This is a genomic window from Paenibacillus sp. TSM33 (genome assembly GCF_056099025.1).
In genome coordinates, this window is the sequence record NZ_JBLZXB010000013.1 from 57,672 (window position 1) to 152,804 (window position 95,133).

87 protein-coding genes and 4 pseudogenes (1 of these 91 cut by a window edge) are annotated in these 95,133 nt (G+C 43.2%); 60 read left to right on the forward strand and 31 right to left on the reverse strand.

Annotated features, from left to right (window positions below; all coding sequences use genetic code 11):
- Window positions 1-907 carry the 3' portion of a sensor histidine kinase gene (locus ACN6NF_RS11275; RefSeq protein ID WP_474317716.1) on the forward strand. 470 nt of this gene lie to the left of the window's left edge, so the window shows 907 of its 1,377 coding nt (coding positions 471-1,377); its start codon lies beyond the left edge, outside the window; its stop codon occupies window positions 905-907.
- 81 nt (window positions 908-988) lie between these two features.
- Here the strand turns inward: ACN6NF_RS11275 and ACN6NF_RS11280 are convergent, their stop codons facing one another.
- Entirely contained in the window at window positions 989-1,462 is a 474-nt protein-coding gene (locus ACN6NF_RS11280; protein ID WP_058711074.1) for a C40 family peptidase, read from the reverse strand.
- 353 nt (window positions 1,463-1,815) lie between these two features.
- Here ACN6NF_RS11280 and ACN6NF_RS11285 point away from each other — a divergent pair, with 353 nt between their 5' ends.
- Together ACN6NF_RS11285 and ACN6NF_RS11290 are read left to right on the forward strand one after the other, a co-directional pair.
- A complete protein-coding gene (locus ACN6NF_RS11285; protein WP_474317718.1) occupies window positions 1,816-2,850 on the forward strand; it encodes a glycosyltransferase in 1,035 nt (344 codons plus the stop codon).
- A gap of 5 nt (window positions 2,851-2,855) precedes the next feature.
- Window positions 2,856-3,581 carry a succinylglutamate desuccinylase/aspartoacylase family protein gene (locus tag ACN6NF_RS11290; protein ID WP_474317719.1) on the forward strand — a complete coding sequence of 242 codons (726 nt, stop codon included), beginning with the start codon at window positions 2,856-2,858 and terminating at the stop codon, window positions 3,579-3,581.
- A 131-nt stretch (window positions 3,582-3,712) separates the two neighbouring features.
- Here ACN6NF_RS11290 and ACN6NF_RS11295 read toward each other — a convergent pair whose 3' ends face one another.
- Window positions 3,713-5,056: a sugar phosphate nucleotidyltransferase gene (locus ACN6NF_RS11295; protein ID WP_474317721.1), complete on the reverse strand. Its 1,344-nt coding sequence runs from the start codon at window positions 5,054-5,056 to the stop codon at window positions 3,713-3,715.
- 70 nt (window positions 5,057-5,126) lie between these two features.
- The gene (locus ACN6NF_RS11300) at window positions 5,127-5,963 is read right to left on the reverse strand and encodes a DUF6492 family protein (RefSeq protein ID WP_474317723.1); all 837 of its coding nucleotides are present in this window, start codon (window positions 5,961-5,963) and stop codon (window positions 5,127-5,129) included.
- 209 nt (window positions 5,964-6,172) lie between these two features.
- Between ACN6NF_RS11300 and ACN6NF_RS11305 the strand changes: the two genes are divergently transcribed.
- From ACN6NF_RS11305 to ACN6NF_RS11315, 3 genes are all read left to right on the forward strand, one after another.
- Entirely contained in the window at window positions 6,173-7,036 is an 864-nt protein-coding gene (locus ACN6NF_RS11305; protein ID WP_474317725.1) for a YheC/YheD family protein, read from the forward strand.
- Between the two features lie 192 nt (window positions 7,037-7,228).
- Window positions 7,229-8,254, forward strand: a complete 1,026-nt coding sequence (locus ACN6NF_RS11310; protein WP_474317727.1) for a cupin domain-containing protein — start codon at window positions 7,229-7,231, stop codon at window positions 8,252-8,254.
- 280 nt (window positions 8,255-8,534) lie between these two features.
- On the forward strand, window positions 8,535-9,314 hold the full coding sequence (locus ACN6NF_RS11315; RefSeq protein ID WP_474317728.1) for an ABC transporter ATP-binding protein: 780 nt from the start codon (window positions 8,535-8,537) through the stop codon (window positions 9,312-9,314).
- A 24-nt stretch (window positions 9,315-9,338) separates the two neighbouring features.
- Here the strand turns inward: ACN6NF_RS11315 and ACN6NF_RS11320 are convergent, their stop codons facing one another.
- Both ACN6NF_RS11320 and trhO read right to left on the reverse strand, forming a co-directional pair.
- A complete protein-coding gene (locus tag ACN6NF_RS11320) occupies window positions 9,339-10,256 on the reverse strand; it encodes an AEC family transporter (RefSeq protein ID WP_474317730.1) in 918 nt (305 codons plus the stop codon).
- 206 nt (window positions 10,257-10,462) lie between these two features.
- Window positions 10,463-11,356, reverse strand: a complete 894-nt coding sequence (trhO, locus tag ACN6NF_RS11325) for an oxygen-dependent tRNA uridine(34) hydroxylase TrhO (RefSeq protein ID WP_474317732.1) — start codon at window positions 11,354-11,356, stop codon at window positions 10,463-10,465.
- Window positions 11,357-11,566: 210 nt separating this feature from the next.
- On the opposite strand from trhO, the gene ACN6NF_RS11330 reads away from it, so the two are divergent.
- From ACN6NF_RS11330 to ACN6NF_RS11345, 4 genes are all read left to right on the forward strand, one after another.
- Entirely contained in the window at window positions 11,567-12,856 is a 1,290-nt protein-coding gene (locus ACN6NF_RS11330; RefSeq protein ID WP_474317734.1) for a glycoside hydrolase family 27 protein, read from the forward strand.
- Between the two features lie 233 nt (window positions 12,857-13,089).
- Complete coding sequence (locus ACN6NF_RS11335) at window positions 13,090-14,133, forward strand: carbohydrate kinase family protein (RefSeq protein WP_474317736.1); 1,044 nt, start codon at window positions 13,090-13,092, stop codon at window positions 14,131-14,133.
- A gap of 97 nt (window positions 14,134-14,230) precedes the next feature.
- A complete protein-coding gene (locus tag ACN6NF_RS11340) occupies window positions 14,231-14,926 on the forward strand; it encodes a P-loop NTPase family protein (RefSeq protein ID WP_474317839.1) in 696 nt (231 codons plus the stop codon).
- 322 nt (window positions 14,927-15,248) lie between these two features.
- Window positions 15,249-16,994 carry a proline--tRNA ligase gene (locus ACN6NF_RS11345; protein WP_474317738.1) on the forward strand — a complete coding sequence of 582 codons (1,746 nt, stop codon included), beginning with the start codon at window positions 15,249-15,251 and terminating at the stop codon, window positions 16,992-16,994.
- Here the strand turns inward: ACN6NF_RS11345 and ACN6NF_RS11350 are convergent.
- Window positions 16,991-17,755, reverse strand: a complete 765-nt coding sequence (locus tag ACN6NF_RS11350) for a spermidine synthase (protein WP_474317740.1) — start codon at window positions 17,753-17,755, stop codon at window positions 16,991-16,993. The genes ACN6NF_RS11345 and ACN6NF_RS11350 overlap by 4 nt on opposite strands.
- A gap of 190 nt (window positions 17,756-17,945) precedes the next feature.
- On the opposite strand from ACN6NF_RS11350, the gene ACN6NF_RS11355 reads away from it, so the two are divergent.
- From ACN6NF_RS11355 to ACN6NF_RS11370, 4 genes are all read left to right on the forward strand, one after another.
- Window positions 17,946-18,665 (forward strand): YebC/PmpR family DNA-binding transcriptional regulator, encoded by a 720-nt coding sequence (locus ACN6NF_RS11355; protein ID WP_025364795.1) that lies wholly within the window; start codon window positions 17,946-17,948, stop codon window positions 18,663-18,665.
- Between the two features lie 160 nt (window positions 18,666-18,825).
- Entirely contained in the window at window positions 18,826-19,410 is a 585-nt protein-coding gene (locus ACN6NF_RS11360) for a TetR/AcrR family transcriptional regulator (RefSeq protein ID WP_474317742.1), read from the forward strand.
- A gap of 164 nt (window positions 19,411-19,574) precedes the next feature.
- A complete protein-coding gene (locus ACN6NF_RS11365) occupies window positions 19,575-20,003 on the forward strand; it encodes a nuclear transport factor 2 family protein (RefSeq protein WP_474317744.1) in 429 nt (142 codons plus the stop codon).
- 74 nt (window positions 20,004-20,077) lie between these two features.
- The gene (locus ACN6NF_RS11370; RefSeq protein WP_474317746.1) at window positions 20,078-20,938 is read left to right on the forward strand and encodes an NmrA family NAD(P)-binding protein; all 861 of its coding nucleotides are present in this window, start codon (window positions 20,078-20,080) and stop codon (window positions 20,936-20,938) included.
- 14 nt (window positions 20,939-20,952) lie between these two features.
- Here ACN6NF_RS11370 and ACN6NF_RS11375 read toward each other — a convergent pair whose 3' ends face one another.
- From ACN6NF_RS11375 to ACN6NF_RS11385, 3 genes are all read right to left on the reverse strand, one after another.
- A complete protein-coding gene (locus ACN6NF_RS11375) occupies window positions 20,953-22,143 on the reverse strand; it encodes an oxalate decarboxylase family bicupin (protein ID WP_474317841.1) in 1,191 nt (396 codons plus the stop codon).
- 89 nt (window positions 22,144-22,232) lie between these two features.
- A complete protein-coding gene (gene ybaK / locus ACN6NF_RS11380) occupies window positions 22,233-22,712 on the reverse strand; it encodes a Cys-tRNA(Pro) deacylase (RefSeq protein WP_019687163.1) in 480 nt (159 codons plus the stop codon).
- Between the two features lie 16 nt (window positions 22,713-22,728).
- Entirely contained in the window at window positions 22,729-23,121 is a 393-nt protein-coding gene (locus ACN6NF_RS11385) for a ribosomal protein L7/L12 (RefSeq protein ID WP_474317749.1), read from the reverse strand.
- Between the two features lie 264 nt (window positions 23,122-23,385).
- Between ACN6NF_RS11385 and ACN6NF_RS11390 the strand changes: the two genes are divergently transcribed.
- The 8 genes from ACN6NF_RS11390 (at window position 23,386) to ACN6NF_RS11425 (ending at window position 32,790) form a co-directional block, all read left to right on the forward strand.
- Window positions 23,386-24,294, forward strand: a complete 909-nt coding sequence (locus ACN6NF_RS11390) for an ROK family protein (RefSeq protein ID WP_474317751.1) — start codon at window positions 23,386-23,388, stop codon at window positions 24,292-24,294.
- A 259-nt stretch (window positions 24,295-24,553) separates the two neighbouring features.
- Window positions 24,554-25,969, forward strand: a complete 1,416-nt coding sequence (locus ACN6NF_RS11395) for a glycoside hydrolase family 1 protein (protein ID WP_090739263.1) — start codon at window positions 24,554-24,556, stop codon at window positions 25,967-25,969.
- A gap of 406 nt (window positions 25,970-26,375) precedes the next feature.
- A complete protein-coding gene (gene yfcE, locus ACN6NF_RS11400; RefSeq protein WP_474317754.1) occupies window positions 26,376-26,927 on the forward strand; it encodes a phosphodiesterase in 552 nt (183 codons plus the stop codon).
- Window positions 26,928-27,044: 117 nt separating this feature from the next.
- Window positions 27,045-28,076 (forward strand): agmatine deiminase family protein, encoded by a 1,032-nt coding sequence (locus tag ACN6NF_RS11405; RefSeq protein WP_474317755.1) that lies wholly within the window; start codon window positions 27,045-27,047, stop codon window positions 28,074-28,076.
- A gap of 29 nt (window positions 28,077-28,105) precedes the next feature.
- Window positions 28,106-28,981 (forward strand): N-carbamoylputrescine amidase, encoded by an 876-nt coding sequence (gene aguB, locus ACN6NF_RS11410; protein WP_016818981.1) that lies wholly within the window; start codon window positions 28,106-28,108, stop codon window positions 28,979-28,981.
- Window positions 28,982-29,120: 139 nt separating this feature from the next.
- Window positions 29,121-29,375, forward strand: a complete 255-nt coding sequence (locus tag ACN6NF_RS11415; RefSeq protein ID WP_474317758.1) for a hypothetical protein — start codon at window positions 29,121-29,123, stop codon at window positions 29,373-29,375.
- 282 nt (window positions 29,376-29,657) lie between these two features.
- Window positions 29,658-31,679 carry an oxidoreductase gene (locus ACN6NF_RS11420; protein ID WP_474317760.1) on the forward strand — a complete coding sequence of 674 codons (2,022 nt, stop codon included), beginning with the start codon at window positions 29,658-29,660 and terminating at the stop codon, window positions 31,677-31,679.
- A gap of 190 nt (window positions 31,680-31,869) precedes the next feature.
- The gene (locus ACN6NF_RS11425) at window positions 31,870-32,790 is read left to right on the forward strand and encodes an aminoglycoside phosphotransferase family protein (RefSeq protein ID WP_474317762.1); all 921 of its coding nucleotides are present in this window, start codon (window positions 31,870-31,872) and stop codon (window positions 32,788-32,790) included.
- Between the two features lie 47 nt (window positions 32,791-32,837).
- Here the strand turns inward: ACN6NF_RS11425 and ACN6NF_RS11430 are convergent, their stop codons facing one another.
- Window positions 32,838-33,272, reverse strand: coding sequence for a hypothetical protein (locus ACN6NF_RS11430; RefSeq protein WP_474317763.1), 435 nt, complete (start codon window positions 33,270-33,272; stop codon window positions 32,838-32,840).
- A gap of 206 nt (window positions 33,273-33,478) precedes the next feature.
- On the opposite strand from ACN6NF_RS11430, the gene ACN6NF_RS11435 reads away from it, so the two are divergent.
- The 4 genes from ACN6NF_RS11435 to ACN6NF_RS11450 all read left to right on the forward strand — a co-directional run bounded on the left by ACN6NF_RS11435 (window position 33,479) and on the right by ACN6NF_RS11450 (window position 37,105).
- A complete protein-coding gene (locus ACN6NF_RS11435; protein ID WP_307354136.1) occupies window positions 33,479-33,928 on the forward strand; it encodes an Imm63 family immunity protein in 450 nt (149 codons plus the stop codon).
- 130 nt (window positions 33,929-34,058) lie between these two features.
- The gene (locus tag ACN6NF_RS11440) at window positions 34,059-35,042 is read left to right on the forward strand and encodes an ABC transporter substrate-binding protein (protein ID WP_474317765.1); all 984 of its coding nucleotides are present in this window, start codon (window positions 34,059-34,061) and stop codon (window positions 35,040-35,042) included.
- Between the two features lie 33 nt (window positions 35,043-35,075).
- Window positions 35,076-36,101 carry a FecCD family ABC transporter permease gene (locus ACN6NF_RS11445; RefSeq protein ID WP_474317767.1) on the forward strand — a complete coding sequence of 342 codons (1,026 nt, stop codon included), beginning with the start codon at window positions 35,076-35,078 and terminating at the stop codon, window positions 36,099-36,101.
- A complete protein-coding gene (locus ACN6NF_RS11450) occupies window positions 36,098-37,105 on the forward strand; it encodes a FecCD family ABC transporter permease (RefSeq protein ID WP_474317769.1) in 1,008 nt (335 codons plus the stop codon). The genes ACN6NF_RS11445 and ACN6NF_RS11450 overlap by 4 nt, the downstream gene beginning before the upstream one ends.
- A gap of 74 nt (window positions 37,106-37,179) precedes the next feature.
- Here ACN6NF_RS11450 and ACN6NF_RS11455 read toward each other — a convergent pair whose 3' ends face one another.
- The gene (locus ACN6NF_RS11455) at window positions 37,180-37,755 is read right to left on the reverse strand and encodes an NAD(P)H oxidoreductase (RefSeq protein ID WP_474317771.1); all 576 of its coding nucleotides are present in this window, start codon (window positions 37,753-37,755) and stop codon (window positions 37,180-37,182) included.
- A 234-nt stretch (window positions 37,756-37,989) separates the two neighbouring features.
- Between ACN6NF_RS11455 and ACN6NF_RS11460 the strand changes: the two genes are divergently transcribed.
- Window positions 37,990-38,373 carry a winged helix-turn-helix transcriptional regulator gene (locus ACN6NF_RS11460; RefSeq protein WP_474317772.1) on the forward strand — a complete coding sequence of 128 codons (384 nt, stop codon included), beginning with the start codon at window positions 37,990-37,992 and terminating at the stop codon, window positions 38,371-38,373.
- Window positions 38,374-38,422: 49 nt separating this feature from the next.
- Here the strand turns inward: ACN6NF_RS11460 and ACN6NF_RS11465 are convergent, their stop codons facing one another.
- The 3 genes from ACN6NF_RS11465 to ACN6NF_RS11475 all read right to left on the reverse strand — a co-directional run bounded on the left by ACN6NF_RS11465 (window position 38,423) and on the right by ACN6NF_RS11475 (window position 40,989).
- Complete coding sequence (locus ACN6NF_RS11465; RefSeq protein WP_474317773.1) at window positions 38,423-38,851, reverse strand: VOC family protein; 429 nt, start codon at window positions 38,849-38,851, stop codon at window positions 38,423-38,425.
- Between the two features lie 185 nt (window positions 38,852-39,036).
- A complete protein-coding gene (locus ACN6NF_RS11470) occupies window positions 39,037-40,449 on the reverse strand; it encodes a hypothetical protein (protein ID WP_474317774.1) in 1,413 nt (470 codons plus the stop codon).
- A 27-nt stretch (window positions 40,450-40,476) separates the two neighbouring features.
- A complete protein-coding gene (locus ACN6NF_RS11475; RefSeq protein WP_474317776.1) occupies window positions 40,477-40,989 on the reverse strand; it encodes a histidine phosphatase family protein in 513 nt (170 codons plus the stop codon).
- Window positions 40,990-41,321: 332 nt separating this feature from the next.
- Between ACN6NF_RS11475 and ACN6NF_RS11480 the strand changes: the two genes are divergently transcribed.
- A complete protein-coding gene (locus ACN6NF_RS11480; protein ID WP_474317778.1) occupies window positions 41,322-41,513 on the forward strand; it encodes a DUF3934 family protein in 192 nt (63 codons plus the stop codon).
- 139 nt (window positions 41,514-41,652) lie between these two features.
- On the forward strand, window positions 41,653-42,348 hold the full coding sequence (locus ACN6NF_RS11485) for a pseudouridine synthase (protein WP_474317779.1): 696 nt from the start codon (window positions 41,653-41,655) through the stop codon (window positions 42,346-42,348).
- A gap of 49 nt (window positions 42,349-42,397) precedes the next feature.
- Here ACN6NF_RS11485 and ACN6NF_RS11490 read toward each other — a convergent pair whose 3' ends face one another.
- From ACN6NF_RS11490 to ACN6NF_RS11500, 3 genes are all read right to left on the reverse strand, one after another.
- Entirely contained in the window at window positions 42,398-43,501 is a 1,104-nt protein-coding gene (locus ACN6NF_RS11490) for a GerAB/ArcD/ProY family transporter (RefSeq protein WP_474317781.1), read from the reverse strand.
- A 246-nt stretch (window positions 43,502-43,747) separates the two neighbouring features.
- Entirely contained in the window at window positions 43,748-44,956 is a 1,209-nt protein-coding gene (locus ACN6NF_RS11495) for a Ger(x)C family spore germination protein (protein ID WP_474317782.1), read from the reverse strand.
- 14 nt (window positions 44,957-44,970) lie between these two features.
- On the reverse strand, window positions 44,971-46,398 hold the full coding sequence (locus ACN6NF_RS11500; RefSeq protein ID WP_474317783.1) for a spore germination protein: 1,428 nt from the start codon (window positions 46,396-46,398) through the stop codon (window positions 44,971-44,973).
- 204 nt (window positions 46,399-46,602) lie between these two features.
- Between ACN6NF_RS11500 and ACN6NF_RS11505 the strand changes: the two are divergent.
- The 4 genes and pseudogenes from ACN6NF_RS11505 (at window position 46,603) to ACN6NF_RS11520 (ending at window position 48,859) form a co-directional block, all read left to right on the forward strand.
- Window positions 46,603-47,176 (forward strand): annotated as a pseudogene (locus ACN6NF_RS11505) (LysE family translocator).
- Between the two features lie 32 nt (window positions 47,177-47,208).
- Window positions 47,209-47,804: pseudogene (locus ACN6NF_RS11510) on the forward strand (helix-turn-helix domain-containing protein).
- A 135-nt stretch (window positions 47,805-47,939) separates the two neighbouring features.
- The gene (locus ACN6NF_RS11515; RefSeq protein WP_474317785.1) at window positions 47,940-48,308 is read left to right on the forward strand and encodes a hypothetical protein; all 369 of its coding nucleotides are present in this window, start codon (window positions 47,940-47,942) and stop codon (window positions 48,306-48,308) included.
- Window positions 48,309-48,643: 335 nt separating this feature from the next.
- The gene (locus ACN6NF_RS11520; protein WP_474317786.1) at window positions 48,644-48,859 is read left to right on the forward strand and encodes a hypothetical protein; all 216 of its coding nucleotides are present in this window, start codon (window positions 48,644-48,646) and stop codon (window positions 48,857-48,859) included.
- Between the two features lie 824 nt (window positions 48,860-49,683).
- Here the strand turns inward: ACN6NF_RS11520 and ACN6NF_RS11525 are convergent.
- The 3 genes from ACN6NF_RS11525 to clpP all read right to left on the reverse strand — a co-directional run bounded on the left by ACN6NF_RS11525 (window position 49,684) and on the right by clpP (window position 51,325).
- Window positions 49,684-50,349 (reverse strand): MBL fold metallo-hydrolase, encoded by a 666-nt coding sequence (locus tag ACN6NF_RS11525; protein ID WP_474317787.1) that lies wholly within the window; start codon window positions 50,347-50,349, stop codon window positions 49,684-49,686.
- Window positions 50,350-50,462: 113 nt separating this feature from the next.
- Complete coding sequence (locus ACN6NF_RS11530) at window positions 50,463-50,669, reverse strand: hypothetical protein (RefSeq protein ID WP_474317789.1); 207 nt, start codon at window positions 50,667-50,669, stop codon at window positions 50,463-50,465.
- 71 nt (window positions 50,670-50,740) lie between these two features.
- Window positions 50,741-51,325 (reverse strand): ATP-dependent Clp endopeptidase proteolytic subunit ClpP, encoded by a 585-nt coding sequence (gene clpP / locus ACN6NF_RS11535; protein WP_474317790.1) that lies wholly within the window; start codon window positions 51,323-51,325, stop codon window positions 50,741-50,743.
- A 199-nt stretch (window positions 51,326-51,524) separates the two neighbouring features.
- On the opposite strand from clpP, the gene ACN6NF_RS11540 reads away from it, so the two are divergent.
- Window positions 51,525-52,250: an RNA polymerase sigma factor gene (locus tag ACN6NF_RS11540; RefSeq protein ID WP_474317792.1), complete on the forward strand. Its 726-nt coding sequence runs from the start codon at window positions 51,525-51,527 to the stop codon at window positions 52,248-52,250.
- Window positions 52,251-52,308: 58 nt separating this feature from the next.
- Window positions 52,309-53,019: pseudogene (locus ACN6NF_RS11545) on the forward strand (alpha/beta hydrolase).
- Window positions 53,020-53,120: 101 nt separating this feature from the next.
- On the opposite strand, the gene ACN6NF_RS11550 reads toward ACN6NF_RS11545, so the two are convergent.
- Complete coding sequence (locus ACN6NF_RS11550) at window positions 53,121-53,651, reverse strand: DUF4303 domain-containing protein (protein ID WP_474317793.1); 531 nt, start codon at window positions 53,649-53,651, stop codon at window positions 53,121-53,123.
- Between the two features lie 131 nt (window positions 53,652-53,782).
- On the opposite strand from ACN6NF_RS11550, the gene ACN6NF_RS11555 reads away from it, so the two are divergent.
- Window positions 53,783-54,124, forward strand: a complete 342-nt coding sequence (locus tag ACN6NF_RS11555; RefSeq protein ID WP_474317794.1) for a DUF2798 domain-containing protein — start codon at window positions 53,783-53,785, stop codon at window positions 54,122-54,124.
- A gap of 219 nt (window positions 54,125-54,343) precedes the next feature.
- Here ACN6NF_RS11555 and map read toward each other — a convergent pair whose 3' ends face one another.
- Both map and ACN6NF_RS11565 read right to left on the reverse strand, forming a co-directional pair.
- A complete protein-coding gene (map, locus tag ACN6NF_RS11560) occupies window positions 54,344-55,090 on the reverse strand; it encodes a type I methionyl aminopeptidase (RefSeq protein ID WP_474317796.1) in 747 nt (248 codons plus the stop codon).
- 25 nt (window positions 55,091-55,115) lie between these two features.
- A complete protein-coding gene (locus tag ACN6NF_RS11565; protein ID WP_474317798.1) occupies window positions 55,116-55,874 on the reverse strand; it encodes a TetR/AcrR family transcriptional regulator in 759 nt (252 codons plus the stop codon).
- A 327-nt stretch (window positions 55,875-56,201) separates the two neighbouring features.
- Between ACN6NF_RS11565 and ACN6NF_RS11570 the strand changes: the two genes are divergently transcribed.
- The 5 genes from ACN6NF_RS11570 (at window position 56,202) to ACN6NF_RS11590 (ending at window position 65,253) form a co-directional block, all read left to right on the forward strand.
- Window positions 56,202-56,471 carry a CD3324 family protein gene (locus ACN6NF_RS11570; protein ID WP_474317842.1) on the forward strand — a complete coding sequence of 90 codons (270 nt, stop codon included), beginning with the start codon at window positions 56,202-56,204 and terminating at the stop codon, window positions 56,469-56,471.
- A 399-nt stretch (window positions 56,472-56,870) separates the two neighbouring features.
- Window positions 56,871-57,860: an alpha/beta hydrolase fold domain-containing protein gene (locus ACN6NF_RS11575; protein WP_474317799.1), complete on the forward strand. Its 990-nt coding sequence runs from the start codon at window positions 56,871-56,873 to the stop codon at window positions 57,858-57,860.
- 217 nt (window positions 57,861-58,077) lie between these two features.
- A complete protein-coding gene (locus ACN6NF_RS11580) occupies window positions 58,078-60,153 on the forward strand; it encodes a thioredoxin domain-containing protein (RefSeq protein WP_474317801.1) in 2,076 nt (691 codons plus the stop codon).
- Window positions 60,154-60,540: 387 nt separating this feature from the next.
- Window positions 60,541-62,541, forward strand: a complete 2,001-nt coding sequence (locus tag ACN6NF_RS11585) for a methyl-accepting chemotaxis protein (RefSeq protein ID WP_474317803.1) — start codon at window positions 60,541-60,543, stop codon at window positions 62,539-62,541.
- 147 nt (window positions 62,542-62,688) lie between these two features.
- Window positions 62,689-65,253, forward strand: a complete 2,565-nt coding sequence (locus tag ACN6NF_RS11590; protein ID WP_474317805.1) for a response regulator — start codon at window positions 62,689-62,691, stop codon at window positions 65,251-65,253.
- Window positions 65,254-65,258: 5 nt separating this feature from the next.
- On the opposite strand, the gene ACN6NF_RS11595 is transcribed toward ACN6NF_RS11590, so the two are convergent.
- Window positions 65,259-65,951: a response regulator transcription factor gene (locus ACN6NF_RS11595; protein ID WP_474317807.1), complete on the reverse strand. Its 693-nt coding sequence runs from the start codon at window positions 65,949-65,951 to the stop codon at window positions 65,259-65,261.
- A 545-nt stretch (window positions 65,952-66,496) separates the two neighbouring features.
- Here ACN6NF_RS11595 and ectB point away from each other — a divergent pair.
- Window positions 66,497-67,759, forward strand: a complete 1,263-nt coding sequence (gene ectB, locus ACN6NF_RS11600; protein ID WP_017428553.1) for a diaminobutyrate--2-oxoglutarate transaminase — start codon at window positions 66,497-66,499, stop codon at window positions 67,757-67,759.
- 93 nt (window positions 67,760-67,852) lie between these two features.
- Here the strand turns inward: ectB and ACN6NF_RS11605 are convergent, their stop codons facing one another.
- The 3 genes and pseudogenes from ACN6NF_RS11605 to ACN6NF_RS11615 all read right to left on the reverse strand — a co-directional run.
- Window positions 67,853-68,371, reverse strand: a complete 519-nt coding sequence (locus ACN6NF_RS11605; RefSeq protein WP_474317808.1) for an NAD(P)H-dependent oxidoreductase — start codon at window positions 68,369-68,371, stop codon at window positions 67,853-67,855.
- A 168-nt stretch (window positions 68,372-68,539) separates the two neighbouring features.
- Complete coding sequence (locus ACN6NF_RS11610; RefSeq protein ID WP_474317810.1) at window positions 68,540-69,664, reverse strand: GGDEF domain-containing protein; 1,125 nt, start codon at window positions 69,662-69,664, stop codon at window positions 68,540-68,542.
- A gap of 103 nt (window positions 69,665-69,767) precedes the next feature.
- Window positions 69,768-69,980: pseudogene (locus tag ACN6NF_RS11615) on the reverse strand (cellobiose phosphorylase); the annotation flags it as partial.
- A 227-nt stretch (window positions 69,981-70,207) separates the two neighbouring features.
- On the opposite strand from ACN6NF_RS11615, the gene ACN6NF_RS11620 reads away from it, so the two are divergent.
- Both ACN6NF_RS11620 and ACN6NF_RS11625 read left to right on the forward strand, forming a co-directional pair.
- Window positions 70,208-70,942 carry a thioesterase II family protein gene (locus tag ACN6NF_RS11620; RefSeq protein ID WP_474317811.1) on the forward strand — a complete coding sequence of 245 codons (735 nt, stop codon included), beginning with the start codon at window positions 70,208-70,210 and terminating at the stop codon, window positions 70,940-70,942.
- 19 nt (window positions 70,943-70,961) lie between these two features.
- A complete protein-coding gene (locus tag ACN6NF_RS11625; protein WP_474317812.1) occupies window positions 70,962-71,819 on the forward strand; it encodes a sugar phosphate isomerase/epimerase family protein in 858 nt (285 codons plus the stop codon).
- An 81-nt stretch (window positions 71,820-71,900) separates the two neighbouring features.
- Here the strand turns inward: ACN6NF_RS11625 and ACN6NF_RS11630 are convergent, their stop codons facing one another.
- Window positions 71,901-72,269 (reverse strand): DUF423 domain-containing protein, encoded by a 369-nt coding sequence (locus tag ACN6NF_RS11630; RefSeq protein WP_474317813.1) that lies wholly within the window; start codon window positions 72,267-72,269, stop codon window positions 71,901-71,903.
- 317 nt (window positions 72,270-72,586) lie between these two features.
- Here ACN6NF_RS11630 and ACN6NF_RS11635 point away from each other — a divergent pair, with 317 nt between their 5' ends.
- The 15 genes from ACN6NF_RS11635 to ACN6NF_RS11705 all read left to right on the forward strand — a co-directional run bounded on the left by ACN6NF_RS11635 (window position 72,587) and on the right by ACN6NF_RS11705 (window position 89,306).
- Window positions 72,587-75,535 (forward strand): glycoside hydrolase family 48 protein, encoded by a 2,949-nt coding sequence (locus ACN6NF_RS11635; protein WP_474317844.1) that lies wholly within the window; start codon window positions 72,587-72,589, stop codon window positions 75,533-75,535.
- A 135-nt stretch (window positions 75,536-75,670) separates the two neighbouring features.
- Entirely contained in the window at window positions 75,671-76,174 is a 504-nt protein-coding gene (locus ACN6NF_RS11640) for a ferritin (RefSeq protein WP_474317814.1), read from the forward strand.
- 288 nt (window positions 76,175-76,462) lie between these two features.
- Window positions 76,463-76,999: a GNAT family N-acetyltransferase gene (locus tag ACN6NF_RS11645; RefSeq protein ID WP_474317816.1), complete on the forward strand. Its 537-nt coding sequence runs from the start codon at window positions 76,463-76,465 to the stop codon at window positions 76,997-76,999.
- Between the two features lie 331 nt (window positions 77,000-77,330).
- Window positions 77,331-79,358, forward strand: a complete 2,028-nt coding sequence (locus tag ACN6NF_RS11650; RefSeq protein WP_474317817.1) for a S9 family peptidase — start codon at window positions 77,331-77,333, stop codon at window positions 79,356-79,358.
- Window positions 79,359-79,556: 198 nt separating this feature from the next.
- Window positions 79,557-80,660, forward strand: coding sequence for a DNA alkylation repair protein (locus tag ACN6NF_RS11655; RefSeq protein ID WP_474317819.1), 1,104 nt, complete (start codon window positions 79,557-79,559; stop codon window positions 80,658-80,660).
- A gap of 177 nt (window positions 80,661-80,837) precedes the next feature.
- The gene (locus tag ACN6NF_RS11660) at window positions 80,838-82,427 is read left to right on the forward strand and encodes an acetate--CoA ligase (protein WP_474317820.1); all 1,590 of its coding nucleotides are present in this window, start codon (window positions 80,838-80,840) and stop codon (window positions 82,425-82,427) included.
- A gap of 47 nt (window positions 82,428-82,474) precedes the next feature.
- Window positions 82,475-83,707 carry an aminopeptidase gene (locus ACN6NF_RS11665; RefSeq protein ID WP_029514312.1) on the forward strand — a complete coding sequence of 411 codons (1,233 nt, stop codon included), beginning with the start codon at window positions 82,475-82,477 and terminating at the stop codon, window positions 83,705-83,707.
- 246 nt (window positions 83,708-83,953) lie between these two features.
- Window positions 83,954-84,544 carry a TetR/AcrR family transcriptional regulator gene (locus tag ACN6NF_RS11670; protein ID WP_474317821.1) on the forward strand — a complete coding sequence of 197 codons (591 nt, stop codon included), beginning with the start codon at window positions 83,954-83,956 and terminating at the stop codon, window positions 84,542-84,544.
- An 18-nt stretch (window positions 84,545-84,562) separates the two neighbouring features.
- Entirely contained in the window at window positions 84,563-85,189 is a 627-nt protein-coding gene (locus ACN6NF_RS11675) for an HXXEE domain-containing protein (protein ID WP_474317822.1), read from the forward strand.
- A 120-nt stretch (window positions 85,190-85,309) separates the two neighbouring features.
- On the forward strand, window positions 85,310-86,086 hold the full coding sequence (locus tag ACN6NF_RS11680) for a DUF4309 domain-containing protein (RefSeq protein WP_474317824.1): 777 nt from the start codon (window positions 85,310-85,312) through the stop codon (window positions 86,084-86,086).
- Between the two features lie 143 nt (window positions 86,087-86,229).
- Window positions 86,230-86,757 (forward strand): TetR/AcrR family transcriptional regulator, encoded by a 528-nt coding sequence (locus ACN6NF_RS11685; protein WP_474317825.1) that lies wholly within the window; start codon window positions 86,230-86,232, stop codon window positions 86,755-86,757.
- Between the two features lie 210 nt (window positions 86,758-86,967).
- Window positions 86,968-87,558, forward strand: coding sequence for a sulfurtransferase TusA family protein (locus tag ACN6NF_RS11690; RefSeq protein ID WP_474317827.1), 591 nt, complete (start codon window positions 86,968-86,970; stop codon window positions 87,556-87,558).
- A complete protein-coding gene (locus ACN6NF_RS11695; RefSeq protein WP_474317829.1) occupies window positions 87,555-88,070 on the forward strand; it encodes a DsrE/DsrF/DrsH-like family protein in 516 nt (171 codons plus the stop codon). Before ACN6NF_RS11690 ends, ACN6NF_RS11695 begins: the two co-directional genes overlap by 4 nt.
- A gap of 76 nt (window positions 88,071-88,146) precedes the next feature.
- Window positions 88,147-88,413 carry a metal-sensitive transcriptional regulator gene (locus ACN6NF_RS11700; protein WP_016819043.1) on the forward strand — a complete coding sequence of 89 codons (267 nt, stop codon included), beginning with the start codon at window positions 88,147-88,149 and terminating at the stop codon, window positions 88,411-88,413.
- Between the two features lie 179 nt (window positions 88,414-88,592).
- Window positions 88,593-89,306: a DUF421 domain-containing protein gene (locus ACN6NF_RS11705; protein WP_474317831.1), complete on the forward strand. Its 714-nt coding sequence runs from the start codon at window positions 88,593-88,595 to the stop codon at window positions 89,304-89,306.
- A gap of 28 nt (window positions 89,307-89,334) precedes the next feature.
- Here ACN6NF_RS11705 and ACN6NF_RS11710 read toward each other — a convergent pair whose 3' ends face one another.
- Genes ACN6NF_RS11710 through ACN6NF_RS11720 form a run of 3 tightly spaced genes read right to left on the reverse strand, consistent with a single transcriptional unit; the run spans window position 89,335 to window position 93,287 of the window.
- Window positions 89,335-90,426 carry a GerAB/ArcD/ProY family transporter gene (locus ACN6NF_RS11710; protein ID WP_474317833.1) on the reverse strand — a complete coding sequence of 364 codons (1,092 nt, stop codon included), beginning with the start codon at window positions 90,424-90,426 and terminating at the stop codon, window positions 89,335-89,337.
- Window positions 90,427-90,449: 23 nt separating this feature from the next.
- Complete coding sequence (locus ACN6NF_RS11715; protein ID WP_474317834.1) at window positions 90,450-91,658, reverse strand: Ger(x)C family spore germination protein; 1,209 nt, start codon at window positions 91,656-91,658, stop codon at window positions 90,450-90,452.
- A gap of 9 nt (window positions 91,659-91,667) precedes the next feature.
- Entirely contained in the window at window positions 91,668-93,287 is a 1,620-nt protein-coding gene (locus tag ACN6NF_RS11720) for a spore germination protein (RefSeq protein WP_474317836.1), read from the reverse strand.
- Window positions 93,288-93,519: 232 nt separating this feature from the next.
- Here ACN6NF_RS11720 and ACN6NF_RS11725 point away from each other — a divergent pair, with 232 nt between their 5' ends.
- Window positions 93,520-94,680 (forward strand): trans-sulfuration enzyme family protein, encoded by a 1,161-nt coding sequence (locus ACN6NF_RS11725; protein ID WP_474317838.1) that lies wholly within the window; start codon window positions 93,520-93,522, stop codon window positions 94,678-94,680.
- Window positions 94,681-95,133 lie beyond the last annotated feature (453 nt).

Sequence of the window (95,133 nt, forward strand, 5' to 3'; positions counted from 1 at the left end):
CATCACATCGACTGTTGGAGCTATGTTGCTCAGTCTGGTAGGTAGCACGATTTTGGCGAATGCGATATTGCTGCCAATTGCCAGCAGTATTCAGACGATGCAGGAAATTGAAAGAAGCTTGAAATTCAAAAAAATTCCTGTCGGCAGTCACAATCAAGATGAATTGTCCCAAATGACCGCAACTTTTAACCGAATGGTGGAGAGATTGGAAGAAAGCTTTCAGAGCCAGCAGCAGTTTGTTTCCGATGCCTCACATGAACTGAATACGACATTGATGATTATTGAGGGCTATGCTAACATGCTGCGGCGGTGGGGTACACGTGACGAGGACATACGTAAGGAATCGATTGAATCGATCTATGACGAAACTCAGCGAATGCGTACGATGACGCAGCAATTACTGACATTGGCCTCCTCACAGCAGCAAGCCCCCGAACCGTATGAGCCGGTAGAGCTGGTAGGTTGTTGTCAACAGGTAATAGTACATCTCAAGCCTGTACATGATCGTCAAATTTCTATTTTTACAGAAGAAAAGGAAATTTGGCTGGATGCTAATCTTGCAAAAATCAAGCAGTTACTAGTCATCCTGCTGGATAATGCCTTAAAGTATAGCTCGGATGAAATCGAAATATGGATATCTACAGATGAAAAAGATGTCCACCTTCGGGTTAAGGATTACGGAATTGGCATTCCTGAGGGCGAGATCAAGCGTGTCTTTGAACGATTTTATCGGGTAGACAGCTCCAGACATCGTAAAACCGGAGGAACCGGACTGGGGTTGCCGATTGCCAAGACAATAACAGATGCTCACCAGGGTACGATACGTATGGAAAGCGTAGAAGGAGAAGGGACGGAGGTCATCGTTACGCTGCCTCAAAAACAACAGAAAAGGCTGTCCCTCCAGTAGACATCTCTACTCAGAGGAACAGCCTTTTTAATGTTAATTGTAAGTTAAGCATTCGGTGGATGGGAATCATCCAAAATGATCCTAAAGGACACGACGTGCTGTTGTGTAATGGGAGTTCCACCATCCCGAATTCAGTTTTGTAACCGTTACGCCACCTTTACCATACGTGTGCAGTATTTTCCCGTCTCCCATGTAAATGGCTACATGATGAATTGGGGCATAGAAAAAGACCAAATCGCCTTTTTTAAGCTGACTACGCGGTACATAAGTGCCTACAGTTGACTGCTGTTTGGACGAACGTGGAAGCTTGATTCCATTTTGTGCAAAAACATACTGAGTGAACGAAGAGCAATCAAAAGAGCTTGTACTGCCTGCTGGAGCTCCATGTTCATAACGGACGCCCATATACTGGGATCCTTTTGAAATAATCCGATCAGCTTTACTTGTCGAAGCGGCATGAGTGGTGTCAGGTCCGACGACGAAACTCCCTGCACTCAGTGCCAAAGTCATCGTAAAGCAAATACCCATCCACAATTTTTTAGAAGTACGTTTCATATATAATTTCCTCCGTTATTCGTATTGTGTTGATGTCCTGAAATGACAATAACACAAATAAAATATCCGGAATTTACCACTCATGGTTACAATCCTGTTACCCCAACGTTTTGCCCTGCTTTATTAGAAAACGATGAGAATTTTCTCCTTAACTTTGGCTTGACAAATTAAATAAACTCCCCATATGGCTAGGCGCGTATGACAAAAAGCGACTTGCAGACGATTGGCACAAGCAATCATGCAAAACATACATACCTATATACTACAATTTATAACCTGCACGGGAGTATGCTCAGATTCCCGTTGACATCGTAAAGATTACACCGTATCTCCGGTCAGGAAGGGGAATTCATATGGCTTCAAGGCAGAGTAAAGCACTCAAAAACCGACCTTTAACCATTGTGCAGGTCATATCCAACTATCCCGATGCACAGCCTGTACCCTCTATCAAAGGCGGAACGGAAAAGGTCGTGCATGAATTAACAGAGGAATTAGTGAGACGAGGGCATCATGTATCTCTTTTTGCCGCCCGTGGGAGCAGGAGCAGCGCACGATTGATTACTTATCCCAAGGGTTTGAAACATAGTCAGATTCCTCAATATGTACTTCGGCATATGCCTTCCGGCACACATATCATTCATGACCATACTTTTCGTTCTGCTGTGGCGCGTAGGAAGCTGCCTTGCTCATCATTGTGTACCGTTCATCTTCCAGTGAAGAGACACGGTAAAAACCCCGTATATGTTAGTAAAAGAGCACGCCAACTGATGGGCGGGGGCAAAGGATTTTATATCTATAACGGCATCAACACCCATGAATACGAGTTCAGCAGTGAGAAGCGAGGCTACTTGCTGTTTATGGGCAGAATCATACCGGATAAAGGTGTACTGCAGGCCATTCAGGTTGCAGAGCGAACAGGAAAAAGACTGCTCATTGCGGGTCCTATCAAAGCCCCTGTATTTTTTCGCCGAGAGATTCAGACACGAATTCAGCGCAATCCGAATATACGCTACGTGGGGGCAGTTGGGGGTGCTCGGAAACAGAAGCTGCTGAAACATGCAGAGTGTCTGTTGTTTCCATCACTGTGGGAAGAGCCGTTCGGACTCGTAATGGTAGAGGCTATGGCTTGTGGAACACCGGTGCTTGCCCTAAAAAATGGCTCCGTTCCCGAGGTGCTATCAGGCTTTCCACAGTTGATTTGCAAATCAGTTGGCCAAATGGCACGAAAGGCACAGCAAAAAAATTACCCGTCACCCGCGCAGCTGCGATTGTATGTTAACCAAAGATTTACCAACAAACAGATGACCAGCAACTACTTGAGACTATACCGTGAAATCATCCGTCGGCGAGAACAGAAGAGAGGACAACGAAAGCCTATACGGAGGTGAAAGGGATGCAGGTCAAACGATATATGCTTGGAAAGGGCTCTTCTTGGGCGACTCCTTATTATGTAGCCACAGGGGGACAGAAAGGTCCGTGTACGATGGTGGTTGCAGGCATACATGGTAATGAAATAGCAAGTATACGTGCGGCTGAGAAACTGGTAAAGCTTTTGAAGGAGCAAAAACTGAGATTCAGCCATGGCAAACTTATTATTGTGCCAATTGTGAATCAAGAGGCTTACCGCAAGCGGATCAGAGGAAAACCTGATCTGAATCGAACTTTCCCGCGCCAGAAAAAGCAGGCGGCATCACAACCACTTTCCGCTGCTCTATTTAAACTAACACAAAAGCATCACCCTGAATGGTATCTCGACTTACATGAGGCGAATGGATTATCACAAAAGGATGCCAAGGTGCTTGGTCAAACACTGATCTCCAATAAGGGCAACCCGGTAATTCCCACGACGCGCCGGATTATTAAGCGAATGAATCGCTCGATCAAGGTGAAAGACCGCTATTTCAACATGCGATTGCATGAGCTCCCAGGCTCCTCTCGTACCGCTGCAGCCCGTATCTTAGGAGCACGTGCAGTTACTGTGGAAACAGGATGGAGCCTGCCCCAGAAAGTACGCATACATTATCAGATGAAGATCGTGCAGCACTTTTTAAGAGAGGCTGGGATAGTTAAGGCCAACAAGGTTTATTTATCTGGCAAGGTTAGAACGGTTTCCTTATGAGATGTAATGTTACAAAAAAAATCGCTTCATGAGCAAAGGACTTTACTCACCTTGCTCATGAGCGATTTTTTTTGATGTGAAATCTTCGCGTAGAAATTCTATCTGTTTAGATGTTATAACTCTTTGTGTTGTCAAGAATCGGATTTATAGAAGGCGCTCACCAAACAGTGGCCCAGGCGCACCTCGATCAGTTCCAGTGCGGTATCCAGATCTGCGCGGATCGTGTGATACGTTTCGACCGGAATGCTAAATACAGAGCCGCTTGCCGCAGCAAAGCGTTCTCCGTTCAGCATAACCTCTCCCCGACCGGATACGATCGTCCATACTTTAAGTCCGCTGCCGTGAATACGTCCATTCAAGCGATGATCCGGTAACACCGTCAGTCGTATAGCTAATATGTCATGCGGACTCCGGTGCTCAAATTCGTCCAGCACCCGGTAACTGCCCCAAGAGGTTTCACCATGCATGGGGCGAAGTTGGAGGTTGCCTAGCTGCTCCTTGATCGCGTGGGCATGGCTTTTGGACGCAATGAGAATACCGTCTGGGCTTGCAGCAGCAATAATATCCTCCACGCCAATGACATGAAGTGGATAGGGCAGCTCATTGACGATGTGTGTGCCGTGAGTCCGACCACTGATTTGTCCACGCCCGATCACTCGGCTTCCTAGCTGCTCTGTTAAGGTCTGCCAGTTGCCGATGTCGTGCCATTCGCCCTCGTAAGGCAGGACAACGGCCCGTTCAGTACGCTCCGCAATCTCCTCATCGAAACTGCGAACCGGGAGGCTATCATACATTGCGTACAGTTCTTTATCGTTCAGCGGCAGTTGACTTTGCTCCATACAGGACAGCATATACCGTAACGTAAAAGCGTAAATACCGCAGTTCCACAGCGCGCCTTGGTTAATAAGCTGCTGCGCTCCAGAGAGATCCGGCTTTTCAGTGAAGCGAGCAACTTGGGCATAAGCCGTTTTCCCTTCCTGCCTCATTTGCAGACCCGGAACGACATAGCCATATTGGTCGGAGGCATGGGTAGGCCTTGTCCCAAGCATAGCCAGATCGGCTCCGCTCTCGAGCAATAGGCCGGAGAGCGCTGCTATGCTGTGGAAGAAGTCGTCGCCTGCAAACATATCTGCTGGAGCAATGCAGAGAACTTCATCTAGCCCCATGCCTCTTGTATGAAAATAAGCAGCAGCGAGTGCAGCAGCTGTAAAGGTTCCCCGTTTAGCAGGCTCGCCAAGAACAGGCAGACGCCCTTCTGTATGGCGAAAGGCTAGATTGACCTGACTCTGATGAGCCAGAAGCAGAGCAGAGGAATCCAGTCCGGCTAAGGTAAGCTGACGATACACCCGGCCGAGCATAGATTCCTGCTGCCCATCAGGAGCGGGCAACAACCGGAGAAACAGCTTCGACCGAATATCATTAGATAATGGCCACAGCCGTTTTCCGGCACCACCGCATAACAATACGATGCGCACGGACGTTTCCTCCTTCAATGCAAATCCATTTGGATTGCATCAACAATTGCGGGATTTTCTATTCTAGGAACTATTTCAATGAAGATTGACTCTTTGTTTTTGGAGCTAGCTGGTACACTTTGCGTTGATGAAAAGATAAGGAGCGGTGGCTTTGGGCGTAGATATCCAATTGTTTTTGTGACAGCGAAGAAGCACGACTATGAAGCGCTTTATTCAATGACTTGCGCAAAATCATCCGAGAGGGCTGATTGCTGTATAGATAGTTGGCATACGTTTCATATTCGGAAAATCCAAACTGTTTTGTCCGGTCTATACTTTGAATAATGGCGTTGTACCAAGGTTTCCCATGCCTTGTCTCAATAACTTGCTTGAGCTGGGCGAGCCGTGTTTTTTCAAAAAGCATATAGTGAGTGACAAAGGACTTTGGTGAGGGAGCTTTAGCGCCCATCAGCTTACGGTAAGTGCGAAAATACTCAGGTTGACTCCAGCTGCGATAGTAAAAAATTGTTTTTCCGTCTTTACGGAACGTATGTGGACGAATCAAAATGGTGTCCGCGTCTATGACGAGAAAAAAAGGTGATTTACTGATTTTGTCGCCATTCATTTTGAGCAATTGCTGATACAGCCAGCCTGAGCGATCCCAGCGCGTTGTTCCGTAACGAATATGCTTTTTAGTGATGGGCAACACCGTTTTTTCGTCTATAAATGTACACTTCTTGTTTGCACATAGACGGCGAAGTTTGGTGCTTTGCGGTGAAACGATATAGATGGTTGCAATTCGGTGCTGCACGTGACGGCGCAGACTGTCAATTACTAGTGGTAGTGTCGCCAAATCTTTTTCAATTGTGGGGATCAGAACATCAATTGAGAGGGAACCCTTCTGTGGCCCATCCGATTGCGCAGACATGTTATTCACTCCCTATACGTATAAATATACGCTACCGGTATCTCATATTATTGTATGCCTGGACAGGCGCTTTCGACCGGGCAAGGCCAACTGTCTAATTCTATGTAGAAGAGGGCGAATGGAGCTTCGAATGGGGATTTGGTGCATACGATAGATTGATCTTTTTTAACAGGAGCGTTCTACCCTGAGAGTAGAGAGGAGAGGGGCAATTGAATTCTTCACGAGTGCAGGCGTTGCGCAGCAAATGGCATAAAACCAAATTGTTGCTCCAGCATGGCAGTATCAAGCCTTTTGTACCTGAAACCCGTAAATACAGTAAAATAAATATGAAATCAATGTTGGAAAGTTATGGTATGGTCTATGTAAAGCCTGATCAAGGTACCTTTGGCAAAGGTGTGATGAAAGTCGAACAGGAGGCAGGGCAGCGTTTCGCCTACCAATATGAGGAAAAACGTCTGGAGTTCAAACATCTGGATGCACTGATTACCAGCTTATCGAAACACACAGGGAAAAAAAGTTATCTCATTCAAAAGGGAATCCATTTACTGCGCCATCAAAATCGTTATTTTGATATCCGGGTCATGGTGCAACGCAATGCAAAAGGGGCATGGGAATCTACCGGAATTATTGGACGGTTAGGCCATCCCCGTAAAATTGTGACCAATTACCATAGTGGTGGTAAGCCGATGGCCTTGGAGCAGGTATTGAAATCCCATTTATCGCAAAGTAAGCAGGCTGAGCTGGTCAAGAAGCTCAATGAACTGGGGATTACCATTGCCACACAACTACAAAAAACATATCCGAATTTCCGGCAAATTGGTGTGGACATTGGATTGGATCATCGCTTTATCCCTTGGATCATCGAGGTGAACACGAAGCCAGATCCATATATTTTTAACCAATTGACAGATAAGTCTATGTACCGAAAAGTAATAAGTTATTGGCGACTGGCTAATGAAAAAAAGAAAGTTACAGTCCCAAACAAGGAGAAGAAGAATAACGACAAGAATAAAGATAAAAATGCAAATAAAGCTGATCATACAAATAAAGAAACTAAATCAAAAAAAGGATGAATTGTTTATGATTCATCCTTTTTCTCATGCCTGTTTATCCTAATCCTAACCGCAAGGGGGCGATTCGGACATTCTATTGATAAAAAATGGACAAATTTGATCTCTTTAACATTAAAAGTATATAATAAACCTGCACAGCATCAAAAAGTGAATAAAGACATATGGGATGAATGATTTTAAGGAGGAATCGCGATGAAATCATTTAAGTATGCTTTAGAGAAAAAGGAACCCAGAACCGGGCCAGGGGGTATCACACGTGGGGCTTCAGTCCACGATTTTCCTGTATCAGAAGGAATAGCAGGGGTTTCGATGCGTCTGGAGCCGGGTGGAATGCGGGAGCTTCACTGGCATGCTAATGCAGCTGAATGGGCCTATGTAATTAGCGGCTCCTGTCGGACAACTGTTATCCATCCAGACGGTACTTCCTATGTTGATATTTTTAACCCAGGTGATGTATGGTATTTCCCGCGTGGTTATGGTCACTCCATTCAAGGTCTTGGTCCTGGAGAGTGTCATTTTATCCTGATTTTCGATAATGGTGATTTTTCGGAGGACCATACGTTCAGCATTACTGATTTTATCGCTCAGACTCCCGCAGATGTAGTCATGCAGAATCTCGGACTTGCAGCCGACGAGCTGGCTCTTTTGCCAAAGAAGGAAGCTTATTTTGCAAAAGGACCTGTCCCATCTATCGCATCTCATGATGCATATCCGCGGATTTCTTCCGATCTAATTACTAAACACCGCTATCCTTTAATGGCCAAACAGCCCAGATTGGCACCGGGTGGAGGGACTCAGCGGACCGTTACAGTAGAAGATTTTCCTATTTCTTCGACGATGGCCGGATCTGTGATTGAACTGGAGCCGGGCGGATTGCGAGAAATGCACTGGCATCCCAATGCGGATGAATGGCAATACTATTTGGATGGCAGTGCAGAAATGACTGTATTTCTGGCAGAAGGGAATGCGGTGACAGAGCAGTTTGAAGCCGGAGATGTAGGGTATGTCCCCATGGGGGCCGGGCATTATATTAAAAATACCGGGCCAGACGTATGCCGTATTTTGATTGGTTTTAACAGTGGTCATTACGAAGCCATTGATTTGAGTGAGTGGATGGCTGGCAACCCTGTAGATGTATTGGCAACGAATCTGAGCCTTCCTCGAGAAATAGCGCATAAACTGCCTCATAAATCGGTCTTCATCGCTCCAAAATCTTAAATCTTAAATCTTAAATCTTAAATCTTAAATCTTAAATCTTAAATCTTAAAACCACTAAAATGCCCGCTTATGCTACCTTATTCCAAGTTAGCGTAAGCGGGCTATTGAACTTGATTCTATTTCTATTACATTTGTAGAAAGCAATATAGTGAATTTAAAATTGAACAACCTGTAACCCTGTGCTATCCTTATACGAAAGTGAAGATTAACGAAGTAAAAGTGATATTTTATTATGCTTACAAACATCTGATGATACGATGAATAGAAGGGATGTACAGCCATGAATACTGTCATTGAGCTTAACAATGTAAGCTGGAAGAGAGATAACCGTACCATACTGGATCAAATCAATTGGCAGGTAGCTGAGGGAGAGCATTGGGCTGTACTCGGCTTGAATGGATCAGGCAAAACAACGATGCTCAATATGATTAATGGCTACATATGGCCAACCACAGGTAGTGTCGGTGTATTGGGTCATACTTTTGGGGATGTAGATCTGAGGGAATTGCGCAAATCTATTGGTTGGGTCAGTTCCTCTTTACAGGAAAGAATTAATGGAAGCCAGCGTACACAGGATGTCGTCATCAGCGGTAAATTTGCCTCTATTGGACTGTTTGATCAGACGACGGCTACAGATTATGAACAGGCCGTTCAGCTTATGAGCCAACTGGGCTGTGCTCATCTGGTAGATCGGTTGTATCAGGGATGCTCACAGGGAGAAAAGCAAAAAGTGCTTATTGCTCGTGCGTTAATGGCCTCGCCCAAACTGCTGATTTTGGACGAGGCGTGTAACGGGTTGGATTTTTTCTCTAGAGAAGCATTACTGAATAGCGTTCGTCAGCTGTCCGAGACGCCGGGTTCTCCCAATTTATTGTATGTTACACACCATATCGAAGAAATTCTACCGATGTACACACATACGATTCTGATTCGCAGGGGTACGGTGTTTGCTAAAGGTAAAACGACTGATATCCTGAGCAGTGAAACGCTTAGTGCTTTTTTTGAAACGCCTGTGCAAGTAGACTGGAGACAGGATCGTGCATGGCTCTCTATGGTGTAGAGAGCCTTTTGTCCGTCTAACCTGCTACCAGCTAATCAGAATGGGCAAAATCAGGAATGAGGCAAGCGTGCTCCACAGGATGCAGGTGGAGACCAGTTTTGGCGATGCGTTAAATTTTTCCGCTAAAATGACTGCATTCACAGCCACTGGCATCGAGGCCAGAATGAAGAGAACGGAGAACAAAAGGCCTGAAATCCCCAGTATCAGCATGGCAAGACAAGCCGCAAGCGGGGAGAGCAGAAGTCGGATTGTAAGTCCTGCGCAGCTGGCTTTTTTAATAGACGGCTCCAGCTTGAATATTTTCACATAAGCTATCTGGGTCCCAAGGATCGCCAGCACGACCGGTGAATAGGCAGCTGCAATCATCGAGACGCCTGATTGAACGCCGGAGGGCAGATGCCAGTCCAGTGCTCGAAGCCCCAGTGCAAGAAGAGCCGCATAAATCGCAGGGAGAGAAAATACCGACTTCACGGCACTATGAACGGAAAATTCAGAGCGGGCTGCAAAATAAACGCCAATGGTATTGACCATAATCATTTGGATAACGACATATACAGAGGCTTTATCCAGACCAAGCTGCCCAAAGGCAAGTAAAATGAGCGGCAGCCCATAATTTGCACTATTGGTCAGAGTGGAGATTAAAGTAAGTCCAGCCGTTTCCGGGGCGCTCAGTCTAAAGATTTTCCCCGCTAATTGTGCAATTCCCCACAATAGCAGCAGGTTGAGTAATGAAAAAGCGGCTGTCTGTGCCACATCATGCCAGGAAAGCTGCGCTTTGAGCAGTGTGTCCAGAATCATGGCGGGACTTAAAAAATACAAGTACAAAGTCGAGAGCGGTTTGGTTTCCAGCTTCATGAATTTGCCGAGTAAAAATCCGGCGATCACTGGCATGGACAGCGGAACGATAACGGATAATAGAGTTGAAAGTACGATTTGAACCATGATTTCCACCATCCTTTTTGTAATAACATGGTTCATTATAAGATGCTACTTTCAAGCCCGTCCAAGACGGATAAACAATCAAGGTTATAGGTATAAGCTATAGATATTTGATCGCTTATTCTGAGGATAATAAAAAGGGATGTCCACAGCCATGTTAAACGGCTAGTAGGAACATCCCTTTAATATGAAACCGAGTATTCTGATGGTTAAGCAGAAACCATGGTTTTCGCTATGGTTCGGCAATCGTCAGAGCAATAGTGTTGATGCTGTTCTTCGCAGTCTGGACACACGATATGCTGGAGATTGCACACCGGGCAGTTAATATAATGATCGTTTGGCGTTTCACAGTGGTAGCATTTACCGACAATAACGTCCTCATCCGTATGGTTGATCCGAACCGAAATCCGTTCGTCAAACACATAGCATTTACCATCAAACAAACGTCCTTGTACTTCTGGGTCCTTGCTGTAAGTCACAATGCCGCCGTCCAACTGGCCTACATCGTTAAAGCCTTCTTTAATCAGCAGACCGGACAGCTTTTCGCAACGAATACCTCCGGTACAGTATGTCAGGATTTTCTTGTCCTTGAACTGAGTCATATTGTCGCGAATCCATTGTGGAAATTCACGGAACGATTCAACTTCGGGACGAATAGCTCCGCGGAAATGACCGATGTCATATTCGTAGTCGTTACGTCCGTCCAGAACCACGACATCTTCATCTTGAAGCTGTTCATAAAACTCTTTTGGCGATAGACGCTTGCCGCTAATTACATTAGGGTCGAGCTCGTCCTCATGACGTAGCGTAACCAGTTCCTCACGATGACGTACAAATATTTTTTTGAACGCATGACCGTCAGCTTCATCTATTTTAATAACGATATCGTGGAATTTGGGATTGGCGCGCAAATCACGGATATACTGCTCCGTTTGCTCTACTGTACCGGACAATGTTCCGTTGATTCCTTCTTCGGCAATCAAGATTCTTCCCTTGACGCCCAGCTCCTTGCAGTAAGCCAGATGCTCTGCCGTAAAGGTGGCAGGATCTTCAATATTGACATATTTGTAAAACAACAAAATTCGATAAGCATGTGCACACATGTAAAATCACCCTCTGATTCAAGTCAAAGTTTTTTAACAAGCAAGTTTAAATGTACCACATTCTTTAAGTTAGTCAACATAAATGTATAAAAAGTGGAAATGAACCAGATGACGAGCGACAAAAGTAAGGGGTTACATTATAATGGTATGGTGGGGTTGATGAGATTTGCAATAACAGGTTGAGGTCTAACAGATGAAAGGATGAATTTAATGAAACATCATTTGAGAGCGCATACACCACCTATGGGATGGAATAGCTGGGATTGCTATGGCGCAGCGGTAAGGGAAGAGGAAATACGGGGAAATGCTCAATATATGGCGGAGCACCTGAAGGAGTATGGATGGGAGTATGTCGTGGTAGATATTCAGTGGTATGAGTCGGGAGCAGTATCTTCACAGTATCGACCATTTGTTCCATTGGAAATGGATTCATTTTCACGTCTGATTCCAGCGGTGAATCGGTTCCCTTCGGCAGCAGATGGGCGTGGGTTCCATGCTCTTGCGGAATATGTGCATAGTTTGGGGTTGAAATTCGGGATACATATTATGAGAGGCATTTCTAGACAGGCGGTTCATCGGGATACTCCGATTTTAGGAACTACAGCTACGGCCAGACAAATTGCACATCCTAACTCTATTTGTCCTTGGAACACAGATATGTATGGGGTAGATGCATCCAAGGAAGGTGCACAGGAGTATTATAATTCATTGTTTGACCTGTATGCGGAATGGGGTATCGATTTTGTCAAAGTAGATGACATTGCTGCATCACGTCTCTATGGTATTCATTTGGCGGAAATTGAATTGATTAGACGAGCTATTGCCCAATGTGGGCGCCCGATGGTCTTGAGCTTGTCGCCTGGTCCTGCACCGTTGGAACATGCGGCTGACTTAATCGCAAACGCTAATATGTGGCGCATGACTGATGATTTCTGGGATGTATGGCCTTTACTGCATGGTATGTTCGAGCGTTGCGAGAAATGGGCGGAACATGTGGGCCCAGGTCACTGGCCGGATTGCGACATGTTGCCACTGGGTCATCTGGGGATTCGTTCGGTAGATTCAGTAGATTCCGGCAGCCATGATCGTTGGACACGCTTTACGAAGGATGAGCAGCTGACGATGATGACCTTATGGAGCATTTTCCGGTCTCCACTGATGTTCGGGGGAGAACTGCGGGACAACGACGCATGGACACTATCATTGCTGACGAACAAAGAAGTGCTCGATGTTCATCGTAACGTTGTGAATGCGCGCCAAGTCTACAGAAAGGATGAACATATCGTTTGGACTTCTCATAACGAGGAAGGTCATGTATATGCGGCTTTATTTAATACTGGAGATGAAGCTTCCACAGTCCGTGTATCTCTACAGGAGCTTGGAATTGAAGGACAGGCAAGTGCCAGAGACTTGTGGAACCATGTGGATGTAGGTGTTTTAGTGCAGGAAATGTCCGCAGATTTACCCCCTCATGGAGCTGCTCTATTCATTATAAAATAACAAGATGTTAGGAAGGATCTAAGCTGCACGCTCAGCTCTAGTCACCTTATCGTAAAGTGGAGGATGTTTTTACGATAAGGTGATTTTTTTGTATGTGTAACTTTATGATATATTAACGGACTCGACATAATTCTTGGGAATTTGACATTTGGAACATGTTAGGTTTATAGAGTGCCTATTTCTGCACAAATTTCAATCATTCTAGCGAATAGAGTCGAGAAAGGAGTCAAATGATGAAATTAAAAAAAATTCACAAAAATGAGCAGGACGAGCCTTGGCCCTCTAGTGAACAAATTCTGTGTATCGGAGGGGCCAATCTGGATCGTAAAATCATGATTAAAGGTACATTTCAGCTTCACACCTCCAACCCGAGCAGCACCAGTTTGCAATCTTGCGGTGGGGTAGCACGGAATGTAGCCGAAAATTTAGGGAGGTTGAGCCGACGGGTCAGCCTGCTTACCGCAGTTGGGGATGATGCGGAAGGCGAATTTATCATCGAACAGTCTAGCCGCTACATGCACGTGATTCCTCTTCAAGTCAAAGGTGAATCGTCAACCGGCGTTTATACTGCCTTGCTGAACGAGCATGGTGAAATGATTGTAGCGACAGCAGAAATGGAGATTTATGATCAGATTCGTCCTTCAGTAATTTTTGAAAATATTCCTTTAATCGCCTCTTCCCGACTTGTTCTGCTGGACACTAATTTTTCTATGAACGTAATAGCGGCTACCATACATGTGTGTTTGGAACATCAGGTACCGCTTGTCGTTTCTTCGGTGTCAGCTTCCAAGATGAGAAAGCTTCCCCGGAATTTGCATGGGGTGGAATGGCTGGTATGCCAACCGGAGGAAGCTGAAGCTTATTTGGGACTTGAACTTAAAGATGATCAGCAGATATGGGACGCAGCCCGAGTTTTTCACAAACTTGGGGTTCAAAATGTCATTATTATCTGTGGTGCTGAACGTGTGTTGTTTGCTTCTCAGGATGGAACTCATGGACAAATCCCTATCCCTCCAGTTCAACAGGTCATTGATGTCACAGGTGCAGATGACGCTTTTATTGCGGGGATGATTTATGGAATTACCCAAGGTTATCCTATGGAGCAAGTGTGCCAGTTTGGAATCAGTTGTGTCGACTTAACCATACAAACGGATCGGACAGTCTCAGACACCATTTCTATGAATAATCTCCATTCTAGGTTCCAGGAGCTGTATGGCACACATTCGCAAAATTTTGTGTTTTTTAAGGGTGTGTATTTTAAAAAGAAAAATACATAAGTAAAGAAAAGAACACTAACCTACAACAACGTGTATTGGGAGCTTCACGGACGTAATGATCTCAATTATTGAATTTATAAAAGGGGCAGGTTGCCTGATGGACAGTGTGAAATACGCTATTGTTTTTCTGCCGCTGTTCCTTCTTTATTTACTTTTAAAGGGAGGGGCTTTGACAGTAGGTTTACTATATCGACTGATCTATTCAATGCTAACCTTACGTAGGGGAGAGAGTGACGAGCTTCTAGCTGTGCAGCATGCTAAACGTATTATCGTAATTGGCTCCCCGGGGAGCGGCAAGACTTTTTTGGCCAAACGACTGTCGATGTGGACCAATTTGCCGTATATTTCGTTGGATGATTTGTATTGGGGACCAGAGTGGAAGCGGAGCACAGACAAACAATTTCATAAACAGCTGGGTGAAGTCCTGCAAAGGGAAGAATGGATTATCGAAGGGAATTATCATGAGCATTATTTTACCGAACGACTCCAGCGTTCCGACACAATTATCGTGATGGATGTCAGCACGATAGAGGCGATATCAGGTGTAATGACACGTTCGCTTAACCGTTTTTTATTTTCCAAGGAGCTACCCAAGGGAGTAGAGCAGGAAGCTGTTCGTATTTGTGATATTTCACCTCGGTTTGTTCGCTTTGTTCTGGGTTTTCGCAGGCGTATCCGTCCTAAAATCTGGCCGCTCATTTTGCAATATGATAATGAACGGAATTTAATTATCTTAAAATCTAAATATCGTCCATGTCCCTGGATGAGCCCAGATAGACAATTATCTTCTTGACTCGAACTTGCGTTTCGTGTAAAGTGGTGAAAATTGTAATATATAGGAATAGTGTAGACCAAGGATCAAACGTTCAATGACCCGCTGTACAGAGAAGAAACCCATAGGCTGAAAGGTTTCTCGCCGCGAATGAACGTTTCCCTGCCTTGCGAGCTGTAGCGGTGCGTAAGATAAACCGTTACCGGCTAAATGCCGTTATCTGAAGAAGGACCGTCCCGTATAGGGTTACGGTCAAATGAAGGGTGGTACCACGACACATTCGTCCCTGACGGATGTGTTTTTTTGTGTACATTTTATTATTCTTACAAGGAGGAAGCCACACATGCGCCAAAGCCAATTATTACTGACAACCTTGCGTGAAGCACCTGCAGAGGCCGAAGTGATTAGCCATCAGCTTATGCTGCGGGCAGGATTTATCCGCCAATTGGCGGCTGGAATGTACACCTATATGCCACTGGGCAGACGGGTGCTTAGAAAAGTGGAGCAAATTGTACGAGATGAGATGGATCGTGCAGGAGCTGGAGAGCTGCTGATGCCTGTATTACAGCCAACGGAGCTGTGGCAAGAATCGGAGAGATACGATGTGTACGGTCCCGAGCTGATGCGTTTGCAAGATCGGCATGGTCGGGAGTTCGCATTGGGTCCTACACATGAAGAGGTCATTACGTCTTTAATACGAAATGAAGTGAATTCCTATCGCAAATTGCCTGTAATACTGTATCAAATTCAAACCAAGTTTCGGGATGAACGACGTCCTCGGTTTGGGCTGCTTCGCAGCAGAGAATTTTTGATGAAGGATGCCTATTCGTTTGATGCCAATTGGGAAGGACTAGATCACACTTATTGGACCATGTTCCAGGCATATCAACGTATTTTCACCCGCTGCAGTCTAAATTTTCGCGCCGTCGAAGCAGATGCTGGTGCTATTGGTGGTGAAGGTGAAACCCACGGATTTATGGCGCTGGCTGATATAGGAGAGGATACCATAGTGGCGTGCACCTGCTGTGATTATGCTGCCAATCTTGAGAAGGCGGAGCCGCGTTCGACGGGAAGCATAGGAATATCTTCTGTCTTCGATGAAAATGAACATGATAGCCATCCTTCTATCGATACAGATGAAATGGAAAAACTGTATACTCCAGGTCTGCGCACCATAGAACAACTGGTTGATACCCTTCACATAGAGCCTAAAGAAATCATCAAAACATTGATTTATATGGCTGACGATCAGCCGATTGCGGTAGTTGTCAGAGGAGATCATGAGGTCAACGAAGTAAAAGTTAAACAAATTTTAGGTAGTGAAAAATTCGAAATAGCAAGTGCAAATGCCGTCACAAAGGCAACTGGAACCCCACCCGGGTCCATAGGTCCATGCGGCTTGACAATCCCTGTGTGGGTGGATTACGCCGTTGTCCAAATGTCCAGCGGTTTCGCAGGGGCGAACGAGCAGGACTACCATTATCGGCATGTTAATCCAAGGCGCGATCTAGATCTTCGGCATGTGGCAGACTTGCGTAATGTTATAGAAGGGGATAGATGTCCTCGATGTGACGAAGGGAAATTGGAACTCCACCGTGGAATTGAGATTGGACATGTATTTAAACTGGGCACCAAGTACAGTGAGAAGTTGGGGGCGACCTTTCTAGATGCGTCTGGAACCAATCAAGCGATGATTATGGGCTGCTATGGTATTGGTGTTTCCCGAATCCTGTCCGCCATTGTGGAGCAAAATCATGACCAGAACGGAATGATATGGCCGCATGCGCTGGCCCCGTTTCAGGTTCATATCATTCCGATTTCTGTGAAAGACAGGCTTCAGATGAACATAGCTGAGGAGCTTTACAGCCAACTGCAGCAGTGCGGTGTGGAGGTACTGCTAGATGATCGTGAGGAACGCCCAGGAGTTAAATTCAAAGATTCGGATTTAGTAGGTATTCCCGTGCGTATCGTCGTTGGTAAAGATGCTGAACACGGAAAAGTAGAATTCGTAGAGCGAAGAAGTAGCCACAAAGAGTCGATTCATATCCAAGATGTAGAGAGACGGATATTGGACCTCATTCAACACTAAGCATCTGTATCCCGCAAAATATGGCCTTCTCCAAGTGCAATCTCATGAAAGTCGGCCATCTGACGTGCTTGAAACCGAATGGGCTTGTCTCGACCTATCATAATGATATTTTGGATGTCGGCAATGCCTTCCGCGGGTAGGGAGAACGCTGTGACATAGGCGAATTCTTCACGCAACGTTGTGTGAATGGCATGGATTAGATGATCGTGTTCACTTTTGCCTATTACATTCATAATTAGCGAGCCTTCGGTATCCAGCTTTTTTTTAGCCATTTTGATAAATTCCCAAGATATTAAATGCAATGGCGTACCCTGCTCCGTGAAGGCGTCCAAAATAATATAGTCATAAGCATCCGGGCTCTCCTTCTCCAGAATGTGGCGTCCATCACCAATAACTACATTGTCCTGATCGTATCCAAAGAATGTTCGGCTAAATTCTACCACTTGTGCGTCCAGCTCGGCAATCTTAAAACGTTTGTCTGCAAAATGACCCGCAATCGTGCCTACACCATGTCCGATAACAAACACGTCTTCAAATGACGGATCATTTAGCTCCATGAGGTGGATGATTGCTCTGGGATATTCGAACAGAATGCGTTGCGGATCATTCAAATCCATCGCACCTTGGATGGCTGCATTGGAAAATTGCATCACCCGAAACAATCCCTTTTCACCATACAGCTCCGTGGTTTCATATACCGTGATTTCATGGTTATTGCTCAACTTTTTATGTAAGACATCCAAGTGAATAATCTCCTTCAAGTCAGACTTCCTCCTCATCTTAGACATTCATAGGATTGTTGTCCATAGATGAGGAGGATTGTAGGCTGAATTGTTTATTTTTCCATAACGGAGTTGTTTAAACTTGTTCGTATGTCCTTTAGGAGATATAATATACAAGGATATAATGAAGTTCGTTGTGTATATTCATACAGGAAGAGAGCGGGATATTATGGGACGTAAGTGGAATAACATTAAAGAAAAGAAGGCATCCAAGGATGCTAATACGAGTCGTATATATGCTAAATTTGGCGTGGAAATTTATGTGGCAGCCAAACAGGGCGAGCCTGATCCTGAATCCAATCGGGTACTAAGAGTCGTGTTAGAACGTGCAAAAACGTACAATGTACCGAAAGCGATCATTGACCGTGCTATTGAAAAAGCAAAAGGTGCTGGCGATGAAAACTACGTAGAGCTGCGCTATGAAGGTTTCGGACCGAACGGTTCCATGGTCATTGTAGATGCACTGACCAATAACGTAAACCGTACAGCATCGGATGTGCGTTCTGCTTTTACTAAAAATGGCGGTAGCCTGGGCGTTAGCGGATCTGTAGCCTATATGTTTGATTCAACAGCAGTTATTGGTCTGGTAGGTAAAACTCCAGATGAAGTGCTGGAGCTGCTGATGGAGGCAGATGTCGAAGTTCGTGACATCATTGAAGAAGATGAAGCCGTCATCGTATATGCAGAGCCTGATCAATTCCATGCTGTTCAGGAAGCTTTCAAGCAGGCAGGGGTAACTGAGTTTACCGTTGCTGAACTCACCATGCTTGCCCAAAATGATATTACTCTTCCAGAAGATGCACAGGCCCAATTTGATAAATTGATTGATGCATTAGAGGATTTGGAGGATGTTCAGCAGGTTTACCATAACGTAGACTCTGAGGAATAGTCGGACTGCATCATTTACACCTGTGCATTTGAATAAAATAAACATTCATAAACCATCGTATTTCGGTACGATGGTTTTTTTGTGAATAAAATTAATTTTATTTTCTTGACTGATCAGTCTGTAATAATTATAATCATAGGCAAGGAGGTGAACATGAGGTTTGGGAAGAGCTAAAGAATTTGATACTGAAAGTGTTCTGCGAAAAGCTATGGCTGTATTTGGAGAGCATGGCTATGAGGGAACTTCTCTGACAATTTTACTGGATCAGCTAGGTATAGCGCGGCAGAGTCTTTATGATACCTACGGAACGAAATATGATTTGTTTTTTTCGGCTATTCAGCTTTATATACGTGACAAAACCGAAGCCGTAGTTCATCTGCTCAGTCAACCTGGGAGCATTAAGGATGCAATAGCGACGATTTTTAATGAGTCTGTTAGAGTGTTGACGGATAAGAAGCTGTCCAAGGAATGCTTTATTATGAATAGTGCTATTGAACAGGCTCCACATCATCATGAAATCAAAACATTTATTTCTGAAAACACCGAAAAGCTTGAACTTGCTTTTTACAGCGCCCTAGTCCGCGCCCAAAAAGAGGGGGAGATTCAGGCTACGGATTCTGAGCTATTGTCAATCGCCAGATTTCTAAATCATGCCCGACTATCGTTGACATTTACCGCCAAGACAGGCGCCAGCACTGAGGTGCTTAGAGATATTGTGCGTACGACGCTGTCGGTTTTGGATTGACCTTTATGAACGCTTAATAGCGTTTATTTTTTGAAAATTCCAGACTGATTAGTCAAATTTTTTTAAATATTATAGACTGATCAATCTAGAATACTATGTTCATTTTCGCGTCTTGAATTCGTTTTTTAAGCAGGAACTAAAAATAAATAGACGAGGTGTCTACCATGACAATTAATCCGAATACTGACGAAGCAAAACAGCAAGCGCAAGCAGTCATGCATAAATTTATGAGCAACATGTTAGAAGAAAATATGGAGCAATGGATTTCATTATTTGATGATCACGCTGTTTTCGAGTTCCCTTATGCGCCTAAGCATTTTGCACAAATGCTTCAGGGCAAAGCAGCGATTTACGAGTATATTAAGGAGTTTCCTAATATGCTTCGGATTCAGGGCTTCTCTTCACCAATTATCCATACGACAACGGACCCGGATTTATTCGTGGCCGAATTTGCCTGTGAGGCGCAGGCTGTGAGCACAGGTAAACCGTATAATCAAACCTACATTTCTGTTATTAAGTTGAAGAACGGAAAAATTACTCACTACAAAGATTATTGGAATCCTTTGGTCGCTCTTGAAGCCCTGGAATCATGAATGAAAAAGTTCAAGCTTCAAGGAGATATGGAGATCTAGGCGAAAATAAAAAATATAAATAGGAGATGAATTTCATGAAAGACAGAAATATAACGTTGATTACAGGAGCAAACGGCAAAACAGGCAGCCGTGTAGCCGCCAGACTTACGCAACTTCAGTATCCGGTACGTTTGGCAGGGCGTACTAAGCCCGGCAATTGGGAAGGGACAGATTATGTATATTTTGATTGGTATGATGAATCAACACATGCACAGGCACTGATGAATGTAGATAAAATTTATTTGGTAGTACCTGTGCTGGACATCAATCCCGCCAAAGTGATGATTCCTTTTATTGAGAGGGCCTTGAGGGAAGGAGTGCAAAGATTCGTGCTTTTAGGCAGCGCATCTGTGCCTGAGGACGGACCAGTATTTGGACCTGTGCATCAAGCACTTCGTAGATTAGCTCCAGAGTGGGCTGTATTGCAACCATCCTACTTTATGGAGAATTTCACAGAAGGCCAGCATGTGGACACGATCAAAAATAACAAGGCCATTTATAGTGCAACCCAAAACGGGAGAATAGGCTTTGTAAGTGCAGATGACATTGCAGAAGTGGGAGTGAGGGCTCTTATTGACGATAAACCACACAACACGGCTCATGTAATCACTGGACCTCAAACACTAACATATGACGAAGTGGCTGAAATTATTGGAAAAGCAACATTCCAACCGATCCAGCATATCTCGTTGTCTGATGAAGAGTTGCAAGCGGGCATGGTTCGCGCTGGAATGCCTGAAGAATATGCAGATATGCTGGCAGGATTGGATAGAAGGATACGCGAAAATGGAAGTGAAGACCAAGTGACCGATACCGTTAAGCTTATCAGTGGGCGCTGTCCGGTCTCATTTGAGCAGTTTGTCCTGAGCCACAGAAACAGCTGGAAGTCATCATAACAAAGTGATTCCCGTTATTTCCTTTTAGGGTCATAAGAGTAACCAGGATACTTGACGACGGGCCATTTGACCTTTCGTAAATTAGAGATCACATCAGCGCCAACATGTAAATTACTTTGAATCAGTTCTGTAGGCGTAAGGCCCATCCATTGATTTAGGGACACATCTGCAAAACGGTCACTTTTAAACATTTCAAGAAACCATAGTGAGCTGGAACCAGTATTTTGAATGTAATGACCATAAGCAAAAGGCACATATCCAACATCCCCTGCCCTAAAATCAAATGTACGGGCTGCACCATTACCACCAAAGACAGTCATCCGTCCTTGCCCGGCAAGATAGTATTGCCATTCGTCATTATTGGGGTGCCAGTGCATCTCTCGCATGGCTCCGGGCTCAATCTCAACAAGGGCAGCTGCGATAGTTTTGGAAATCGGAAAATTGGAGGAGTCGACGATCCGTACGCTTCCGCCCGGTGTTTTGGTCGGGGGCTGAGCTAGTAATTCATGCTTAAAGGATAGGGGCAATGTCCCATAGGGAGAGGGAACCGCTTGACTTTGGATTGAACCGGGAACGGAATCCTGATAGATGTACACTTGGTCTTGAGGAATTGCTGCAAAATCAGCTTCTGGAATCCCGAAATTTGCAGAAAGCACCTCTTTGGGAGTATGCGCGAACCAATCTGAGATGGATAAGGTGTTCAGATCGGAAAAACTGCCATCATCGAAAACCAGCAAAAACTCACAGCCTTCTTCAAGGCCTTGTATAGAATGCGGGATGCCCGGTGGAAAGTACCAGAGATCGCCTGGGCCCACATCAGCAATAAAATTACGTCCATCTTGGTCAACTGCCGTAATACGTGCACTTCCTAACAGCATATAAGACCATTCTGCCTGCTGATGCCAGTGAAGCTCACGGACACCGCCCGGTGTCAAACTCATATTCACTCCGGCTAGAGTTGTGGCAATGGGTAATTCCCTTACTGTAACTTCTCTTGACCACCCACCATGATTAAGCTGCATATGAGCATCTGAAAAAGAAAACCGCATATTCGGTATGAGACCATTGTCCGTTACGGGAGGAACCAGCATATCAGGATTTTGTAAATCCCTCATTACATCACGTGGACCCTTGTCGAATCCCCCTGCACCATCACTTCTTATGGGCTGGGGGATTCCGGCTTTTTTTGAGCAATCATTATGCATCATTTGATCTTCCTCTCTAGGTTGAAGCATGATGAAGCATGGGTTTAAGAGAAAATACGCATAAAGATTTTATGATGACGTGATGAGTTTTATACCGTGTGCGATAGATCTGTAAACTGTGCTTGAATGATTTGAGCTAAATCGTGCGGACTCAGTTCTAGTTGAGTTCCAATTTTTCCGCCGCTTACAACGATCGTTTCCAGTTCAACCGCGGGCTGGTCGATATAAGTGGGGTAAAGCTTTTTCATCCCAATGGGAGAGCAGCCACCGCGAATATATCCCGTGTGCTTTTGCAATTCCTTAACTGGAAGCATTTCAATTTTTTTCTCTCCCGCAGACTTAGCAGCCTTTTTAAGATCAAGCTCTTTATGTACAGGAATGACAAAAACAAACAGATTTTGTTTGCTATGTGCAACCAAGGTTTTGAAAACGGATTCCGGTGCTCTTTGGATCTTTTCGGCTACGTTCATACCATCTATTTTTCCATCTTGATGGTCATAACTCAAAATATTGTAGTGGATGTGTTGCCCATCTAATATGCGCATGGCGTTTGTTTTGCTGATACTCATTTTAATTCTTCCTTTCTTAAAGCTTTTCCAAATGATCTACATAATCTTTTGCATCCTTAAGAGAAAGATCCTTAGCGGTTCTTAATTCTTTTATGGCTTTAATCTTATTTCCTTCCCTGATCAGTAGAAGCAGCCTTTCATTGATTTCTTCGGAAGAAGCATCTGCGTCTGGGAAATGTGGAACAGGAGGAGCGATTGTACTTGACATTGAGGTTCCCGTTAGTCCTGAACGATTCTCAAGACGCTCCATATCGGATTTCAGGTCATTAAGCCGAGACTGAAGACGGTAGACCTTGAACAAAAGTGTGACGGAGAAGATCAATGCAATGATTGCTACATATTCACTAGTTGACAATAAAATCTCCCTTTTCTTGTTAGATTTATCGCTAAATATTTGTTTCTTATCCATAGTATATCACGGTGAACGACGGATAAATTGAGAATCATATTGTTATGTATGAATTATGCAAATTGACTTATTGTAAACAGAGCGTTATATTACAGCTTATTATTAAGCTTTTAATAATCACTTCAAAAGGAGTGTATTCCAATACAACCAATTTCCAATAATACCATTCGGGTCAAACACATTAATGTAGAGCTAGTTAAAAACACACTGAAATCTAAGGAATATGCAACCAAGTCGTCTATAGCCAGTATTACAGGACTTAGTGTGGCCACCTGCGGAAATATTCTAAATGAGCTTCTTCAAACCGGAGAAGTATTAGAGATGGAATTGGAAGAATCGAACGGTGGACGTCCGGCTAGACGTTACAAATATAACGCTGATTATTCCTATATTATTTGTTTAACTGTGAAAACGGAAGGCGGAGTAGATTCTCTTACTTATGCTGTTGCCAATATGCTTGGCGATATTATTGCAGAGAACACATCCGTTGTGCCTCATATTGATTATGAAGTAATAGATCACCAAATTGAAGAGCTGATTAACAACTACGAAAACGTTAAAGCGATTGGTATTGGCATCCCGGGGGTTGTTCATCAAGGGGTTATTGATGTCTGCGATCTTGATCTGCTGATAGGAGTCCCTGTAGGACCACGCCTCCAAGATAAATACGGGGTAGAAGTCACCATTGAAAATGATATGCATCTGACCGTCTATGGATTTTATAACATGCAAAATTATGATGAGGACAAAACCTTCGCTATTGTTACGTTTCCCAAGGATAATTTTCCGGGAGCGGGTTTTATTGTCGATGGACATTTGTTAAAAGGAAATACCAAATTTGCTGGGGAAGTTTCCTTTTTACCCTTTGGCATAACGAGAGAGGAACAGCTTAAACAGTTAAATAGCACACAGGAATTTGTTCCTTTGGCGATCAAAACGATAACATCCATTATTGCGATTATAGACCCTGTATCGATTGCTTTGACTGGAGAGTTATCTAAACCAGCACTGTTGGATGATATTTATAACGGCTGTCTTAAAGATGTACCCAAAGAACATATGCCCGAGATTTTTGTGAAAAACGATACGCACGATGAATACATGTATGGGTTGATTTCAGTTACCCTTGAAAGCCTGACCTACAATTTACAATTGGTGGAAAAAAGGAAATAGAGGCCTTCCACTTTGAAGAATAGCTCACCCAGTTACAATTGGTAATTAACGGATAGATGGGTGGGGACGTTGTTATAAATATGGAAGTAAGTATTGGAGATAATACGATTATAGACTCTGCAAGTTTTTAAAATAATACTTGACATGAAACGCGTTACAAACCTTAAGATTCAATTAGAAGTACTTTATAAACATTAGCATAGAGGTAACGTGTTTATGTCCTAGTTAATGAAAAAACATCAGCAAAGGCGGAGAAAATATGAGTACACAGTTTCCAAAAGATTTCCTGTGGGGCGGAGCAGTTGCTGCTAATCAGCTCGAAGGCGCTTATCAAGAAGACGGAAAAGGCTGGTCCATTCAGGATGTAACTCCTCGTGGTGGTTGGGGGCCGGTTACGGATGTACCAACAGAAGATAATATGAAGTTGATCGGTATTGATTTTTACCATCATTATAAAGAAGATATCAAACTTTTTGCGGAAATGGGCTTTAAAGTGTTTCGTACTTCCATTGCTTGGTCACGTATTTTCCCTAAAGGTGATGAGCTGGAGCCTAATGAAAAAGGCCTGCAATTTTATGATGATTTGTTTGATGAACTTCATAAATATGGCATCGAGCCACTCGTTACATTATCTCACTATGAAACACCTTTACATTTGTCCAGAGAATACGATGGTTGGGTGAACCGTAAGCTTGTTGATTTCTATGAGCGCTATGCAACAACTGTATTTAATCGCTACAAAGACAAAGTTAAATACTGGTTGACGTTCAATGAAATCAACTCCATTCTTGAAGCACCATTCATGAGTGGCGGGATTAGCACACCTAAAGATCAACTTAGTGAACAAGATCTTTATCAAGCTATTCACCATGAGCTGGTAGCGAGTGCAAGAGCAGTAAAAATCGGTCATCAGATTAATCCTGATTTCAAAATTGGTTGTATGGTACTGAGTATGCCTACTTATCCGTTGACACCTAATCCAGACGATGTAATTGCAGCAATGGAATTTGATCACAGAAACATGGCATTTGCCGATATTCATGCAAGAGGTCAGTACCCAGGTTACATGAAACGTTTCTTTAAAGAAAACGGAATCTCTATTCATTTCGAGCCGGGTGATGCTGAAGATCTGAAGCACACCGTTGATTTTATCTCGTTCAGCTATTACATGAGTACTTGTGAAACTGCAGACGAAGCTAAAAAAGTCAAAGGTGAAGGTAACATCCTTGGTGGGGTTAGCAATCCGCATCTTGAGGCAAGTGAGTGGGGCTGGCAAATTGATCCGCAAGGTCTGCGCTATGTGCTGAATACATTCTATGATCGCTTCCAAAAACCACTGTTCATCGTTGAAAATGGTCTGGGCGCTGTGGACGAGCTTATCACCAATGAAAAAGGTGAAAAAACGGTTGAAGATGACTACCGGATCAACTATTTGAATGATCATTTGGTTCAAGTTGGGGAAGCGATTGAAGATGGAGTAGAGGTTCTGGGTTACACGTCTTGGGGCTGTATCGACCTTGTCAGCGCGTCGACTGCTCAGCTTAAAAAACGCTATGGTTACATTTATGTTGACCGTCATGATGATGGCAGCGGCACACTTGAAAGATACCGGAAAAAATCGTTCCACTGGTACAAAGAAGTTATTGCCACGAACGGTGAAAGCTTGAAACGTTAATTTATAAATAAACCAGTAACTAAGTTATAAAAACATAATGATGTTTTTAGGTGGCGACCGCTTCTGCTTTATATGGAGGAAGCGGTCGCTAATTTTTTTCATGAGCATCATTTACTACGAGTATCTAACTACATAAACAGAGTGTGGACAAGCTATGACAGAAAAAGAAAAATCACAATTAGTACTCCTGTACAATGCTAATTATGATGAAAAATTAATTGAAGAACGAGAAGCACTCATCAAAACTTTATTAGGAAAGACAACCACAATACGATCATGCTTCAAGAGAACTACTCAACGTAAAGAAACATTTTTGCACAGATTTATTCAGGGAATAATGTAATAATGAACGTATGAGGAAACATTCCAAATTTACTATCGACTATTCAGAAAGGAAGGGAAAACTATGAAATTAATGTTTATATCAGATATTCACGGCTCGCTGTACTGGTTGCAATTGGCACTGGAAAAATTCAAGGAGGAGAAAGCTGACCGTCTTGTCCTACTTGGAGATTATATGTACCATGGACCACGTAATCCGTTACCAGAAGGATATAATCCGGCGGAAGTGGCTGCTATACTGAACCAGTACAAATCCCACATTGCAGTGTCGGTGCGCGGGAATTGCGATGCAGAAGTGGATCAGATGTTGCTGGATTTCCCGATGATGGGTGATTATGCTTTGCTGTACCATGAAGGACGGCGAATCTATATCACGCACGGACATGGTTTTAGTATCGGAAATTTACCGCCACTAGAAGTTGGTGATGTGTTCATTCAAGGACACACTCATATTCCGGTAGCAGATGTGGAAAACGGGGTCTTTCTACTGAACCCTGGTTCAATCGCATTGCCAAAAGAAAACTATCCATCCTCTTATGGTGTGCTGGAGGGAGCACAATTTACCGTGAAGGATTTTGATGGTAGTACGGTGAAAGCAATCACCTTTTCAAAGTAATTTTCTCAAATTTCAATGTAAATTATTAAAACTTTTCCGCTTCGATTGAGACAAAGATCATATTATTGTATGATAGGAGCGGAGTCTACATTCTGAAAAGAAAGAGAGTTTCAATACATGCAAATTAAGGATTCACATTATAAGATGCCGCCTGAATGGGCGCCACATGAACGTACGTATATTTCCTGGCCTGTACAATCTTCAATGGTTTACCCCGATATGCATGCCAAGGTATGTAAGGGTTATGCCGAAATCGTAAGTGCTATGGCGGAATTTGAACCAGTTACCGTAGTCGTAAATCCAGATGATCTGGAGAGTGTTAAAGCTCTTAAGCTCGGGGAACGGGTAGAACTGTTACCGATAGAGCACAGCGATGCGTGGCTACGTGATAACGGTCCAACTTTTCTGACGGACGAGCATGGCCAGTTGGCAGGTATTAACTGGAAGTTTAATGCCTGGGGCGGCAAATATGCTCCATGGGATCTGGATGACCAGGTTGCGCCGCAAATTCTGGACCAGCTTGGAGTTCCACGGTTAGATGCACCGCTAGTAATGGAAGGCGGCTCACTGCACGTAGATGGCGAAGGTACTCTTATTACAACCGAAGAGTGCTTGCTCAATCCCAACCGCAATCCGGAATTAAGCCGAGAAGAAATAGAACGGTACGTATGCGAATATACAGGTGCCGAGAAAATTATATGGCTAAAACGTGGACTCAGTGGCGACGAAACGGATGGTCATGTGGACAATATTGCTTGTTTTGCTGCTCCTGGTAAGGTCATTATGCAAGTATGTGATGATCCTGAGGATGAAAATTACGAAATCACGCAGGAAAATCTGCGTATTCTAGAGCAAGCAACAGATGCCAAAGGGCGTAAGCTGGAAGTGATTCAGATCGGCCAACCGCCGCGTGTGGATTATGAAGACAGCCGACTGACACTGAGCTATATTAACTTCTACTTTGTGAATGGCGGCATTATTTTGCCAGTGTTTGGTGGGACTGCTGCTGAAAGTGATCTTGCAGCCCAGCAAGAACTGTCAAAAGTATTTCCGAATCGCAAGATTCGCACTGTAGATGGTATGGCAGTTATCCGTGAAGGCGGTAATGTACACTGTACAACCCAGCAGATGCCTGCTGTAAAGCGTTGAACGATACAACATTTATAAGGAGGACTAAAGTGAGAAAAGTAAAAGTGGCGGCTACCCAAATGAGCTGCTCTACCAATATCGAAGAAAATATCAGCAAAGCAGAGAAACTGGTACGTGAAGCGGCAGCCCAAGGCGCACAAATTATTTTGCTGCAGGAATTATTCGAGACTCCGTACTTCTGCCAGAAGGAAAAGTCTGATTATTATGTATATGCAACGGAGCTGGAGCACAACAAAGCGGTTAACCATTTCAAGAAGATTGCCAAGGAATTGCAGGTTGTGCTGCCAATCAGCTTTTACGAGAAGAAGAACTACGCTCGTTACAACAGCCTTGCTGTCATTGATGCAGACGGTGAAGTGTTGGGTAAATACCGCAAAAGCCACATCCCGGACGGTCCTGGGTATGAGGAAAAGTTTTATTTTAATCCGGGCGATACCGGTTTTAAAGTGTGGAATACACGTTATGCCAAAATTGGAGTAGGCGTGTGCTGGGACCAATGGTATCCTGAGGCGGCCCGCTGTATGGCGCTTATGGGCGCGGAAATTTTGTTCTATCCGACAGCGATTGGTTCAGAACCACAAGATTCCTCCATTGACTCTAAGGACCACTGGCAGACATGCATGCTAGGTCATGCAGCTTCCAATCTGATTCCAGTCATTGCTTCCAACCGTATCGGAAAGGAAACCGATGAAGAATCCAGCATCAATTTCTACGGCTCATCCTTTATCGCTGGCCCTCAAGGGAATAAGATAGCAGAGGCTGGTCGTACCGATGAGGAAGTGCTTACCGCCGAATTTGATCTGGACGAGCTGGAAGTAGGGCGGATCGAATGGGGCATTTTCCGTGACCGTCGTCCTGAACTCTACAAAATGATTGCTACCTACGATGGTGATTTAAAAGTATAATTTGTATATAGATAAGTATAGTTCCCTTGCCGTTAAGCCGTGATTTTCTCTTTTTGAACTCACACGGCTTTTCAAGCAGGGGATTTTTGGTTTCTAAATGGAGAACATCTCGTGATAGATCGGAGGAAGGAGAATAGCAATGAGGCATAAGGGGATAAACCAATCGTTAGCACAGTTCAATACTTCGACAGAAGAAAATCAAGAGTGGGGATACTCGCGTGCAAGAGATATGGCTATTTTGGGCTTTTGGGACGAATACACGCTATCTGCACAGCGTTTATGTGAACGAATGGCTGGAACAAGGAGAAAATGTGTGAACTGCTGGACAGATATGTCAGGGAAGGTATATTGGAGCGTAGACCCTATGGCTTCAAAAGAACGGATACATAGGTGAATAACGAATAAGAGCATGATTTAGGTTTAAGCTGAAAGGAACATTTCTCAAAGGATGGTTCCTTTTTTTATATAGCACTATATTTTATCTATAGACTGAAACTATGATTCAGCGCATAAAATAGCATTAGAATTTATAGATCGAATAATATAAAATCAAGTCATAAGGAATGATCGTACTCAACAAAACTTCGATATTCTTTAAAGTGAAAAAAATCACATATATGAGTTATGGTAATGAAACTTGAAAATGAAATCTGCAAACCTGCAAGGAGGAAGAACAATGAACCACTATCCTGCGATCTTTGAACCTCTGACTATACGGCGCATGACCTTGAAGAATCGGATTGTAATGCCCCCGATGGGAACCAACTTTGCTGCCATGGATGGAAGCTTTGTTCAGGATCATATTGACTATTACGTGCAACGGGCCAAAGGAGGGACCGGCCTGATCACAGTAGAAAATGTTTGTCTGGATTTCCCCATGGGAACGAACGGGACAACCCAGCTGCGGATGGATAATGATCAGTTTATTCCTGGACTGTTTAGATTAACAGAAGCCCTGCACTCTTATGGGGCATGTGTTTCTGTACAAATTAACCATGCCGGTGCTTCGGCTTATGCGGGACGACTGAACGGAGTTCAGCCCGTATCCGCTTCGAATATTCCTTCTAAAAAGGGTGGAGCAATTCCAAGACCTTTGCAAATAGAAGAAATTTACGCCATTGTGCGTAAATACGGAGAAGCAGCGGGAAGAGCACAGCGAGCAGGATTTGACTGTGTTGAAATTCACGCGGGACATTCCTACTTGCTGAGTCAGTTTCTTTCGCCGGTGTACAATAAACGTACGGATGAATTTGGCGGCAGCGCGGAAAACCGTACCCGTTTTGCCAGATTAGTCATTGATGAAATTCGTTCAGTAGTGGGTCCATTCTTCCCTATTTGCTTACGTTTTAGTGCAGAGGAATTCACAGAAGGTGGGAATACCTTGGAAGATACACTGGAGTTACTGGAGTATCTCAATGATGAGGTAGATATTTTGAACGTTTCCGCAGCTCTAAATGATTCCATTCAGTACCAGATTGACGGCATGAACCTGCCAGATGGTTGGCGGTCTTATATGGCCAAAGCGGTAAAAGAAAAATTCGGAAAGGTCACAATGACCTCAGGTAATATACGGAGTCCACAGGCTGCGCAGGATATCTTGGCAAGAGGTGACGCTGATCTTCTGGCAATGGGCAGAGGCTTGATCGCAGAACCGAACTGGGTGCTCAAAGTGCAAAACGGCTACGAGCATTTGCTTAGAAAATGCATCTCCTGCAACATTGGTTGTGCCGATCACCGTATCTCCAAAAGTAAACCGATTTGCTGTACGGTAAATCCAGATCTGTTCAAGGAATCCGAATACCGGAAACAACGAGTTAGAAACAATGTTCAAGTCGTTGTGATCGGTGGGGGTACCGCGGGAATGGAAGCGGCCTGTACAGCGGCTGAGGTAGGCTGCCAAGTAACCCTCTTTGAAGAAAAGGCAGAACTGGGTGGCCTTGCGCGTGATATTGCACGCTTACCAGACAAAACGCGCATCAATGACTTCCCAGATTATCTGATTCAGCGCACGAAGCAATTAACCAATCTGAATATTGTCACAGGCACACGAGCAGATCTGTCGATGATTAGTGCTCTGAACCCTGATATTATTGTCAATGCAACTGGCGCCAAGCCACTGCTTCCCCCGATTGCAGGTCTGCACGATCAACTAGGAAATCCGGGTACAAAAGTATTTTCTATCTTTGATCTGTTGAACAATATGGAGAACTTTCAAGAGTTTGAAGGCAAACGTATTGCTGTAGTGGGTGGCGGAGCCGTGGGACTGGATGTTGTAGAATATTATGCAGAGCGCGGGGCTAAAGAAGTTTCTATCATTGAAATGATGCCTTTATTGGGTAAGGATCTGGATATGATTACCCGCATTTCAATGATGAAAATGGTGGAGGAACGGGAAGTAAACGTCCATACAGAGACGGCTTTGACGGAAGTGTGCAGCGACCGCTTCAAAGTAAAGCGTGGAGAACAGGTGTTTGAGATTCCTTTTGATCTCGGATTCGTATGTTTGGGTATGCGTTCATACACTCCACTGATGGATAGCTTGCTTCAATATGGCAAAGAGCATCAAGTGGAAGTTATAAACATTGGAGACAGCAAACAAGCGCGTCGTATTATTGATGGCACCCGTGAAGGCCGGAATATTTTGAAAACCATTCAACAGGTAGACGAATTTAAAAATGAGTTCTCTTATTCTTACTAAACTGCTGGTAGAAGTGGTGGGTATTTATGGTAACAACTCACTTTATATTCGGGTTGAAAAGACAGTTTGTCTTTTCAGCCTTTTTTATTTGGGTTTATGCTGGCAAGAAGATTGATTCCTTTCTCATTTTGAAGGTAAACTATGGAAGGTATAGTAAGCAAGTCTATTATTAGCGTGGGGGGATGCGAGCGTGAGTCAACTTGTGAGTGAAATTCCGGGTGCCAGCACATGGAGCATCGTGCAAGAAATTCATAAAGGCTGGTCAAGTGACATCAAATATCATATTCAAACCACTGACGGTAGGGAGTTACTGTTGAGAATTTCGGATATCACCCAATATGACAAGAAACAGCGAGAATTTGAATCCATAAAAAAGCTGGATCATATAGATAATGTTCTAATCTCCCGTCCGCTTGGTTTTGGGTTGTGCAACAACGGACAGTCGATATATTCTTTATTTACCTGGGTCAACGGGAACGATGCTGAAGGAGTTATCCCCACGTTAAATGCCGAACAACAGTATCAACTCGGAGTTCAGGCAGGTGAAGTATTGGCTAAATTGCATGAGATTCACGCGGAGCAAGACCTGATCCCATGGGCTGAACATTATAATACCAAAATCAACAGATATATCAGAAACTATAAGTCATGCGGTATTCCTTTAAAGGGAGCAGATCAAACGATAAGCTTTATCGAGCAAAACCGTCATCTATTAGAAAATCGCCCCCAGACATTTCAGCATGGAGATTATCATGTCGGCAATATGGTAGTTACCCCATCAGGTGAACTGGGGATCATTGATTTCAATAGACAGGATTATGGAGATCCCTGGGAAGAATTCAACCGTATTACCTGGTGTGCAGGATTAAGCCTATTATTTGCTTCAGGCCGTATTCACGGTTATTTCAATAATGATGTGCCGGATTTATTTTTTAGATTAATGGCACTGTATATTGCAAGCAATCAGCTTTCATCGATTCCCTGGGCCATTCCATTTGGCAAAGAAGAGGTAGACGATATGGTACAACGAGCTGAAGAGGTTTTGGAGGCATATGATTACTTTCAAACCTATGTCCCGAAATGGTATCTACCTAGTTGTCCTGATTTGTAAAATATGAAGACCGCCACTCATGGGAGTGACGGTCTATTTATAGTGTTTTATGATTGTTTCTTCATCTTATAGGTGAATTCCCAAACGGTTTGGTGACCTGAGTATCGTCCGCGATTTTCAGTAACAGTGACTCTTAACTTAACGGTAGAACCTTTGGTAGAAACCGAAGAGACCTTTATATTTTTAGTGGCTTCGCCTACATCAGGAATTTTGTCTTGTTCCTCAGCGTACGCATATAGCTTAATACTGCCACCCGACTTGGCCTTTACTTTTACGCTGTTACCTTCACTAATGGACTGACCAGCCACCTGAGCAGCGATGGCCCAATCGTTGCCTACATGGTCATTCGATACCAGGGTTGCTTGTTGAAAAGTAACGATATACGTTGATGTTGCTGAAGCTGCGAGCGCGTATGTTCCATTGAAGATCAGGGATACCACTACCAATAAAATAGCCGATGCTTTCGTCCATATTCTATTCATTTGCCTGTCCCCTTTAGTTTGAAATATCGAGGAAAATCTCCTCTATTCTAATTATCGTTTGCAGCAAAAAGAATTGTTAATGGTTGGTAAAAAAATAATTTGGCATCTTATTGCATCACTTATAATGGAATGTTATGTAACAATCTTTTATGTGTCATTTAGTCGGATAAAATGAGTTGAAGATCGTGAAAGGAAGTTGAAATCTAATGAAACAAATATATAACGAACAAGAAATCATAGATATGACCATTAAGCTGCTTGAACAAACTTCGATGTACGAAGAACAGTATGAACAATATGTAAGAAGACCTTTCCGTACGGATTTTTATGATGACCTGAGTCCGTATGTGAAAGTTGGCAAACGGGGGTACACGCTCCAAATGTATGAAAGAGGCGTACAGATGCTAAATAAGCTTACGAAAGATGTAGAGGATGTGATGTATTGGATCATCGAAGATACGATTCACATCATTGCTCATCTAAATTTGCTTCGTAAATATAAAGTGGATAACAAAAATACTCATTTAAAATATACCAAGGAGATTAGGACGGAGCTAACCAATGCAATGAATAAAGCATTTTATGAAATAGGAGGAATCTATCAGGAATGGCATGAAGCAAATAGAAGGGGAACGTTGGAGAACCCATTAAAGTAAACAAAACTTAAAGAAACAGTTGACAATAACAGAGGAGAAATTTACAATTTTATATTATTGATAATGATTATCAGTATCACTAATTTTATGTGAACTCTGCAATTACTATATTCAAAGGAGAATTTATAACATGCATCGTATCATGAATAAGAAATTTCATATGATTTTATGCGCACTATTCGCAATGATCTTCGTTATTTCAGGATGTGGCAATGCAGGCAGTTCCTCAGATTCATCTGCTCAACCTGCATCTTCGGCGAAGAAAGAAGCAAGTGGTGAGTCTGGTACACGTACAGTGTCTACGATAAAAGGAGATGTAAAGGTGCCCGCTAATCCCCAACGAGTAGTGGTGAACTGGTATATTGGCGATGTATTCACGCTGGGAATCAAGCCGGCTGCGGTATTCGGTTGGAAACAAGAAACCATGCCTTTTTACGATAAGTTTAACGGGATTCCTGTTATTGAAAAGTGGGAGACCGAGGAAATTATGAAGTACGATCCAGATCTCATCATTACATATGATACAAAGGATTATGATAAGCTGTCCAAAATTGCGCCTGTTCTTGTAATACCTGAGGGTAAGATGACGTCTGTGGAACGGTTGAAATTCCTTGGCCAGGCCACAGGACATGAAACCGAGGCGGACAAAGTGATTTCAGAGTTTGAAAATAAGCTGAGTCAGGCCAAAGAAAAATTAAATTCCGACATATTCAAGGACAAAACGTTTAGCGTCTTCGAGGACTGGGGCAGTAGATCTTACGGAATATATTATGAAACAGGCTCACGTGGAGGAACGTTGCTTTACGATTATCTAGGCCTTCACAAACCTGAAAAGCTCAACACATTGGTTAAAAATTCTGGAGAGGGGAGAGGTTCTTTATCCTATGAGGTAGCTGCTGAATACTTTGGCGATTATGTCCTGTGGTTTAAGCAGGAAGGTAAGGAATCTGAGTATGCGAAGACCAAAATCTGGAGCAGTATTCCAGCCGTCAAAAATGGACACATCATCGAAATTCCAGCGAAATATGCAGGATTGTTCTATTATTCAGACGTTGCTAGTATGACAGGACAGCTAGATTATATTATTGGAAAATTACTGGAACAGACGAAGTAACGATGCATAATTGACCAACTAAGGGTGTAATCGATGTCTACTCACAAAGAACGAAATAAAAAAGGAATATTTCATTTTGTAAGCTACATGATCGTGGGCGTGTTCCTGCTCTTGGTAGTTTCCGCAGCATCCATCACCTTTGGTGCTGCGGAGATGAGCTTGGAGCTGGCGTGGGGGGCCGTATTTCAATTTGATCCCAATATTACGGAACACCAAATTATTCACACTTTGCGTTTTCCACGCACTGTGGCGGACATCATTGTAGGGTGCAGCTTAGCTGTGTGCGGGGCGATTATGCAGGGAACCACTCGTAATCCATTGGCCGACTCGGGACTTATTGGTATAAGCTCAGGCTCAACTTTTGCTATTGCGCTATGTATGGCCTTTTTACCAGGTCGCACCTACGGCGAAACTATGCTGTATTCTTGTTTGGGGGCAGCAATCACCACAGGAATTACGTACTATATCGCATCTATAGGCAAGCGGGGAATGACGCCTCAGCGCCTAGTGCTAGCAGGAATGTCCATCTCTATGCTCTTTGGTGCGTTTAGCACTTTTCTCGCTATTAAGTATGAGATTGGTCAAGCCCTTGATTATTGGTCTGCTGGTGGTACAGCCAGTGCCAAGTGGAGTGAACTGGCTTTCATTTCACCACTATTTATAGTGGGCTTGGTTTGTGCTATCGCTCTGTCTCCCTCCATTACGATCTTGAGCTTTGGAGAAGAGGTGGCATCAGGCTTGGGAATCCGAGCGAATAGAATTAAACTGTTTTCAACCCTAATCGTATTGATTCTAACGGGAATATCGGTTGTTGTTGTCGGTCCTGTTGGCTTCGTGGGTTTGATCGTGCCACACATTATGCGCTATTTGGTCGGTACAGATTATCGATATATTATTCCCGCCTCAGCGCTGTATGGAGCAGTCTTTCTACTGGCAGCAGATTTGCTGGGGCGAATGGTTAATCGCCCTCATGAAACGCCGCTGGGTATTATTTTTGCTTTGGTGGGCGTACCCTATTTTCTCTACCTTGTGCGCGAGCAAAGGAGGGAGTTTAGTTGAAACTGTCCCGCAATAGCAGGGCTATAAGCATTATTTTACTGTTAACCGTGTTGACACTGCTGGTTGCTGTACTCAGCATGAATGTCGGGAAAATGAATCTGTCCCCACTCGAAGTTTTCAAGGTCATCATCGGCGAAGGAACGAACAAGCAGAACCTGATCGTATTTGAATTTCGACTGCCACGTATTGTGCTTTCCGTATTAGTGGGTATTGGCATGGGGATATCAGGTTGTATTATGCAAAGCTTGCTCAAAAACGACATGGCCAGTCCGGGGACACTAGGCATCAGCTCGGGCTCGGGGTTATTCGTGCTTTTATATATTACGCTGTTCGCTAGTGAGGGATTACTATCGCCTATTATTCTTCCAGGGCTGGCCTTTGCAGGCGGGCTCACAGCAGCATTTTTGATTTTTATGTTTGCTTTTAGGCGGGGAAGAGACATTTCACCTACAGGCCTAATTTTAACGGGTGTTGCTATGGGGAGTGGCTATAGCGCATTGTCGCTGTTGCTGACGCTTCGACTAGACAAACAACAGTATGATTTTGCTCTGCGTTGGCAAGCTGGAGATCTTTGGGGGGATGACTGGAGCTATATTATGGTGCTGCTCCCCTGGGTGTTGATCATCAGCCTTTACGTTTTTTACAGGTCTAACACACTCAATACGCTGAATTTGGGAAATCAGACAGCATCGGGGCTCGGCGTAGCCATAAAAAAGGAATTTATCGGCTTGACGATCGCAGCAGTGGCTCTGGCTTCTGGTAGCGTGGCACTTGGCGGAAATTTCTTTTTTGTGGGGATGGTTAGTCCTCATATGGCTCGCAGGCTGGTAGGTCCCAATCATAAGCTACTATTACCTACCACTGCAATGGTTGGTGCACTGGTCATATTAATTGCTGACACACTTACACGGACGATCAGTTTTGGTGCTGATATTCCAACCGGAATCATAATCACTATCCTGGTTACCCCTTATTTCCTCTATTTATTGTCGAAGGCCAGTTAATATTATATGAATGGAAAAGCCGCTAACCCATGCACATGGAAAATATGGCTGAGTTAGCGGCTTGTAAATAAAGCCTAGTCCTTGCCATAATTCAAACCCAAGCGATAAGCTTGGTCTAGCAGTATTTCATAATGACCGGAATTTGAACCCAGAGTCTCATCCAAGAATTCAACCTTGGAATTGGAAACACCGCAATAATCCGCGATACCCACATTCAGCAAATGAGTAATCATTTCATCATAGTTACGTTTTTTTAGCTGTTCTTTCGAAACGCCAGCCAAGCCAATCCATAAGATATGCTGATGATGAAGGTAATTCGAACCGTACGCAAACCCATTGTTCCAAACACGGTCAATATACCCCTTCAGCATAGCTGGCAAATGCCACCACCAAAGTGGAAAAATAAATGCCAATGCATCATGCTCCTTCATCCGCTTTATTTCCTTTTCTACTTCAGGGGAAAAGGACTGTTCCGCAACGGACCAATCCGGTTCATCTACTCCTTTTAAAACAGGATCAAAACCAATCCCATGCAAATCCAATATCTCATAATCGTGGCCTGCATCGGCAAGACCTTGTACGAAACGATCGGCAACCTTAAAGGTCAAGGAATCTTTTCTCGGGTGTGAAACAACGCTTAATACTTTCATGTTTATTCACTACCTTTCTCAATAGCTAACTTCTAGTCATGTTCAATGCTTGCTGTTATTATAAACAGTAGGAAAATAATCTGAAAGTACGCACTTTTAAGTTCTATAGGATGATACAGGTGCCATAGGAACATGGAAGTGCCCTAGGTAGATTCCCTAGAAACTGACCTGAGTAAGGAATTGAAGTGATGGATTGTTCTGAGCAAACGTAGCCTTCTAAAGGAGGATTAAGTAATGAATGAACAGACCAAAAATAAGGTACAAAAGAAGTATCAAGTTGGAGTGGAAGCGGCCTTAGAGGTAATGGGAGGAAAATGGAAGCCTTTAATTATCTACCATCTGATGACAGGACGGAAACGTACGTCTGAGTTTCGTCGGTTAATGCCCGGCATTACACAAAAAATGCTGACCACTCAGCTCAGAAGCCTGGAAAAGGATGAGATTGTTACACGAAAGGTTTTTAATGAAATCCCACCTAAAGTGGAGTATGAGTTAACGCAGTACGGCTGGGGATTAAAATCCGCGCTAGACCATTTATGCTATTGGGGAGAGGATCACCTGGAAAAGGTCCACGGAGACAAATCCAAGGTTTTGGAAGAATTCCAAGGTTGTGACTGATAGATATTAAGCCCTCACAAAGCATTCAATTAGAATAGCTTGCGGGGGCTTAACTGTCGGTCATTCCGTTATCATAACTTAATTGCCATTCAATTCCGAACCTATCTTTAAGGCTGCCATAACATTTGCTCCAGAATGTTTCTTGAAGCTCCATATTTACGGTTCCGCCTTCTTTTAACTTATGAAAGTACGAATGAATTCTCTCCTCATCCTTATTGACGATGGCAAGACTGATGTTGTTTCCCGCAACAAAAGGCATACCAGGAAAAACGTCTGAAAACATCACATTACTTCCATCAATTTGAAGCCGCGTATGCATGACCAGATTTTTGGCTTCTTCTGGTAGAGGATAATCGGGGTTGGGCGGTGCTTCCCCGAACGTCATGATCTTTGGTTTCTCAGTCCCAAAAACATGTGCGTAAAATTCTGCTGCCTCGCGACAGTTTCCATTAAAGTTAAGATAAACATCAACTGACATCTGCGTCATTCCCTTTTGGCTGATTTTTTACAGGCTAATTTCTTATTTCATTATTAACCTGTGCACAAGCAAAAATACACTCTTACTGACATGCTAACACGTAGCCGTTAAGGGGGAGCGTCTTTTAAAGGAAAGTAACCCGCCGCCCTTAAACAAACTTTTGGCGGGTTATGATTATGGATTGGCTAGATGGAAATCAAGTTTGGAGAGGCTGGATGATAGAGCAGATGACGTGAAATGTCGCCGGGATGTTGTACGAAAAGTGGTCCCCAAGCAGGATTTGTGTCGTGCATCAGCTTTAACAGCGATATCATCCGATTAAATATAACTTGCAGATCCGCTTCGCGAGAAAGACCCTCGGTGATAGCAGCAGCTACCACATGCGCAGCGTAGAAGCCGGAACGGTGCTCGTCAGTAAGCGAACCTGTAGTTTGCAGCAAGGTTCGTAAATGTGCGGCGACGCTCTCATCCTCGTTTCTCCAGTTCTGGATTTCATCCAGACTGTGGTTTTCGAGGCTTATAAGTTTAGTCTTCATAATGGCTTCTGCCACAATACGTGCAGAACGTTTTGCCGTGTTAGCGTCGATAGCTCTGCCGTTAAGTTTAATATTGGACAAATCCTTGTCGGTTTCCGATTCAATGATTTCCGCCCATACTCCAGCTTGGTCAAATTCCAACAGTGCAGTGGCGTAGGCACCCAAGTATCCCCGTAAAATATCTGCGGCGTGTGGATCACGGGCAGGTCCCTCATTTCGAAGCTGAGCTCTGCCGGAAAATGCGGCATTCATACCCCGAAAATAAGCGACTAAACCAATGGCAGCTGCTGGTCCCAAATTTAGGACACCCAATACATCAGACGCGGTTTCATCGATGCGAGAAGCCCAGTAGTCCGGTAGCCCTTGTCCAATATTTTCGCTGTTTAATCTGTTTCTGACGACATTGGCCAACTCTTGAAGTAGACCCAGATCAGCATGCAAAATATCATGACCACATACTTCATGCGGGATACTGGACCAAGCCATTAGACCGTTTGTCGCATGTGCAGGAGGAAGGCTAACTATAGCTGCTTGCACTTTAAATACAGCTGTGGCATCAGCGGGCCATGTGTATGGGCCATTTTCCGGCGCTCCCCATTTTACAAGAGCTGGAATGATGCTGAGATCTGGTTCTTTTATTCCTTGGCGATCTTCTGCGCTAAGAAAACCGTCGTATAGGTCGCTCACAATTTCCTGAAAAGCATCGGTCGCGAGGACATTGTAGCCTTCTCCATTTTGCAAAATGCTCTGAGCGATATCCAGCATGAGTCCAGCAGCTCTAGTTCTGCTTGGGTCCTGAATTAAAATTTCAGTGAAGCCTTGTTGCCCGAGCTCGTCCAGTTCTTTAATAAACGGACTTGCAACCGTTTCTTGATATATTTTAGGCAGCTTGGCTTTGGCCGCGTGGAGTCTTCCCATCAGTTGATGATAGTCTGTAGGATCTGACGGTCCCTGAAGATTGGAGAGCACAGCCTTCTTCACATTATCGATACAAAGAGACATGTTGGATACATCCGGTTTGGTAACAGTAGTGATGCGACTTCTTTCCAGCATTCCTTGCATAATTAGTTTACCTCCCAGTTTTTTGAATTAAACTACAACAGGCTGCATCGTATTCCACAAACGCTTCACCTGGCACTTTCCATCACGAAACGTTAAAAGATAGAGATCCGGATTTGTTATTTCCTCCAGAACAAAATCTGGAGCATAGTGATGCAACAGAAGTGTTAGGATCAAGCGATGGGTGACTAACAGAAAGGTGTGTTGATCGCTTTTCAGCAGTTCTTCCGTTAGGGAAGTGACCCGAGTGATAACCATTTCATCCGATTCCTCTTCGGTAATGCCTCTTACTCCTTGCTCTCTAAGGCGGTTTCCAGGCGGACTAATTTTAATTTTTAATCTTTCTTCGATGATTTCCGCAGTCTGCCAGGCTCGCGTATATGGACTGGAAATCAAATGGTCTACATGTAAATCTTTCATTTGGGACAGAAAATCAGCTAACTGTTCAGCCTGATTAAAGCCATCTGAACTGAGTGGAGCATCTGGCTCATTACCAGTTCCAATACCGTGGCGAGCCACATATAACTTTACATCAGTACTCATTTAACACCCTCATTTTCGGATAAAATTATCCTTTAAAGGAATTTAAGTAAACATTTTTTTCGCCCAGAGACTAACATGTGTGAGCTTTCACATGATTATGCTGTCCTTTTTTTGGCACCTAATTTTGCGAAGTTAAAATCTATAAATCAAAAAAATATAACTATAAGAAACGATAAATGCTACTTATCGCAGATTTATAGTAGATCAGGACTGGTATACATAAATATTTTCAATTCAGTGCTTCTGTTTTTAAAACAAATGGGCATTATGTTCAAAGTAATGGTATGATAGCTTAGTTAAATCTGAACGACTAGTCATGGAGTGATTATAATATGGGTGGAAAAAGTAAGGGTGGCGGAACCGGAAGAGGTACGGGAAGTAAAGGCTGGACACGGTGGAACAAAACAGCGAAGCCAGTAAGAAGAAAAAGTGCTGCTACCGGTGCACCTGGAAATACAGCGGCCGGAGCTGTAAAAGGCGGCGCTGCCAAGCCAAGTGGGAATCGAGGCGGCAGAAGTAAGTAAGCCGAGCATGTATAGGGTTGTTTTCAAAGTCGAACATCTGATTATGCATATGTAATCAGATGTTTTTTAATAAAACAATATAGATTTACTCTCTATAGTTATCTATAAATCTGATGCTACGATGTAAAGGAAGTGAATCATGCGAATTAACAAGTACATTAGTGAGACAGGATTATGCTCACGTCGGGAAACGAACAGGCTGATTGCAGCAGGGCGGATTACAATTAATGGTAGCATATGTGAAGCGGGCGCAGAAGTAGAGCCACACGATATCGTGTTAATTGATGGGGAAGCTATCCCAGTTAACCGTAGTGAACCCGTATATTTGGCACTGAATAAGCCTATCGGCATTGTATGTACGGCAGCGGAACAGGTGGCTGGGAATATTATCAATTATGTCAATTATCCTTCACGTATTTTTGCCATAGGCAGGTTGGACAAAGCGTCAGAGGGACTTATTTTATTAACCAACGATGGAAGCATTGTCAATCAAATGATGCGTTCCGAGCATGGTCATGAGAAGGAATATGTGGTGACTGTAGACAAACCTGTTACAGATGAATTTACACAGACCATGTCTCGCGGCGTTGAAATATTGAACGACATTACAAAACCGTGCAAGGTTGATCGTACAAGTGAACACGAGTTTCGCATTATTTTGACACAGGGTCTAAACCTGCAAATTCGCAGAATGTGCAAGGCTTTGGGCTACCGGGTGCTAAAGCTGGAGCGTGTTCGAATTATGAATATTACCTTGGATTATCTGGAACGTGGGCAATGGAGACATCTTGAGAAGGAGGAACTGGAGCTACTTCTTGCTAAATTGCAATCATGAGTACAAAAAGTTTATTTGAGGACCGTATGTTCATACGGCCAACGCAACTTTAGTGATACTTTTTACGGAATTTCAACGATCCGCCTACTTTACCCACCAGCCATAGCACAATTGGAAACACGATACCGAAAATCATGGCGTAAAAAGGCCATACTGAGAAAAACATGGTTATAAATTGCATGTTTGGCCAAATAGAATGAACCATTGCTATTGCGATTAGGATCAGAGGAACTAAGAGGGAGTTAGCGCTTCGAAGACGAAAAGCATCTGCAAGCCCTTGCGCTGACACATATAAAAGCAGTGCGAGTCGGAAAAAAATGGTGACAAACCAAAACACGGCAACAAAAATTTCAAACCGTTGAAGAAACTCTCCGCTACTGATTGTTCGGTTAATAAAAAAAGTAGGAAACGTCAAATTAGATACAACACCTTCACTCATCACGGCGATTATTTGTAGAACCATGAAAAAATACATGCCGCCGCTAATCAAAGCACACGTTATCACTGTCTTTCTCCACTTTTTTGGATCAGGGATGTACTGTGCGAAAAAAAGATAAAGAAATGCCTCAAGATAGGGAAAGGCAAACAAATTGAACGAAGCGAGAACGATAGGGTTTAAACCATACTCAAAAATAGGGAGCACATTATCTATGTTGCTCTCAGGAAGAAGGGTAATCCTGACCAAAAGGTACAGAACAAGAAGGAAAAAAAACAGGATTTCCGCACAACGACCAATTACAGCAGGGCCTGATCGAACGGCGAAATAAATAACTATTAGCATGATGAAATAAATCGCGTCTGGGGGAGTTTCAGGCATAATAGCTATCGTGATAAAGTCGCCTAGATTTCGAAGCGTCATAATAAACACAAGAAAGGGAAAGAAAAAAATGAAAACGATGCTGATCGTCCCGCCCAAAAAAGGACCGAAGAGGCAACGGAGATGCTCTACGAAAGATTTCCCCTGTATTTGCCTAGCGATGGAGGCATATAAAGGTATCAATAACAGATGAAACCCTAAGGAGACTGGGATGGAGAGCCAGGCATCTTGTTTAGCAGTAGCGGTAATTGCCGCTGGGAGTACCAGATATGCGCTTCCTATTTGATATAATGCAAACCACATAATAGCTTGTCGAATGGTCAAGTTGGAATTCACCCCAATACCTCCTTAAGATAACATTTCTGTAAGTAACCGGCTTATCGGTTGAAATAGGATTTGAATGCCCGTCAGTGGAGTCGGCAGTTTAATGCTGACGATCCGTAGGATAATCAATATGACGCCTATAATCAACAATATTGAGCTGAATACAATTTCACGTACATATTGTTTCTCTTTAAATTTTTTAAAATCATACAACGATGTTAAAATGGAACTTACGAGAATAACATAAAGCATATGCACTCACTCCTGATTGTGTATTCCCATATCAATTGGACTGGTAATGTCTCCGAACCGAACTAAACGATAATTGAGCTGAATATCCACTTTAAGTGTTTGGAATTTTTGTGGCCAATCCTCTTTCCATTTATGCCATTCACGCGGGAACTTGCGGTGAAAAGCTTCTCCAAATCCGAATATATCGGAACCCATTTGTTGTGCGTTTCGAATGCCTCCCTTCAAAGACTGTTCCAGATGCTCTTTAGCTGTATCTTGAAGATTTCTAAATGTCTCTTCATTCTTAAGGTTGGCATTGCACGAGACCGTTCCGATATTGGATTCTGTATCCACAATAAGAGAAATGCGCGGCTCATGGTCTATTATTTGTGGTCGTATCTTTACTTTGGAACGGATTACTTCAACAACAAATTTTCCTTTGGAATTCGGACAATTGATGGAAGCTACGGTACTGGAAACACGGTTGGATATATAGGTAAAGGCTTTACTTTGCGAATCATCCATCCAATCGAGAAGTCGATCGCCCTTGAAAACACCAATTCCAGTGAAAAAATATTTAACATGTTGGGGCGACTTTGTCACATTATCAATAGTTAGACCTTTTTCTAGGTTTGTCAGTCGAATACCGGTGAGAACTGGTTCAATGCCATCCTTCGTAAATTTCTGCAAAATATCTTTTACATTGACTGCGGAGGTTGGAGCCCATGCTTTTTCAGAGTTCTTTAATGCCTTATACATATCCATTGCAGGCAAGACCTCGGTTGGAGCTACAAAAGTAACGGCCTCCTTTGCTGAGTTTTCTCTGACAACGGCCAAATAGAAATCAGGCCGAACTTCATGGTCACGAAATAGAAAGTCCAGCGGCTCCCTGATTCCTTTTTTTGCCGTTTTTTCATCAAAAATGACAAACTTTAAGTGAGACATATACATTTTTCGGGACGATTCCGTAGTTAATTTTCGAATAGCTTCAAATATGGTATCGGCGCGTTTGGAAAAAACGATCGTTGGCGTCCGTTCCATGGGGGAATTCTGAGACATTTTCGATGGGTCAACCACTTGTAAACTGACTTCATATTGGTCATCAACTGCATCAATGCCCAGAGCCATCACGACGGAAACTGCGCTCAATTCCTTACTGTTCCAGCAACCCGTAAGAAACACCATTAGCCAGATGCACATAAACAGTAATAAAATGGTGGATCGATACGAGTTCATGATGGTCTCCTCCTTTAATTTTTGCGATGTTTTTTAGTTCTATATGGAAAACGTAATATGGCATCCCTCTGCTCCGACGATTTGTAATTGGCAAAGGGGCTCAAATACGGTACACCGAATGAATGAAGCCCATTCAGATGCACAAAGAGCATGAGGATACCAACTGTCAATCCGTACACACCAAACATAGCGGCTATGCCTATGAAAGCGAAGCGTAATATCCGGATTGGAATAGCAAAGGTGTACGAGGGAATGACAAAGCTCGAAATGGCAGTTATTGCAACAACAATGACCATAACAGCCGAAACGATGTTTGCTTCTACAGCTGCCTGACCGATCACTATGGACCCGACAATAGAAACGGCTTGACCGACCGTCCGTGGCATACGAAGACCTGCCTCCCTCAGGATTTCAAAAACCACTTCCATGATCATCGCTTCAATAAATGCTGGAAACGGTACTCCTTCACGTTGCGCGGATAAGCTTAATAACAAAACTGTTGGAATCATATCCTGATGGAATGTCGTTAATGCGACATAAATGGCCGGAGCCAACATACAGATTGCCAGACAGATGTACCTTAATATTCGAATGATACTGCTGTAAAAAAAGGATTGATAATAATCTTCTGCGGATTGAAGGAAATCTGCAAACACCGCAGGTGCAAGGATGGCGAAGGGAGATCCATCCACAAATATTGCAATTTTCCCCTCCATAATTCCTGCTGCAATAGAGTCTGGGCGATCAGAATTATAATAGAGAGGAAATATCGTGAGTTGCTTATCTTCATGGAGACATTCTTCCAAATATTCGCTTTCAAGCACACCTTCTACATGCATGTTCTTTAACTTGGATATCATGTCCTGCACCTTTTTTGGGTCAGCAACCCCATGTAAATACATAACAGATACATCAGTCTTGGTTTTTTCGCCAACTTTTACCGCAGTAAGACGTACTCTTGTATCCTTCACCCTTCGACGAACCATAGTCGTATTCGTACGTAAAGTTTCTGTAAACGCTTCTTGCGGACCTCTGACCACAGGCTGTGTCTTCGAGTCCGTAATGCTGCGTTCTTCCCAGCCAGGCAAAGAAATGACCAGACCTTCATCCATATCGTCCAGTAGTAGGAGAAGGCCACCCGAAAGAATCTGTTCCAAGGCATCTTCAAAGTTTTGAGTAAAGCTTGCTTCACCAATGTCCAAAATGGCGTTTTTCAATATCGGTAAAGTAATCTCGTCAGAGGAAACACGATCATGCAACGGACGGATCACGTTGTCCTGTACCTTTTGCATGTCAGTCATTCCGTCCAAATAAAAAAGAGCGGCGTGTTTATGGCCAGCTGTGATTTCACGAACAACAAAATCCGAACTGTTTCCCATGAAGTCACAAATGAGATCGACATTCCGGCATAATTGTCTTGAAAATTTGGTATGTAACTTCATTATTACCCTCCTCAGATTTGTAGTATTAACAATAATCCAAAATAATACCACAATAAACCATAATTTTGTTCGTTGTCGTTAAGATTGATGACATCTTCAATGGAGGGGATTCGGCTATGTAAATTTACCTGCAATAACATACTATATGGTCGTTTATCTGAAGATGTAATATTGCATGAGAATACGCTAAAAGGAGTTTTCCTCATGAATATTACATCGGTTTTAATTTATTGCTTTATTGCTACTTTTACACCAGGTCCTACTAATATCGTTATATTATCTACAGTGCATCATTTTGGAGCAAAAAAGGCAATGAAATATACGTATGGAGCAACCATCGCTTTTGGTTTATTACTTGTTATTTCTGCTATATTGAATACGATGCTAATAACGATCATACCGAAAATATTAATTGTATGTAGATCATCGGAAGCTGTTATATGTTGTATCTCGCATACCAAGTTTATAAAATGGATACATCCAATCCGACCGAAAAGCAAACGGTTACCTTTATGTCAGGCTTTTTTATGCAGTTTTTAAATCCAAAGGTAGTACTATTCACAATGACTGTAATTCCTAGTTTCATTATGCCTCACTATATCGCAATACCTGCAATCATGATCAGTATTATCGCAATAAGTCTTATTTAATTTTTAGCCTTTGTGACATGGGTTCTTTTCGGTCCATTTTCAAGGAGTTTTTACAGAAACATAAAAAGATTGTTAATGTAATAATGGCCTTATTTCTAGCTTATGCTGCCATAATGATATGGATATAGGTGTACCTAATAGGGGTGATTGAAGTGGACAAATTTATTATAAAAAATCAGCAGGTATTACTGCACTATCAGCAAGTCTTTCTGACTTTAAATATAAGAAGCACTCTCACTAGGAGTATGCAGTAGGCGTAACGTTGCGTGGTATTCAAGAGTATACCTTGGATGGTAGCTTACAATTATCCTATCAAAATGGTGTGATGCTTTTTCTAATGCAATATTAAGTGAAAAAGATGAGGCTTTGTGTAGTGAATTACTCTTATCCCTCACGGATTATCTTTTTCAAACTAATCTTTCCACTGAAGATAAGAAAGATAACGTTCTAATAAGAAAAGCGAAGGATATGATTCATACCAACGTAGAACACGTACTTAAACTTGACGTGATATGTAAAGAGCTTAATTTATCGAAATTTCAGTTTATCCGATTATTCAATGCTCATACTGGAATTCCACCATACCAATACTTTCTTAACAGCAAGATCGAACGTGCAAAGCAGTTAGTAGAAAAAAATAAAGATATTTATTCAGCAGTAGCAGAATATGGTTTTGTGGATTTAACTCATTTAAATAAACACTTTAAAAGTGTCTATGGGATAACAGCATTTGAGTATATGTCAAATTTAAATTGAGGAGGAGGGAGATGTTTAAACAGGCTACAGATGACTATCCTTTTTTGGAATAGTTTACTTATGTAGTATAATATTTTTGACGGATATTCTTTTCTGTCAATTCATTTAAACATCCAAATAGAGAGGTATTTGATCATGCTATTCATTACAAAAAAATCGATCGATAAGCTAGCAGAACCTCATAGAGAATCTGACATGCTTATCTGCTATTCAACTCCACAAAGCTTTTCGGCTTATACAAGTCGAGCTATATTACTTCTAAATAATGATCGGATTATTATGCTTTTCCTCAATCTATTTTCCACTAAAGTAGTACAAAAAGTTGAATTTGAAGTAGCTGATTTACAAGAGCAAAAATATCACTCTGGACTCCTGTCTTCTGTAATATGGTCATTTAACATCAATGGGCAGCATTGGAGGTTCAGTATAATGAGAAAAATTCTTCCGCTTGGCTCCATGCAAAAGAATTTTCTGAATTTCTTGCAACAAAATATCTTAAACTAGCCACCGAGTAGATCAGTAAATTCTGTCTGCCTAAGCCAGGGGCAATTGAAAGGTGCCGGGCATGAGATTCACTATATGACGACTGGGATTTAATTATCAATTCAATTTCGATACACTTTGATACCAAATTAGTTTAATCAGCCGAACAATTAGATCAGATAATTAGAGTAGACAATGCAACTTTGCAAAGTTGTCATTAGAAATGTAGAGCTCTATCCTACGGGATAGGGCTTTTTAATTTCCCTAGTGATATATTCGCTAAAAAGTCATACAAAGTCTTTATCAGAACAGAAGGGAGAAGATGAATACAATGAGCATCTTGGAGAATTTATATTATGGAAAATGGTACCCAAGCGTACGAACCAAACCTAAAAGTAGATTACGAAGACGAGGAAAGAGTTGTATATAGTTATGGACCGAGTGAGGATGTAATGAGGAAAATAGAATATGACAAAAAGAATGAGGTCATAAACCAAATTTCACCGATAGTTTCAGAGAATTATGCTGAGAATTTTTCTTTAAGAGAGCGGGACGAAGGTTGGCAAGGATGATTATTAAAGAGAATGGAAACTTCGTAGAAAAAACGACTATTGAATCGTAAGTGAATTATATAAACTATCTTTACAAGAATCGTAGAAACAAATGGCAATGCCATTTAAGCTTTTTAAAGTAGCTCTCACATTAGGAGTTACTTTTTTTATTACATAGGTGTAGTACGAGGCTTGGGAAATACGTGTAGACAGATGGCTTTCTTTATAGATGAGAAAGTTTGTTTACACATTCTGTAATCCAACTTTCAAAAAATAAACTTCTATTTGATAAAGATTGATGGGCGTAATACTAATATTTAGCTATGAAATCTATTTATAGTAGATGTTTAGTATGCCAATAACAACTCAAATCATTTGAGTAACTAGCCGAAATACGTCTCTCATAGTAGGAACAAACAAAGAATTGGATCATTTAACCTACTCGGAAATAAAAAAATCATAGGAGATAAAATTCTTATTAAAAATTCAGATCAAGATGAGAAAGTATTAAGCGTTAGCTCAGTTCAAATTTTAACTTCAATAGCTGAGAAGAAAAATATTGGCATATGCATTGGAAAATCAGTATCTTTTAATCTTGTTAAAGTGGGGTCTTGTATTTACAGTTTCGAGGGTTAATCAATTTATTGTATTATGAAAGATCTAGAAAGAATTAAACCATATGAATTTGCTTAATAATATTGTTCACCGCCAACGGAAGCAGCAATCATTAATTATTATTGAATTTTACGCTAGTCGATACATGGAGACATCTCACGTAACGGAAAAAACCGGACCCTTTGATCTACAAGGGAATCCGGTTTTGATATCGTAGCTAAAAGTAAATTTTATAATCCTTTGCTAAGTCCTAATATCTGATCATGTATATCTCCATTACTTAATCCCCCGTGATAACAAATCACCGATGCAACATCGAGATCCAAATACTTTTTCAATGAGATACGAGCTTCACTCATATCCGGTGTAGTCGGAGCATGAATTCCCCTGAGAATCCCGTTTTCACTGTACATCGAATCCCCGGCAATGAGAATCTTACTTTGCTCTAAATAAAGGCTGATATGACCAGGGGTATGCCCAGGCGTATGGATGACTCGAATTGTTCCGCAAAACGGCAGTTCCTGACCATCTATTAAGGTATTGTCCACTCTGCCCTTCGGCGGATTCTCAAGGTGACCATCTTTTAAAAGAGGGAGTTCCCCTTGAATATACGGCTTATCCAGCTCATGCGCATATACTGTAATATTGTTGCCACATTCCTGCAAAATCTCAGGAAGACAACCTATATGATCGACATCCTGATGTGTCAGAATCACAGCTTTTAGTTTGTCGAACGACACGCCTACCTTTTCCATAGCCATGCGTAAATCTTCAATTTGTCCTGGAAATCCTGTATCTACTAACACTGCCATTTCTCGATCCTGCAACAGAATGGGATGAATCCTGTTCCCATGAAAATCTAGTTGAAGCATTTCCACTCCCTTTGAAACTTCCATAAATGATGCCTCCGTAAAAATGAAATTTTCACCAAGTGGCTCGCCGATTCATAAGTCATGAAAGGGTGGTGGGAGCTTGTGAGATCGGCGATGACCTGTGATACTATAGTAGATTATGGGGCAAATCCAACTCTGTTGGATTGTTTTTCTTTAATGTCTATGGATACGGTGCGAATGGACGTAATTGGAATAACAAGCGTCTGATATTGCGTAAGGTATTTAACATACTTGTCGTCAATCTGGTCCAATACCCCTTCGCTTGCACATGTTCCGTCAATGAAATGAATAGTTACTTCCTTGCCTTGCAAGCTTGCTAACATGATATCACCTCGTGTTTTTTTGTAGTTTCTTGGCCGGAGCAGGGAAAGCATAAAGTCGTCTTGTGCATACTCTATAAAGAAGTTATCACTTGATCGATAATGCCATATTCGAGTGCTTCCTGAGCAGACATGAAAAAATCCCGGTCCATATCTTTTTCGACTTTTTCCAAAGGTTGCCCGGTCCGTTCAGCTGTGATACGGTTTGCCTTTTCTCGAGTTAATAAAATCCGGTTTGCGCTGATCGCAATATCGCTGGCCTGCCCTTGTGCACCGCCGTGCGGCTGATGGATCATAATCTCACTGTTCGGCAGTGCCGAACGTTTCCCTTTGGCGCCCGCTAGTAAAAGGATCGCGCCAAACGAAGCAGCAAATCCCGTACATATCGTGTGAACATCAGGTTTGATGTACTGCATCGTATCATAAATGGCAAATCCTGCGGAAGTAGAGCCGCCCGGGCTGTTGATGTACATGTGAATTTCCTTTTCCGGATCTTCTGCCGCTAGGAACAATAATTGAGCAATAATACTGTTAGCCAATTGATCGTCGATGGCTGCTCCTACAAACACAATACGATCCTTTAACAGTCTGGAATAGATATCGTACGATCTTTCACCTTGAGCGGTTTGCTCAACAACATAAGGAATATAAACACTCATTTTGTATACCCCCATTTTCTTGGTTCAGTTGATTTCTCCTTGTAAACGAACCCAGACCGTAAAAAGATACGGAGTTTTTATTAGAAAAACGATTTGCGTATATGGTGTAACTTCTACAGCCCCTAATTCGTTTACAATGAAGGTAGCAAATGGTTTTGCTTTAGCAGAGGGCAGAATATGACTGTGGAGGAGAAGGCCTATGAACATAGATGATTCTATACAGATGACAGACAATTCAGTGAACATCCACAACTTTGACGAATTACAGGCGGTCCTGAAGCGTTACTGTCTGTCGCTTACTAAATCAAATTGGGATGCGGAAGAATTGGCTCAGGATACTTGGGTAAAAGCATTAGGAAAGTTAAATAATTTCGAACATACAAATCCCAAAGCGCTTTTGCTGCGGATTGCTAAAAACACCTGGATTGATGAGATACGGAGAAAAGCAGTCTTTACTCGGATATTGAACAGGGAACAAGCGAAAGTGACTGAACCGGATCATGGAACTTTTGAAATTGAGATAGCGTTGCAGTCTTTAATGAATCATCTATCACCGCTTCAGAGAACTGTCTTTTTGCTGCGAGATGTGTTCGGATATTCGATTAATGAAACATCCGACATACTGGGTACAACAGAGGGAGCGGTAAAAGTTGCACTTCATCGGGCGCGAAAATCGCTAGGAGCAGTTCAGGAGGAACTCCTCAAAGGAGAATTATCCTTACCGGAAAGTGAAAAATCGAAAAGTTTTCTAAGAGCGTTGACGGCTGCATATCAGATGGGGGATATTGCAACATCGGTTATGCTCTCTTATCAGGATGTCATGGAGCCAGATGTGATGATCGGTATCGTCAATAATAAGCTGCTCTGGAGTCACACCTCAGAAAAACGAGTTGAATCCCATACAATAAGTATGATGGCGGCGTAGTTTGTTTTTTGACCAGGAAGGCAACATACAATAGGCTGTTTTAAGCGAGGATAAAGTAATGATAAGGCAAAAATTGAAAATAGAGGGTGTTCCGGCAATTTTATGGGGCTGTGAATCGGATAAGATATTTATAGCTATCCACGGTAATATGTCACACAAGGCGGATGATGTGATCGTTATATTTGCAGAAGAAGCAACATCACAGGGGTATCAAGTCATCAGTTTTGATTTGCCTGAACATGGTGACCGCAAAGAAGAAGCGTACGTCTGTAAAGTACAAAATTGTGTTCATGATCTTGAACTCATCATGCGTTACACACAAAAGCAATGGGATGACATTAGTATTTTTGCTTGCAGCATGGGTGCCTATTTTAGTTTGCTTGCTTATAATCATTTCCCACTTAGACAATGCCTGTTTCTTTCTCCAGTGCTAGATATGGAGAGAATAATCAAGAATATGATGACATGGTTCAGTGTAAGTGAGGATAGATTGAAAGTTGAAAGAGAAATATCTACCCCCATTGGGTAAACACTTTATTGGGATTATTATTGCTATGTTAAATCACATCCAATTGATACATGGAATAAGCCAACTGCCATTCTTTATGGCTCTGAAGATGACTTGTGTGAATACGATATAATATCTACGTTTGCAAGCCGATTTCATTGTCAGCTAAAAGTGATGGAACATGGAGAGCATTATTTTCACACGAAAGAGCAACTACAGTTCTATAGACAGTGGTTGAAAGAACATGTAACCGCAAAATAAGTATCATGGGAAGCAAGGAGTTGATCTTACTGCTTCCCATTTTAATTGGTGAACAGAAAAAAGGGAGGAGATGCCTGTTCGTGAGTTGCTTCAAATAACTTCTATTGATAACGATGCAAGAAACCATCAACTAATTTGGCATTTGTCATCTGAATTACAGACTGATCTTCCAGTTCCTCGGCCATATCATCATCTGTCATGGACACGAAAAAAATAATATCTTCTTTGGATTGACCAAATTGAGTGAAAAGTACATCGTCTGTTTCCTTAACTACCTTGGCTATAATTTTTATCATTTCATCTTTATATTCAAGCACATTGTCAGTTGCATACAGAAATTTGCTAATATGATTGAGGTGTGTTGTATCGCCATATTGATATTCGCTTAATCCCCATCTATAATAATTTTCATCTTCCTTGCTGTTGCACAGGCCTTCGGCTTTCATGTTTGTGATATGTCTAACAAGTGATTCCTCCGTATTAACAGCTAGAAACAAGGTGACAAAATCGCTGTCTGTTCCAAAAGCACAGGCGTAAACCTTCTCATTTTTCACTTCTTCCAGTATGCTCTTAAGATCATCGAGAAATCCTTTCCTAAATCTTTCCTCAAATTCATTCAGAAAATTGTTCATCTAGTTCATAACGCTCCTTATGAGTTTTATAGTTGATTATATTTTACACTATTAGCTCGACTCAGTGTGTTCTAACCGTTGGAACGCGGCTTTAGTAAAGAAAATTATTTACGCTAAAGATTATTCCGTTTATGTGGATTATCGTTGTTTTGTTAGTAAGATTGGTTGCTGGACCATTAGTGGGTAAAGTGTTACCAAAACTCGTAGGACAAACAGATGGATTTAATGCTAGAGTATTATTGAATACTTTATTGAATGTCACGGTCTTATCTATTCTTCTAACCATTATAGGAACTTGGGTGGGTACGAAACAAATAAGCCTAGAACCTTTTCAGAACTTCTTTCACAGTTGGTTTAGAAATTTTGGTGTAGCATTTTGGATTGAGCTATTGGTTGCTCAGCCCATAGCAAGATTTGCAATGAAAAAAATACACGCAAGACAGACTAGCCAAGCAGAGAGTGTAAATCCGTAACAACTAGTAGATTGATTAAAAATAATGTAATTAAAAAAACGCATAGCAATGTGGTTTTTCGTAAATTTGTAAAGTTACAAACCATGTAAAAAAAGCGCTGATCCCAAGCTGGACCAGCGCTTTTTCGCGTTTCGGATAACGAACTTTCATCAGGCCGAGCAGGCGGGGTTGGCGACTTATTTCCTAAAATGACGTATTCCCGACTGTTCGGCTTTATTCTTACTGGGCCGTTAAAATCAGTGGGCCGTCCTGTGTAACTGCGATCGTATGCTCATATTGCGCCGACAGCTTGCCGTCAGCGGTTCTCGCCGTCCACTGATCGTCGTCGATCGTGATACGGAACGTACCTTCGTTGATCATCGGTTCAATCGTAAACACCATGCCTTCCTTTAACCGAATACCTTTGCCAGCTACGCCGATATGCTCGTAGCTCGGCTCCTCGTGCAGGTTCCGCCCGATCCCGTGCGCCAGCAGATCGCGTACGACCGAAAAGCCGTTTGCTTCCGCATGCTGTTGAATCGCCGACGTTATGTCGCCGAGCCGGCCCCCGGGGAGCGCACGGGCGATCCCCAAATCTAAGCATTCCTTTGCCACCTTCATTAATTTTTGCGCCTCCGGCCGGATATTGCCCACCGCATAGCACCAGCACGAATCGCCGAACCATCCGCCGTATTCCACAACGATGTCGAGCTTCAACAAGTCGCCGTCTATAAGCGCCTGGTTCGAAGGAATGCCGTGGGCGACCACATCGTTGACCGAAATGCAGGTTTCGGCAGGGAAACCGTTGTACCCTTTCGTAAACTGCTTGCCGCCCAGTTTAGTGATGTGTCTGGCAACAAAGTCATTGATTTCCCGGGTGGTGATTCCAGGCTGGATCAGTTTGACCACCTCGCGGTAGCAGTCCGCAACGATCTGGCTCGCCGGTCTCATTTCTTCGATTTCTCTAGGTGATTTTAAAATGATCATCTTGCTTGTTCGCTCCTTATCCATTCTATAATTTTAAAAACCGGACGATATCCCAGGCCTCTTCGTGCAGCTTTCCGCGGCGAAGCGAAAGCGAGGCGCAGCCGACCAAGGCGGCCAGCAGCATTTCCGCGCGGTGTAGTTGATACGGTGGTTCTGTCGCGTTTCCGCCTGAAGCGGCAGTCCCGTCCGCCGTACGATCGGTTTCCAGCAGCACGGCAAGCGGCGCGAGCACTTCCTGGCGAAAGGCGGTTGAGAGCGGGGCCGAGCGCGCTTCAGGCAGCGAGGCAAAGCCCTCACCGGCCAGCTTATGCAGCAGGTACAGGGCGTGGTCCCCCGCCCAAAGCTGCAGCAGCCGGACGCCAGCGGCGGCGACGGGGCCAAGCTCTGCGGCAGCGGCCGTGTCGCGGCTTCCACTTTGGGAATCCGTGGCAGTCGAGTTTCCGGTGTCCGCCGCCGTAGCCAAGCCGAAATGCCTGCCCGTCGGCGTCTCCTCCGAAGCCGAAGCGCCTGGGGCCTTCAGTTGAGCCTCCAGCGGAGTCTCTTGCGGGGCATCCAGCCATCCCCTGGTCCGCTCCAAGGCGTCCCATAGCAGATCATGGAGCAAATTGCCCTTATTGCTGTAATAATGGTATACCGTGCCATAGCCGAGTCCCGCCTGCACGGCCACATCACGGATTTCCAGTAAAGGCCCTTTATTCAAAAACACATCGGCAGCGGCTTTCCGGATTTGCGCCAGACGCCGCAGCCGGATCTCTTCATTTTGTTCCTTCGTTCGTGGAGACATCTCGTCCGTTCACCTCTTTTATTTTTGACCTACTCTTATGTCAATATAAAACATCGGCTTGCAAATAACAAGAGTCGAGCAAACAAACTATTATTTAGCTGGTCTCAGGGGAGTAGAAGTTATGCTATACTTGCGAAGTAAAAGGGGGTGCCTACTGATGGAGAATCTATTGGGATTGTCTGTGACTTCTTACACTCATGCAAAGCCAATTATTAGGAAAGCGTTACTTTGTATGGGGCGAAACAATTTTTTAACGCTGAACAAGCTTTTTTAATATTTTTGGCTTTGCACCTTATTTTAAAGAATCAAAATAAGGAGCGAGTAAAATTGAGATATACGAATGCTACAAAAGTTTTACCTCAAAAACTAATTACGGAAATTCAAAAATATGTTCAAGGAGAGACTCTGTATATTCCTAAGCCAAAAACGGAATATATGGATTGGGGCAGTTTGAGCGGCGGGAGAAGGTTGCTTGAACAGCGAAATGCCGCGATCAGAAAAGCTTTTCAAAATCGTAGCAGTATTGAGCAATTAGCTAAGGAGTTTTTTCTCTCTACCGAAACCATTAAGAAAATTGTGTATTCACATAAAAAGTAGGGGGATACGCCAGCGAATATCGATCGATACCCCATGAAGTGGACATAAAAAATACCTATTTGCAAAGTGGCGTGGTGCTATACTCGCGTCAATAAATTTAATTTTGGCTCCTGACATGGTGAGCTGAGGGCGTGACCGGATGATCGCGGTGAAAAACCAATCCGGTCACGTTTTTTTGTTTGGCAAAAGATTGGATTGCACCTCATTTTTTCATTATTGGTTTTATGTCAAAAATGATTCTAACTCGTTGTTTTCATTTATAAAGCATATTTTAATCTTTAAAATATGAATATAAACGACAGCATCAACGGATTTGGGACGGTGCCGATTCTGAATAAATGAAAGAATTTATGTATTGATTCATTATCTTTAAAACAAGAAAGTGGGGAAACGACTATCATGGGGGAACAAAAAAGTAGAAGTAGACATCTGATTGATCCAGAAATTATCAGTGTAGTTGATTTAATACCAACAACTGATCTTACCAAATCTACACTAATGGAAGCACGTAAAAGCCAATCTCAAATGATGCAACCATTAGATGTAACGCAGATATTCCCTGTTACATTAGAAAAAAAGATTGTGCCAAGTTGTTTTAGTGGTCCAGATATTCAAATAGAAATCATTAAGCCCAAACAATCAAAGCATAATAAGATGCCTCTATATTATTCCATACACGGAGGCGGAATGGTCTTAGGAAGTCCAGTCGTGGATCGTCCTGCTAATGCAGCTCTTGCTGCAGAACATGGTTTCTGTTGTGTATCTGTGTACTATCGCCTAGCGCCAGAGCATGTACAGCCAAGTCAGTTACAGGATTGTTATTCGGGCCTAAAATGGTGTATTGAACATGCGGAAGAGTTAGGGATAGATACTCAGAAAGTTGCCGTCGGGGGCAGTAGCGCTGGTGGTGGTTTGGCGGCTGGCTTAGCTTTGTACATTCGTGATCAGAAGGAATTCGCAATCCATCATCTAAGATTAATGAGGCCAATGCTAGATGACCGCACAAGTATCGCACCAGAGCATCCATACGCAGGAGAGTTTATTTGGACAAAACAAAGTAATTATTTTGGCTGGAAATCTGTATTGGGGATTGAACCGGGTTCTAACAAGGTAAGTGAGTATTATGTGCCAGCCCGTGCAAAGTCATTGGCCGGGTTACCACCGACTTATATAAATATAGGTACCATTGATCTATTTATTGATGAAGCCTTATCTTTTGCTAAACAACTGGTCTTTGATGGTGTCTTAGTGGAATTACATGTCTATCCCGGGTACCATCATATGTCCCCCGCTTTTCCAGATGCGCATTTTTCAAAAGAAGGGGCCAAAACAAGTGAATACGCCTTACTGAAAGCCCTGAACATATTTGATATAGATTTAAATCAGTAACATGCTAAACGCTAATAAGGTACGATTGCAGTAAACAAAGCACTGTTGGAGAATATCCGACGGTGCTTTTTCATACCTACTTATGACCTGAATAAATAATTTATTGATAGATTCGGTTGAGAGTCATTATCTTTTTTCTGTTCTTCCGACTTTTACCACCCATTTAGGGTAAAATAATACCGAGCATAAAATCCAATTACGGAAGTGGTGATGCCCCATGTCAACGAGCAGCAAACCGAATAGATTAGCTAAGGAAAAATCACCGTACCTATTACAACATGCTTACAATCCGGTAAACTGGTTCCCTTGGTCAGATGAGGCTTTTGAAATTGCTAAGCGTGATAACAAGCCTATTTTCTTGTCGATTGGCTATTCGACTTGTCATTGGTGCCATGTAATGGAGAGAGAATCTTTCGAGGATGAAGAGGTAGCTGAGGTATTAAACCGGGATTACGTATCCATTAAAGTGGATCGAGAGGAACGTCCGGATGTGGATCATATCTATATGTCTATCTGTGAGACGATGACGGGGCATGGGGGCTGGCCGCTGACGATTTTGATGACGCCGGATCAGAAGCCTTTTTTTGCGGGCACGTATTTGCCCAAGGAGCAGAAGTTTGGGCGTGTCGGACTTTTGGAGTTGCTGGGTAAGGTGGGAATCCGCTGGAAAGAACAGCCGGATGAGCTGATGGAGCTGAGTGAGCAGGTACTTACCGAGCATGAACGACAGGACTTGCTTGCAGGTTATCGCGGTGAACTGGATGAGCAGTGCTTGAATAAAGCTTTCCATGAATACAGCCACACCTTCGATCATGAATATGGTGGCTTCGGAGAAGCACCGAAGTTTCCTTCTTCACATAACTTGTCTTTTCTGCTGCGATATGCACAACATACGGGCAATCAGAAGGCATTGGAAATGGTAGAGAAGACACTGGATGCGATGTCACGGGGCGGAATCTACGACCATGTAGGCATGGGATTCTCAAGGTACTCAGTGGACGAGAAATGGTTGGTGCCGCATTTTGAAAAAATGCTGTATGACAACGCTTTGTTGGCCATCACGTATACAGAGGCTTGGCAGGTGACAGGCAAGAGACTGTATCGACAAATCACTGAACAAATTTTTACATATATTGCAAGAGACATGACGGATGCAGGAGGTGCCTTTTATTCGGCAGAGGATGCGGATTCTGAAGGAGAAGAGGGTAGATTTTACGTTTGGAGCGACTCCGAGATTAAGACTGTACTGGGCGATGAGGACGCCGCTTTTTTCAACGATTTGTACGGGATCACACCTTACGGTAATTTTGAAGGCCACAACATTCCAAACCTGATTGATATCAATCTGGAAGCCTATGGGAACAAGCATGACTTGACCGAGTCAGAACTGGAGCAGCGGGTCAGTGAGCTACGGTCCAAGCTGTTTACTGCCAGGGAGCAGCGGGTTCATCCTCAGAAGGATGACAAGATTTTGACCTCGTGGAACGGGTTGATGATTGCTGCTTTGGCCAATGCGGGGCAAGCTTTTGGAGATACCAGATATACTGAGCAAGCTCGAAAGGCAGAGACGTTCTTGTGGAACCATTTGAGACGGGAGGATGGACGCCTATTGGCACGGTACCGGGATGGTCAGGCAGCTTACCCCGGCTATGTAGATGATTATGCTTTTTATGTGTGGGGCTTGATTGAGTTGTACCAGGCGACCTTCGATGTACAGTATCTGCGGCGGGCACTGACGCTTAATCAGGATATGATTGATCTGTTTTGGGATGAAGAACGGGACGGATTATTCTTTACCGGTTCAGATAGTGAACAATTGATATCCAGACCCAAAGAAATTTATGATGGTGCGATTCCGTCGGGTAACAGCATTGCGGCCCATAATTTTGTGCGGCTTGCGCGGCTAACGGGGGAAACTCGATTGGAAGACTATGCAGCCAAGCAGTTTAAGGCTTTTGGCGGGATGGTTGCTCATTACCCCTCAGGCTACTCAGCGCTGCTCAGCGCGTTGTTGTATGCGACGGGAAAGACGAAAGAGATTGTGATTGTGGGTCAAAGGGATGATCCGCAGACTGCCCAGTTCATTCAGGTGGTTCAAGCTGGTTTTAGGCCGGATATGGTTGTTGTTTTTAAGGATAAAGGACAGCCAGAGATTGCAGAAATAGCTCCTTATATCCATGATTACGATCTTGTGAATGGCAAACCAGTCGTATATGTGTGTGAGCATTTTGCTTGTCAGGCACCGGTCACCCATCTCGACGATTTTAAGGCTTTGCTGGATAGAATGGAATAAATCGTATTTAATCCCCTTGCGGGTGTAGCATATGGTGATTTCGATCAATGAGCCTATGTGTACCACCTTCAAGGGGATTATTTTATGTAAAGAGGTAGGTATAGTATGTTGAAACTAACAATTTCTTAACATCTACATTGCATTTTTTTTAATAATTTTTAGGTATATTATATCAAAGAACCGGTTCCGTTCAGCCTTTCGGTATTCAAAAATAAGTACATATACCTATTCAGCTAGCGTGTTTATATCTTTTTATATCGAAGCATTTAAGCAAAGAATTGTGAAATAACGAGAAAGAAAAACTGTCGGGAGACTGTCATCCTCGTCAAGACGAAGCGGTTCACCATAGGTTACGAAATTCAGGCGATGAAATGGAGATGTTTAGTAATGAAAAAGTTTTATGAAAAAAAAAGGAAGGTCACGAGGGTACTCAGCGAAAATTTTAAAGCAAAACTAATGGTGGCCTTTGTTGCATTTCTGATCATACCATCTATGATCGTGGGGGCTTTGTCGTTTGAGAGCGCTAGTCAGCAGATTCGAAACCAGATCGAAGAAAGTGCTAAACAGGCTATCATTCGTACTAATTTTATTATTGATAGTACCATTGAACCCAAACTGCATGATGCAGAATATTTTGCAGAAAGACTAAAAGGCAATCGGCTCGAGACGGAGGAACAAGCGGCTAAACTAGAAGAGTTGTTTAAGCAATATGCTGCACTTCACCCAGAAGCAGAATCCATCTATTATGGTACGAAAGAAGCTAAAATTACAACCTATCCACCAAAGCAATTACCAGATAATTATGATCCTCGTATCAGACCTTGGTATGATGAAGCGATAAAGGGAAATACAAAGACAGCGATTAGTTCACCTTATCTTTCGGCAGACTCAAAGCAGATGACGGTTACGGTATCTAGAGCTACACCAGATGGATCGGGTGTTATTGGGATTGACCTGAAAATCAGTGGTATTAAAAATACATTGAATAATATTAAAGTAGGCCATGAGGGTTATGCCATATTGCTAGATAGAAACCATACTTACATTGTTCATCCAACGAAGACAGCAGGCACCAAAATTACAGATATTGAATCACGCATGTTTCAGAGCGACACTGGTGAATACGAATATGAGTATGAAGGTCAGCTTAAGTATATGAACTATGCTACCAATAAGCTGACAGGCTGGAAGATAGGCGGAACGCTTTATTTATCTGAAGTTGATGAAGCAGCTCAGCCGATTTTGATCAGCACTTTGCTTACCATTGTTGGTTGCCTTGTGATTGGTGCTATCATCGTTTATTTTCTGATCCGTTCCATCATCAAACCGATTATAAAACTTAAAGAACAGGCGGAAAATGTGAGCGCCGGGGATCTAACTCAGGACATTCAAGTCATGAGCAAGGACGAGATTGGAGAATTAGGAGTAGCTTTTCAGAATATGCAGAACAACTTACGCTCTGTTATTCATAACGTAGGAAACAGTGCAGATCACGTCGCTCTTTCTTCGAATGAGCTGACGATAAGCGCGGAACAAACCAGTGCTGCAAGTGAGCAGGTGTCCCAAGCTGTGCAGGAAATTGCTAGCGGTGCGGAGAAGCAGACTATGGGACTGGAAAATAATTCGGTGGCACTGGATGAAATAGCACAAGGAATTACTCGAATCGCTGAACGCTCGACTTCAGTAGCGGATCTGGCGAAGCGATCTGCCTTGCAAGCTGAGGAAGGACGAAAATCTGTGGAGCAGACAGGCGAGCAGATGAATTCCATTCACCAGTCAGTAGAGCGTTCCAACCGGATGATTCAAACCTTGCAAGCCCGCTCTCATGAAATTGGAGAAATTACGAAGGTCATTGGCGATATCTCCAATCAGACGAACCTGTTGGCCTTGAATGCAGCTATTGAGGCAGCCAGAGCAGGTGATCATGGTAAAGGCTTTGCCATCGTTGCGGATGAGGTGCGCAAGCTGGCAGAACAGTCTCAGACATCTGCCACCCAGATTGCCAACTTAATTGGGGAAATTCAGCATGAAACCGAAACTACGGTGGAGACGATGAATAGGGTTACGACTGAGGTGAAGGAAGGACTGCAGATTTCCAAAGCGACCATTGTGAAGCTGAATCATGCGATGGAAGGCATTCGCGAGACCACGCCTCAGGTAGAGGAGGTTGCTTCGATTGCCCAGCAAATCTCAGCCAGTGTACAAGAGATTGCAGCGACCGCCAATGAGCTGGCGACGATTGCAACTGGTAATGCTGCCACATCTGAAGAAGTGGCAGCCTCCTCAGAAGAGCAATTGGCTTCCATGGAGGAAATTTCAGCCTCTGCTCAGTTGCTATCCACTATGGCTGCTGACTTGAAGGTGATGATCAGTCGTTTCAAATATTAAAACGAGCTTGAACCTTAAGGAATCTATAGTACAATGAATGCTCGGGACAGTTCTTTAAGCCTTATGGCATAAGGAATCTGTCCTGAGTTTTTTTATTTCCGATACAGCTTCTTGCAACGTATGGGAGATTACAAGGAGGACGAACATTTGGTTCGAGATTTGTTGCTATATACGATCGTGATATTATTGTTAGTTTTGATTTTTCAGCGTCAGCTCATTCGTCAGGCGATCACGGGCGTCTTTTATGGGCTGGCAGGAATACTGTTCTTGTATTTTGGCATAAGTGATAGAACACTGCTGACCTGCGTGTTGGGAATAGGGATTGGTCTATTGTTCATGACTCTGTTTGTACAGACCCTAACCCCAACCAAGCATACATATGGACAGCGTTTGCTGGACAAAAATCATGATCTGCTAACTTTACTTCGAGTTCAACCTGGCTTTACCTTCAGGCTGGAGAAAAGGGGGGATGAATTTTATTATAAGCTGCTTGATGGTGAATTGCTGGAGCGCATGGGTCTGAATCTGCAAGTCAATTTCAATAAATGGGAGCATGTGAAGCGTATCGGGGATATTTTGGAGCTTTCCTCTGAAACACTGGAGCAGCTTACCGAATACTACAAACAGGCTTGGTTCGGTGATCGGACCGTATTTGAATTGGAGTTTTGGGAATATTCAGCTTTAATTACCTTGCATCCTGTCAGGGACGACGGGTTCACCAGATATGTCATCGGTCATGTATTGGATATTACGGAGTATAGAGCTTCCGAGCAGAAAAGAAAGAAGATGAGTGAATCTAACCATGCAAAAAGCATTTTTCTTGCTCATATGAGCCACGAAATTCGAACGTCGCTGAATGGCATCATTGGCCTCTCAAAGCTGTTGAGTAAGACTCAACTGACTGACGTTCAACATGATTACCTTCATAAGCTGCTCGCCTCATCGCGTACTCTTTTATCCATGCTCAATAATGTATTGGATTTTTCTAAGATGGATGCCCATAGGCTGGAGCTGGAGCATGTGGAATTTGAGCTGGAAAACATGCTTCGGCATCTCGCAGATACCGTTGGGACTTTGCTGGAACATAAAAAAATAGAGATCGTTTTCATAACGGACCCGAAACTACCGAAAAGGTTCAAGGGAGATCCGCTTCGAATGGAACAGATACTTTTAAATCTTCTGACCAACGCCATTAAGTTCACAGATCAGGGACATGTATTGTTACAGGTAAAAATAGTAGGCCAGCAGGACAGACGAGTGAGTGTCTCTTTTATGGTAGAAGATACGGGCATAGGCATTCCTAAGACGGGAATGGACAAGCTATTCGTCCCTTTTATGCAAGTGAGTACATCTAACCACAGATATGGGGGTTCCGGGCTGGGTTTGGCTATTAGCAAGCAATTGGCTGAAGCTATGGGCGGTAGCGTAGAAGTGAAAAGCCGTTTAGGAGAGTACAGTCAATTTTACTTTAATGTGAAGCTTGAAATAGGGGATTTAAATGCGAGAAGCACACAGCTGGAAAAACCAGTCAACGGCAAAGCCTTAATCATTGCACAGCATGAATTGGTGAGCCACAGCCTGAACGAACTACTGCAAGATTTGGGACTACAAACACTCATCGTTTCATCCTTTCAGGAATATGCAGATGCTCTTCAAAAGGGTGAACATTTTGATTTTGTTATGATTGATATGGGGATGGAAGGCTTTAGAGAGCTTGAATCTCGAAGGCAGTGGCTTCATATACTGGATAAGCAAATGACTCAGGTCATTGGGCTTACAACCGTGTTCCAGTTGGAAGAAGTAGCTGCTGAAGCTATAGAGCATGGGGTGGATGCCTTTTTGTCTAAACCTGTAACTCGGAGCGCTCTTCTGGAGGTTCTCCGCTTGAGGCCCGAGTGGGAAAAGCCAGTGTCTATAGATAATCATAGTCTGGAAGCTGTTACAACCATGAATTTGCAATATGAAGCGAGGGGCTCAATAGAAAAGTATCAAATCCTTATCGCGGAGGATAACGAGATTAGCCAAGTAGTGATCACTGAGTTTTTGACAGAACGCGGTTATGAGGTAACCATAGCTACAAATGGAAGAGAAGTAATAGAGTTACTGGAGCGGTGCTCCTGGGATATAGTACTGCTTGATCTGCATATGCCGGAAATGGATGGTTTTGAGACAGCCAGACACATTCGAAGAAACAGGGCCTTTAACAGACTCCCCATTATCGCTTTTACCGCGGATGCTGTGCAGCCTGAGCAGGAGGTTTGTCTTCGTGCAGGCATTAATGATGTGCTGCTCAAGCCGGTACATGAGTTGTCCGTAACAAGAAAGTTAAATAGCTGGATTCATTTAGCGTGGCTGCAAGAATTACATGGCATTTACGCGGAGAAGGCGATAGCCGGTATGGATGGCAAGGTGTATATTTTTCAATTTGCCCTACATAAATGGATACAGGAATACCAGTATCTTGATCAGAGAATTGTGAGGAAAATGGATAATGGTCAGCTATCTTCCGCTCTTCGATTAATTCACTCGCTGAAAGGAGGGACGGGGAATCTGTGTGCGACTGAGCTGCTGGCAAAGGTGATAAAGCTGGAGAAAGCATTGAAGGGCAGCAATGAAACCTCAGGGGGAGAACTGTATCCAGAATGGAGAGAGCAACTGAGTAGGGTTCAAAAGGAGATTAATCAAATTAAATCATCCGTTCCCTGGACCTAACTGCGTTATTGCATAAATTTGTAGCCGATTCCCCAGATAGTCTTAATCAATTGCGGTTTCTTGGGGTCTTTTTCGATCTTTCTGCGTAAATGGTTAATATGTACGTCCACTGCCCTCTCATTAATAAAGGAGTCTGTGCCACGGAGAGCCTGAATCAAGGCGTATCTACTAAATACAATTCCTCGGTTCGTATAAAAGAGCTTCATTAGCTCAAATTCCGAATAGGTCATCTCTACCATCTGACCATTAACAGTAACCATTCTTCTCGCCAGATCCAAGGTAATGCCTGTTTCAGGTTCAGCTTCAGGTGAACTGCCTCTTCCTTGCAAGCGTGTGATTTTGATCCGACGGAAAAGAGCCTCGATCCGTGCTTTGAGCTCTTGCATACTAAAAGGCTTGCAAATATAATCATCTGCTCCCAACGTAAGTGTACGAATGCGCTCTGAAATGTTGTTTTCTGTAGAAATCACGATGATTGGCACGTCCGTATGCTTGCGTATCAGTGGGCAGGGATTCATGCCATCCAAATCTGGAAGCAACAGATCTAGTAAAATAATATCAGGCTGCACCCTATTGAGTCGGGCAATACCATCAGTCGCTTGTTCCACACGTGTAACGTCGTAGCCTTCTCCTGTTAAATATAAGGAGAGAGTATCACCAAGCATATTATCATCTTCAATAATCAAAACATTAGACATGATGTGTTTCCTTATCTATTTTTAAATTTAGCAAGTTCTTTTGATAGAGTAAACTCCTTTGGTCAGTCTGTCAAAAGCTCAGCTTTATTATGGAAATCCAGTCGTCGGACGATCTCGATATATATCTATTTGATATGAAAATGTACTATTTTTGAGATTTATTACTATATTACATCATATTTCATATTTATTTAACAATATACTGCAAGGAAATGCCCTTAAATTACAATAAATTAACAAAAGATCTCAGAAACATGCATTGACTTTAATGAAAATTATGGTATTTTATTACATAGGAGTTGACATCCTCTGACAGACCTCTTAGAAAACCCCACTATTTAATCTTCCATTCAGCTACTCTCAATGTGCATCTCTGTATTCTTTTGTACTCTATATGTTCTAGTGATCGTGCTCATGATTTTATGGTGTGGATATCCCATTGTGATTTCAGACTGTCTACTCATTTTAGATTACATATTTACACTTTTTTTGCTTTCCTTGCTTGTATTCTTTCAAAAATCAGGTCAGCGGGAGGACGAATGATTATGAACACATTCGAAACACTGGAGTCCAATGTAAGGTCTTATTGCAGAAGTTTTCCAGTTGTTTTCAACAAAGCGAAAAACGATGTTTTGTACACGGAGGCAGGAGAGGGATATATCGACTTTTTTGCCGGGGCAGGGGCTCTAAATTACGGGCATAATAATGACTTTATGAAAAACCGGTTACTAGATTATTTAACCTCTGATCGGATCATGCATGGTCTGGATATGTACACCACGGCCAAGCAAGAGTTTATAGAGTCTTTTTCCGAGCGTATTCTCCGGCCTAAGGGCTTAAATTATAAGCTTCAATTTTGCGGACCGACGGGAACCAATGCGGTGGAAGCAGCACTGAAACTTGCGCGTAAGGTAAAAAAAAGAAATGGTGTTTTTGCTTTTATGGGCGCGTTCCACGGTATGTCGCTCGGTAGTTTATCTATTACCAGCAATAACTCCATGCGAGAGAGCGCAGGAGTCCCACTGAATAATGTTACCTTTATACCTTATAACAGCACATTTAACGGAATGGACACCATTTTGTACATGGAACAGCTTTTAACAGACACTCATTCCGGTGTGGAGAAGCCTGCTGCGATTATTTTGGAAACGATACAGGCTGAAGGCGGTATTAATATTGCAGATAACGAATGGCTGCGTGATTTGAGACAGCTTTGCGATGATCATGATATTTTGCTCATTGCTGACGATATTCAGGTCGGTTGCGGCCGAGTTGGTTCGTTCTTCTCGTTTGAGCGAGCAGGAATTGTGCCTGATATGGTTGTCTTATCCAAGTCGATCAGTGGATACGGTCTGCCAATGTCCTTGTTGCTGCTTAAGCCAGAACTGGATATTTGGAGTCCTGGTGAACATAACGGCACCTTCCGTGGAAATCAGCTAGCGTTTGTCGGAGCAAAGGCAGCGCTGGAGTTCAGAGACACGGTTGGGTTGGAGGCCCAAGTGAAGGAAAAAGAAGCTTTTGTTCAGCAGTTCTTGCGTGAACATATCCAAACAATGGATCCACTTATTGAGATCCGCGGCTTGGGACTGATCTGGGGAATTGATGTGACCCATCTGGGAGAAGCTTTCGCCAAGGAGGTTGCAACTCTCTGCTTTAGTAAGGGGCTTATTATTGAGCGAGCTGGGCGTAACGATACGGTACTTAAAATTATGCCAGCGTTAACGATAAGTATGGAGAACTTGAGCAAGGGCTGCAATATTATTAAAGAAAGCATGGCTCAGGTAACCAGCAACTTGGTTACGCTGTAAATGTAATTCTATCAGCAAAGCCCCTTGGTTGGAGCCAACGTCTGCTGTAGGGCAAGCAGGTGTGGGCACCTTCCAAGGGGTATTTTGTGTAAATTAAGAAATAACCGCCTGCACGTATTTTTGTGCAGATTGCTCCAACTGCTCATCTGACAAAACTCCGGCACCATACTGCACGAAATAAGGGAGCAATTTGACACCAATCAGAAGGCCTGTAGCTTCAAAAGGTCTCAACAGCTCTTCGATCGTATATCTGTTTCGTCCGTCATGTTGATAATTTTCCTCCACGCTGGCAGCAGACAAGGCGATCAACAGCTCTTTGCCCTGTAGCTTGTCACCTTCGCTTCCATAAGCCCAGCCGTAGGTTAAAACCTTATCCAGCCATTTTTTCAGCAGGGGAGGACTGCTATACCAGTAAAAAGGGAATTGCAGAACGATACGATCATGCTGCTCTAGCAGCTTCTGCTCATGGGCAACGTTGATTTGCTCATCCGGATATACTTCATACAGGTTGTGAACGGTCACACTGGATTGCTTCTTGAGTTCTTGCATCCATCTTTTGTTAACGCGAGACTCTGCAAGATCAGGATGAACAACAATAACGAGTGTTGACATGTAGAACCATCTCCTTAAAGCTTATTTTTCGTAAGTAAATAACCATTCCGCGTGTAACCATTTTAGTTTGCAATCCATAAAATTGTCAACTCTTCTCAATTTTAAGTTTCTACATACAAAAAACTCCGACAATCTATGCCGGAGTTGCATTACATGCATTTTTTTACATTAAGCGATATGGTTAAGAGCAACGATTTTATTCTTACCGGAGCGCTTGGCTTGATACAAATAGTTGTCTGTCTCCTGGAAAAATACATCTTTGTCTTTGTTCATATCCTCGGTATAACTTTTTAATCCAATGCTTACGGTTACAGAAACGATTTGCATTTTCTCCTGAAAGGTCATTTTCTCCACTTCACGCCGAATGTTCTCCACAATCTGATAAGCTTCCTCAAAAGTATGCTCGAACATTAAAATAGCGAACTCCTCACCGCCATAGCGTGCCGGAATGTCATTGGCTGTAATTTGCTCTGTAATAATTTGCGAGATACCTTCCAGAATTTTATCTCCAAACTGATGTCCGTAAGTGTCATTGATCTTCTTGAAATTATCAATATCCACTAACGCCAGATGGATGATCGCGCCTTGTTCGGCATATTCCAGTGCTTTTTCATAAAAGTTTTGGAAGGACAAATGATTGTACAGCTTCGTCAAACCATCGGTCATGGACATTTTGCTGATAATCGCGTTACTGATCATTAATTCCTGCTGGGCACGCTTTGTTTTGTATAAATCCACTAACAAATCGCGGCCGCTGGCCTGAATAATGAGGGCAATAAAGGTGGACATAATCAAAAATGTCGGAATCGCTACGATATCAAAGTCTGACAAATAGCTGCGGAATGATCCATCTATAGCTAGCAATAGAAAGAAAACGATCACTTGCAATACAAAGGAAAGCCATATTAAGCGACGATTGAAGAACAAGATTGAAGAGAAAATAGGCAACAAGCACAACGCTGGAATAATCCGGATGTCATAGTTAAGGCGAATAATCATCCAACAAATGACGGTGCTTGCCATAAACAGAATCGCAAAAGAATACCTGTTAAATTTAAGATGAGCCAGCTCTGCAAGTAAGTTGGATCCACTCATGATTAGTGTGGGAACAATAAGGACCCCAACGTAAAATTCATAAGGCGAAGCGGAATAATCAAGGAATAAGTAGCTGCCCAGCTGGACGATAAAATGTACGGTTATAATCATCCAGTAAAGTAATAACATTTTGCGCACCCAGCGGGCTTGCTTTGTTCTGTAATCCATGGTTTGAGTAAGCCGTTTTGTCTTGTTCATGATGTCACCACACTTAATGTATCTATAGCCATTCTCGTATTATAAGATACTATGTGGTGAAGTTGAAGCTAATTTTTTTGAAGGGCATGAACTCGTTAGCCCCGCCGTCAAAGGAGAGGGGCACAAAAGCTAGTTGCGTAGCCCGAATCCCTCTGCATTCGCCCATAATTGAGGTATAGCCAAGTCCATGACGGCATTCATACTGCTGCAGTTCCCTTTTAACCGGCATCCAACCCGGAGTCCAATAATCTCCATCATCATAAATGTAAAAATAGCGACCGCCGTTATCAACCGGAATATTGTTGTAACCATACTTCATGGCGCAGGACTCCTCTCGAATTGGAAAAATAAAAGACCCAACACATGATTATATTCAAACATACAGCAGTTCTTCCTTAAGAAAGACACTTCCTGCCCTAAACAAAGTGTGCTTGAATTCGTCAACCTTCTTTTTCAAATTTGCAAAATATTTGAAATGGGTAAATATACCTTTTTGTGCTAAAATAAAAAAGTTAGGATTTAGCAAGACAGGAGGTTGCAAGAATGGCACCTATCACATTATTTTTCATCCCGTATGCTGGTGGATCGGCATCAGTTAGCTTCAAATGGAAAAAGCTGCTGCTTCCACAGATTAAACTTGTCCCTTTGGAATTGGCGGGCAGAGGTATTCGTTCTGGTGAACCGCTAAAGGATAGCATTGAGGAGATGAGCGAGGATCTGCTGCACCAAATCAGCCAAGAGTTAGTACCTGGCGCTCCTTATGCCATATACGGTCATAGTATGGGAACAATGATTGCATTCGAGCTGTATTATAAGCTGGTGGCCGGAGGATATGGGAAGCCGGCTCATCTATTTGTTTCGGGTGGACGAGCACCACATATTCCAAGAAAACTCCCCTGGTTACATGATCTGCCAGCAGATCAGTTTAGAACACATTTGCGAAGGTACGGTCAGCTTTCGGAAGCCATTTTTGACAATCAGGAATTGTATGACTATTTTATGCCAGTATTAAGAGCAGATTTCAAAGCTGTCGAGATGTATAAGTATATGGATAAAGCTACGCCATTACATTGCCCTATCACCGCCTTGACAGGACTGACTGACAACACGGTGACCCTACAAGATGCAGAGGCGTGGGCGCAGCATACGGATCAGCAATTTCGTGTGTTTACCTTTGAGGGAGGACACTTCTTTATTCATGATGAAGTAGAACGAATTACAAACCTCATCAATGAGTCTTTGGAGCTGAGTAGAGTGACTAGTAGAATACAAAATTAAAAAAAAGAGGTGATTTTTAGTGACAGTAGGTGTATTGGCTCATTTGTTTGGCAAGTTGCCTTATCGCGAGTTGGCGGCGAAGGTAGGTGAAGCGGGCTTTACTCATGTTCAGCTCGCTCCGTGGAGAGCGATCAGTGATGTCGATTTTAATAAACCTGGCAAGTTCAATCCGGGATTAGCCTTGTCTATCGCTGAGGAATTTCGTAAGCACGGAGTATCCATATCAGTGCTCGGGTGCTATTTGCATTTTTTTGTACAGGATGAGGAATTGTTACGTGAAAATGTAGAGCGTTTCAAAGAGCTGATCCGATACGCGGGTCTGTTAGGAGCACCAATGGTCGCAGCTGAAGTTGGACGCAACGAGGATGGCACCCCTTATTCAGAACGGGACTGGAGAGTTGTAAAAGAAGTTGTGCGAGAATTAGCAGATGAGGCGGAGAAATGGGGGGTATTCGTAGGATTGGAGGCTGCTAACGATCATTTGGTCGGAACAGCAGCAGAACTGGCTACCTTTCTGGAGGAAGTACCGTCTTCACACATAGGCGTTGTGATTGATCCGGGTAATTTGCTAAAAACGGAAAACCTAGAGCGACAGGATGAGATCATCCGCGAAGCTTTTCAGCTGCTGGGACCTCGGATTATCGCAGCGCATGCCAAAGACCGACGTTTGTCATCATCAGGTGAGATCGAGACCGTACCGCCGGGTTTTGGTGACATGAACTATGGTCTATATATGGAACTGCTGGAGCAGTACAAGCCAGGGGTCCATATTATTATGGAAGCTGCTCAGGAGCATGAGATGGCTCAATCCAAACGCTATATTGAAGGTCATCGGATCGCGGCTCAGAAAGCACAGCAAGTGCAAACGAAATCATAGATTCTTTCATATTCATTAATAATTAGCCAATGATTCAGGAGACTTGGAAGCGCCTACTTTTCCAAGTCTCTGTTCATTTGCTTAGCCTTGTATTACCGCCACAATCACAATGACCCAGCTTGCCAAAAAAGCCAGCCCGCCAATCGGGGTGATGGCTCCAAGCTTCTTCACACCAGACACACTAAGAACATACAGACTGCCGGAAAACAGGAGAATGCCCACCAACATAACCCAACCTGCGGCTACAATAAGAGAAGAATGGACAAGGTTGCCTGCAAGAACTCCCAGTAGCAATAAACCCAACCCGTGAGCAATTTGATATTGAATTCCTGTCTGGAATATGCTCATCATGTCTGTGGAAAGTCTTTTTTTCAAGGCATGTGCCCCGAATGCTCCCAGAGCTACAGCTAAAAACATCACAACACAGCCAAGCAATAGCAACACTTTCATGTTTTAACGCCTCCTTGTGAAATAGTACCGATTCCTATCGATTTCGTCAATTTTCCTTCTGCAACTCTAAACATATAGAATTTTTCGACTCTCATTTGGCGACTAGTGTGGTATATTCTTGCCAGGGCCAATGTGAAGCATTTGGAGCTATGGACAGCGTGTCCTCCACCTTTATAACGGGAAAGTGAGGTGATGGCGCTGTCTTTTTGTGCTGTCGTTTTTCGGAACCAAATTTTGAGTAAAGCCAAAAATTGATAATGGAGAGGATGAATGCAACAGTGATCAGTAGAAAATCTGTGTTCAGAAAATCTGTCTCTATGGTCATGTCAGCCATTTTGGTACTTCCGTTAAGTTTGGGCTTATTTCAGGCCGAACCCGACCGTGCATCAGCCGCAACCCCTGAATCGACACGCTTTCTACAAATGTATAAACAGCTAAAGGACCCGGCCAGCGGTTACTTTTCAAAAGAAGGTATCCCTTATCATTCCGTTGAAACACTCATGAGCGAGGCTCCTGACTATGGACACTTAACGACCTCGGAAGCGTACAGCTATTGGATGTGGCTGGAAGTTCTCTATGGTCAGTATACCGGGGATTGGGGTCATTTGGAATCGGCATGGGACAACATGGAGAAATATATCATTCCTGTTAATGAGGGTGACGGTAAGGAAGAGCAACCTACAATGAGCAACTATAACCCGAACAGCCCTGCCACTTATGCCGCAGAATATCCGCAGCCGGATCAGTACCCAAGCCGTCTGAGTGGTCAGTATGGTGCTGGCAAGGACCCGCTGGACTCTGAGCTGAAGGCAACCTATGGCAACAACCAGACCTACCTGATGCATTGGCTGCTGGATGTAGACAATTGGTACGGTTTTGGCAATCTGCTGAACCCGTCACATACGGCCACCTATGTGAACACCTTCCAGCGTGGGGAACAGGAATCGGTCTGGGAGGCCGTACCGCATCCATCGCAGGATAATCACAAGTTTGGCAAGTCTAATGAAGGCTTCATGAGCCTGTTCACCAAGGAAAATAATGCTCCTGCACAGCAATGGCGCTACACAAATGCCACGGATGCGGACGCACGTGCGGTTCAAGCCATGTACTGGGCGAAAGAACTGGGTTATGACAACCAGGTATATTTGGACAAAGCAAAAAAGATGGGAGATTTCTTGCGTTACGGCATGTACGATAAATACTTTCAGAAAGTAGGAAGCGCTTCCAATGGAAGCCCGATTGCTGGCACGGGCAAGGATGCCAGTCTTTATCTAATGGCATGGTATACGGCTTGGGGCGGCGGACTGGGCCAAAGCGGCAACTGGGCTTGGCGGATTGGTGCCAGCCATGCGCATCAGGGCTACCAGAATGTCGTCGCTGCATATGCATTATCCGATAAGGATAGCGGATTGATACCAAATTCACCTACGGCAGGACAGGACTGGGCGACCTCGCTCAAGCGCCAATTGGAATTTTACACTTGGCTGCAATCTGATGAGGGGGCCATTGCAGGTGGAGCAACGAATAGCTGGGATGGCGCCTACAAGGCGTATCCATCTGGTACGAGTACCTTTTATGGCATGGCTTATACAGGAGCTCCTGTATATCAAGATCCACCGTCCAACAACTGGTTTGGAATGCAGGCTTGGCCAGTCGAGCGAATTGCGGAGCTGTATTATATTTTGGCCAAGAAAGGTGAGACTTCATCTGAGCAGTTTAAAATGGCTAAACAAGTGACGGAAAACTGGATCGCTTGGTCCAAGAGCTATGTATTTGCCAACGAACGGCCTGTAACTGATACGCAGGGTTACTATTTGGATGCACAAGGCAAGCGTATTCTGGGTGGCAAAAATCCGAAGGTAGCCACTACAGCGGCTAACGGTGAGTTCTGGCTGCCGAGCAATCTGGAATGGAGTGGCAAGCCTGAAACTTGGAGCGGATTTGCCAATCATAAAGGAAATGCCAATCTTCATGTCGTAACCAAAAATCCAGGACAGGATGCAGGAGTGCTGGGCAGTTATGTGAAAGCACTGACCTTCTTTGCTGCCGGAACAAAGGCTGAAAAAGGAGACTACACCGAGTTAGGCAAGGAAGCCAAAGATCTGTCTAAGGCCCTGCTTGATGCAGCATGGGGTTATAACGACGGCATAGGAATTACAACGAAGGAAGCACGTGAGGATTATTATCGTTATTTTACCAAAGAAGTATATATCCCGGGAGGATGGAGTGGTAAGACTGGGCAAGGCAACACGATCCCAGGCACAGACGCTATACCGTCTGATCCGACCAAGGGCGGCAATGGTACGTATTCCAGCTATAGCGACATCCGCCCTAATATCACTAAAGATCCGCAATGGTCCTATCTTAAAGACAAATACACGACTTCATGGAACAAACAGACCAAAAAATGGGATAAAGGAGCACCGGAATTTACGTATCACCGTTTCTGGTCCCAAGTAGATATGGCAACTGCTTATGCAGAGTATGACCGTCTGATTAATGGTAGTGGACCAGCCGAACCTACAGCTCCCAAAGCTCCGGCAAATGTAAAGGCGAGTGCAGGAGATGCACAAGTTACGCTAACCTGGAGCAAAGCGACAGGTGCTGATAGCTACACGGTTAAGCGCTCCACAACCAGTGGTGGCCCGTATACCACGGTAGCAACGGTAACTGACGCCACGTATAAGGATACAGGGGTGGTGAATGAAACCATTTATTATTATGTAACAAGTGCAACAAATTCCTTAGGAACCAGCCCGGATTCTGCTGAGGTCAGCGCCAAGCCGACAGCAGCGCCGATTCCGGCAAAGGGTGATATAATTGCCCAATACCGTGTGGGCGACACCAACCCAGGAGATAACCAGATTCGACCACTCTTCCGTATCGTAAACAAGGGTAAAGAGGCTGTGGATCTGAAAAACGTCAAGCTGAGATACTACTATACTGTAGATGGCGATAAGGCGCAGGAGTTTCACTGTGATTATGCGCAATTAGGCAGCAGCAACGTTCAGGGGCGTTTTGTGAAGCTGGATAAGGCCGTTAATGGGGCAGACTATTATCTGGAAATCTCTTTTGGAGCTGGTGCTGGAAGTCTGGCAGCAGGGGAAAACACGGGGGATATTCAGATTCGTATGAACAAGACAGACTGGAGCAACTATAACGAAAGTGACGATTTTTCCTATGATGCAACCAAGACCTCTTATACAGATTGGGACAAAGCACCTTTGTATATCAACGAAAAACGTGTCTGGGGGCTGGAGCCTTGATTGTAAACTAAATATTCGTGTGACGGGCGGAACATGAGTGTGTCTGAATTCACTTCCGTCCGTTTTTTTGTGATCAAATTCATGGTACACTAAGAACGTTACATCATTACATATATGACCGAGGTGACCTAAGACATGAATGACAATTTGGCACAGGCTCTGAATGAGCAAATGAACTTCGAATTTTACTCCGCTCACGTATATCTGGCAATGGCTGCTTACTGCTCCAGTGAAAGTCTGGATGGGTTTGCAAACTTCTTCCTGGTACAAGCGGAGGAGGAACGGTTTCATGCCATGAAACTGTATAAATACATTAATGACCGTCGAGGACGCGCCACATTGGCAGCATTACCTGAGCCCAAAAATAGCTACGATTCCATGCTGGACGTATTTGAGCATGGCTACAAGCATGAGCAGCAAAACACACAAAAATTTTATCATTTGGCTGACTTGGCCCTCGATGCACGTGAGCATGCAACGATCCATTTCTTGAAATGGTTTATTGATGAGCAAGTCGAAGAGGAAGCCCTGTTCGATAGTGTTATCCAGAAGCTTAAGCGCATTGAAAAAGACAGCAATGCCTTTTATATGCTGGACAGCGAGTTTGCCAAACGTAGCTTTGTTGCCCCTGCGGAATAACACAGCGTACAGGCTCGTTTGAATGCCCCCAGAGACAGGGACAGCATTCTATGGGTCTAGAAAGAAAAAGAGCCCGGCTTTCGGGCTTTTTTTCTTTTATTTGAATTGCGGACTTTCCAACCCTCAAGGGATATTGTTATTTTAAATGAAGGTATAGAAAAAATTAATTTGTCGCTGAATGATGATCATGCTACAGTAATGTTAACTTTTATTTCTGATTAAAAAGATAGGATTAGTTGAAAAATGTTTATGCACATTATTACAATACTATAGGGAGGCGGGGAACCAATGAGCGAGATCTATCGTCTGGCACGTCAAGAGGATGCAGAAAGATTGCAGTATATAACGTATGAGGCATATGAAACAATTCGGCAGTTGGAGCTTAGATGGCCTGCCGCTCAGGCAGACGTTGCTCTCATTCAAGAAAACATTAAAAATAATGATTGCTATGTGCTGGAAGTCGATGGTGTCATCCAGGCTACCGTTAGTCATCTAAAAAATAGAGCCCTTAATTTTATAACCGATCTTCCGTTTGTGATGTGGTTTGCCGTAGATCCGGCTGCCCAGGGCAAAGGATATGGAAAAAAACTGCTGAACTGGGTAGAACAAATGATTATTCGTGATCAGGTTGGAGCTCCTGCAGTGACATTAGCGACTGCGGAAAAACATCCCTATTTATTATCCATGTACGAGCGTTGGGGATATGAACGTATCCATGCTTTTGACCATGGAACAGGGGACGGGACGATGCATTTACTGCGTAAAGTAGTGAATCCTGAATTATTCTCCACCTACCTCCATGAAAAAATGAAGCCGAGACGGTAACCGAAATTAGACCCGATCACTGGGGAAGCCTGAGTTCGCAGCAGAAATTTTAAAATGTCGTCAGGCAGGCTGTGCTCGCAGAGGAGTTTGGCTTTAATGCGTACGGTACAGAAGAACGATAACAGATGATGACCTTCTCTCAAGAAAGCAACCGAAACGGCGGTGTTTTCGAGTCGTAGCGACTGAGAGGAGGTTCTTTGAGTTTTGGACAAATTGACAGAGATACATAAAAAGAGTAACGTAATTATATATTTATTAAATTCATATAAAATTAATCGGATTAACGGAGTGTAAAGTTGTAGTAAACTTACAATATTAGGGAGGGGTTTATTTGAGCAACTCGCAATCAAGCACGACCAAACGCCGTATAACAGCCGAGGATTTATATCGTTTTCACTGGGTTAGCGATCCAGCTGTTCATCCCACGAGTGGCGACATCGCTTACGTAGAGCAGTGTATTAATGAAGAACGGACAGACTATAACTCGGCTATTTGGCTGTTACCGTTCGAAGGTAAAGCTCCAATACCCTTTACATACGGACCGAAAGATGAAACACCTGTCTGGTCACCGGACGGATCACAACTTGCTTTTCTCCGTTCAACAGACGGCAAGCGCCAGGTATGGATTATTCCAGCACGCGGGGGAGAAGCCCGACAACTTACGCACGTAGAGAACAATGTTCGTTCATTAGCCTGGTCGCCGGATGGAGTCTACATATCGTTTGTAGCTAAAACTGCTGAGAACCAGTCAAGTCCTACATGCGATGCAGGAAAGCAGGAGACATATCTTGAGGGACGAGTGGTTAATCGAACAAAAGCTAAATCCGACGGCTATGGGCTGTGGAATGATACTCGTGATCACTTGTATGTAACTGATGTGACTTCAGGGCACACGGTTCAACTGACATCCGGCGCTTATGATGTGGCGGAGCCTGTCTGGTCACCGAGTGGCCAACTAATTTTATTTGTCGCTAGAATAGCGGAGCATTCTAAAGAGGATACTGATTTACGCAAGCAAAATGATTTGTTTACGGTAGCTCCTGCGAGTTCTAATGGCAATGCGGCAGTACCGTTTAAGCTGACTCATTCTGAGCTTCAAATCGAGAGTGCTGCTTTCTCTCCCGATGGTACATTGATTGCCTTTTACGGTCATGATCGTCATGCCAAAGGCGCTACTCAGACTCGACTGTATACGGTCCCCTCCAGTGGCGGGATGGCAGTATGTGTTAGTGAGACGCTTGATGCTCACCTCGGTAATGCCGGTATGAGCGACATGCGTTCACATCTTCATGTAGGACCACCACGCTTCAGTGCGGACGGTCAATCCCTGTATACGCTGGTATCCATTGAAGGAAATGTGCACGTATATCAGTTTGCGCTTGATGGAACTTTTAAAATTTTAACCCAAGGAGAACGGGAAATTTACCAATTTGAGCTTACTTTGGATGAGCAGCATATCATTGCTGCTTCCACCGATGTCGCTTTACCAGGCGATTTGTTCCGGATTGCGATCCATTCAGGGACCGAGGAACGACTGACACGAGTCAATGATTCTCTGCTTGGTGAGATTGAGATCAGTGTACCTGAGAGCTTCTGGACGGAGGTCGAGGATGGTCGACGCGTGCAGGGGTGGGTGATGAAGCCAGCTGGTTTTAAGGAGGGGGGAACTTATCCTGCCATTCTGGAAATTCATGGTGGTCCTCATGCCATGTATTCCAATTCCTTTTTCCATGAGTTTCAGTTGCTGGCTGCTCAGGGGTATGCAGTCATCTATACGAACCCGGGAGGAAGCCGAGGGTACGGACAGTCTTTTACCAATGTTGTCCTTGGAGATTACGGCGGACGTGACTACACCGATCTACTGAGCGCAGTGGACGAGGCTATACGCCAATTCCCATTCATCGATCCAGAAAGACTGGGTGTCACGGGAGGCAGCTATGGTGGCTTTATGACTAACTGGATTGTCGGGCATACGGATCGTTTCCGCGCAGCTGTGACCCAGCGTTCCATATCTAACTGGCTGTCAATGTATGGGGTGAGTGACATCGGATACTCGTTTACGGAAGATGAAGTTGGCGGGAATCCATGGGATGATTTCGAGCTTTTGTGGAGGCAGTCCCCGTTGGCTTATGTACAGCAAATCAATACACCGCTGCTCATATTACATGGAGAGCAGGATCTACGTTGCCCTATTGAGCAGGGAGAGCAGTTGTTTACAGCATTGCGTCGTTTGGGAAAGCCCACCCAATTTGTCCGTTTCCCAGCTTCGAGTCACGAGCTTTCACGTAAAGGGCACCCACAGCTTCGCGTGGAACGACTGCAACGTATTACCGACTGGTTTGTCCAACACAAAATATAAGTCTCATTCGATTTGTAGTGTTGATGGAAAAATGTCAGGTCCTAATCTTAGGACTTGGCATTTTTTTAATGTGTCTTATATCCATTCTTTTAACCCTATTTAGTGCTGGTGCTGGGTCACGATTTACGGTTATCATAGACGAAGATATTGTTCGTTCATCGCTTCTTGCTTACATTCATATTTAAAAGGAGATATACAATGGCTGAACCCTTAAAAAATATGTACACGGAGGATTTCCTTCGTCTATTCGGTGAAAGAGTACAGGCTGCATACAGTCCGTTCGACATTGACGGATTTATCCATCAAGTTATGGATAAAAAATGGGACGAGTTGGAGCTAAAAGAACGAATACGGCGTATTTCGTTAACATTAGGAGCGTTTTTACCCAGTAGTTATGAAGAAGCTCTTTTTATTTTATTTGCCATTGATGAGTACTGTAGCGGGTTTCCGTACTTGTTTTTCCCCGATTTCGTAGAGGTATATGGGCAGGGAGAAGAGCATTGGGACCTGTCTATGAATGCACTGGAGCGATTTACATCAAAATCCTCTGCGGAGTTTGCTGTGAGACCCTTCCTTCTGCGTGAACCAGAACGGATGATGCGACAGATGACGACTTGGGCGGGACACCCCAGTGAACACGTCCGCCGTCTTGCCAGCGAAGGATGTCGTCCACGGCTGCCTTGGGGACAGGCGCTGCCTGTCTTCAAACGTGATCCTGCTCCGGTATTGGCCGTATTGGAATTACTGAAGGCCGATCCATCATTGTATGTACGTAAAAGTGTAGCCAACAACCTGAACGATATTGCCAAGGATCATCCCGATATCGTAATTGCAACGGCTCAACGGTGGAAGGGTACACATCCTGACACCGATTGGATTGTGCGCCATGGCTGTCGATCCCTGATTCGCAAATCCATCCCTGAAGTGATGGCCCTGTTCGGCTATGCGGATGATACGGATGGGGTGCCGCTGGTCACAGCAGCCTCTTTCACCACAGACCCTGCCGTATTAAAGATCGGGGATCACTGTGAACTGAGCTATGTGCTTCAGCTTCGAGAAGGTGAACCTGTACGAGTTCGCATCGAATATGGCATTGACTTTGTAAAGGCGAGAGGACAAGTCTCACGCAAACTTTTTTTGCTTTCTGACAAAATCGTCTCTGGAGGAACCCGTCTAACAGGTACACGAACACACCGGTTCGCGGACCTGACAACTCGTCGCCATTATGCGGGAGCGCACCGAATTGTGCTGCTCGTAAACGGGCAGGAAGCCGCTTCTACAGTGGTAGACATTGAGTTGTAGATTACAATAGTAGTAAGGAAAAGAGTCTGTATTCAGGCTCTTTCTTTTTGTCGTTTGTTTTACAAATTTTATTTTTTTCCAAATAAATTAGTTCTGGTATTAGAACCTGGTACTAAGACGTGTTATACTACATAAAGGGAATTGCTCTTATCTTATGTATAAAGGGGAAGGTATAACTTGACTGATCAGCAACAATGGCTTGCGCATGAATATTACAATATGACTTCGGAAATGGAACACCATGAGGCTGGTAAGACCGCACTCAAGTGGTTAAGTGAGACAGGAGAATACGAAGAAATCACCTACGGAGAGCTGTTAAAAAAAGCAAACCGGCTGGCTGGAGGACTTGCAAGTCTGGGATTTAACAAAGGGGACAGAGTTCTGGTCGTAGTACCACGGCGTATTATTGCATATGTCATTTATCTGGCATGCTTGAAGCTGGGGCTTGCTGTCATCCCATCTTCAGAAATGCTGCGGGCCAAGGATATTGCATATCGCCTTCGCCATTCGGAAGCGCGTGCAGTCATTGCCTGGACCGGAGTAACAGGTGAAATAGATAAAATCAGCGATGATTTGCCTGCTTTGGATCATCGCATTGTAGTCCCTAGGGACCGCACAGTAGATGCACCAGGCTGGCTCGTGCTGGATGAGCTGATGGAAGGACAAGAAGATATTTTTGAAGCTGTGAAGACACACCGTGATGACATGGCCATTCTGGCCTATACTTCGGGTACCACAGGAAATCCTAAAGCTGTTGTACATAGCCATGGCTGGGGATATGCCCATCTGCGGATAACATCACCATGGTTGGACATTCGAGCTTCAGACATAGTATGGGCCACAGCCGCACCTGGCTGGCAAAAATGGATTTGGAGTCCGTTTTTATCGGTACTGGGAAATGGAGCGACTGGATTCGTATATAATGGTTCGTTCCGTCCGGGTCGTTATTTGCAGTTGCTGCAGCAATACGGAATCCAAGTGTTATGTTGTACACCGACGGAATATCGAATTATGGCAAAAATGGATGGTTTGGATCAATACGATCTATCCCAATTGCGCAGTGCAGTTTCTGCAGGAGAGCCGCTCAATCAGGAGGTTATTAGCAAGTTTCAGGAGCAGTTCAACATTACGATTCGTGATGGCTACGGCCAAACCGAGAGTACGTTAATTATTGGAAATCTAAGAGACACACCTCTACGCACAGGCTCGATGGGCAAATCTATTGCACCGGGACTTGTTGAGGTCGTAGACGAGGATGGTATTCCGCTGGCTCCAGGGCAAGTGGGCGATATTGCAGTGCGTGCTGATCTGCCGGCATTGTTTCATACGTATTATCATGATCCAGAACGCAAGTTAGCTAGTGTGCATGGAGATTATTTTGTAACAGGAGACCGGGCTCGAAAGGACGAGGATGGATACTTTTGGTTTGAAGGACGCGGTGATGACATCATTATCAGTTCTGGCTATACCATTGGTCCTTTTGAAGTAGAAGAAGCGCTGATGAAGCATGATTCTGTGCAGGAATGTGCAGCGGTAGCCAGTCCGGATGAAATCCGTGGACATGTTGTAAAAGCCTTCATCGTGCTCAAAGCCGGGGTAGAAGGATCACCGGAGTTAGTGAAGGAACTGCAACATCATGTGAAAACATGGACGGCACCTTACAAATATCCACGAAAAATAGAGTTTATCCAGGAACTCCCTAAAACCAGCTCAGGCAAAATACGGAGAGTAGAGCTGCGTGATTTGGAGAAGCAATCCGTACTATAGTGATGAAATCATTTAGTGTAATCAAAACGGAATAGGAGCGTGGAAAAATGAGTACATTTGAATCATTGTTGGAGCAATATGCAGAACTGGTCGTAAGAGTAGGGGTCAACATTCAGCCAGGACAGGCGTTGTTGGTAACTGCACCACTGGAAACTGTTGAGTTTACACGCCTGATTGTCAGCAAAGCCTATGAAGCAGGCGCTAAATATGTACAGGTAGAGTTTGAGGACGATTCCATTACACGCAGTCGTTTTGAACATGGTGACGAAGCCAGCTTTGATTACTATCCTGCTTGGAAAGCAGACATGATGGAGAAATTCGCCGAAGAGGGTGGAGCTACACTAACGATTAAAGTGCCGAACCCGGATTTATATCAAGGTATTGACCCGGAACACGTTTCTCGCGCAACAAAGGCGGCGGCTACTGCGAGAGAAGGCTATGCTCACTATACGCGGAATGCTAAGATTAGCTGGTGCCTGATTAAAGCACCGACGAAGGCTTGGGCAGATAAAGTTTTTGCCGATATAGCAGAAGAGGACCGGATTCGTGTCATGTGGGATACGATTTTCCAAATGAATCGTGTAGATGGCTCCGATCCAATTCAAAATTGGCAGGGACATTTAAACAATCTCGAACAGCTACAAAACAAGCTGAATCATAAAAACTATAAAAGCCTCCATTATCGTGCACCAGGAACAGATTTGAAAATTGAATTGGCCGAAAGACATATTTGGCGTGGTGGCGGCGGCGAAAACGCCCAAGGAATTTATACCGTGGCAAATATGCCGACAGAAGAAGTGTTCACAATGCCTAAGCGTACAGGTGTCAACGGCCACATCACAAGTACCATGCCACTTAATTTAAATGGGCAACTGGTAGATCGAATTACGTTTACCTTTAAGGACGGTAAGGTCACCGAATATACAGCAGAATCCGGCGAGCAGCATCTCACTCATTTGCTCGCTACAGATGAAGGGGCCTGCTATCTGGGAGAAGTTGCCCTGGTGCCGCACGATTCACCGATTTCCAATCTCAATCGCATCTTTTATAATACAGGTATCGACGAAAATGCCTCCTGTCACTTGGCCCTAGGCAGTGCGTATCCATTTAATATCGAAAATGGGACACAAATGAACCGGGAGGAGTTACTCCAGAACGGTGCCAATGTCAGCCTGACTCATGTTGACTTTATGATCGGCTCAGCCGAGCTGGATATTGATGGTGAACTGCAAGACGGAAGCACAGAGGCTGTGTTCCGCAAAGGAAATTGGGCAATTTAGTTTAGTCTTTTCTTAATCTCACTTCACTCAACCCGCAAACGATCTGATTCGTTTTGCGGGTTTTTTCATAGCCTAATTCTCATATCTTTACTTGTTTTGTGAAATGTAAAGTGCTAAGCTAAGTTCAAACAATAATTTAAACATTGTTTTAAATATCGTTTTAATTTTTGCTTAAATTGTTGTTTTGCTTAAAGTAGTCCGTTTCATTAGTCCGTTAGAATTTAACTAAACAGGAGGAGGAAAAAGATGAGTCACCCAGACAAAAAACAACAGACCAAAGAAAAAATTCTACAGTCTACGCTGGAGTTTATTCAAAAGAAAGGTTTCGAAGCGGTTACAATCCGGAAAATTGCTGACCTGTCTAGTACTAATATTTCTCTAGTTAATTATTATTTTGGCTCCAAGGAAAATTTGCTCAGTGAAGCTATTGAAGTGATTCTACACAGCTTTCAGCACACATTTTCTGTTTTGGACAATACAGCGATGCCTCCGCAAGATAGACTGAAACAATTTTTACTTAACTATTTACAGGTCATTCGCCAATATCCAGAGCTACTGTCTCGAATTATTGTGATGGGCAGCACGCCCTTTACATCTCAACAGGAATACGGAAGATTTTTAAACATGATGGGGTTTCCAAAGGTCCAGAACACAATCAAGGAGTTAACAGGTGAGCAACAGCCAGAGCGGTTATTAGCTATGATGCTGCAAATATTCGGAGCCATTTTTCTGCCTGCACTGATGAGTCCGATTCTTGAATCTGGAGCAGTTGTGGAAATGCCTACAATAGAGGAACAATTAAACCTGCTGTTTGAAAGATATTTTGATCAAAAATAAATCTTAGGGGTGAATGCCATGGATATTTTGAGAAAATATTGGCAAGATGCAGGAGGCATCATCGGAGTGGCTGTATGTATTGTTTTGCTTATGAATTCAGCCATCTTATCGGATCTATCAGGCATACTGTGGTTAAGCTTTGTGGCTATTTTGTTTCACCAATTTGAAGAATACCGCTGGCCCGGATATTTTGCGGGTTTATTTAACAATGTTTTGTTTAAAAGTGAAGCCCCGGATCATTACCCCTTGAACACTCAATCAGCAATGATCATTAATGTGGCAATTGCCTATGTATTTTATCTACTCCCCGTCTGGTTTCCCCACGTAATCTGGCTTGGACTCGCACCTGTGTTGATGGGATTTTTTCAGGTCATCTGGCACGGAATTGTTGTCAATCTCAAAGCAAAAACTGTATATAATCCCGGCTTGTTTACGGCACTTCTCCTGCATGTCCCTGTCGGAATCTGGTATATCCATGAAATTGTTAAGCGAGACATTCCTACGGCAATAGACTGGATTGCAGGCACAATCTACTTTGTTTTTGCTGTATACATCTTCATTATTAAAGGGAATATATGGTTGAAGAAGAGTGACTCACCTTACGCCTTTTCTAAACAGCAGCTAGGAATTTATGATCGCAGGTAGGGGATATTAGAAAATCGCAAATGCACTTGTTTACAAGTTGGATACAAGTAGAGGTATTCTCGAAACGAGGTTCGGTTACACTTGGTTTGTACCCAAGAACAAGGAAAGAGTGATCTCATAATGAAACTTACACATCAATCTCATAAGCGTAAAAAGTTAGCTTGCAAGCTGGTCACCACCAGCGCTTTATTGGCTATAGGTTTTGCAGTAATGACGGGATGCGGCCATAGCGAAGAAGCAAACTCAACTGCTCCATCTACAACAAAATCAGCCACACCATCTGCCAGTAATTCAACAGATCAGAACACAGATAACAATACTAATCAGCAAGATACTCCCAATAACAAGACGAGTACAGATATCAGTAAGCCTAGTGCGGATTCAGAAAATTCCAAGAAACCTGGAAAAGAGTCTGATCAAGGTTCAACCTCGACACAGAGTACTACAGCCACACCTGACAGTAAACACAGCTCCGCAGCTGCTATAATGAGCGCAGCCAAGCAGGGGACGTTGCCCAATCTGCCTAAAGGTCTTGGTCTAGGAACGAGCAGCGATCTGTTGTTCGAGCTATGGGGGAAATCCGATTCTGGTTCTACAGGCCCTATGAGAAGTTACGCTAAATATCATACAGATCTCATACTGGATGGAAGTGACAAAGTTACAGAAATTACTTCTTACGATCCACAATATAAGAAGTTGCTTATTAAACAAGTTATTAGCGAACTAGGCCAGCCCACAGAAACAATTGACACCTCTAAAGACACATCCGGCACAGCAGAAGCTAATTATACGATCAACAACACGTCAGATCTTAGCTATTATTTAGTATTTTCTTATCAAACCAAAACGCAAAAGGTCAATTATGTTCGGTTTTACTTTAACACGATGACGCCATAATGGAGTGTGCCAAAGAGTCGTTTCCATCATGATTAGGGAGGCGACTTTTCTGGTTCATTGCATTTTTAGAGTGTGACATTTATACTAATTAGTAATTGATTAATCACTACTAGGAAAATGTAATAAACAAAGGATGAGAAAATATGGCTAAAGCTACATCAACATCAATAAATCGCCAAAAGGAAATCATATCTGCTGCTATCGAAGTTTTTGCGGAAATGGGTTACTACCGAGCTACAACAGCCAAAGTTGCCGAACGGGCCAATATTTCTCAGCCCTATGTTTTCCGCTTTTTTGCTACCAAGGAAGCTTTGCTTATTGAAGCGTTGAAGGTTTCATTTGCACGCATCATAGACTCTTTTCACCAGGTTATTCATTCGGCTTCGTCGGAGCAGTTAGAGCAAGAACTGATTGTAGCCTATTCGCAAATTATGATGGACTATCGCAATGAAATACTCTTACAAATGCAGGCGCAGACGATCCGTGAGGATGTGGTTGTAACCGTGATGCAACAGGGGGTACGTGAGATCCATACGACGGTCTATAAAGCTTTCCGGCAGGCAGGTATTGAACAAGCCATGGAAAAAACGATGCTTTTTCTCGCCAGAGGCATGTTGTGTAATATCTCGATGTCGTTGGATCTACCAGAACTGATGAAAATAGACAATTAATTTTATGTATGCAGTAGAGTCGCACCTTTGTGCGGCTTTTTTGTTTGCTTTTAGTTAGTACAAGGCATAAATTCGTTAGTTTCTGAGCGAAAGGAGCTAACTAGGTTGACAAGGGAAGTGAGTCTCGCTATTATTATACCTATAGGGGTATATGTATATAAAGAAATTAGTACTAGACTAACCCCCACAAAAAAAGGCGGAGGTACCACTATGTCATCAACTAATCATATCCAAGCAGATCAAATTCTCGATTGCAAAGGCCTTGCTTGTCCTATGCCGATTGTAAAAACAAAAAAAGCTATGAATGAACTCCATGCCGGACAGATTATGGAGGTTCAAGTAACTGACAGAGGTTCGTTAGTGGATTTTCAGAGCTGGGCCCAAGGCACCGGACATCAGTATTTGGGCACTCTTCAAGATGGAGATGTCATGCGACATTATCTTCGCAAAGCAAATCCAACTGAAGTGAAGGAGGAACAAGCATTTCCTTCAACGATAAGTCATAAGGAACTGCAAACAAAATGGTCTGCAAAGGAGAACTTCATTTTGCTGGATGTTCGTGAACCCGCCGAATTTGCTCTTAAACACATCCCTGGATCTAAGCACATCCCTCTCAGAGAACTGGAGAACAGACTCGCTGAGCTGAATCTGGAAGATGAAATCGCAGTGATCTGCCAAGCTGGAGCACGCAGTGAAAGGGCCTGCCGCTTGTTGGCAGACAAAGGGGCTAAAAACGTCAAATCTGTGCTTTCAGGCATATCCGACTGGGCAGGAGAAACAATGGGGAGCGATTCCATATGAGTACAGCAGCAGGAACTTATGCAGAGAATCAAGAGCAAGCTCAGCCCAAAACAACGATTATATTATTTAGCGGCGAGCTGGATAAGGCACTGGCTGCATTCATTATTGCGAATGGAGCGGCGGCATATGATCATGAAGTAACTATTTTCTTTACATTTTGGGGACTAAATATATTGCGTAAGGATGAACTCATACGCTCCAATAAAGGAATGCTCGAAAAAGCCTTTGGCTGGATCATGCCTCGTGGACCGAAAAAGCTGGCACTTTCCAAAATGAATTTCGTCGGACTGGGACCACAGATGATCAGGCATGTCATGAAAAAGCATAATGCGCTCTCTCTTCCAGAGCTAATAGCGTTAGCACGAGAGCAAGGGATCAGGCTCGTCGCTTGCACCATGACCATGGATTTATTAGGACTTCAACAAGAAGAACTAATAGACGGTGTAGTGTATGCTGGAGTAGCTGCCTACTTGGGAGATGCATCGCAGGGGCAGGTGAATCTATTTATTTAGGGTATTCTATTTACTTTTTTGGTTTATAATATACCTATACGTGTATATGGTAAGTCAGAAAAGGAGTGCATTGCTTATGGATTACAATTACAGTGATGAACTGAAAACGCGCTTGAGAAGGATTGAGGGCCAGGTGCGTGGGGTGCTTCGTTTAATGGATGAGGGAAAGTCGTGCAAGGATGTAGTCAGCCAGCTATCAGCTGTACGCAACGCATCAGATAAAGCAATAGCCCAAATTGTAGCAGAAAATCTGCAACGTTGTATATTGGAAGAGCGAGAAGCTGGAGGAGATACAGATAAGCTGGTTAAAGAAGCAATTCAGCTGCTGGTGAAAAGTAGATAATTATGTGAATACACGAAAACAAAGAATATATAATAGCCGTAATTAAAAAGTTCGCTGCCTCTAGCTGGCGGCGGGCTTTTTTTCGGACAACTTTAGCAATGGAATAAACCTTTGTTTATATAGAAGTATACGAGTGTAAATAACCCATAGAAAAATAACTTCTTTCGGAGGGTATATGTATGGAGGTATTTGTCACAATTGGTGTCAAATTGATCATCAGCTTTTTTGGCCTATGGCTTATTACTTTTATTACAGGTCGAAAAACACTCAGCCAGTTAACACCACTCGATTTTCTGACATCATTAGTATTAAGCGAAATTGTAGGGAATACGTTATATGACGATAAGGTGACGATCTGGCATCTTTTGTTTGCTTTGGCACTATGGTGCGCGCTGGCCTACTTTTTCGAAAAGGCGACGACCCATTTTGTGAAATTTGGATATATGGCAGAAGGTCGAACAGTGCTGCTCGTAGATAAAGGGCAGGTTAATCAAAAAATGCTGGAGAAATATGATATAGAATTTACACAGCTACTCTCCATGCTACGCCAGCAAAATATTTTTTCTCTGCGTGAGGTTTGGTACGCCACTCTAGAGACGAACGGCTCATTGTCAGTCATGCGCAAACCCGAATACGAGCCACCTGCTGCTCAGGATATGGGAATAGATGCACAGCCTGACCTTTTTTCTGTTACTGTCATTGATAAGGGAAGGTTGCTAAATGAATCTATGCGCGGGAAAACAATTGATATAGAGCTGATAAAAGCAAAGGCGCGAGAGCAGGGGTATGACAGCATCGACGAGATTGCCTATGCAGAATATAGCGAGGATGGAACGCTCCATGTGGTGCCGATGAATGAGAATAAACATCATAAAAGAGGTAGACATATTTGAACTATCCTATCCTTATGAAGAGAACTGTTTATTTGTCTCTTTTTCTTTTTCTAATAACAATAACGGTAAACAGTAACAAAGGGAGGAAAATTTGAAAAATAGGAAACCAGGAATTAAGAACAAATTTTCGACCGATTACCATGTGATGAATATAGTTAGGGGACAAAAAAGAAAGACCATAAATAAGTGCTGCAAGGGGAAGAATCCATTTTTTAAATCCGACTCCGGTTATTTTTTCTAGTCCTATCACAGCACCATTAAAAAATAAAGACATTTTGATGATCAAGCCAAGAAAAAGAAGCAAGGTGAAAAGGGCATCCATTCGTTCGAACAGATCTGCTAATTCAATCAACTGAACGGTTTCCAAAAGAGGAAGTGTGCTATTTGCGGCGATCTTGGGTCCGAGAACAAAAATATCCAATTGATTAACAAATGTTAGAGCAAGTGCGGTCATTATATAGGCAAAGGAAACGGGTTTTGTGAGATTCCGCCCTTTATGTACAAGCGGATAAAATACAAGAAATAACACAGTTTGTCCGAATGGAAAGGAGATAAGCTCAGGAATAGCGGCTTTAAATATGGGTCTCCATCCTTCCTCTAAAACCGGAAAGGAATTTTCCAAGTGAAAGAGACCAGTTGCCGGAATTAATATACTAATTATGGCGTATCCAAGTACAAAAAAAGGGAAAAGGAACAAGCAAAATAAGAACAATGCTTTGTAGCCGTAACGAACTGTGTTGGATACGACCACAATTGTGATCAAGATGATGATCCACAAAGGGGTTTGGCGGAGCAAAGTCATTACGGTTACCTCGCCTAAATCGCGTATGTTCCGAGATGCTTCATATGTAAAATACATCACAAAAAGTAAGTTAATGAGTGTACCCACATATTTCCCTGTGTAACGGCGAAACAACATGAACAAATCTAAATCAGGATCTTGATGGTGAATAGCAAGATGAAGCATTAGCAGAAGAAGTCCTGCTAAAGCTCCTACCAACATAACTAACCAAGCATCTTGCTTTGCTTCAGCTCCCATTAAAAACAAAGTTGTACTTCCAACCTCAAATAAAGACATACAAATGATCAGCTCAGATACTCGGATTGTATTTTGACGCATTGCTTCAATTCACCTCTCCCTACTTATTCATTTTTCAACAGTTCGTTAAAAGATTTTTCGAATAATCCTGGACGTGCAAGCTTCATTTTTACACCTATTTTTATATCCATGTTTGCGAACTCTTCAGGCCATGTCTCTTTTATTTTTTTCCAGTCTTTTGGATACTTGTGATGAATTTTATTTCCAACACCAATAAGGTCGATATTCTTTTGCTGTAAGGCTTTCCAGCCTTCCTGAATTTGCAATTTGATTATTTCCGCTGCTTGCATCTGCAATTGATGTATACTTTGCATATTTTTCATTTCTCTTTGCGAAGAGGCTGACAAAAGATCTCCGGTAGCTTTAACGTCTACGTTTAGGTAAAAATGATTTGAATTCTTGATTGGCGTTACCTTAACTTTGGCTTTCCGGATGAGAAAAGCGGACGTAACACTCCCATCCACATAGTTAATAGTGGTGTTATTAATCTGGTTGTTTAACCATGAAACACCTATACTTTCTTTTGCATTTAGGAAGCCGACTCTCTTGTCTTTCTGAAAAAGGCTTAAGCCCGATAACTTGAGTTTACTTTTGGCGGAGGTTTCCTTGAAAACATCAACGGAATCTAGTTTCTCGGGTTCGGTGCCCTCAAGAGATATTTCTGGAACTCCGGCTGCACCACTATCGGAGCTGATTTTTGAAATAAATTCATACATGGATAGTGCAGGATAAATCGATCCTAATTTGCTATCTCTTTCTACAATTTTTTCTAAAGCTTGACCAGGAATTTTCTCTGGTGGTACAAGCTTTTTTAAAAAATCACGAGCCTCTCCGTTGGCAATGAATATTTTTACAGTTTCTCGTGAATCAAGGTTGCGGAGGTAAATATCAATAATCTCTTCAATGCCTTGTTCTGCTGTTTTTTTCCCAATAACGAGTATATTATTTTGGGCAAAATATAGTTTTCGTGAATATTCCAGGCTACTCTTCGTAACGGTCTCTCTCAATGTTTTTCCATGTGTAGAAAAGGTATGTACAGCGCTTTGCGATGCCCCGGTGGAAGAACCACCTGAGCCAGTCGTCATGGCTGATGGAATTATAATTTGATAGGTATTGATCCAGTCGCCCTTATGTCCATCAATTCCAGTTGCTGTTGTGATGGCTAATTCGTTCAATTCTGTACGATCTACGCACCCTGTAAGTAATAACCCTGCAATAAACAGAACATAACTAACTCTTAATTGCCGCACCATTGATCTCTCCTATTTTTGGGTATCAGACTTGTCATTATTTTTGATTTTATCCGAACTAGCAGGGTATTGGTGAGCTGCCTGTCTTGTCTGGTTATGGCCTGTTTTTTTGCTAGGTCTAGTTTTCATAGCCCACCACGGAGCTCTGATGATAAGGTCCTTCATATTAGATTTAAAGGTGGGGCTGTAGGGCACAAAATAATCAACTCCGAATGATTTGAGAGATACAAGGTGAACAAGAAGGGGGATAATTCCTATTAAAATACCGAATAATCCCAGAGCCCCCGCCAGTAGCATAAGTGCAAAACGCAACAACCTGACTGCTGAAGCCATACCAAAATACGGGATGACAAAGTTCGATATAGCAGTGAAGGCTACAACGATAACCATTGCACCTGAGACCAGTCCGGCTTGCACCGCTGCCTGCCCGATAACCAGAGCTCCTACAATGGAAACGGCTGGTCCGATGACCCGTGGCATTCGCACACCTGCTTCACGAATCACTTCAAACATCAATTCCATCATTAATGCTTCAATTAATGCAGGAAAAGGAGTTCCTTCCCGTTGAGCCATCAGCGTAATTAACAGCGTGGTGGGGATCATTTCCTGCTGGAAAGTCGTCAAGGCTATAAATAGAGAGGGAAGCAACAATGAGACTAGAAAAGATACCACACGAAGAGCCCTTAAAAAAGTTGAAATGTCATATCTCTGGTAGTAGTCTTCGGCCGTCTGAAAGAAATTAAAGAAGGTTACAGGTGCAATCAGAGCGAATGGCGTCCCATCAACCAGAACAGCTACTTGTCCGTCTAAAAGGCTACCTGCGACTGTATCCGGACGCTCTGAGTTTAGCATGGTGGGAAAGAGACTAAGTGGTTCATCCTGTATGAATTCTTCGATGTAGCCACTTTCAAGTATGCTGTCTGTATCAATGGATTGAAGCCGTTTAGTAATTTCATGCACTACTTCTGGATTAGCGACACCTTCAATGTAAGCTAAAATGATTTTAGTTTGTGTATATCGCCCAATAATATGACTATCAAATTTAAGGTCAGGTGTCCGCAATTTTCTTCTGATCAGTGTGATGTTGGTTGAGATATCCTCCGTAAATCCTTCTTTAGGACCCCGCACTACGGTTTGGGTACTGGGTTCCTGAATAGCTCGTCTTACTCCGCCGCCGATGGAAACTGCCAGGGCATATGTACTTCCATCGATAGCAATGACAGCATTGCCGGAGAGGATGGATTGATAAATTTCATTTTGCGAGTGTATCATTTGAATATTTCCTGATGGGATTGTTCTTTTTATTAGCGAAACTGCGGTATTTTCTTCAAGCTTAAAAGAAGCTGCGGAGACCGACTCTGTAATTAAGCCCTCCATTAAATCGGAAAGCAAGTTTTGGTCAATCAGCCCCTCAATATAACAAACGGCGAGATGTCCAGCATGGATAGAACTTTCGGAAAAATCACGAATGATAAAATCAGAGCTTTGTCCGAGTTTTAATTTAAGTAAAGATAGTGTATGTGTTAATGATGGATTTATGGGTTCTGAAGAGGCCTGCTGTTTGGATTTTTCGATATCCTGTGTGTACCTTTTTCCAGGCTTCAGAACATTTCTAATCCAACGTGTTAACACAAGTAAACCCCCTCTATATTGATAAAGCATATCTTTGCCCTGCAACCCAAAAATATACGCTATTTTTATGAATTGGATACTTAGTGAAAGACATTTGGAAGCCTCATAACTCCCCATATTTCGAAAATTAAACAGCACAGGTCCAAAGCAATTTGATTTATAGAATATTTGAGTCCCGGATTGAGGAGACTACCTCTTATGGTTTTGAAATTTTAGAAAGTGGTGATCAGATTTGAGTTTCTCGGATGATCAGCTTATCTGTCTCCGATTTGAGGACGAACTAGGGTATTTTGCTAAGGCTGCTGCTCCTCCTATTTATGAGACTGCTCCATTTTTCTTTGATACCTACGAAGACTATGCTGAAGCGGCTAATCATGAGAAGGAGCATTATGTCTATTCGAGAGGAACCAATCCTACCGTTCGGATTGCAGAACAAATGATTGCTGCGCTAGAAGGTGGGGAGGACTGCAAATGTTTTGCTTCCGGAATGGCTGCTATCAGTGCCGCTCTAATGTGTAGCTTATCCGCAGGGGACCATTTGATTCTGGTCGGACATATATATGAAACCTCCATCAGCCTAGCCCAATATTTAAAGAGGTTCCATATAGACATTACAATCGTACATTCGACTTCTACGGAAGCAGTTGCTGATGCCATCAAACCGCAGACCCGCGCTATTCTTATGGAGTCTCCTACCTCATTCACATTTGATATGGTAAATATTCAGGAGGTAACTTCACTTTCCAAAGCGAAGGGTATACGCACAATCATAGATAATTCATGGGCTACACCCCTGTTCCAAAAACCATTAGAATGGGGCGTTGATATCGTCGTTCACTCCGCATCCAAGTACTTGGGGGGACATAATGATTTAATTGCAGGGGCAGTAATCGCTTCTAAAGAGATAATAAATCGTATGTATGCTGAAGAATATGAATTGATTGGCGGTTCGTTAGCCCCTTTTGAAGCCTGGCTACTCATTAGGGGTCTAAGAACACTCCCGCTCCGTATGGAAGCCCATCAGAGAAATGCTCTGTTGGTTGCTCGTTTTCTATCAGATCATCCGGCTATTTCCAGAGTAAACCATCCCGGACTTCCCACTCATCCACAACATGAGCTGGCATCTAGACAGCTCAAAGGGTATGCCGGATTATTCAGTTTCGAACTAAAGGATTCGACTTATGAGGATATATGTAGAGTGATCAATAAACTGCGACTGATTCGGATCGGTGTATCGTGGGGTTCTATGGAGAGCCAGGTGATCTCACCGAACTACGGGTTCAATAAGCAGAGTCTAAAAAAACAGCACATGCCCGAATCGCTAATTCGCTTGGCTGTGGGGCATGAACCTGCTGAACTTTTAATAGAAGATCTAGCTACAGCTTTAAGCTAAGCGATCATTTCAGGATTTTATATAAAAAAAGCGAAAGCAGCAGTTCCAGTAAAGAGCTTCTGCTTTATGATTTATAACGTTTATACCTTCGGTTGTTATAGATAAATCACTATGTGTAGGCGTGGCTCAGTAAAAAATTACACTGCGTAGAAACACAAATCATTTACTGGTAAATATTACAACTTGTTTGTTGGGTATACACGTGATAAATTATATATCCAGCCAGTTAAACGGCTGTTGAATTGATCTTTGAAAACTGAACAACGAGTGAGTACGGATTTTATTTATAAAATCCAATGCTGAAATTTTGGTACATGCCATCTGGCTGTATGAAATGGAAGCAAAAATGAGATATTTTATCTCGTCAGTTTCAAAATGAGCTAATCGCTCTTTCTATATTGTTTCATCTTCGGTTCTTCTCATTGGAGTGGATGAAGATGAAACAGGTTGACG

Excerpts from the sequence above, each read along its gene's own strand:
- ACN6NF_RS11460 (WP_474317772.1), top strand. The coding sequence starts at position 37,990 with ATGAATGAACAGACCAAAAATAAGGTACAAAAGAAGTATCAAGTTGGA.
- ACN6NF_RS11675 (WP_474317822.1), top strand. The coding sequence starts at position 84,563 with ATGGATATTTTGAGAAAATATTGGCAAGATGCAGGAGGCATCATCGGA.
- ACN6NF_RS11605 (WP_474317808.1), bottom strand. The coding sequence starts at position 68,371 with ATGTCAACACTCGTTATTGTTGTTCATCCTGATCTTGCAGAGTCTCGC.
- ACN6NF_RS11530 (WP_474317789.1), bottom strand. The coding sequence starts at position 50,669 with ATGTTAGCAAGCTTGCAAGGCAAGGAAGTAACTATTCATTTCATTGAC.
- ACN6NF_RS11440 (WP_474317765.1), top strand. The coding sequence starts at position 34,059 with ATGCATCGTATCATGAATAAGAAATTTCATATGATTTTATGCGCACTA.
- ACN6NF_RS11705 (WP_474317831.1), top strand. The coding sequence starts at position 88,593 with ATGGAGGTATTTGTCACAATTGGTGTCAAATTGATCATCAGCTTTTTT.
- ACN6NF_RS11500 (WP_474317783.1), bottom strand. The coding sequence starts at position 46,398 with ATGAAGTTACATACCAAATTTTCAAGACAATTATGCCGGAATGTCGAT.
- ACN6NF_RS11520 (WP_474317786.1), top strand. The coding sequence starts at position 48,644 with ATGGAAAATGGTACCCAAGCGTACGAACCAAACCTAAAAGTAGATTAC.
- ACN6NF_RS11710 (WP_474317833.1), bottom strand. The coding sequence starts at position 90,426 with ATGCGTCAAAATACAATCCGAGTATCTGAGCTGATCATTTGTATGTCT.
- ACN6NF_RS11565 (WP_474317798.1), bottom strand. The coding sequence starts at position 55,874 with ATGTCTCCACGAACGAAGGAACAAAATGAAGAGATCCGGCTGCGGCGT.
- ACN6NF_RS11385 (WP_474317749.1), bottom strand. The coding sequence starts at position 23,121 with ATGGATAAGAAACAAATATTTAGCGATAAATCTAACAAGAAAAGGGAG.
- ACN6NF_RS11475 (WP_474317776.1), bottom strand. The coding sequence starts at position 40,989 with ATGAGTACTGATGTAAAGTTATATGTGGCTCGCCACGGTATTGGAACT.
- ACN6NF_RS11655 (WP_474317819.1), top strand. The coding sequence starts at position 79,557 with ATGGCTGAACCCTTAAAAAATATGTACACGGAGGATTTCCTTCGTCTA.
- ACN6NF_RS11405 (WP_474317755.1), top strand. The coding sequence starts at position 27,045 with ATGCAAATTAAGGATTCACATTATAAGATGCCGCCTGAATGGGCGCCA.
- ACN6NF_RS11630 (WP_474317813.1), bottom strand. The coding sequence starts at position 72,269 with ATGAAAGTGTTGCTATTGCTTGGCTGTGTTGTGATGTTTTTAGCTGTA.
- ACN6NF_RS11620 (WP_474317811.1), top strand. The coding sequence starts at position 70,208 with ATGGCACCTATCACATTATTTTTCATCCCGTATGCTGGTGGATCGGCA.
- ACN6NF_RS11415 (WP_474317758.1), top strand. The coding sequence starts at position 29,121 with ATGAGGCATAAGGGGATAAACCAATCGTTAGCACAGTTCAATACTTCG.
- clpP (WP_474317790.1), bottom strand. The coding sequence starts at position 51,325 with ATGAGTGTTTATATTCCTTATGTTGTTGAGCAAACCGCTCAAGGTGAA.
- ACN6NF_RS11495 (WP_474317782.1), bottom strand. The coding sequence starts at position 44,956 with ATGAACTCGTATCGATCCACCATTTTATTACTGTTTATGTGCATCTGG.
- ACN6NF_RS11315 (WP_474317728.1), top strand. The coding sequence starts at position 8,535 with ATGAATACTGTCATTGAGCTTAACAATGTAAGCTGGAAGAGAGATAAC.
- ACN6NF_RS11555 (WP_474317794.1), top strand. The coding sequence starts at position 53,783 with ATGTGGATTATCGTTGTTTTGTTAGTAAGATTGGTTGCTGGACCATTA.
- ACN6NF_RS11715 (WP_474317834.1), bottom strand. The coding sequence starts at position 91,658 with ATGGTGCGGCAATTAAGAGTTAGTTATGTTCTGTTTATTGCAGGGTTA.
- ACN6NF_RS11320 (WP_474317730.1), bottom strand. The coding sequence starts at position 10,256 with ATGGTTCAAATCGTACTTTCAACTCTATTATCCGTTATCGTTCCGCTG.
- ACN6NF_RS11355 (WP_025364795.1), top strand. The coding sequence starts at position 17,946 with ATGGGACGTAAGTGGAATAACATTAAAGAAAAGAAGGCATCCAAGGAT.
- ACN6NF_RS11685 (WP_474317825.1), top strand. The coding sequence starts at position 86,230 with ATGGCTAAAGCTACATCAACATCAATAAATCGCCAAAAGGAAATCATA.
- ACN6NF_RS11470 (WP_474317774.1), bottom strand. The coding sequence starts at position 40,449 with ATGCAAGGAATGCTGGAAAGAAGTCGCATCACTACTGTTACCAAACCG.
- ACN6NF_RS11340 (WP_474317839.1), top strand. The coding sequence starts at position 14,231 with ATGGACAGTGTGAAATACGCTATTGTTTTTCTGCCGCTGTTCCTTCTT.
- ACN6NF_RS11310 (WP_474317727.1), top strand. The coding sequence starts at position 7,229 with ATGAAATCATTTAAGTATGCTTTAGAGAAAAAGGAACCCAGAACCGGG.
- trhO (WP_474317732.1), bottom strand. The coding sequence starts at position 11,356 with ATGTGTGCACATGCTTATCGAATTTTGTTGTTTTACAAATATGTCAAT.
- ACN6NF_RS11285 (WP_474317718.1), top strand. The coding sequence starts at position 1,816 with ATGGCTTCAAGGCAGAGTAAAGCACTCAAAAACCGACCTTTAACCATT.
- ACN6NF_RS11540 (WP_474317792.1), top strand. The coding sequence starts at position 51,525 with ATGAACATAGATGATTCTATACAGATGACAGACAATTCAGTGAACATC.
- ACN6NF_RS11435 (WP_307354136.1), top strand. The coding sequence starts at position 33,479 with ATGAAACAAATATATAACGAACAAGAAATCATAGATATGACCATTAAG.
- ACN6NF_RS11455 (WP_474317771.1), bottom strand. The coding sequence starts at position 37,755 with ATGAAAGTATTAAGCGTTGTTTCACACCCGAGAAAAGATTCCTTGACC.
- ACN6NF_RS11515 (WP_474317785.1), top strand. The coding sequence starts at position 47,940 with ATGCTATTCATTACAAAAAAATCGATCGATAAGCTAGCAGAACCTCAT.
- ACN6NF_RS11670 (WP_474317821.1), top strand. The coding sequence starts at position 83,954 with ATGAGTCACCCAGACAAAAAACAACAGACCAAAGAAAAAATTCTACAG.
- ACN6NF_RS11595 (WP_474317807.1), bottom strand. The coding sequence starts at position 65,951 with ATGTCTAATGTTTTGATTATTGAAGATGATAATATGCTTGGTGATACT.
- ACN6NF_RS11665 (WP_029514312.1), top strand. The coding sequence starts at position 82,475 with ATGAGTACATTTGAATCATTGTTGGAGCAATATGCAGAACTGGTCGTA.
- yfcE (WP_474317754.1), top strand. The coding sequence starts at position 26,376 with ATGAAATTAATGTTTATATCAGATATTCACGGCTCGCTGTACTGGTTG.
- ACN6NF_RS11465 (WP_474317773.1), bottom strand. The coding sequence starts at position 38,851 with ATGTCAGTTGATGTTTATCTTAACTTTAATGGAAACTGTCGCGAGGCA.
- ACN6NF_RS11550 (WP_474317793.1), bottom strand. The coding sequence starts at position 53,651 with ATGAACAATTTTCTGAATGAATTTGAGGAAAGATTTAGGAAAGGATTT.
- ACN6NF_RS11370 (WP_474317746.1), top strand. The coding sequence starts at position 20,078 with ATGAAAGACAGAAATATAACGTTGATTACAGGAGCAAACGGCAAAACA.
- ACN6NF_RS11580 (WP_474317801.1), top strand. The coding sequence starts at position 58,078 with ATGTCAACGAGCAGCAAACCGAATAGATTAGCTAAGGAAAAATCACCG.
- ACN6NF_RS11575 (WP_474317799.1), top strand. The coding sequence starts at position 56,871 with ATGGGGGAACAAAAAAGTAGAAGTAGACATCTGATTGATCCAGAAATT.
- ectB (WP_017428553.1), top strand. The coding sequence starts at position 66,497 with ATGAACACATTCGAAACACTGGAGTCCAATGTAAGGTCTTATTGCAGA.
- ybaK (WP_019687163.1), bottom strand. The coding sequence starts at position 22,712 with ATGAGTATCAGCAAAACAAACGCCATGCGCATATTAGATGGGCAACAC.
- ACN6NF_RS11445 (WP_474317767.1), top strand. The coding sequence starts at position 35,076 with ATGTCTACTCACAAAGAACGAAATAAAAAAGGAATATTTCATTTTGTA.
- ACN6NF_RS11280 (WP_058711074.1), bottom strand. The coding sequence starts at position 1,462 with ATGAAACGTACTTCTAAAAAATTGTGGATGGGTATTTGCTTTACGATG.
- ACN6NF_RS11480 (WP_474317778.1), top strand. The coding sequence starts at position 41,322 with ATGGGTGGAAAAAGTAAGGGTGGCGGAACCGGAAGAGGTACGGGAAGT.
- ACN6NF_RS11330 (WP_474317734.1), top strand. The coding sequence starts at position 11,567 with ATGAAACATCATTTGAGAGCGCATACACCACCTATGGGATGGAATAGC.
- ACN6NF_RS11375 (WP_474317841.1), bottom strand. The coding sequence starts at position 22,143 with ATGCATAATGATTGCTCAAAAAAAGCCGGAATCCCCCAGCCCATAAGA.
- ACN6NF_RS11610 (WP_474317810.1), bottom strand. The coding sequence starts at position 69,664 with ATGAACAAGACAAAACGGCTTACTCAAACCATGGATTACAGAACAAAG.
- ACN6NF_RS11335 (WP_474317736.1), top strand. The coding sequence starts at position 13,090 with ATGAAATTAAAAAAAATTCACAAAAATGAGCAGGACGAGCCTTGGCCC.
- ACN6NF_RS11290 (WP_474317719.1), top strand. The coding sequence starts at position 2,856 with ATGCAGGTCAAACGATATATGCTTGGAAAGGGCTCTTCTTGGGCGACT.
- ACN6NF_RS11485 (WP_474317779.1), top strand. The coding sequence starts at position 41,653 with ATGCGAATTAACAAGTACATTAGTGAGACAGGATTATGCTCACGTCGG.
- ACN6NF_RS11395 (WP_090739263.1), top strand. The coding sequence starts at position 24,554 with ATGAGTACACAGTTTCCAAAAGATTTCCTGTGGGGCGGAGCAGTTGCT.
- ACN6NF_RS11525 (WP_474317787.1), bottom strand. The coding sequence starts at position 50,349 with ATGGAAGTTTCAAAGGGAGTGGAAATGCTTCAACTAGATTTTCATGGG.
- map (WP_474317796.1), bottom strand. The coding sequence starts at position 55,090 with ATGATCATTTTAAAATCACCTAGAGAAATCGAAGAAATGAGACCGGCG.
- ACN6NF_RS11695 (WP_474317829.1), top strand. The coding sequence starts at position 87,555 with ATGAGTACAGCAGCAGGAACTTATGCAGAGAATCAAGAGCAAGCTCAG.
- ACN6NF_RS11585 (WP_474317803.1), top strand. The coding sequence starts at position 60,541 with ATGAAAAAGTTTTATGAAAAAAAAAGGAAGGTCACGAGGGTACTCAGC.
- ACN6NF_RS11420 (WP_474317760.1), top strand. The coding sequence starts at position 29,658 with ATGAACCACTATCCTGCGATCTTTGAACCTCTGACTATACGGCGCATG.
- ACN6NF_RS11680 (WP_474317824.1), top strand. The coding sequence starts at position 85,310 with ATGAAACTTACACATCAATCTCATAAGCGTAAAAAGTTAGCTTGCAAG.
- ACN6NF_RS11640 (WP_474317814.1), top strand. The coding sequence starts at position 75,671 with ATGAATGACAATTTGGCACAGGCTCTGAATGAGCAAATGAACTTCGAA.
- ACN6NF_RS11300 (WP_474317723.1), bottom strand. The coding sequence starts at position 5,963 with ATGTCTGCGCAATCGGATGGGCCACAGAAGGGTTCCCTCTCAATTGAT.
- ACN6NF_RS11635 (WP_474317844.1), top strand. The coding sequence starts at position 72,587 with ATGGTCATGTCAGCCATTTTGGTACTTCCGTTAAGTTTGGGCTTATTT.
- ACN6NF_RS11645 (WP_474317816.1), top strand. The coding sequence starts at position 76,463 with ATGAGCGAGATCTATCGTCTGGCACGTCAAGAGGATGCAGAAAGATTG.
- ACN6NF_RS11690 (WP_474317827.1), top strand. The coding sequence starts at position 86,968 with ATGTCATCAACTAATCATATCCAAGCAGATCAAATTCTCGATTGCAAA.
- ACN6NF_RS11365 (WP_474317744.1), top strand. The coding sequence starts at position 19,575 with ATGACAATTAATCCGAATACTGACGAAGCAAAACAGCAAGCGCAAGCA.
- ACN6NF_RS11430 (WP_474317763.1), bottom strand. The coding sequence starts at position 33,272 with ATGAATAGAATATGGACGAAAGCATCGGCTATTTTATTGGTAGTGGTA.
- ACN6NF_RS11700 (WP_016819043.1), top strand. The coding sequence starts at position 88,147 with ATGGATTACAATTACAGTGATGAACTGAAAACGCGCTTGAGAAGGATT.
- ACN6NF_RS11345 (WP_474317738.1), top strand. The coding sequence starts at position 15,249 with ATGCGCCAAAGCCAATTATTACTGACAACCTTGCGTGAAGCACCTGCA.